This is a genomic window from Simplicispira sp. 125, from assembly GCF_003096555.1.
Taxonomy (GTDB): domain Bacteria; phylum Pseudomonadota; class Gammaproteobacteria; order Burkholderiales; family Burkholderiaceae_C; genus Simplicispira.
In genome coordinates this window covers 1-114,200 of sequence record NZ_QEKM01000001.1, presented here as the reverse complement: position 1 = coordinate 114,200, position 114,200 = coordinate 1, and the positions used below count along the sequence as shown (strand labels likewise).

Below are 114,200 nucleotides of genomic sequence, written 5' to 3'. Positions count from 1 at the left end.
GGGGGTGTCATGCGCACCCCCAACCCTGCGCATGCAGGCGGAGCCAGAAAAAAAGGAGTGGGATTGATGGCGTCGACATAAGAGTGCATTGAATATACGCACCCCTTTTGTACTCCGGCTTGGGTGGAACCCTCAGCGATTCACGGGGACAAACCCTGAGCGCTACAGAAAGGACGCTGCAATCATCTGCAGCGACAGCACCCGAATCAGCCGCCGCTGGCCAGCATTTCAAGCGCCCCGGGCTGTGGGAGCTTGAGCACGTTGCCCGACCCCATGATCAGGCCATGTTCGCGCAGACTGCGCAGCACCCGGGAAAAAGTCTCGGGTGCAATGCCGAGCTGCGCAGCAATCAAACGCTTGCGCTGGTTCAGCGTGACGCTCATGGCGCCATTGCTGTCGTGCTGCGCATGGCGCAGCAACCACTGGGCACACCGGGCCTCGGCATCCTGGGCCAGACGGCTCACGGCCAGTTCGGTTTGCTGCCGGTAGCCTACGGCCATATCGTGCAGCAGCAACTGCGCGGCCTTGGGCAAGGCCTCCACGCTGCGTATGAAGTCTTCGATGGGTTGGCGGCGCAGCTGAACACGGGTTTCGGTCACCATGTCTACGGCGCAGGGCACGCCCAGCATGGCGGCAGCGCCGTCGAGCCAGAACGGGCCCTCGACCACGCCCAGCTGGTGGCGCATCTGTCCGTCTTCACGGATGCCCAGCTGCACCCGACCACTCACCAGGTGCAAGACCGTATTGAGATTTTCATTGCGCACGCGCAGCACTTCGCCAGGCGCCACGACCTCGCATTCCACGGGCAATTCTGGGGAGTAGTTCGGCAACATATGGCGTGCACTTTGCAATGCGAACCCGTGCCGATGTTTGAGACAAATCAAGTTGAGGACGCACAACCGGGGGAGTCGGCGCCAATTTGCCTTGCATCAAGAGTTTTCCGTGGCTGTCCGCATGGGGCAACACAGGGAAAACCCGATGCTATCACCCCTGTGGCGCGGTGTCTGTCAGAACCCAACCGCCTCCCAGGGCTTTGTACACGGCCACCTGGTTCTGCTGCAAGGCCAGCCGTATTTGGGCCAGAGCCTGCTGGCTGGCGAACAGTGCGCGCTGCGCGTCCAGTACATCGAGGTAGCTTGCAACGCCGTTGCGATAGCGCAGATCAGCGAGGCGGAAACGATCGGCCTCGGCCTCGGCCTGCTGCTGCTGTGCACGCCACTGCTCGCCCAGCGTCGCGCGCCCGGCCAAAGCATCGGCCACTTCGCGGAAAGCACTCTGAATGGCTTTCTCATATTGCGCCACGGCAATATCGCGCCCTGCCAAGGCCGAATCGAGCCCTGCCTGGTTGCGCCCCGCATCAAAAATAGGGAGCAACATCTGCGGCGCCAGGGTCCAGCCCCAAGAACCGTCCTTGAACAGGCCCGACAGTGCATTGCTGGCCGATCCTGCACTGGCAGTCAGTGCAATGCGCGGGAAAAAGGCGGCCTTTGCGGCACCGATATTGGCGTTGGCCGCCAGCAGCAACTGCTCGGCCTGGCGCACATCAGCGCGGCGTGCCAGCAGGTCTGACGGCAGCCCGGCCGGAACACTGGCGAACGGCGTGCCGCCCGTATCCCGCGTGTCGAGCAGATCTGGCGACAAAGGCTGCCCGACCAGCAGGGTCAGCGTGTTCACATCCAGCGCCCGCAGGCGCTGCTGCTGTGCCAGTGCAACGCGCGCAGCGGCGACCAGCGACTCCGCCTGGCGCAGGTCCAGCGCAGAGGTCACACCCTCGTCAAAACGCAGACGGATCAAGCGCAGCGAATCCTCACGGGTAGCCAGAGTACGTTCTGTCAGCACCAGCAATGCATCGTTGGTCTGCAGGCTCAGCCAGGTATTGGCTACAGAGGCAACCAGGCTCGTCTGCACAGCACGGCGGGCCTCTTCGGTGGAGAGATACTGCGCCAGCGCGGCATTCTTGAGGCTGGCGATGCGGCCAAAGAAGTCGATTTCCCAGGAGGCCAGCGCCAGTCCCGCCGTATAGGTGCTGCTGATACCCCCGCCCGATGCGGGCTGGCGGTTGCCGGTGGCGGCCAGGTTGATGGTGGGCGTCTGGTCGGCGCTGCGAATCTGGTACTGCGCACGGGCCTGCTCAATGGACAGTGCTGCCACACGCAGATCGCGGTTATCGGCCAGGGCTTTGTCGATCAAGGTGCGCAATCGGGCATCGGTCACAAAGTCCTGCCAGAGCAAATCACCCGCCGGTGTGGCAGATGCCTCCTGGCTCTGGACGCCGAAAGTCGGCCATTGCGTCGCCACGGGCGCGGCAGGGCGCTCGTACACCGGGGCCATCGACGTGCACCCGGCCAGCGCCAAGGCGGCCAGCGCGCTGCAGATCGAGCTGCTGCGCAGGGAAAATGGGATGGCTTGTGTCTTACGCATGGTGGTCTCCCGCCCCGGTCTGGTGTGCATGTTCTGCATCGAATTGCTGCTGCCGCGCGCTGCCCTTGAACAGGCCGCGCACCACGACGAAGAAGATCGGTACGAAAAACACGGCCAGCGTGGTTCCCACCACCATGCCCGCGATCACGCCGGTGCCAATGGCCCGCTGGCTCGCCGAACTGGCGCCCGAGGCAATGGCCAGGGGCAGAACACCGAGGATGAAAGCCAGCGAGGTCATGACGATCGGACGGAACCGCAGATGCGCAGCGGCCAGCGCCGATTCGACGACACTCTTGCCTTGCGCCTGCAGGTCTTTCGCAAACTCGATGATCAGGATGGCGTTCTTCGCCGACAGGCCGATGATGGTGATCAGCCCCACCTGGAAGTACACATCGTTGGACATGCCGCGCAGGCTCACGCCCAGCAGCACGCCCAGCACCCCCAGCGGCACCACCAGGATGACCGACAGCGGAATCGACCAGCTTTCATACAGGGCCGCCAGGCACAAAAACACGGCCAGGATGGCAAAGCCGTACAGCACCATGGCCTGCGAGCCGGCCATTTTTTCTTCGCGCGACTGACCCGTCCATTCAAAGCCGAACCCCACCGGCAGCTGCGCGGCCATGCGTTCCATCTCGGCCATGGCATCGCCGGTGCTGTAGCCGGGCGCCGCACCCCCGGCGATGCGCATCGCCGGATAGCCGTTGTAGCGCACGGTCTGCATGGCACCACTGATCCAGCGCGTGGTGGCAAACGACGACAGCGGCACGGCCTTGCCCTGGCTGTTGAGTGCGGTCAGCTTCAGGATGTCATCGGGCTGCATGCGGGCCTCGGCCTCGGCCTGCACCACGACACGCTGCAGGCGCCCGGCGTTCGGGAAATCGTTGATATAGGCCGAGCCCAGCGCCGTGGAGATGGCGTTGTTGATGGCGGCAAAACTCACGCCCTGCGCGCTGGCCTTGTCGCGGTCGATATCAACCTGCAATTGCGGCGCGTCTTCCAGGCCATCGGGTCGCACGCCGGCCAGGATTTTGCTTTTGGACGCCATGCCCAGCATCTGGTTGCGCGCCGCCACCAGCGCATCATGGCCGTTGCCGCCGCGGTCCTGCAGCCGGAAGGTGAAACCCGAGCTCACCCCCAGCTCGGGAATGGCGGGGGGGCTCAGCGCAAAAATGAACGCATCGCGCACACCCGACAGCGCGCCCATGGCCCGGCCCGCGATGGCTTCGGCCGTGTGCCCGGCACCCGCACGCTCGGACCAGTCCTTGAGTGTGACGAACGACAGGCCGGCATTCTGCCCCTGGCCCGAGAAGCTGAAGCCCAGCACGGCCACCATGTTCTTGACTTCGGGTTGCTTGAGCATGAAGTCCTCGACCTTTTCGACCACGGCCTGGGTGCGTTCCAGCGTGGCGCCAGGCGGCAGCTGGATGTTGACCAGCAGGTTGCCCTGGTCTTCGTTCGGCAGGAACGAGGTCGGCAGGCGCATGTACAGCACGCCCACGGCGGCGATCAGCGCGACATAGATGACCATCATCCGGCCACCGCGGCGCAGCAGCTTGGCCACCCAGCCTTCATAGCCTTTGGCGGTGCGGGCAAAGCCCCGGTTGAAACCGCCAAAAAACCCCTTCTTGGCGTGCCCATGCCCGGCCTCGACCGGCTTGAGCAGGGTGGCGCACAGCGCGGGCGTGAGCGACAGCGCCATGAAGGCGGAAAAGGCGATGGACACCCCCATCACCGCCGAGAACTGGCGGTAGATGTTGCCCACCGAGCCGGCAAAAAAGGCCAATGGCAAAAACACCGAAATCAGCACCACGGTGATGCCGATGATGGCGCCCGAAATCTGGCCCATGGCCTTGCGCGTGGCCTCCAGCGGCGGCAGGCCCTCCTCGTTCATGATGCGCTCGACGTTTTCCACCACCACAATGGCGTCGTCCACCACGATGCCGATCACCAGCACCATGCCGAACATGGTCAGCACGTTGATCGAAAAGCCCATTGCCAACAGCGCCCCAAAGGTGCCCAACAGCGCCACCGGCACCACGATGGTCGGGATGATGGTGTAGCGGAAGTTCTGCAGGAACAGGAACATCACCAGAAACACCAGCGCGATGGCTTCAAGCAGGGTCATGGCGACCTGCTTGATGGAAATCTTGACGAAGTCGGAGCTGTCGTAGGGAATGGTCCAGCTCACGCCGGACGGAAAGTATCTTTCCAGCTCGGCCATGCGGGTCTTGACCGCCGTGGCCGCCGCCAGCGCATTGCCCGAGGGCGACAGCTGGACCCCCATGCCGGTGGCCGGCTTGCCATTGAGGCGCGCGGTGGTCGCATACGACTGGGCGCCCAGTTCGATGCGTGCCACATCCTTGAGGCGCACCGTGGAGCCGTCGGCATTGGCGCGCAGCACGATGTCGCCAAACTCCTTGGTCGAACTGATCTGCCCCGGCACCACCACGGTGGCCGAGATCGTCTGACCGCTCAGGTTGGGCAATTCGCCCAGGCTGCCGGCCGACACCTGCGCGTTCTGCGCCTGGATGGCGCTGGCCACATCGGCCGCAGACAGGTTAAAGCCCTGCAGCTTGGCCGGATCAACCCAGACGCGCATGGCGCGCTCGGCACCGAACAACTGCACCTGGCCGATGCCGGGCAGGCGCTGCAGTTCGGGCACTACGTTGCGCGCGGCGTAGTCGCTCAGCGCGTTGACGTCGAACTTAGGGTCGGCCGACGACAGCATGGTGAACAGCAGGAAGTTGCTGCGCGACTTGTCCACACGCACACCCTGCTGGTTCACCACCGAAGGCAGTCGCGGCGTGGCGCGCGACAGGCGGTTCTGCACCTCGACCTGCGCCAGATCGGCATTGGTGCCCGGCTCGAAGCTCAGTGTGAGGGTGCCGGTGCCGTTCGCCTGGCTCACGGCCTCCATGTAGGCCAGACCGGGCGCGCCGTTCATTTCGCGCTCGATCACGGCCAGCACGCTGTCTTCCAGCGTTTGTGCCGAAGCACCGGGATAGGCAGCGCTGACGACGATGGTCGGAGGCGCCACCGAGGGGTATTGCGACACCGGCAGCTTGGTGATCGACACGGCGCCCAGCACCATGATGAACAAGGCGATCACCCACGCGAAGATGGGGCGGTCAATAAAGAACTTGGCCATGGGGCTGGCTCCTTATTGCTGGCCGGCGCTGGCGGCCGCAGCAGGGGCGCTGGCGGCAGGCGCAGCCGCTGGTGCGGCGGCGCTGCCGGGGGCCTGCCAGGGCACGGCCTTCACCGGCGTGCCGGGCGGCATCATCTGCAGCTTCTGGAAGCCATCGACCATGACCTGCTCGCCTTCCTTCAGGCCCTCCAGCACGATCCACTGGTTGTTGCGGGCCGCACCCACCTTCACCATGCGCGGGCTGGGCTTGCCGTCGGCGCCCACCACCATGATCCGGTCGCCCTGCTGGGTGCGTGTGACCGCCTGCTGGGGCAGCGTGATGGCGTTGGCCACCTGGGCCTGCTCCAGCCGCACGCGCACATACAGGCCCGGCAGCAAATCGCCCTTGGGGTTGGGCACCTCGGCACGCAGCGTGATCTGGCCCGTGCTGGCGTCCACCGTCAGGTCGGAAAACAGCAGCTTGCCGGGGCGGGCGTATTCGCTGCCATCTTCGAGCACCAGGCGCACGCTGGCGGCTTCACTGCCCCCGGCGCGCTGCAGCTGGCCCTCGGCCAAGGCGCGGCGCAGCTTCATCACCTCGCCAGCCGACTGGGTGAAGTTGACATACACCGGGTCGATCTGCTGGATGACGGCCAGTTGCGTGGCTTCGCCCTGCCCCACCAGGGCCCCTTCGGTGACCAGGGCGCGACCGATGCGGCCCGAAATCGGCGCCGTGACGCTGGCGTAATTCAGGTTGATGCGGCCCGTCTGCACCGCCGCCTTGCCTGCGGCGACATCGGCCTCGGCCTGCTTTTGCGCCGCCACGGCGTTGGCATATTCCTGCTGGCTGACGGCATTGGCGGCCACCAGGGGCTTGTAGCGCTCGGCCAGCGCGGTCGCCTGGGTCAGGTTGGCCTGGGCCCGCGCCAGCGTGGCCTCGGCACTCTGCAAGGCGGCTGCATAGGGCGCGGCGTCGATGGCAAACAGCGGCTGGCCCGCCTTCACATCACTGCCTTCGCGGAACAGCCGCTTTTGCAGGATGCCGGCCGCACGCGCCCGCACCTGCGCCACGCGCGAGGCCTCCAGGCGGCCGGGCAGCTCGGTGATCAGGCCGACATCGCCCGGCTTGGCCACCACCACGCCCACTTCGGGCGGCGGCATGCCGCCCCCGGGTGGCGCGGCGGGCGCATCACCCTTGCCGCAGGCCGAGAGCAGCAGCGCCGCGCCCAGGCAGCCGGCGGCGAGGGCCTGCCGCTGGCGCGACCGGTGGGATGCGGGGGACAGGGCAGAAACAATCGGGGCTTGGCGCAAGAGCATGGGATTCCTTCGGAAAAGTCCGTCCGTGGAGTGCACGAAAGCAGGCAGTCTAATTTTTTTCTGTGAAACGTGTGTACACCCGTCATCGACGGATGCTGGGTTGTGGAGTATACATACATCCTTGAATGTATGTATAGTAAAGGGCTTGCCTCCAGGAGAAATGTCCATGGCCCGCCGCACCAAAGCCGATGCCCAGGCAACGCGCAACGCGCTGCTCGACGCTGCAGAGCGCCTGTTCGAGGGAAAAGGGGTTTCACGCACCTCGCTCAATGACATCGCGGTGGCCGCCGGTGCCACGCGCGGCGCCATCTACTGGCACTTCAAGGACAAGGCGGACCTGTTCAACGCCATGATGGAACGTGCCACCCTGCCCATGGAGCAACTGCTCACCGGCACCGGGCCCGATGCGCCCCCCGCCAGCATGCAAGTGGTGTGCGACGCCATGCTGGAGGGCTTGCGCCGTATTGCCAGCGACGCGCAATTGCGCCGCGTGATGCAAATTGCCATCCACCGCGTGGAATATGTGGAAGAACTGGGAGCCGTGCAGGCCCGCCACCTGCAGATGCACCGGCAATGGCTGGCGCGCAACCGCATTGCACTGGAACGCGCCTTTGCCGAACGCCCCTGGCCCACCGCCGTGCCGCCCGACATGGCTGCCCTGGGCCTGCAGGTGCTGATCGAAGGCCTGCTCCAAAGCTGGCTGCTGGACCCGCAAGCGTACGACCTGGTGCAGGCCGCCCGCATCAGCGTGGGCACTTACCTGCGCGGGCTGGGCCTGGAGGTCTGGCCCAGCAACAACAAGGTGTAATTATTGAACCGGAGCGCCTGCGTCGTGCCAGCGGGCAATCAGGTCGCGTTCGGCGTCGGTCATTTGCGTGGCATTGTTCATGGGCATGAGCTTTTGCAGCACCACTTGCTGGTAGATGAGCAGGGCGCGCGGCGCCACCTGCTGGGCACTGTCAAGACGCACGCCCTTCATCTGCACGTCGGGCCCATGGCATTGCACACAGCGCTCCTGCAACACCGCCTGCACCTTTGCATAGTCAAAATGGCCTGCAGCGCTTGTAAATGCAGCGCTACCAGCTTCTGAAGTGATAGCAACCACAGGCGCAGGCCGCAGCCACACCACCGCGCCGACAATCACCGCCACGCCGACCAGCGCATACGGCCAGGGGTGGGCGTTGCGACCCAGCTTGAAGCCATGGCGCAGGACGAAAAACTGCCGGATGGCCGCACCCGCGAACATCATGAGGATCAACACCAGCCAGTTTTGCGGGTGGCTCCAGGTGAAGCTGTAGTGCCCGCTGAGCATGGCAAACAGCACCGGCAACGTGAAGTAGGTGTTGTGCACGCTGCGCTGCTTGCCCCGTTTGCCGTGGATGGGGTCGACTGGCCGACCGGCCTTGAGGTCGGCCACCACGGTGCGCTGGCCGGGGATGATCCAGAAAAACACGTTGGCGCTCATGGCCGTGGCCATCATCGCGCCGACGAGCAAAAAGGCTGCACGCCCGGCAAACCAGTGGCAGGCCAGCCACGAGGCAATGCAGACCAGCACCAGCACCAGCGCTCCGACGATGGCATCGCCCTTCTTGCGCTGGCCAAACACGCGGCAAATGGCGTCGTACAACAGCCAGAACACCACCAGAAAGGCGAGCGCAGCCACCACCGCCGTGGCGGGCGCCCAGTCCATGCGCGACTTGTCCACCAGGTAGGTACCAGCGCTCCAGAGGTAGGACACGGTAAACAGCGAGAAGCCGCTCAGCCAGGTGCTGTAGCTCTCCCAATAGAACCAGTGCAGGTGCCCGGGGAGCTTGGGGGGCGAGACGTTGAACTTGACCGGGTGGTAAAACCCCCCGCCGTGCACAGCCCACAGCTCGCCACTGACGCCCTGCTTTTTCAGGTCGTCGTCTTCGGGCGGCGTAAGGCTGCTGTCGAGAAAAACGAAATAGAAGGACGAGCCAATCCACGCAATCGCGGTGATGACATGCACCCAGCGCAGCAGCAGATTGGCCCAGTCGAGAAGGTAGCTTTCCATGATTTTTCACCCTGGTGGCGCCACCAGGGCGCCATTGGCAACCTGCTCACCACTGCGGGCGCTCTGAGCAGCTCATTTCCGTGCCCGATCCATCGGGCAGAGAAACCACGAGGCCGCGCACCAGGACAAACCGTTGCCAGGGCACCGCTGCGACCAAAGCGCAAAGTGTATGCAAATTTTGTGCGCAATTGAGCCCCGCTGCAATCCAAACGCCCCGGGATTACCCTGCGTGGTCAGCGTCCAGCGTCTGCAACAACTGCGCTGCCACGGCCACGGCAATCACCTCGGGCGCCTTGCCGGCAATGCCAGGCACACCGATCGGGCAGGTCACCTGCGCCAGTTCCTGGGCGGTAAAACCCCGCTCCTGCAGGCGGTGGCGAAAGGTCGCCCACTTGGTGTGGCTGCCGATCAGGCCGATGAACGGCAAATCGCCCTGCGCACGTTGGCGCCGCAGGCAGGCGGCCACCACGTCCAGGTCTTCGGCGTGGCTGAAGCTCATGATGAGCACGCGCGAACCCGTTGCCAGACCGGGCACCGCATCCTGCACGGGCTCGGAATGTTCGCACGCCACGCCTTGCGGCACACCCGCTGGGAAAATGCCGTCGCGGCTGTCGATCCAGGTCAGCGCCAGCGGCAGCGGCGCCAGCGCCTGCGCCAGTGCATGGCCCACATGGCCGCCGCCAAACAGCGCCACGGGCGTGAGGCGGGGCGCCAGGCGCTGCTGCAGGCGCGGGCCATCGGCACTGCTGATCGGCTCGAACTGCAGGTACATGATGCCGCCACAGCACTGGCCCAGGCTGGGCCCCAGCGCATAGCGCAGCAACGCTGGCCCGGTGGCGCCGGCCAGGCGGCGGCGTGCCTCGGCAATGGCCTGGAATTCCACATGTCCGCCGCCGATGGTGCCTACCAGTTGGTCGGCAAACACGGCCATCCAGGCGCCGCGTTCGCGCGGGGCAGAGCCCTCGGTGCGATCTACGGACACAAGGCAGGCAGGGCCAAAACCCAGTTTTTCCAGTAAAAGATGCAAAAATGCCATATTCCCAGCGTTCCGACAGATTGCAGCGGCTTCCACATGCACCAAAACCCGCCTCCTCCACAAAAAACTGCCCAGCGCAGCCCTTGGTTGCTGGCAAGCCTGATGGCGGCCGTCACGGCGTTGGTGGCGGCCTGCAGGTCCACGCCCGTCAGCACCATTCCACCCGACAGCCGAACACCCAGTGATTCGACCATGGGCCCAGCCACCCGCACGCCCCCCGTCTCGCCACCGTCGGGGGCACGCAATCCCAAAGACTATCGCAAGGATGCGGCGCAGCACCTCTATGGGCTGAATACGCAGCGCATCTTCAAGGGCAAACTGCCGCCGCAGCTCTATGCCATCGGCGTGCTGGAGGTCAACATCGACCGTGCAGGCCGCGTCACCGGACTGCACTGGTTGCGCGCCCCCCGCCATGCCCCCGAAGTGACCGCAGAGATCGAGCGCACGGTGCGCGCCGCCGCGCCGTTCCCGCAGCCCTCGCGCATGAGCAAGGTCACCTATACCGACACCTGGCTGTGGGACAAGAGCGGCCAGTTCCAGCTCGACACCTTGACCGAAGGCCAGCTCTGATAGCTATCAAAAACAATAGCTGGTTGCGCTTGTAAATATTGATTTACAAGCTTTTTTATACCTGAAACATAACAACAACAAACGCTACAAGCTATTGAATTAAGAGCGCACTCAAGAACCCCGGTAGGTGGAATAGCTCCAGGGGCTGACCAGCAGCGGCACGTGGTAATGCTGGTCGGCATGGGCCACACCAAAGTCCAGGCTCACGCGGTTCAGAAAATTCGGCTCGGGCAACTGCACGCCCCGGGCCTTGAAGTACCCCGCCACATCAAAAGTCAGCCGATAGGTGCCGGTGCGCAGGCTGGCGTTGTCGAACAGCGGCGCGTCGGTGCGGCCATCATCGTTCAGCACCAGGCGCTGCAGCAAGGTGGCGCTATCGCCCTCGGTGGCATACAGGCACACCTCCATGCCGCTTGCGGGGCAGCCATGCATGGTGTCCAGAACGTGGGTGCTCAAGCCCATAGGGATTCTCCTGAAGGTTGAGGGCCCGAATCGGCCCTCTTGTAGACCAAAAGTGTATACACTTTTGGTCATTCCGCCTATCATGCCGCCATGGAACCTTCCTCCACCAGCACCATTGTCGAAACGCTGACACGCGCCATCGTCGAACACCGCCTGCTTCCCGGCACCAAGCTGGCCGAGCAAAAACTGGCCGACCACTTTGGCGTCTCGCGCACCCTGGTGCGCCAGGGCCTGTTCCAACTGGCGCAAAACCGCCTGGTCACGCTGTCGCCAGCACGCGGCGCATTTGTCTCCACGCCCTCGGTCACGGAAGCGCGCCAGGTTTTTGCCGTGCGCCGCATGCTGGAGACCGAAATGACCCGCGCCTTTGTGCGCAGCGCCACACCGGCCCGCATCAAATCGTTGCGCGCCCATGTGGCCAGCGAGCAGGCGGCCGTGGACGGCTCCGACATCCACAGCCGCACCCAGTTGCTGGGCGACTTCCATGTGCACATGGCCGAGCTCATGGGCAACGAGGTGCTGGCGCAGATGCTGGGCGACCTGATCTCGCGCAGCGCGCTCATCACGCTCATGTACCAGTCCGACAGCGCCGCCGCGCATTCGCACGAAGAGCACGCCGCCATCGTGGCAGCCCTGGCCGCGCGCGACGAAGAAGGCGCCGTGGCACTGATGCAGGCCCACCTGGAGCATGTGGAGGCGGGCCTCACCTTCGACCGCAAGCAGCCGGTCAACGATCTCTCCATGGCCCTTTTGCCTACCGCCGCAGCCTGACACCATGACCTACGACAGCACCCTGCCCTATCCCCGCGACCTGGTGGGCTATGGCCGCACACCGCCCCATCCCCAATGGCCTGGCCAGGCCCGCATTGCCGTGCAGTTCGTGCTGAACTACGAGGAAGGCGGCGAAAACGCCGTGCTGCATGGCGACGCGGGCTCGGAGCAATTTCTGTCGGAAATGTTCAACCCCGCCAGCTACCCCGCGCGGCACATGAGCATGGAGGGCATTTACGAATACGGCGCGCGCGCCGGGGTGTGGCGCATCCTGCGCGAGTTTGAAAAGCGCGGGCTGCCGCTCACGGTGTTTGGTGTATCCACCGCCCTGCAGCGCCACCCCGATCTGACGCAGGCCTTTGTGGCACTGGGCCACGAGATCGCCTGCCATGGCCTCAAGTGGATCCACTACCAGCACATCCCCGAGGACGTCGAGCGCGCCCACATGCAAGAGGCCATGGCCATCATCGAGCGCCTGACCGGCGAACGCGCCCTGGGCTGGTACACCGGCCGCGACAGCCCCAACACCCACCGCCTGGTGGCTGACTTTGGCGGCTTTGAATACGACAGCGACTATTACGGCGACGACCTGCCCTTCTGGATGAAGGTGCAAAAGACCGACGGCACCGCCGTGCCCCAACTGATCGTGCCCTATACGCTGGACTGCAACGACATGCGGTTTGCACTGCCCCAGGGCTATTCCTACGCCGACCCGTTCTTCCAGTACCTCAAGGACACGTTCGACGTTCTCTACGCCGAAGGCGACCCGGCCGGTGACGACGCCCCCAAGATGATGAGCATCGGCATGCACTGCCGCCTGCTGGGCAAGCCTGGCCGCATCACGGCGCTGCAGCGTTTTCTGGACCACATCGAACAACACGACCACGTCTGGGTGGCGCGGCGCATCGACATTGCGCGCCACTGGAAGGCAACCCACCCCTACCCCACCGATAAGGCCTGACCCATGGCACTCACCCTCGACCAACTCAACGCTGCCAGCGCCAGCCAGGCCCTGCAATGGCTCGACGGCATCTACGAGCATTCACCCTGGATTGCCGAAACTGCACTGCGCGAGCGGCCGTTTCGTTCGCTGGCGCACCTCAAGCACACCCTGGCGCATACCGTGCGCACCGCCAGCAGCGAGGCACAGCGCGCCCTCATCCGCGCCCACCCCGAACTGGCAGGCAAGGCCATGGTGGACCAAAGCCTCACCGCCGAATCCACCCACGAGCAAAACAAGGCGGGCCTGACGCAATGCACCCCGGCAGAATTTGCGCAGCTGCAGCAACTCAATGCCGACTACAACGCCCGTTTTGGGTTCCCGTTCATCCTGGCGGTGCGGGGCCCACGGGGCACGGGGCTGAGCAAGCAGCAGATCATCGACACCTTTGCACGCCGCCTGGACAACCACCCCGACTTTGAGCAGGCCGAAGCGCTGCGCAACATCCACCGCATCGCGGAAATCCGCCTGAACGACAAGTTCGGCGCCGAACCGCTGCTGGGCAGCGATGTGTGGGACTGGCATGAAAAGCTGGCCGAACATTCCGACCCCGGCTATGCCGAAAAAGGCCAGCTCACCGTCACCTATCTCACCGACGCACACCGCGCCTGCGCTCAAGCGCTCAGCCACTGGATGCGCGACTGCGGTTTTGACGAGGTCGAGATCGACGCCGTGGGCAATGTGGTGGGCCGTTACCACGGGGCACAACCCACCGCCAAATACCTTTTGACCGGCTCGCACTACGACACCGTGCGCAACGGCGGCAAGTACGACGGGCGCCTCGGCATCTTCGTGCCCATGGCCTGCGTGCGCGAACTGCACCGCGCCGGCCAACGCCTGCCGTTCGGCATTGAAGTGGTGGCCTTCGCCGAGGAAGAGGGCCAACGCTACAAGGCCACCTTTCTGGGCTCGGGGGCACTGATCGGCGACTTCAACCCCGCCTGGCTCGACCAGAAGGATGCCGACGGCATCACCCTGCGCGCCGCCATGCAGCACGCTGGCCTGTGCATTGACGACATTCCCCGGCTGCAACGCGACCCCGCGCACTATCTGGGCTTCATTGAAGTGCACATCGAACAGGGCCCGGTACTCAACGGACTGGACCTGCCCTTGGGCGTAGTCACCTCCATCAACGGCAGCGTGCGCTATGTAGGCGAGGTGACCGGCATGGCCAGCCACGCCGGCACCACCCCCATGGACAACCGCCGCGATGCCGCCATGGCCGTGGCCGAACTGGCGCTGTACCTGGAACAGCGCGCCGCACAGGACGGCGACTCGGTCGGCACCATCGGCCAGTGGAATGTGCCGGGCGGCTCCATCAACGTAGTACCCGGGCGGTGCCAATTCTCGCTGGATCTGCGCGCACCCACCGACGCCCAGCGCGACGCGCTGGACCGCGATGTACTGGCACAACTGCGCCAGATCACTGCACGACGCGGCCTGCGGCTCACGCTGGAAGAAACCATGCGCGCCGCCGCCGCACCCAGCGCACCGGCCTGGCAGCAGCGCTGGGAAAACGCCGTCAACGCCCTGGGCGTGCCACTGCTGCGCCTGCCCAGCGGCGCCGGCCACGACGCCATGAAACTGCACGAGGTGATGCCCCAGGCCATGCTGTTTGTGCGTGGCGAAAACGCCGGCATCAGCCACAACCCGCTCGAATCCACCACCCACAACGACATGCAGCTGGCCGTGGAGGCCTTCAGCCATGTCCTGCACCAGCTCGCCAAGGAACCCGCATGACCCCCGATTACACCGCCCTGGACCACTGGATCGACCAACATTTTGACGAGGAGGTGCGCTTTCTGCAGGCCCTGGTCCGCGTGCCCACCGATACCCCGCCCGGCAACAACGCACCGCATGCCCAGCGCACCGCAGAGCTGCTGAAAGACTTGGGCTTTGAGGCCGAGCAACACCCCGTACCCGCCGCCGATGTGCAGGCCTACGGCATGGAGTCCATCACCAACCTGATCGTGCGCCGCCCCTATGGCGCCCCCGGCTCGGGCCGCACCATCGCCCTCAATGCCCACGGCGACGTGGTGCCCCCGGGCGAAGGCTGGACGCACGACCCCTACGGCGCCGAGATTGTCGATGGCACCATGTACGGCCGCGCCACCGCCGTGAGCAAGAGCGACTTTGCCAGCTTCACCTTCGCGGTGCGGGCGCTCGAAGCCGTGGCCCGGCCCACGCAGGGCGCAGTGGAACTGCACTTCACCTACGACGAAGAATTTGGCGGAGAACTCGGCCCCGGCTGGCTGCTTAAGAACGGGCTGACGAAACCCGACCTGCTGATTGCCGCAGGCTTCAGCCACGAGGTCGTCACGGCCCACAACGGCTGCCTGCAAATGGAAGTGACGGTGCACGGCAAAATGGCCCATGCCGCCGTGCCGCACACCGGCGTGGATGCATTGCAGGGCGCGGTGCACATCCTCAACGCGCTGTACGCCCTCAACCAGCAATACCAGCAAATCACATCCAGCGTGGCGGGCATTACCCACCCTTACCTGAACGTGGGCCGCATCGAGGGCGGCACCAACACCAACGTGGTACCTGGCAAGGTAGTGTTCAAGCTCGACCGCCGCATGATCCCCGAGGAAAACCCCGTTGACGTGGAAACGAGCATCCGCCGCACCATCGAACAGGCAGCGGGCGAGCGCCCCGGCATCACGACAGAGATCAAGCGCCTGCTGCTGGCCCGCGCCATGACGCCCCTGCCCGGCAACCAGCCCTTGGTGGATTCCATCCAGAAACATGCGCAGGCTCTGCTGGGTGAGCCCGTGCCCGCCCTGGGCACACCGCTCTACACCGACGTGCGCCTGTATGTCGAGCGCGGTATCCCCGGCGTAATCTACGGCGCGGGCCCGCGCACGGTGCTCGAATCCCACGCCAAGCGTGCCGACGAACGCCTGGACTTGGAAGACCTGCGCTGTGCCACCAAGGTGATCGCGCGCACTTTGCACGACCTGCTGGCCTGACCGCAGGCCCGCAGAACGTCCGCAGGCGCGCTGACGGATGCCGTGAGACCACGGCACGGCACGCGCTCCCGAAGGGTTGCGCAGCGGGGCACTGCATAGGGGTTTGTCGCTAGAAATCCGTCGGCTATTTTTGTATACACTTTTTGTATGGATTAACGAGCACCGCCGAATTGGCTGGCGCCGCCCCACCAAAGGAGCCTCCGAATGGAACCCACTGTTCATCCTGTGGACGAGCGACTGCCCCTGGGCAGGCTCACCGCCCTGGGCCTGCAACACGTCCTGGTCATGTATGCCGGTGCTGTGGCTGTGCCGCTGATCGTGGGGCGCGCCCTCAACCTCACGCCGGACCAGGTGGCCAAGCTGATCTCGGCGGACCTGTTCGTATGCGGGCTGGTCACACTGATCCAGGCGCTGGGCGCCACGCGCTGGTTTGGCATCAAGCTGCCCGTGATGATGGGCGTGACCTTTGCCGCAGTGGCTCCCATGATCTCCATGGCGCAAACCACCAGCGGAACTGCAGGCGCGGGGCTTATCTTTGGATCCGTCATCGGTGCGGGGGTTATTTCCATCGTGATCGCGCCGATGGTCAGCCGCATGCTGCGCTTCTTTCCGCCTGTAGTCACGGGCACCATCATTGCCATCATCGGCATCAGCCTGATGCGCGTGGGTATCAACTGGATTTTTGGCAACCCGGTCGGACCCACCGCCCCCAGTGTGGTCAACCCCGAACACATCAAGTGGCTGACCGAAGCGCAGTCGGCCGCGGGCGCTCCCGGCTCGTCGTTGCCTCCGGTACCCAAGGGCTTTGCCGTGGTGCCCACCATTCCCAATCCCCGCTATGCCGACCTCACGGGCGTGGGCATCTCGGGCCTGGTGCTGCTGTCCATCCTGCTGATCGCCAAGTTTGGCAAGGGTTTCATTGCCAATATCTCGGTGCTGCTGGGCATCATCATCGGCGCCATGGTGGCCGTGGGCATGGGGATGATGTCGTTTGAAAAAGTGGCCAAGGCCCAGTGGTTCGACCTGGTGCTGCCCTTCGAAATTGCCGCCCCCATCTTCAATCCCATGCTCATCCTGACCATGACTCTGGTGATGATCGTGGTGATGATCGAGTCCACCGGCATGTTCCTGGCCCTGGGCGAGATGACCGACCGCAAGATCGACCAGGCCGCCCTGACCCGCGGCCTGCGGACCGATGGCCTGGGTACGCTCCTGGGCGGTATCTTCAACACCTTTCCCTACACCAGCTTCTCGCAAAACGTAGGGCTGGTGGCGGTCACGGGTGTAAAGAGCCGGTTTGTCTGCGTGGCGGGCGGGGTCATCCTGATCGTGCTGGGCGTGCTGCCCAAGATGGCAGCGCTGGTGGAGTCGCTCCCGACCGTGGTACTCGGCGGCGCTGGCCTGGTCATGTTCGGCATGGTGGCTGCCACGGGCATCCGTATCCTGGGCGGCGTGGATTTCAAGACCAACCGTTTCAACGCCATGATCGTGGCGGTGTCGATCGGCGTAGGCATGATCCCGCTGATTGCTCCGAGCTTTCGCCAGTGGATGCCGCACGCCATCCACCCCCTGATTGAATCCGGTATCCTTCTGGCCTCGATCACCGCCGTAGCCTTGAACGTCTTTTTCAATGGCGCCAGCAGCGACACCTCCGCTGCCGTAGACGCCGCGCGCCAGGCCGACGCCCACTAGCGTCTTGCCCGAGCACTGCCGTAGATCCCGCCATGCCTTCTGACGTGGCGTATAAAGCCCCTTAGCCAGGGGCTTTATTGTTGGCTCAGACCACAGTCCACCCCGGCGGTCCGATTGCATTTTGCTGAAACTCACAGGATTTCCGTATGACGACGCCCCTTTCCGCTGCCGAGCAAGCCCTGCGCGATGCCGCACGCGAGTACCACCGCAACCCCACGCGGGGCAAGATTTCACTCTCGCCCACCAAGCCTCTCTCCAACCAGCGCGACCTGTCCCTGGCCTATTCGCCCGGTGTAGCCTACCCCTGCCTGGATATTGAGGCAGATCCGTCCAAGGCCTTTGACTACACCGCACGCGGCAACCTTGTGGGCGTGATCACCAACGGCACGGCCGTTCTCGGGCTGGGCGACATTGGCCCGCTGGCCAGCAAGCCGGTGATGGAAGGCAAGGGCTGCCTGTTCAAGAAGTTTGCCGGCGTGGACGTGTTCGACATCGAACTGGATGAACGCGACCCGGACAAGCTGATCGAGATCATTGCAGCGCTGGAGCCAACGCTCGGCGGCATCAACCTCGAAGACATCAAAGCGCCCGAGTGCTTCTACATCGAGCGCGAGCTGTCCAAGCGCATGAACATTCCCGTGTTCCATGACGACCAGCACGGCACGGCCATCATTTCCAGCGCCGCGCTGCTCAATGGCCTGGAACTGGTGGGCAAGGACATTGGTTTGGTGAAGATAGCCGTCTCCGGCGCTGGCGCCGCCGCCCTTGCCTGCGTGGACGTGATGGTCGGCCTGGGCGTGCAGCGCAGCAACGTCTTCATGGTGGACTCCAAAGGCGTAGTCTACGAAGGTCGCCCTGGTGGCTTCGACGAGTCCAAGGCCCGCTATGCGCAAAAAACCGAGGCCCGGACCCTGGCCGACGTGGTGGATGGTGCGGACGTGTTCCTGGGTTGCTCCGCACCCGGTGTGCTCACGGCGGAAATGGTCAAGACCATGGCCAGCAGGCCCATCATCCTGGCACTGGCCAACCCCGAGCCCGAGATCCGCCCCGAACTGGCCAAGGCCGTACGTCCCGACTGCATCATGGCCACGGGCCGCTCGGACTATCCCAACCAGGTCAACAACGTCTTGTGCTTCCCCTACATCTTCCGGGGCGCGCTGGACTGTGGCGCCACCAAGATCACCGAGGCGATGAAGCTGGCCTGCGTACGCGAGATTGCCAATCTGGCCAAGAGCGAGACCAGCGACGAAGTAGCGACGGCCTACGCCGGGCAGGAGCTGACCTTTGGCCCCGAATACCTGATCCCCAAGCCGTTTGACTCGCGCCTCATCCTCAAGATCGCGCCCGCCGTGGCCCAGGCCGCCTTCGAATCAGGCGTAGCCACGCGGCCCATTGCCGACATGGAGGCTTACAAGGAAAACCTTGCGCGCTTTGTGTACCAGACCGGCATCCTCATGCGCCCAGTGGTCAACGCCGCCAAGAGCCTGCCTGATGCCCACAAGCGCGTCGCCTATGCCGATGGCGAAGACGAACGCGCCCTGCGCGCCGCCCAGATGGCCATCGACGACCATATCGCCTGCCCCATCCTCATCGGCCGCCCCGCCGTGATCCAGGCACGCATCCAGAAGGCCGGCCTGCGCATGCAGCCCGGCAAGGACGTAGAGATCTGCAACCCGGAAGATGATCCACGTTTTCGCCAGTATTGGGAGCACTACCATCAACTGCTGAAGCGCGACGGTGCCACAACCGAGATGGCCAAGGCTGCCGTGCGCCGATCCAACACCATCATCGCCGCGCTCATGGTGGCGCTGGGCGACGCAGACGCCATGATCTGCGGCCTGGTGGGCACCTACGAGACACACTTGGAACGCATCCACAGCATCCTGGGCCGACAGGCCGGCATGACCCACTATGCAGCCCTCAACGCCCTGATGAGCGACCGCGGCCCGCTGTTCATTGCCGACACCTACGTCAACGAAGACCCCAGCGCCGAGTTGTTGGCCGACATTGCCTGGATGTCGGTCCAGGAAGTACAGCGCTTCGGTCACCCACCCAAGGTGGCCTTCCTGTCGCATTCGAGCTACGGATCATCGAAACGCGCCTCGGCCCGCAAAATGCGCCTGGCACGCGACCTGTTTGTCGCAGCCCACCCCGAGATCGAATGCGACGGCGAGCTGCATGGCGACGCGGCGCTGGAGCCCAATATTCGCAGGGCCTACATGGAGGATTCCACCCTCACAGGCTCAGCCAATCTGCTGATCTGCCCGAACATCGACGCTGCCAACATCCTCTACAACGTGCTCAAAACCACCACCAGCGGCGGTGTGACCGTGGGCCCCATCCTGATGGGCGTCGCCGCCACCGCCTACATCCTGACACCTGCCGCCACCGTGCGCCGCGTGCTCAACATGACGGCACTGGCCGTCGCCAGCGCCGCATCACGCAGTCGCTAGCCGTAAAAGACGGAGTTTCTTGAATTACAATCCACACCTGCTTCTGATGTGTTTTGCATGCAGCAATGCTTACAAAACAATCTTTCGCAGGAATTCTTCAAAAAGCTGATTTCCTGCTATAATTTGAGGCTTAGCGGCTGTAGCTCAGTTGGATAGAGTACTTGGCTACGAACCAAGGGGTCGTGGGTTCAATTCCTGCCAGCCGCACCAACAGGTAAGCCCTGATATCGCAAGATGTCAGGGCTTTTTCCTTTGCCGAAACGAAACGCGCACCACGCTTTATAGCTATAATTTTAATAGCTATTGACGCTTATTCCACAAACGCCACAGCCGAAAAACCATCGAATCTCAACCCATTTCACAGCGTGGGATTTGCACGACCGCACAGGCGCGTCTACAGCACGTTCCGTGCGCTACCCAGCCGCCACAGGGATCAGTATTGGCCTGGTCACGGCACGCAGCGAGAAACATTGCCCATGGATGCGCCTGAAGCAACGAAGGCATAAGCCACTGAAAACGGGCACCCGCGCCCGGTGCACCGAAAATTTTGAATGGTAGGCCGTGTTGGACTTGAACCAACGACCAAAGGATTCAAGTTTGCGTGGGTTTCCCCACTCCTTGGACTATGTCATCACCCACAGCCGAACTGTTGGGGTGCCGGGCGCTCGGGGGACGCTTATCGGATGGGCTCCTCACGTCCTAGTCTCTGCACCTTCCCGCCTACCGGTCTTTCGACCTGCCTTCGGCGGGCTTGGCTCAAGATTGCCTTGGCTTGCGCTTTAGGTTTCCTTGAGTTCACCCGGTTTTCCGACGGAAATTACTTTCCGTGGTCACCATTTCGATGAGTCCTCTGCTCTAACCAACTGAGCTAACGGCCCATTCAAGCTGTCTATTGTAGATTCACTTGTGGTGACTTAGCGCGTTCGAGACCAGCCTGGACGTGATGTCCACGATCTGGATCATTTTTTCATAAGGCATGCGCATGGGACCAATGACACCCAAGGTGCCTACGATCTGCCCATCCACCTCGTAAGGGGCACTGACCACGGAGAGCTCCTCAAAAGGAACCACTTGGCTTTCGCCGCCGATGAAAATGCGCACCCCTTCTGCCTGGCTGGAGACATCAAGCAAGCGCAAGATCTGCGTTTTTTGTTCGAACAGATCGAAAGCCCGACGCAAATTACCCATGTCTTTCGAAAAATCACTGACAGCCAGCAGGTTGCGCTCACCGGAGATGACCACCTCTTCCTGGGCTTGCGTGAGCGCCTCAGAACTGACGTTGACAGCGGCCTTCATCAGCGCTGCAATTTCGCCCTGCAGCGACTCCACTTCGGTTTTTATTCTCTCCCGAACCTTCTCCATTGCCATCCCGGCATAGTGAGCGTTCAGAAAATTGGCGGTTTCCAGCAATTGCGTCTGCGTAAAGTCAGTCTCGGAAAAGATCACCCGGTTCTGCACGTCTCCATCGGGCGAGACAATGATGACCAGAAACCGCCGTTCGGACAGGCGCAGGAACTCGATATGCCGGAACACGGAAGACCGGCGGGGCGCCATGACCACACCCACAAACTGCGACAAATTGGAGAGCATGTGCGCTGCATTCGCGATCACCTTCTGCGGCTGCTCAGGCGCCAATGCATGTGAGGTGATTTGTTCGCGTTGCACCGTGAGCATAGTGTCCACGAACAGTCGATACCCTCTGGCAGTCGGTATGCGTCCTGCAGAGGTATGCGGACTTGCAATCAGCCCTAACTCTTCCAGGTCAGCCATGACATTGCGGATAGTCGCCGGAGAGAGTTCAAGCCCCGAAGCACGCGAAAGCGTACGCGAACCGACGGGTTGTCCATCTTCGATATAGCGCTCTACCAACGCTTTGAGCAACAACTTGGCACGGTCATCCAGCATGTGTTGATTTTAGTGATGTAATTTCAATATGACACCTTACTTCCGCCATGTCGCACTGATCGGCAAGTACCAGTCCCAGGTTGCTGGCACGGCTGCAGCAGGGTCTCGGCAATTGATGGAAGACATTGCCGATTTTTTGCTGAGCCAGGGCTGCAAAGTGGCCATGGAAACGCGCACCGCCGCAGCGACCGGCATGGACCAGCATCCCACGCTGGATGCTGACGCGATTGGCGAGCAATGCGACCTGGGTCTTGTGGTCGGAGGCGACGGCACCATGCTGAGTATTGGCCGCCAGTTGGCACGACACGGCACGCCTCTGATCGGCATCAATCAAGGGCGCCTCGGATTTGTCACCGACATTCCGCTAGAGAACTACCAGACGACCCTCACACCCATGCTGCATGGCGAATACGAGGAAGACCACCGGCCCCTGATGCATGCCCGGGTAGAAAGAGAAGGCCGGATTGTTTTTGACGCCTTCGCCATGAACGATGTCGTGGTCAATCGAGGTGCGACGTCAGGCATGGTGGAGTTGCGGGTGGAGGTCGATGGCCATTTTGTGGCCAACCAGCGCGCGGACGGCCTCATCATTGCCTCGCCCACCGGATCTACGGCCTATGCGCTTTCCGCTGGCGGGCCCATGCTCCATCCATCGATCCCAGGCTGGGTATTGGTGCCCATTGCACCCCACACCTTGTCGAACCGCCCCATCGTTCTTGCCGACATCACGGAAATTGCCATTGAACTGGTGAGTGGCCGCGATGCCAGTGCCAATTTCGACATGCAATCGCTCGCGTCCCTACTGCATGGCGACCGCATACTGGTGCGCCGGTCCGAGTACAGCGTCCGTTTTCTGCATCCCAGGGGCTGGAATTACTTTGACACGCTGCGCAAAAAACTGCGCTGGAACGAAGGAGGCTCCTGACAATGGCGCTCCGACGCATTGCACTGCGTGACTTTGTCATTGTGCAAGCACTCGAACTGGACTTCAGCGCGGGCTTTACAGCCCTGACGGGCGAAACCGGCGCCGGAAAATCGATCCTCATCGAAGCATTGCAGCTGGCCTTGGGCGCACGGGCCGATGCAGGCTTTGTTCGCGAAGGCGCCCAGCGCGCGGACATCAGCGCAGAGTTTGACTGCCCAACGTCCCTCCTCCCCTGGCTGGAAGAGTGGGGGTTTGAGCAGGAAGAAGCGCTCCTGTTGCGACGCACCATTGACATGCAAGGCAAAAGCCGGGCTTGGGTGAATGGCTTCCCCGCAACCGCGACGCAGTTGCGTGCGCTCGGCGAGCAACTGCTGGACATCCATGGGCAACATGCCTGGCAAAGCCTGGTGCGCACAGACTCCATCCGCGCCTTGCTGGACGCCTATGCCGGCACTTCGTCCATGAATGTTCAAACATGCTGGGCCGCTTGGCGCTCTGCGCAGGCCCAGGTTACGCATGCGCATGCAGCCCAAGAGACACTCCAACGCGAACGCGAACGACTGCAATGGCAGATTGCAGAAGTGGACAAACTTGCGCCAGCAGCCGATGAGTGGGAAACCCTCAACGCCCAGCACACGCGCCTGCTGCATGCCCAGGAATTACTGGAAACAGCCCAGAAAGCCCTTGGCATTCTGGATGCCGAAGACGCAAGCGCCCGCACGGGCCTGGCACGCGCGCTCGATCTGCTCAAAGCCCGCGAACACCTGGAGCCCGCTTTTGTCGAGCTCTCAGAAACACTTGCCGCAAGCCTGGCGCAAGCCGATGAAACCGTACGCAGCCTGCACGCCTATCTGCGCCATGCCGATCTGGACCCTCGCTCTCTGGAAGAAGCCGACACTCGGGTGGCCCTGTGGATGTCACTGGCCAGGCGCTACAAGAGAGCCCCAGAAGAATTACCCTCGCTCCTGCACTCCTGGAAGGAAGATCTACACCAACTCGACAGCGCAGCCGATCTGGCCGTCTTGCAGGAAACAGAGCGCAAATATGCCAAGGCCTACCAGGATGCCGCGCGATCCCTTTCACAGACCCGCGCCAAAGCCGCTCCACGGCTATCCCGTGCGATCACCGCGGCCATGCAGGAATTGGGCATGATGGGTGGTATGTTTGCCGTCCATATCGAGAGAGCCGCCGAGTCGGCGGCGCATGGCGTGGACGACATATCCTTCCTGGTGGCAACACACCCTGGCATGACGCCGCGCCCGATCGGAAAGGTGGCTTCCGGCGGGGAGCTTTCACGGATCTCTCTGGCCATTGCCGTGGCCACCAGTGCCTTGGGCAAAGCGGGCACGCTGATTTTCGATGAGGTCGATGCTGGCGTTGGTGGCGCTGTAGCAGCCACGGTCGGTCGATTGATGCAACAACTGGGACAAGACCGCCAGGTACTGGCCGTCACCCATCTACCCCAGGTGGCTGCCTGCGCACACTGCCACCTCGTGGTTTCCAAACAAAGCGGCGACATCACCACCAGCACGGTCATGCCTGTTCAGGGCGATACTCGTATTGAAGAGTTGGCACGCATGCTGGGGGGCGAGCGCATACTGCCCAGCACACGAGCCCATGCACGCGAGATGCTGGGCATGCACCACACCATTCCGACAGGAGCTCACTGAACCATGCAGCTTGAGATTGCGCTCATTACGGGAATGTCCGGCTCGGGCAAGTCAGTGGCGTTGCGCGCGCTGGAAGATGCGGGGTTTTACTGCGTTGACAACCTCCCACCCGAACTGCTGCTGCCTTTCGTGGCTCTGGAGCACAAGCACCATGGAAATCGGCTAGCCATCGCCATGGATGTGCGTAGCGCCACCTCGTTGCCCCAGGTCCCGCAAAAGCTGCAGGAATTGCGGGCCCAGGGTTGCACTGTGCATTCCCTCTTCATCGATGCCACCACCGACACACTGGTACGACGCTTCTCTGAAACCCGCCGCCGCCATCCGCTGTTCCACGGAGAATTGACGGAACGACAGCGAGCGCTGGTGCAGGTCATTGAACTGGAGCGGGAACTGCTGGCCGACCTGCGCGAAACAGCCCACGTGATCGATACCAGCAACATCCGCGCATCACAGTTGCAGGGATACGTCAAGGGCCTCATTTCCTCGCTGCCCGACCAGCTGTCACTGGTGTTCCAATCTTTTGCGTTCAAACGCGGCATCCCCATGGACGCGGATTACGTTTTTGACGTGCGCATGCTGCCCAATCCCCATTACGAGGCAGATCTGCGCCACCTCACGGGGCAAGACAAACCAGTAATGGACTTTCTGGACCAGCAAGCGGATGTTGCGCTCATGCGCCAACATATAGAGACCTTTCTGTCCCATTGGCTTGAAGCCATGGCACAAAACCACCGCAGCTATGTCACCGTTGCGATTGGCTGCACCGGAGGACAGCACCGATCTGTATACCTGGTGGAACGCCTGGCACAAGCTTTTAGTGGCCAATGGCCCACACAACGCCGCCACCGCGAGCTCGACGGGCGCTGATCCTGCTGCTGCAAGACCGCCAAGTCAGGCTATTTCATCGAGCAGCTTGCGCACAGGCGCTGGCAGTCCCAACTGGCGCCACTCCGGCGCACTGAACCACTCCCCTTCGTCACCAGACACGGCCGCAGACTCCGCGGCATGCGCCAACACCGGATGCAAGTGCAGATCCCGATGGGTGAGCACATGCAAGAAAGCAGGTTGCTCGACCCGGTTCAGTGCAATGCCCCACAAGGCATGTTCAACCAGATCCTGGTACCGGTGAAACACGGGAACACAATACAGCCCCGCCCATATGCCACGGGACTCCCGGCGTTGCAACCACACACGCCCCTGCCCATCGCGCAGCAGCAATAACCACCACGCTTCGGATCTGCGCACCAGTTTGCGCGTTCTCACTGGGTACATTTCCTGCGCCCCTTGCGCCAGTGCACGGCATTCCCGCTGCAGTGGACATTGATCGCACAGCGGCTTGCGAGGCACACAGACCATGGCGCCGAGATCCATCATGCCTTGCGTATAGCGGGGCATGGCCTCTGCCAGCTGGTTGTGCGGAAGCAAATCCGTGGCCTCTTGCCAGAGCCTGCGCTCGTTGGATGCAACAGCCAGGTCTTCACCAAAACCCAGCAACCGGGTCAGGACGCGGCGCACATTGGCGTCCAGGATTGGCGCCCTTTCACCAAAGCAGAACGCTGCAATTGCTCCCGCCGTGGAGCGTCCAATGCCCGGCAAGGCAGCCAATTCCAGGACCGAAGCAGGGAAAGCGCCGCCATGCACGGCAACCACCTGCTGTGCGCATCGATGCAGATTGCGGGCTCGACTGTAGTAGCCCAGCCCGCTCCACATCGACAGAACCTCATCCTGCGAAGCCTCTGCGAGCGCGCGGACATTGGCAAAGCGCTCCAGAAAACGGGGAAAGTAATCCAGCACCGTGCGCACCTGCGTCTGCTGGAGCATGATCTCCGAAAGCCATACGCGGTACGGATCACGCGATTGCTGCCATGGCAAATGACTGCGTCCATGCGCTCGCTGCCACTGCATCACCAGCGTGGCGACCCGCCCATCGTCCATACTCATGCCGGCGAAAAAATATCGTGGTGCTCAGTCTCTTGCGGTTCGTCCGCAAGATGCATCAATTCTTCAGTGAGTTGGTGCAGATGTTTGTCCAGGCGATCCAGCGCGGCCTCGCCATCCTCGATCTCACCGATCCGCTCTTCCAGCCCCGTTGCGGCTTGCTGAATGCGATCGACAGCCTCGATACGGCGGGCAAAACTGCGCCTGCGCTCCCGCAACTGGGCATCGAGCTGTGCCGTCGCCGATTTACTCCAAAGCTCCAGATCATTGGCGGCCGATTCAAATACGGTTCTCAGACGCATCGAAAGCGCACGTCCCAGCCGCTCGGCAAATTCTGGCTGTACCAGCTTAAGAGCATTGCCCACGCTGAGATACTGCATATGGTTTTGCTCGATGCCATCGAGTTCCAGTGCAAACGTCTCCAGCGATGGAACGGCAGGCACCTGCAATGAGAATCCAAATTCGGCATTCAATTGCCGGAAAGTACCTTCCAGCATGGCATGGATTTCTGTCGCTGATGCCTGGGCCGTGTCGAGTGTGCCCTTCAGGCGCACAAAGGTTTCAGCGTACTGCTTGCGCACCCCGAGCTTGAGTCCTTTTTGCTGCAAGACACCCATCAGATCGGCCAACTGCTCCTTCAGCGCCTTGGTGCCGAGCTTATGGAACACCTCACGCAACAGTTTCAGGTGCACGGACCGCACGGCATGGATTTTGGTCGCACTCAGATCAAACTCATGCTGCTCCTGCTCAATGCGGTTGCGCATCGATCCGATCACTGCAGCATTCTTGCCGCGCAGGCTGCGCAATTCCGCCATCTGATCATCCAGATCGCGCCGCCGAATATTGAGCACCCGCGAGGTTTCCGCCCGCAAACCGGAAATCCCTGTTCCTACGGCAGAACGCAAAATGGCCTGCCGCTGACCCATGACCCCTCGGGCCAGCGCATCCTCCAGCAGAGGCAAGCCGCTTGTCTCCAGCATCACGTCGTCGCAGGAAATTTTTGCAACCAGCCCCTTTTGGGCCGACACGGGAATCACCTGGTCCAGACGCACACCCAGCATTTCTGCAGAGGTCTGGCGCTGGCGCTCCAATTGCTCATCAATCTGCTGGGGCGAATTGAGCGTATCCCAGAGGGTGTCTATCTTGTTGAGGACAACCAGCCGCGCCTCGATGCTCTCCGGCGTGGTCGCCAGATGCTCGCGCCAGATGGCGAGGTCAGAACGGGTCACTCCGGTATCCGCCCCCAGAATGAACACAACCGCATGCGCCTGCGGTATCAGGTTCACCGTCAGTTCTGGTTCGGCGCCCACCGCATTCAGGCCAGGGGTATCCAGAATGACCAGCCCCTGCTTGAGCAAGGGATGCGGCATATTGATGATGGCATGGCGCCACATGGGCACCTCCACCAAGCCTTCCGCATCCTTGGACGGGTTTTCATCGGGCAGTTCATCGTGCCAGAAGCCCATCGTACGGGCATCATCCACACTGACCCGGCGCACCTGTGTCACTTTTTCCAGCGACTGGGCAATTTGTTCTGCGTCGTTGATATCCAGAGCCACATTCACCCAACGGTCGGGCTTCAAACGCCATTCGGCCAAGCTCGACAACTGCAGCCGGGTTTCAATGGGGAGCAAGCGCAGGCAGGGCGCCAGCGCTGCGTCGTACCCTAACTCGGTCGGGCACATCGTCGTTCGCCCTGCGCTGGCCGGCATGATGCGACGGCCATAGCCGGCAAAGAAGATGGCGTTGATCAGTTCGGACTTGCCACGGGAAAACTCGGCGACAAAAGCCACCATGACCTTATCGGTCCGCACCTGGTCTTCCAGACGCTGCAAGCGTTCCTGGACAGCGGAATCCATGAGCTCATGACCCCCCATCCATTCACCCAACTGTTTCAGTTGTTGGGCGAACTCACGCCGCCACGTCCCGTGCTGCTCAAACTGTTCGTTGAATGAAGGTCCCACTTTGCTCCCGGAGTTCAATGGACAGCCTGCCCACAGATAGGCACAAAATATAGCATCGCACGGCCCATAAACGCCGTGTTCACGCGGTTTCGTGGTGCCAAAACCTCAAGTGCGTTGGCAGCGGGGGCAAAAATAGCTGCTGCGCTGCCCCTGGCGCACCATGCGCACGAGGGTGCCACAAGTATGACAGGGCACACCCTCCCGACCATAAACATGCGCCTCGCTCTGGAAGTGGCCCACACTGCCATCGGCGCTGGAAAAATTGCGTAAAGTGCTGCCACCCCGCTCTACGGCGCGCGCCATGACCTGCCGGATCGCCTCATACAAGCGGCGCGCCCGCACAGCGCCAATGCGCGCCGCCGATGTCGTCGGGCGAATACCCGCCAGAAACAAAGCCTCCGAGGCATAAATGTTTCCCACCCCCACCACCAGACGCCCCGCCATGAGAACCTGCTTGACGGACGCCCTGCTTCCACGCAACCCGGCCTGGAAATCACTCCAGCAAAAATCATCGGAAAGCGGCTCCATACCCAACCGCCCCAGCAACTTGCAAGCTGCCGGCGCTTGCTCGCTAGCGGCATACACCACGGCGCCGAAACGCCGTGGGTCATTCAGGCGCAAAACGCCCGCCGTGGTGACCAAGTCAAAGTGGTCGTGGGGGCCCGGGGGCAATTCCGCAGGCATGAATCGCAGACTGCCTGACATGCCCAAATGCAGCAGTACAAGCCCCTGATCCAGATCCAGCAGCAGGTACTTCCCGCGCCGCCGAACACTGACCACCACCCGGCCGACCAGCGTATCCAATTCACACCCTAACGGCCAGCGCAGGGGCTTTCCCAGAAAAACACGCAAAACGCGGGCGCCTTCGATGGCTTGCGCGAAGCTTCGGCGCGTGACCTCAACCTCTGGTAACTCGGGCATGCTGCAACACCTTCGTGCCGTTTTACGGGCATGGATTATTATGGCCCGATGGTCCCATTTTTTCGCTTCCTGGCAGCCTCGCTGGTTATTGTCCTCACGGTCGGCGCCAAACCTTCATGGGCCCAGTTTTCTGTTGTGCCAGAAAATACTTCCCAAAACGGTACCGCTGCATCGGACGCTTTGTTGGATGCAGCACTGTTCTACGAAATACTGCTCGGTGAAATTGTGACCCGAGGGGGAGACCCCGCCACGGGCTACTCGCTCATGCTGGAGGCCGCACGCAGCAGCAATGACGAGGGCCTTTACAAGCGTGCCGTCGATATCGCCCTGCAATCGCGCTCCGGCGAACCTGCTCTGGCGGCGGCCCAGGCTTGGGCAGCCGCCAAGCCCCGGTCCATCGACGCCCATCGGTATGCGCTGCAGATTCTGGTAGCGCTCAACCGCGTCGACGATTCCGCCGGCCCACTTCAGCAAATACTGGACCTCCAAAAACCAGAGGACAGAGCCACCTTTTTGCCGGCACTGCCAACCTTGTATGCCAGGGTTTCTGACAAGGCCCTGGCCGCATCGGTGGCGGAAAAAGCACTGCAGAGCAGCCTTGCAGACCCTGTTGTCAGTACCACGGCCTGGACGGTGCTCGGGCGCATGCGATTGATGGCAAACGACAAGCAAGGCGCCCTGGAGGCCGCCCGCAAGGCCCAGGATCTTGCGCCTCTGGACGACAAGCCTGCGGCGCTGGCACTGGAACTCCTGGAAGCAGGCACGACCGAGGCTGAACCATTGCTGCGACGCTACCTGGAAGGCAAACCCTCTCCAGAAATCCGCATGGTCTACGCCCGCCAGCTGCTGGAATGGCAGCGCTACACCGAAGCGCGGCAGCAGCTCGATCTTGTCACCACCGAGAAGCCCGATCTTCCCCAGGCGTGGATGGCACTGGCCGCGCTGCAATTCCAGGATAGTGACCTGGACAACGCAGAGACCTCGTTACAAAAGTATTCCACGCTTGTGGAGCCTGGCAACAGCGCCACGATCAACCGCACCAACATGACCTCTGCCTATCTGCTACGCGCCCAGATTGCAGAGAAGCGGGGGGACTATGCCGCCGCTGAGCAATGGCTAAGCCGCATTGAAAATGCACAAGATCTCTTCAGCGCACAGACCCGCCGTGCGTCCCTGCTGGCCCGCCAAGGCAAATTGGCTGAGGCCCGCGCCCTGATCCGCAGCATCCCGGCCGACACCGACGAAGCCCGGCGCATGAACCTGATGGCCGAAGTGCAATTGCTGCGGGATGTGCATAAATACCGCGAAGCCTATGCCTTGCAGAAAAAGCTGGTGGAGCAGTCCCCGGAAGACGACGACCTGACCTACGAACTGGCCATGCTTGCGGACAAAAATGGGGACCATGCCGCGATGGAGCGCCTGCTGCGCCAGATCATCGCGCGCAAACCCGACTACCACCATGCCTACAACGCCCTGGGCTACTCCTTGGCAGATCGCGGCATACGGCTCACGGAAGCCAAAGAACTGGTGTTGAAGGCGCTCACTTATGCACCCAAGGATCCTTTCATTACCGACAGCCTGGCTTGGGTGGAATTTCGCATGGGCAACCCTGCTGAGGCATTGCGTCTGCTGGAGACCGCCTTTGCCATCCGTCCCGATGCAGACCTTGCAGCCCACCTGGGTGAAGTTCTCTGGGCGCTAGGCCACCAGGAACGCGCCAAAACGATCTGGAAAGAAAGTCAGCGGCTTAATCCAGACAACGAAACCCTGCGCGAGACCCTCAAACGTCTGCACATCAAGCTCTGATGGGCCAGACACTCGCGCACTTGAAAACGCTGCCCTGCGCCGCCCGCCCTGCCTGGCAGGCTTTACTGGCGTGGTTATTGGCATGCATGTTCCTGGGGTTGGCCGGGTGCGCACAAATCCCCACCACAGCAGCGCCCACGCAACCCCATTGGAGTGGCCGACTGGCCCTGCAGGTCGAAGGCCAGCAGACGCAATCCTTTTCCGCCAGCTTTGAATTGCAGGGCTCTCCGGCCCAGGGCGAACTGGCGCTGCTCAGCCCCCTTGGCACCTTGATCGCTCGACTGCAATGGGAGCCGGGCCAAGCCCGGCTGAGCGCACGCGGGGAAACCCAGGCGTCAAGCTCCCTGGAGGATCTTCTTCTGCAAGCCACGGGCACGCCCATTCCGGTCGCGGCCCTGTTCGACTGGCTCTCTGGCACCCAGACCCGTGCTGACGGCTGGCAGGCAGACTTGGGCGCGCTGGATCAAGGACGCCTTGTGGCACAGCGCAACGATCCCACCCCACGCACTACGCTGCGCATCGTACTGGACCACTGAGCCGGAAACCATGCAAGCACTCTACGACGTCCCGGCACCTGCCAAGCTGAATCTTTTTCTGCACATCACCGGCCGCAGGCCCGATGGCTACCACCTGCTGCAATCGGTCTTCATGCTGATTGACTGGTGTGACACGCTGCATTTTTCACTGCGCACCGACGGACAGATCAGCCGCGAAGACCTGGGCCCCGCCCTGCCAGCGCAAGACCTGGCGGTGCGTGCAGCGCGGGCGCTGCAAAGCGCTACAGGCTGCACCCACGGTGTACACATGGGCATATTCAAACGCATTCCGTCCCAGGCCGGCATGGGCGGCGGATCATCCGATGCCGCCACGGTGCTTCTGTCACTCAACCGGCTATGGAACCTGCACCTGAGCGTGCAGGCGCTCCAAGCCATCGCCGTGCAGCTGGGCGCAGATGTGCCATTTTTTTTGTGCGGGCACAACGCCTGGGTGGAAGGAATTGGTGAAAAAATACGGCCTCTGACAGGCACCAATGCGCTGCCTTCGGCCCGGTTTGCAGTCGTCAAACCTGGGGCAGGATTGGATACCCGGGAAATTTTTTCATCTCCAGGCCTGAAACGCGATTCTGATAGTGCTATAATCTCAGGCTTTGCTGCAGAACACTTTGACTTCGGTCGAAACGACTTGCAGAACGTTGCTCAGGCACTGTGCCCGGAAGTAGAAAAAGCCATCAAATGGCTTGAAACTCGCGGATTACATGGCAGAATGACGGGCTCGGGAAGTGCGGTGTTTGCACAAATGCCACATGCGGCAGATCTTGATGGCGCTCCAAGCGCATGGCAGATCAGGGTATGTGAAAATCTGCTGCTTCATCCTCTGGCAGGGTGGGCAAAAGATGAAAGTTTCGGCTTGTTGTTATAAACGCAGCAGGCCTGTGTAGGGGAGTCGCCAAGCTGGTTAAGGCACTGGATTTTGATTCCAGCATGCAAAGGTTCGAATCCTTTCTCCCCTGCCAAATCTTTGTCGCGTACAGGCATTAATTTCAGACCGCTGGAACGCTCATGCAAGCCAACCACCCCGACTTCATGGTTTTCACCGGCAATGCCAATCCTGGCATGGCAGCTGAAATTGCCCAATACCTGGGTATCACGCTGGGCGCCGCACATGTGGGGCGCTTCTCGGACGGCGAAGTTACCGTCGAGATCAACCAGAACGTCCGCGCACGCGACGTGTTCGTGGTGCAGTCCACCTGCGCACCCACCAACGAAAACCTGATGGAACTGCTGATCATGGTCGACGCGCTCAAGCGCGCCTCGGCTGAACGCATCAGCGCTGTGATTCCCTATTTTGGTTACGCACGGCAAGACCGCCGCCCCCGCTCCACCCGTGTGCCCATCACCGCCAAGGTGGTGGCCAACATGCTGCAAGCGGCCGGTGTCAGCCGCGTACTGACCATGGACCTGCACGCCGACCAGATCCAGGGCTTCTTCGACATTCCGGTAGACAACATCTACGCTTCGCCGGTGCTGCTGGGCGATCTGCGCCAAAAGAACTATGAAGACCTGATTGTGGTTTCGCCCGACGTCGGTGGCGTGGTTCGTGCCCGTGCGCTGGCCAAGCAACTCAATTGCGACCTGGCCATCATCGACAAGCGCCGTCCCAAGGCCAATGTCAGCGAAGTGATGCACGTGATCGGTGAAATCGATGGACGCAACTGCGTCATCATGGACGACATGATCGATACCGCCGGCACCCTGGTCAAGGCGGCGGAAGTGCTCAAGGCACGTGGCGCCAAAAAGGTTTACGCCTACTGCACGCACCCGATTTTCTCGGGCCCTGCCATTGAGCGCATCACCCAAGGCTCGGCCCTCGACGAAGTCGTGGTGACCAATACCATTCCCTTGAGCACGGCCGCACGCGGCTGCGCCAAGATTCGCCAGCTCTCCGTGGCCCCGCTGATCGCAGAAACGATCCAGCGGATTGCCCGCGGTGACTCGGTGATGAGTTTGTTTGCAGACCAGGACAACTTGTTCTGAGTCTGGACAAAGCGTCGAGCGCCCTTTGCGGGCGCTTTTTACCTTAACGAAAGTGACACTGGTCGCGGTGCACTTTTTCTGGAGAATTTTATGAACTTCGTCGCTTTTGAGCGCGCCAAGCAAGGTACGGGTGCGAGCCGCCGTCTGCGCAATTCGGGTCGCACGCCCGGTATCGTCTATGGTGGTTCTGCTGAACCCCTGGCCATCGAAGTGGACCACAACGCACTGTGGCACGCCCTGAAGAAGGAATCTTTCCATTCCAGCGTTCTGGACATGGAGCTGAACGGCCAAGCCAGCAAAGTGCTGCTGCGCGACGTGCAATACCACCCCTACAAGCAACTGGTGCTGCACATCGATTTCCAGCGCGTGGATGCCAAGACCAAGCTGCACATGAAGGTGCCTTTGCACTACAGCGGCGCGGAAGAGTCTGCAGCCGTCAAGATCGACAAGTGCATGGTCAACCCGCTTGTCACCGAGTTGGACGTGGCGTGCATGCCTTCCGACCTGCCCGAGTTCATCGCGGTGGACCTGAGCGGCCTGAAGAAGGGTTTCTCGCTGCACCTCAAGGACGTCAAGCTGCCCAAGGGCGTGACTGCCGTGACCCGCGGTTCGCAGAACAATCCGGCCCTGGTGTCCGTGGTGCCCCCAGTGGTCGAAGTTGCGGCTCCCGCCGCCGACGCTGCTGCGGCTCCCGCCAAGGGCAAGGGCAAGGGCAAGAAGTAATCTGCCCTGGTCAGGCAGCCGGTCACGACTGCTGCCTTGCTCCCGCAAGGGCGGACGATCCAGACACAGCGCGGTATTGCTGTGAAGTCTGGATTGCATGCCCTTTTCAACGGCCCACCCCGCGTGGGCCGTTGGCATTTTGTCCCCGGATAATCGCCCGCATGATCAAACTGTTTGTAGGCTTGGGCAACCCTGGGCCCGAGTATGAAGCCACCCGCCACAACGCCGGTTTCTGGTGGATCGACGCGCTGGCGCGCGAACTCAAGGTGCACCTGCAGCCCGAGCGCAGCTACTGGGGCCTGGCCGCACGCACTGTAGTGCAGGGACACACCGTGTGGCTGCTCGAACCCCAGACCTTCATGAACCTCTCGGGCAAATCCGTCGCCTCGCTGGCGCGGTTCTTCAAGATTGCCCCCGAAGAGATTTTGGTGGTGCACGACGAACTGGACATCGCGCCCGGCCAGGCCAAGCTCAAACGCGGTGGCAGCCATGCCGGGCACAACGGGCTGCGCGACATCCATGCACAGCTGGGATCAGCGGATTACTGGCGGCTGCGTATTGGCATTGGCCATCCCGGCGACAAGGCCGAGGTGGCGAACTGGGTACTGAAAAAGCCCGCGCCCGACCAACGCACACTGATCGAAGACAGCATTGCGCACAGCCTCAAGGCCTGGCCCGCCCTGCTGGCGGGTGACATGGACAAGGCCACGCTGCTGGTGCACACCACCAAGCCACCGCGCCCCAAGCCGCCACGGCCGGAGCATATTGTCTGATTACTATCTATTCAATAGCTGATAGCGCCCGAGAATAGGGCGTTAGAGCCCGATTTAATCAAAAATCAGGCACGCACGGCCGCCTGCAGGCGCTCAAACTTCTGCCACAGCGTCTCTCGGTTTTCCACATGCTGGGGATCGACCGGAATGCACGACACCGGGCACACCTGCATGCACTGGGGTTCATCAAAATGGCCCACGCACTCGGTGCACTTGGAGGGGTCGATTTCGTAGATTTTCTCGCCCAGGTAAATGGCCTGGTTCGGGCACTCCGGCTCGCAGACATCACAGTTGATGCATTCGTCGGTGATCATCAAGGCCATTGCACACTCCGCAGAATCGGGCCGTGCACCATGCACGCCAGCAATGCACCGGCCGACCCCAAGCCGCCATTATCCTGCGTGCGCTGGAGCCACCAGCACCAGTAGGGTGGTTTGCCGCTATGCTGCAGCGGCTCTACACCGCAGAAAGCCACCGATGCAAGCTCCCACTGCCCTGCACGAACTGCCCGCCCACGCCCTGCTCCAGGCCTATCGCCAGCGTACGCTCTCGCCCGTCGAAGTGGTGCAGGCCGTGCTCGATCGCATCGATCGCTGGGAACCGCACCTGCACGCCACCTGGCTGCTGCGCCCCGAAGCCGCACTGGCCCAGGCACGTGCCTCCGAAGCCCGCTGGCTGCGCGGTGCGCCCCAAGGCCTGCTCGATGGCGTGCCCTGTACGCTCAAGGACAACATTGCCACCTGCGGCGACCCCACTCCCTTGGGCACGGCCGCCGTCGATCTGGTACCCGCCCCCGCCGATGCCCCCCCTGCAGCCCGCCTGCGCGAGGCCGGGGCGGTGCTGGTGGCCAAAACCACCATGCCGGACTACGGCATGCTGTCGTCGGGCCTGTCGAGTTTTCATGCGCTGGCGCGCAACCCCTGGAACCTGGACAAGGGGCCAGGCGGATCGAGCGCCGGGGCTGGCGCAGCCGCAGCCGCGGGCTATGGCCCGCTGCATGTGGGTACCGACATTGGCGGATCGCTGCGCCTGCCCGCGGCCTGGTGCGGCATCTTCACGCTCAAACCCAGCCTGGGCCGCATTCCCATCGACCCGCCCTACACCGGGCGGGCGGCCGGCCCCATGACGCGCAGCGTGCACGATGCCGCACTCATGATGCAGGTGCTCAGCCAGCCCGATGCGCGCGACTGCATGGCGCTGCCGCCGCAGGCATTGGACTGGCAGGATTTCGAGCGGGGGCCCGAGCATGTGCGCGGCTTGCGCATTGGCCTATTGCTCGATGCCGGATGCGGCCTGGCCGTGGAGCCCGAAGTGCGCGCCGCCGTGGAACATGCCGCCGCCCTTCTCGAAGACGCGGGCGCCCAGGTGGCTCCCATGCCGCCTTTCATGACACAAACCATGCTCGACGGCATGGACCACTTCTGGCGCATGCGGTCACACCTGGACATGGCCAGCCTGCCTGCCGAACGCAAAGCCCAGGTGCTGCCCTTCATCCGCGCCTGGGCCGACAGCGTTGCCGATATGCCGGGCACCGCCGTGTTCCACGCCAACCAGCAGTTCCACGCCACGCGCGTGGCCACGGTGCGCGCCTGCGCTGCGTTCGACTATGTGATTTCCCCCGTGGCACCCATGCCCGCCTTTGCCGCCGAGCTGCCCTCGCCCACCAACGACCCGCTGCGCCCGCTGGAGCACATTGGTTTTACGGTGCCGTACAACATGTCCGAGCAGCCCGCTGCCTCGGTGAACTGCGGCTACACCGCCAGCGGTCTGCCCATAGGCCTGCAAATCGCCGGACAGCGTTTTGACGACCTGGGCGTGCTGCGCCTGGCCCGGGCCTTCGAGCACCTGCGCAGCGCCCAGCGGCCCTGGCCCGATCCCCCGGCGGGCTAACCGCGGAGAATCATCCCAGCCCCCCTGCTTAGTCAGCGATGCTCAGCATCGGCAAATCGAGTGCCTTGCCATTGAGCTGCAGTTTGCCGCTCTCCATGCGCACAGCAGTGATCAGATGGTCGGCTTCCTGCTGGACAAAGCCCTGCGCCTGCGCCATGCCCACCATGGCATCGATCTGGTCGGTCGGCATGTCCTTTTGCCCCATGGCCTGCACGATGCGGGGCAGCCAGGCCTTGGGCAGGCGCATCCCAGCGTGCAGCACGCTGGCCTTGAGCAGCGCCGGGCCCCAGCCCCGTTCCTGGACCTCTTCGGCGGTGGGTGCAGTCTGGATTTGTACGCCGTATTCCAGCGTCGCCTGCTGGCCCTCCAGCGTGGCCGCGAGCTTGACAGCGTAAGCCGGCAGCGCAGCCACCAGCAAAGGCGCTGCGTCCTTCCACAGGGTTTCGACTTCGGGGCCTTCCAGCAGCATCGCCTGTGCGGGGTCGGTGCGGTACGCCGCCAGCAAGGCCTTCTGGAAGAGCTTGACCGCTTCGACGTCGATACGGCTGACGGTTTCCTCCAAACCGACCGCCTCAAACACCAGAGGGCCAGCGGATCCCTGGGTCTGCGCCTTGGTCGTCCAGCCCAGGGTATTGCCCGTGCGCTCGATGACGGCGGAATAGCGCAGGTCTTGCAAGGCCAGCAGCGTTTGCGCAGGGGCCTCGCCTTGCGTGCGGGTCAGCACGATTTTGTCGAACCGGCCCTTGCCAGAACCTGGGGCCAGCAGCCACAGGCCCTCCTCGAACTGCATGTCGAAATCGCCACCCATGCCCTGCAAGGCCATGGTGAAGCGTTCAACCGGGCCTGATGGCATGCTGGCCGGGCTGTCGTCGCCTTCATCTTCTTTATCGTCCGCGTGGGGAGTCTGCACCCCGCTCAGGGCCATCTCGGGCCACTGGAAGCTGCCGCTCACCTTGTGGCGCGCCGCATCAATGCTCATCTGGTAGTCAAGCGCCTGCCAATACACCCGCTGATCGCCCTCGCCCAATTCACCAGAGGGCAAAGCAAAGCGGATGTCATGTCCACCCATCAGGCGGTGCACCGTCGTCAGCGTGGGTGGGCTCACCTTGGCCAGCACCTGGCGCGCGTTCTCATCGAGTCCTTCCACGGTAAAGTGCGACTCGACCACCGCCGCCGCCAGGCGTGCACCCGCCAGTGGGCCGTGGCGCAAGGTGCTGTCCACCGCGATGCGGATCGGCGGGGGCGCCGGGGCATCGTCGGCGTCCAACGCTGCGGGCGGGCTCCACTGCAGCACCAGCTTGGCGTGCGAAGCCCAGAAACCGCGTTCGTACTGGTGCGACACCACCGCCTGCGGGCCGAGGAAACCCTTGGCTTCTTCCAGCGCCTCCTCATACTGCTTGCGGGCAGATTCGCCCATGTACCAGGTTGCTCCCCCATAGGCTGCCAGGGCCACGACCACGGCTGCGCCAACGATATTCTTCTTGCTCATAGGTTTTTTGGGTTCCATGTGACATCCACCGTTGCGGTGGAAGCGGGCGAGAATACCAGCGCCATCGGCTGCTCAGACACCCACAGCACAAGCCAATTGCAAGCAGATGTGAGTGTCCCAGAACACACCCGCAGGGCGGGCCTGCACTTCCCAGGGCGGTGCGCAATACGCCCCGAGGAAATAGTGGCTGAAATGGCTTCTAACGCTTACCCATCAAGCGTAAGCAGCTACTGTTTTTGAAAATTCATCAACGATCGACGGTCGCCAGGCGCACAGCCAAGCCCAGAAACACCAGCCCCGCAACGCGGTTAAGCACCGTCTGTGCCCGCGCCGAGCGCTGCAGCAACGTGCCAAAGACCCCCGAAAAACAGGCGATCGCCCCAAACACCAGCAGGGTGGCCACCATGAACACCACGCCCAGCAGCATCAACTGCAACGCCACACCCCCTCGTGCAGGGTCGGCAAACTGCGGCAAAAAGGCCAGAAAAAACACCAACACCTTGGGATTGGTCAAGTTCATCACCATGCCGCGCCCCACCATGCGCCCCAGGCTGGGGCCTTGGGCCACCGGCGCGTCGACCGGCACTTCAGAGGACACGGCCGGCGGTGCACGCAGCGCCTGCCAGGCCAGATGGGCCAGATAGGCCGCGCCGCAGAACTTGAGCACCGTAAACGCCACCGCCGAGGCCGCAAACACCGCCGCCAGCCCCAAAGCCACGGCCGCCGTGTGCACCACCAGCCCCGCGCACAGGCCCACCACTACGGCCATGCCCGCGCGCCAGCCCCGCTGGGCCGACTGCAGCAGCACAAAGATGTTGTCCGGCCCGGGGGTCAGGGCCAGAACCACGGCAACGCCAAAGAATGCGATCAGGGTTTGAAGTGTGGGCATGGAGCTTCCGGCAGTAAGTAAACACTGGCGCGACAGCGTAGCCAGGGAAATGCATTGTGCCTGCAGTGCTACCGCATGGGAATGACAAATACGCGGCGCCGGGGTTGGCACATCGGGCCTTCATACGGCCCGCCATCACGCTCCCAGCCTAGGCCGGGCGATACCTGTGCACATACACGGTGGCCGTCCACCTTGCTGCGCCAGTAATACCAGGGCGCGGGCGCGGCCAGCGCCAAACCACTGCACAGGGCCATCCCAACCAGCAGCCACCGCACCGTCATGGCTGCAACCACCCCGGGAGCGAGCGTAAAAACGCATCCACCGCAGCGGTATAGGCTCCCGGCAGTCCCAGCGTTTCATTGACGTCACCATGCGAGAGCGACTGCGGCAACACGGCAACGTGCCCGCCCAGCGCTTGTCCCCGAGCCGCAAACGCCCGGGCCTGCGGGCACGGTGCGCGGCGCAGGCTGGAGCACACTACCAGCATGGGGGCGGCGCCCGGCTGCCACTGGTGCAGCGGAGACACGCTGCGCCAGTAGGCCGAGTCGCTACCAAAGGCTTTGTCGAACAAGGCCGCGTGGCGCTCTTGCAGGGTTTGCTCGACATCCATGGCGCCACTGTCGAGCGCTACGGTGCCCAGTACCGGCTGCGCACCGGCAGCGCGCAAGCGCTCGGGCGCCACCGCCAGCAGCGACACCAGGTGCGCACCCGCCGAATGCCCCATGAGCACAAAGCGCCGCGCATCGCCACCCCAGGTGTGCGCCTGCTGCTGTGCTTGCACCAGCGCTCTGGCCACATCGCTGGCCTGCACATCGGGCCGGGCCTGCGGCAGCATGCGGTAGTTGACCGACACCAACACCACGCCCTGGGCCGCCCAGTACGCCAGCTTGTTGTGCACGAGGCGGTTGTGGGCCTTGTCACCGTAGCGCCAACCGCCGCCATGCACCAGAAACAGCACGGGCGCGCTCTGCACGCGCTCCGGCAGATAAATGTCCATGCGTTGCTGTGGCTCCGGGCCATAGGCTACGTCGCGCAGCAGCCGCAGGCCCGGGGGAAGAAGTTGTGGCTGCGCTGTGTCTGTACTGCGGCCCTCCGATAGCTCGACGTCACCGTCGTCTGCCCGTGTCCCGAGTCGGTCACGCAACGGGTCGGCGGCGGCTGACCACGTTGCTGCAAGGCACAGTCCCAGCACCACGGCCCGTGTTGCGGTGCGCAATGCAAAAGACAGAGGGCCGTCAATCATGGGTTCTCCCGTGGTTTTTCCCGCATTGTCCAGCGCCTGTATGAAGACCCTGCGGCATACAGGTTTCAAGCGGTAACGATCCAGCCTTCCAGCGGGTCCAGGGATGGCGGCAGGCCATAGAGCGCATCGCCATCGGCATGGCGTGCGTCGGCCCAGGCGGCCTGCAGCAGGCACAGCACGGCGTCCAGGTGGTCGCCCCGGGCATCGTCCACCAGGACATCGCGCTGCGCGTGGCTGAGCTTGAGCTGCAATCCCAGTCGGGTTTGCCCGTTTTCCAGCGCCGTAATCAAGTCCTTGCGGGCGATCAGGCGGTCGGGCGTCTGCTTCGCACGGTCGTCGCTTTTGTAGCTGCGCCGCTGCAGCACTTCGCGCGCCAGCAAGCCGGGGTAGGCCTCCAGCGCCGCGCGCGCCGGGTCGCCTGCGTGCAGGCCCGGCAGGTGCGCGCCTGCCGTAAGCAAGAGCGGCACGCCAGCGTGCAACATGTAAGCCACCGGCGGGTTGACCCACTTCATGCTCGGGCTGGACCCTGCGGGTCGGTCGGTGGCGCGGTGGGCAAACTTGGCCCCGGCCGGGCGTGCGGCGCAGAACGCGGCAAAGATATCGCGAATCTCGGCGCGCGAGAGCTGGCCGTAGTGCCGCATGCAGGCATTCCACTCCTGCGGCCAGCCGAGCTGCTGCACCAGTTCGCGGGGCAGGCCAAAGGGCAGGTCAAAGCCACCCACCCATTGCCCCGGAGCCGCCAGCCAGCAGCCCAGCGCCTCCAGGGTTTCAAAAACCTGTAGCGACTGCAGGCGCACGCGCTGGCCCGCACGCTCACCCAGTGCCATCACAATGGGTTTGCGCAGGCTGGGGCTGCTGGAAAAATCCACGCCCAACAGCAGCGGTCTGCCCTGCATGCCGCTCATCCCAATGCCAGGGCAGTCACACCCAAGGCAATGCACGCAGCGCCGCAAATACGCGCAAAGCGATCGCCCTCGCCCAGCAGATGGCCACCGATCAGCGCGGCAAACAGCATGGACACTTCGCGCGCAGGCGCCACATGCGACAGCGGTGCCTGTTGCATGGCATACAGCACCAGCACATAAGCCACCGGGCTGACGGCACCCACCAGCAACGCATAGCGCCACTGCACGCGCCACAGCACGGCGGCGGTTGGCAGGTCGCGCAGCACGGCCGGGGCCAGCACGGCCACACGCACGAAGTTGCCCATGTAATCGATCAGGATGGGCGACATCAGCAGCACCTTGACGGCATAGCCATCGACCACTGTGTAGCTGGCAATGAACAGGCCGGTGAGCAAGCCGTAGGCGATGCCTTTGTGCACGCGGGCACGCGCCTGCGGGTCGTGTGCGGCGCGCAGCAACCCCGGCCCGCCGGCGATCAGGAAAACGCCGCCCACCACGCCCGCAATGCCCAACAGCCCCAGCGCCGTGATCTGCTCGCCCAGCAGCGCAATGGCCACCAGCGACGACAACAGCGGCCCTGAGCCCCGCGCCAGCGGGTACACCACCGTGAGGTCGGCCTTGCGGTAGCCGCGCAGCAGGATGACGTAATACAGCACATGCAGCACGCCGCTGACGCCAATGAAGACCCATTCACGCACGCCCCACAGCGGCACAACGCTGCGCCCCACCCACCAGCCCAGCGGCGCCCAGAAAAGCATCATCAGCACCGCCGTGAAAAACGCAAAGCGCGCGTCGCCACCGGCCTTCTTGGCGACGACGTTCCAGCCTGCATGGATCAGACCGGCCAGGATGATGAGAGCGAAGGCGGTGGGGGTCACGAGAGGAAAAAGAAAGGCTTGAATGCAAAAAGCCGCAGCGCCCGTTGGGCCTGCGGCCGTGTGCGGCGCGAAGATTCAGTGATCGAGAGTGCTATGCGACGCCCGCAGCGCATGAAACTGGCACGGCCTGAGCCAGCGGCCACCGTGCAAGGGCCGTCCCGCAGCACCGGTGGCGTCCCCCTGCCGGCACCGCGCAGCGGTGCGAGAGCGGGGGGAAGGCGCGCAGCACCTCAGAGGGGTGTGCACTCTATGCCCTGCCGATGATGGAGGCTGTGGCCATGAGTTCTTCGAGCAGCGCAAACGACACCTTGCCCGACACCGCATACGGGTCGAGCTCGGGCTTCTCGGAATACTTGAGCAAGATGGAGTGGTTGATCTTGGAGAGGTTCACCTGCCCCATCGTCCAGCCACCAAAGCGCCTTTCGGCAATTTCTTCGTAGTGCAGCAGTTCGACGTCTTTGTGGCGCGGATCGCGCTGGATGTGGCCATACAGGTCGCTCACGGCCGCACGGCCGCCTTCGATGGCTTGCAAAAAGATGCCCCCGCCGTAGCACAGCACTCCGGTGATGCCACAACCGGGGTTGTGCTGGCGCGACTGCGTCAGGATGGCTTCGATGGCTGCGGGAGAGGTATCCACCGCGCGGCTGGCGTAAAGCAGGCGTACCAACATGGTCAGTTCTTTCCGGGGATGAGGGACAAAAATTCGCGGCGCAGCGATGGGTCTTTGAGGAACACGCCGCGCATCACGGAGTTGATCATCTTGCTGTCCATCTCGCGCACACCGCGCCAGGACATGCAGAAATGGCTGGCTTCCATGACGATGGCCAAACCGTCGGGTTGGGTTTTTTCCATGATCAGATCGGCCAGTTGCACCACGGCTTCCTCCTGGATCTGTGGGCGGCCCATGATCCAGTCCACCAGACGCGCGTACTTGGATAGGCCGATCACGTTGGTGTGCTCATTGGGCATGACACCGATCCAGATCTTGCCGATCACCGGGCAAAAATGGTGGCTGCAGGCGCTGCGCACCGTGAGCGGGCCCACGATCATCAGCTCGTTCAGGTGCTCGGCGTTCGGAAATTCGGTGATCGGTGGCTGGGGCACGTAGCGGCCCTTGAACACCTCATTGAGGTACATCTTGGCCACGCGGCGCGCGGTGTTCTGGGTGTTGTGGTCGGTGTCGGTATTGATGACCAGGCTGTCGAGCACGCCCTGCATCTTGACCTCAACCTCGTCCAGCAAAGCCTCTAGTTCTTCAGGCTGGATGAACTCGGCAATGTTGTCGTTGGCGTTGAAGCGCTTGCGCGCTGCGACGAGTCGCTCACGGATCTTGACGGAAACAGGAACCCCTTCATCCCGGGGATCGGGCGCCATGTCGGCTGCAGTTGGTCTGGACATGATCGCATCGTACCAGCGATCAAACGCCATCGTTTTTCAGGGTTTTTAGCCCTCTAGCGCTTACCCATCAAGCGCAATAAGCTATCAATTAGATAGCGATCTATCGCCTGCACATCAATAGCGGCTGCCCGTGAGCCACAGCGCCAGCCGCACCAGCACAAAGGCCACGCGGTCCAGCACCCGCTCGCGCCAGGTGCGGTCGGCATAACGCGCGGGGTCCAGGCCCCGGCCCTCGTGCTGCATGGCATGCTCCAGGCGCGCGCGCAACTCGGCGGCAAAGGCAGCGTCTTCGACCACCACATTGGCTTCACGGGCGAGCAGCAGACTCAGCGGATCGAGGTTGGAGGAACCGACCGTGGCCCAGGGCCTGGCGCCCAGGGCATCGATCACCGCCACCTTGGCATGCAGAAAACTGGGCTCGTATTCATGGATCTCGATCCCGGCCTTGAGCAGCGCGCCATACACGGGCCGCGCCGCGTGGTACTGCATGAAATACTCGTAACGCCCCTGCAGCAACAGGCGCACCCGCACGCCCCTGCGGGCCGCCATGACCAGCGCACGGCGCAGCTTGCCGCCGGGCAAGAAGTAGGCGTTGGCGATGATGATTTCCTCGCGTGCCGTGCCAATCGCTCGGCGGTAGGCCTTTTCGATACGGGTACGGTGGCGCACGTTGTCGCGCAGCAGCAGGGCGGCACGCATGTCGCTGTGGCTGTCGGGCGACGTGTCTTCATGCCGTGCTGCGCTGGCCGCTCGCAAGGCGCGCAAGGCCTCAGGCAGGCGGCGCTGGCGCACATCGCGCACGGCTTGCATGCGCCACCACAGCTGCTCCATGGCATCGCTGGCGGGCACCACCAGGCTGCCTGTCACCGCCACGGCAAAGTCGAGCCGCGGCGCTGTCAGAACACCATGGTTGGGGTCATGGAAGTCGTCCAGCACATTGATGCCGCCACAGAACAGCAAGTGCCCATCAACCACGCACATCTTGCGGTGCAGGCGACGCCAGCGCTGTGGCAACAACAGCCCCAAGGGACCGAGCGGCGAATACACCTGCACCTGCACGCCCGCACTGCGCATGCGATCGGCCCACGCCTGCGGCAAGCGGCCCGTGCCCACACCATCGACCACGAGGTGCACATGCACACCCCGCAAGGCGGCCCGCATCAGGGCCTCGGCCACACTGGCGCCAGACTCTGTGAAATCGAAAATATAGGTCTCGAACTGGATATCGGCCAGGGCGGCATCCATGGCCTCGATCAGGGCGGGAAAATACTCCTGCGCCCCCTGGAGCAGCCGAACCTGGTGATCCGCATAAAAATCGGGCACCTTTGCCATCAGAGCCTGAATTCGGCAATCAGCGGCAAATGGTCAGACATGCGCCACCAGATGCGCCCACGCGGCACATGCAGGCCCAGCGGCGTCAGGCCGCGCACATAAACATGGTCCAACTGCGCCAGCGGTAGCCGCGCCGGGTAGGTAAAGGCGCGGGCATCGTCAAACTCATACAGACCAAAACCGGCGAGCATGCGCTTGATCTGCAGGCCCCAATCGTTGAAGTCTCCGGCGACGACCAGCGGAGCGCCCTTGGGCACCTCACGCTCGATAAAGCGCTGCAGCTGCCCGATCTGCCGTATGCGGCTGCCCGGGATAAGCCCCAGGTGCACCACGATGACGTGCACCTGGCGGCCATGCACCCCCACTTCCACGTGCAGCAGACCGCGCTGCTCGAACCGGTGGTCGGAGATATCTTCGTGCTGGTGCCCGATGACCGGCCAGCGCGTCAGCAGCGCGTTGCCGTGCTCGCCATGTTTGGTGAACGCATTGGTGCGGTACACCGCCTCATAACCCTCGGGGGCAAGATACTCGGCCTGGGGCACATCGGGCCAACGCTGAAAATAGGCCGCCTCGCGCCGGTGCAGTTTGCGCACTTCCTGCAGGCAGACGATGTCGGCGTCGAGCTGCTCGACCGCCAGGCCCAGGTTGTGGATCTCCAGCCGACGCGCCGGGCCAAGGCCCTGCACTCCTTTGTGGATGTTGTACGTGGCAACCCGCAAGATGTCGTCGTTTTCCATCGGATCATTTTCTACCACCTGGGCACGATGCGCTACGGCTAAGGATGTTTGCGGGGCCCACAACGAGAGGCCCGACACACACTCAAGACATCCTCCTACACCCTGTGGGCCGCCCGCTGCCCATCAGGCGGCGATTTGCCACACCATCACGCAGGCCTGTTTACACAATGGGCTCGGTCCCCGCAAAACGCGGCAACAACAGGCAGGCTTCAGCGTTGGACGGTGAATAGCAGGCCAGGGCAGCGTCCCGCCAGCCAAGCCATTGCCAGGCCACATGTTCACGCGGGCTCAGTTGCACGGCGGTGCCTTCCGGCACTTCCAGGCTAAAGATGTGCTCCGTGTTCTCGCGCACACCCGGCGCATAACGGTGCAGCCACTGGGGGTAGATGCTGTAGACGTTTTCCAGACACCAGTCACGCAGCACACAGCCCGGTGCATCGGCGGCAATACCCGTTTCTTCCCACACCTCGCGCACCGCCGTTGTCCGGAAATCCTCTTGCAGCGTATCCTTACTGCCCGTGACGGACTGCCAGAAAGGCCCACCCTCCGGCGCATCGCCCACCCGGCGGATCAGCAGCACATCAAGCGCCGGCGTATGAATCACCACCAGCACCGACTCCGGGATCTTGCAGGCCTGCTGCACACTGGCGACCACGCCGTCAGTTCCCGGTGGAGCGCACGGTGGGAACCGGCGGCGGAAGCGTCTTCGCCTGCAGGGCGCGCACTTGCAGCACCAGCTGGTTGTGGGCGTCCAGAAACGCTGCGGCGATGACCTTGCCCTCGTTGGTATTGCTCCAGCCCGCGCCCGCAGCGCCGCCGAGCTTGCCAAACACCAGTCCTCCCACGCCCAGGTCGGTGGTGCGCGCCGAACCCGTGGCAGCGGCCACCTGCTCGGTGGTTTCGTTGTCCGACAACAGCAGCGCCGTTTGCGCCTCTTTGAACTTGACTTGCTCCACCAACCCGGCCAGCCCTGCAATGTCGCGCAGCACCGGAATCATGGCCACCACACCCGCCAGCCCGCGCCCTGCATCTTGCTCGCTGAACGTGAGGCTGGGCGTCAGCGTGTACTGGGCCTCATAACCCTTGCCTTTGGCCACGGTGGAGTTCTGCCGCAGCACGCCCGACTCCTTCAGGTCCTGCTCCTGGATCGTGCCGCGCAAACCCGCGTTGCGGTCCACCACGCGAAAGCAGCCGCTCTGCTGCGCCAGCAGCTTGACGAGTGGGACGGGTGAGGCGGGCAGCTGGTAGCCTGCCCCCATCACATAACCGCTCGGGTTTTCGGCCAGCGCCAGGGTGGCCACGGGCGCGTCGCAACGCACCAGCTCACGCGCCGCGTTCTGCGCGCCCTGCGGGCCTGCTGAGCCCGTGACCACCGATCCGCCCTGGCCCAGTTCGGTTTTCTTTTCGCCGCAGGCGGCCAGCGCCAGCAGCGCAGCCAACGCAATGCCAATGCGTGCGTTGACAAGACGATTGACGTTCATCATTTGAGAAAAATCAGGATGTCGAGCGGGGACAAAAAAGGGCGCCACAAAGGCGCCCTATCGATTCTGCCCGAAGGCTTGCAAACGATCAGCCCGCCTTGGCGGCGTCGACGTTGCGCAGACGAATATGCAGCTCGCGCAACTGCTTTTCATCCACAGGCGACGGAGCCTGGGTCAGCAGGCACTGGGCGCGCTGGGTCTTGGGGAAGGCGATCACATCGCGGATCGACTCGGCGCCGGTCATCATGGTGACGATGCGGTCCAGGCCAAAGGCCAAGCCACCGTGCGGGGGCGCGCCGTACTGCAGTGCGTCGAGCAGGAAACCGAATTTCTGCTGCGCTTCTTCGGGCGTGATCTTGAGGGCGTCAAACACTTTTTGCTGCACGTCGGCGCGGTGGATACGCACCGAGCCACCGCCCATCTCCCAACCGTTCAGCACCATGTCATAGCCCTTGGAGATGCACTTCTCAGGCGCGGTGACCATGTAGTCCTCATGGCCGTCCTTGGGCGCCGTGAACGGATGGTGCACCGCCACCCAGCGGTCGTTTTCCTCATCGTGCTCGAACATCGGGAAATCGACCACCCACAGCGGTGCCCAGCGGTCTTCGAACAGGTCGTTTTTCTTGCCGAACTCGCTGTGACCGATCTTGATGCGCAGCGCGCCAATGGCGTCGTTGACGACCTTTTCCTTGTCGGCACCAAAGAACAGCAGGTCGCCGTCTTGTGCGCCCGTGCGCTTCAAGATCTCGGCGATCGCGGCGTCGTGGATGTTTTTGACGATGGGGCTTTGCAGGCCATCACGGCCCTTCGCCAATTCGTTGACCTTGATGTAGGCCAGACCCTTGGCGCCGTAGATCTTGACGAATTCGGTGTAGCCGTCGATCTCGCCGCGCGAGAGGCCGCCCGTCTCACGCGCGCCACCAGGCACACGCAGCGCCACCACGCGGCCCTTCTTCATGTTGGCGGCGCCCGAGAACACCTTGAAGTCCACGTCCCTCATCACGTCGGTGAGTTCGGTAAATTCAAGCTTCACGCGCAGGTCGGGCTTGTCCGATCCAAAGCGGTAGGCGGCGTCCTGGTAGGTCATGACCGGGAACTCGCCCAGGTCCACGCCCAGCGTGTTCTGGAACACGGTCTTGATCATTTCCTGCGTCAGATCGCGAATGTCCTGCTCTTCCATGAACGAGGTTTCGATATCGATCTGGGTGAATTCGGGCTGGCGGTCGGCGCGCAGGTCTTCGTCGCGGAAGCACTTGGTGATCTGGTAGTAGCGGTCAAAGCCCGCCACCATCAAGAGCTGCTTGAACAGCTGGGGCGATTGGGGCAGCGCGAAAAACTGGCCATCGTGCACGCGGCTGGGCACGAGGTAGTCGCGCGCGCCTTCGGGTGTGCTCTTGGTGAGCATGGGGGTTTCGATGTCCACGAACCCATGCGTGTCGAGGAACTTGCGCACTTCCATGCTGACGCGGTAGCGCAGCATGAGGTTGTTTTGCATGTACGGGCGGCGCAGGTCGAGCACGCGGTGCGTGAGGCGCGTGGTTTCCGACAGGTTTTCTTCGTCGATCTGGAACGGGGGCGTTACAGAGGGGTTGAGCACATTCAACTCGTGGCACAACACCTCGATCTTGCCGCTCTTCAAATTGTCGTTGGTGGTGCCGGCCGGGCGCGCACGCACCAGGCCCTTGACCTGCACGCAGAACTCGTTGCGCACTTCTTCGGCGGTGGCAAACATCTCGGCACGGTCAGGGTCACATACCACCTGCACCGAGCCTTCGCGGTCGCGCAGGTCAATAAAAATCACACCGCCATGGTCGCGGCGGCGGTTCACCCAGCCAGAGAGGGTGACGGTTTGGCCCAGCAGGGCTTCGGTCACAAGACCGCAATAGTGAGAGCGCATGGCCATGGCAGAACTTCCGGCACCCAGAGGGGCGCATTAAAAAATTACGAAGATGTCTCAAGAACCGGGTCGCTGGGAGCAACCACGCCCATGGAGACGATGTAGCGCAGAGCAGCATCCACGCCCATTTCGAGCTCGATGCAGTCGCTCTTGCGCACCATCACGAAATAGCCACCCGTGGGATTGGGGGTGGTGGGCACGTATACGCTGACGAATTCGTCGCGCAGGTAGGCCGCCACCTCGCCGCTGGGCGCACCAGTGATGAAAGCCACCGTCCATACACCCTCACGCGGCCACTGCACCAGCACGGCGGTGCGAAAAGCATTGCCGCCCTCGGAAAACAAAGTGTCCGACACCTGCTTGACGCTGGAATAGATGGAGCGCACCACCGGAATGCGGCTGACCAGCGCGTCGCCCCATTGCAACAGCTTGCGCCCGGCAATATTGCTGGTGGTGGCGCCCACCACCAACAGGATCAACAAGGTCAGCAGGACACCGAAGCCCGGGATGTGAAAGCCCAGCAAGCGGTCGGGATGCCACGCCACGGGCAGGATCAGCAAGGTCTGGTCCAGCAGCCCGACGATCCAGTTGAGCACCGCGATGGTGATCGCTCCGGGAACGATCACCAGCAAACCGGTAAAGAGCCATTTGCGCAGCGGGGCCATCTGGGCTTTCAGGGCGTGGGAGTGGTGCCTGCAGCGGGTGCGACAGGAGCGACAGTGGAACTTGCGCTGGATTCTTTGGCTACCGGAGCAGCTTCGGTAGCGCCGCCACTACCGGCATCGGTGCTCGGGGCCGCTGTGGGCGAACCCCCGCGAAAGTCGGTGGCGTACCAGCCCGAACCTTTGAGCTGAAAGCCCGCAGCCGTCACTTGCTTGGAAAATGCCTCGGCACCGCAGGCCGGGCACACCGTCAGTAACGGATCCGAGATTTTTTGCAGCACATCCTTGGCATGGCCACAGGAGCCGCATTTGTAGGCGTAAATTGGCATGTCGTAAGCCTGGATTGAAAGTGCAAAGCCTTCAATTATAGGCGGCAGCCCCCAAAATCAAGGGCGTGCCTGCACTGCATTCAGGCGGCGCTGCCCTCGTAGTGGTGTACCTGGCCCTTGTGGTTGGGGATGAACTGGGGCGCCAACGACCCCGCCACCATGCCCACCACGGCAGCCAGCACGCCCGCCAGTTGCTGCGGAAACGCCTCTGAGAGCATGGGGCTGGCCACGAACAGCAGCCACACGCCCAGCCCCAGGCTCACTGCCGCCAACGCCCCCTGGGAGGTAGCGCGTTTCCAGTACAGGCCAAAAACCAGCGGTACGAACGCACCGACCAAAGGCACCTGGTAGGCGCCTGACACCATTTCATAGATCGATGTGCCCTGCATGGTGATCGCATAAGTCAGCACGCAGGCCGTGAACACCAGCACCGAAATACGCATGGCTTTGAGCGTGACGGCATCGCTCATGCCCGGACGCAGGTTGCGCAGGATGTTCTCGACAAAAGTGGTGGAAGGGGCCAGCAAGGTGGCCGATGCCGTGGACATGATGGCCGACAGCAGCGCCCCAAAAAAAGCAATCTGCAGAGCCAAAGGCATGCGCTCCATCACCAGCGTGGGCAGCACCTTTTGGGGGTCGTCTCTGAGCAGCGCCTGCGCTGTTTCGGGCATGATCAGCACAGCGGCCGTCACAACGAACATCGGGATAAAGGCGAACAACAGGTAAAGCGCGCCACCGATGACCGGGCCAATGCGTGCCGTGCGGGCACTATTGGACGACATGACGCGCTGGAACACATCCTGCTGCGGAATCGAGCCCAGCATCATGGTGATGGCGGCGGCAAAGAAAAAGGTCCATTCCTTGAGCCCGCCATTTTGCGGAAAGAAATGAAACTTGCCTTCACGCGCCGCAAAGTCGACCACCTTGCCTGCGCCACCCGCCAGATCGGCGGCAAACCAGGCGATGGCAATAAGGCCCAGCGCAATCACGATCATCTGCACAAAATCGGTCAGCGCCACAGACCACATCCCACCATACAAGGTGTAGACCAGCACAATGGCCGTGCCCAGCACCATGCCGGCCGTGACCGAGATCGTCCCTTGGGTCAGCAGGTTGAACACCAGACCCAGCGCCGTGATCTGCGCGGCCACCCAGCCCAGATAACTGAAAATGATGATGCCCGAGCACACCACCTCGATGGTGCGGCCAAAGCGCAGGCGGTAGTAATCGCCCAGGGTGATCAGGTTTTTCTGGTACAGGCGGTAAGCAAAGAACAGGCCCACCAGGATCAAGCACATCGAGGCGCCAAACGGGTCTTCCACCACTTCCCCCAGCCCGCCTTCGACAAACCGGGCAGACACCCCCAGCACCGTCTCCGATCCAAACCAGGTGGCAAAGGTGGTGGCAATCACCACCGCCAGGGGCAGGCTGCGCCCCGCGACGGCGTAGTCGGCCGTGTTGTGCACACGGGTCGCCGCATACAGCCCGATGCCGATCGATGCCAGCAAATACAGAACGATGAAAGTGACCAGCATGCGCCGCTCCGCTGTGAGGTGATGTGGGTTAAAAGAAAACGACGCGCATTATCTGCGCAACCCACGCCTGTCCGTGTGGCACAGGCGGGACATTGGGCGCAAACCCCTAGAAAAGGCTGACCCGCACGATGGCCTGCATGACAATCAGGCCCAGCACAAAGCCGATACAGACATACACCAGACCTTGCAACAGGCGGTTGGTATGCCGCTGCTCCTTGAGCAGCTCGAGCAGCTCACGGTTTTGCTCCAGCGCAGGCTGGCGCTGCAAGTGATCATGCAGAAGCCGTGGCAGCGCGGGCAAAATTTTGGCGTAGTGCGGCGCCTGGGCGCGCAGTTCCCGCTTGAAGCGCTGGGGGCCAAGCTGGTCGAGCATCCACTTTTCCAGAAAAGGCTTGGCTGTGCTCCACAGGTCCAAATTCGGATCGAGCTGGCGGCCCAGCCCCTCAATGTTGAGCAATGTTTTTTGCAGCAGCACGAGCTGCGGCTGAATCTCTACATTGAAGCGCCGCGAGGTCTGGAACAGGCGCATGAGCACCATGCCCAGCGAAATTTCCTTGAGCGGACGGTCGAAATACGGCTCACACACGGTGCGAATGGCCCCTTCGAGTTCATTGATCCGCGTGCCCGGTGGCACCCAGCCGCTCTCGATGTGCAACTCGGCCACGCGCTTGTAGTCGCGCCGGAAAAAGGCCGCAAAGTTTTGCGCCAGGTATTCCTTGTCCGATTCTGTCAGAGTGCCGACGATGCCAAAGTCGAGCGAAATGTAACGCCCAAAGGTGGCCGGGTCCAGGCTGACCTGGATGTTGCCGGGGTGCATGTCGGCGTGAAAAAAGCCGTCACGGAACACCTGCGTGAAGAAAATGGTGACGCCATCGCGCGCCAGTTTCGGGATATCCACCCCCGCATCGCGCAGGCGCTGCACCTGGCTGATGGGTACGCCATTCATGCGCTCCATCACCATCACCTCAGGGTGGCAGAAATCCCAGTGGATGATGGGCACTTCCACCAGGTTCAGCCCCTCCATGTTCCGCCGCAGTTGCGCGGCATTGGCCGCCTCGCGCACCAGGTCCAGCTCGTCGTGGAGGTAGTTGTCGAACTCGGCCACCACCTCGCGCGGCTTGAGGCGCTTGCCGTCGGCCGACAAGCTCTCGACCCAGCCCGCCATCATGCGCATGAGGCTGAGATCCTTCTCGATGACCGGCAGCATCCCTGGACGCAACACCTTCACCGCGACCTTGTGCAGCGCCCCATGGCGATCGCGCAGCGTGGCGAAATGCACCTGGGCAATGGAGGCGCTGGCCACGGGCTCGCGCTCGAACGACTCAAAAACCTCGGCCACGGGGCGGCGAAAAGCCCGCTCGATGGTGGCGACGGCCACGGCCGAGTCAAACGGGGGAACGCGGTCCTGCAGGTGGGCCAGTTCGTCGGCAATATCGGGCGGCATGAGGTCGCGCCGCGTGGACAGCACCTGCCCAAACTTGACAAAAATGGGGCCCAGCCGTTCGAGCGCCTCGCGCAGGCGCTGGCCCCGGGGGGCACTGAGATCGCGCCCCACAGAAACGATGCGGGCCAGCAGGCGCAGCCAAGGTTTCTGGAAGCTGGTCAGCACCAACTCGTCAAGGCCAAAGCGCAGCACCACCCAGACAATGGTGGCGCCACGAAAGAAGCGCTTCATGGAATGGTGCGGTCCGCAGACCACGCAGAGGCGCTGCCGGGCGCACGGCTTTGCACAAATCCGCGCAGGGCTTGCATCGCGCCGCGCGCAATGCTGGCCAAGGTGTGCGCCGGCACATCGCCCAGCAGCCGAGCGAGATCCTCCTCCAGCTCCCAGCGCAGGTTGTCGGCCAGCCACTGGATGTCACCGGCAAATTGCACATCTCCGTCAATACGCACCGTTGGGCGGTCACCGCGCAGCGCGGCCTGGGCCAAATCCAGCGGCGAGGTTTGCGTCACTTCCAGCCGCAGGTCCGGCGTAGCACCCTCAGCGGCCTTGTCGAACAGACCGGCGGGGGTGATTTGCAGCGCCATGAAGAACTGACGCCACTGCACACGCACCACGCGACCCCGCCGGGGCAGCAGGCGCTGGGTGGCCGCGGGTTCCTGCATCAGCACATGGTTGAGCAACAGCACCACGCGGTGCTGCATCTCGTGCACCAGCCATTGCGGGGGCTGCGGACCAGCGGCGACGCGCTCGAACACGCTGCCAAGAAAAGAAAAAGGGGACTGTGTTGCCATAGTCCCCGATTATTCCCTGAACCGCGCCTACTGCACGGATTGACCGCAAATCACTGCAATGCTTGCACCCCGGACACCAGCCAGCCTGACGAGCCACTCTTGGCCTTGGTCATGTTCCAGACTTCGCGGAACGGGCTGGGGCCCGCCGAAGCGTCTTCGCGGATCATGCCGGAGAACTCGATGCTGGCCATGTAGCCTTCGTCCAATTCTTCGATGCCCAGCAACTGGGCCTCGATCATGACCACATCGGTCTGGTTGGGATGCTCGCCACCATGGGTTTCGCGCTCTGCCAGCTGGGTGCGAATTTCGTCCAGCATGGCGTCGGTCATCATGGAGCGCAGCGTGGCGATGTCGGAGCGGTCCCAGGCGGCCTGCAGCGTGATGAAGTTGCGTTTGGCCGCTTCGGTAAAGCCCGCCACGTCAAAACCTTCGGGCACACCCCAGTTTTGCGACCCGGCCAAAGCCGAGCCGATCACCACGCCATTACCGCCGCTGGCCTGGCGCTGGGCATCAAAAGCCATGCTGCTGCGCTCCCAGGGTCGTGCCGAGGCGTCGTTGCCTACCTTGTCGGGGCTGTAATCTTTGGGGGCATAGGCGCCTTCGGGGGTCGAGGAGCCTGCTCCCTGGAAGGCCAATGGCGAGCCGCCCTGGCCTGCGCCAGGCCCCTTGCGGGAGCGCATGAACATCTTGAACACCGCAAACGCCGCCATGGCCATCAAGGCAATCAGCAGGAACTGGCCAAACCCGGCTCCCAGACCCAGCGAATGGGCTAGCCAGGCCAGGCCCAAGCCAGCGGCCAGGCCACCGAGCATGGCACCCCAAGGCTTCCTGGGCGCTGCGGCTGCGGGGGCCGCTGCCGGTGCGCCAGGCTTGGCAGCAGCATTGTTGGCGTTCTGGGCAGGCGCCGCCGGTGCGGCATTGCGCTGCGTCACGTTGCTCGACTGCTGGCCGAACGATTTTCCGCCGCCCATGCGCCGGGCTTGCGCATCGGGCTGAACCATCAATAGGAAGGCCACGAACAAAGCAGGCAAGAGTTTTTTCATGTCGGAGGTCTCCTGGTTTTCAACATTTGATACCCACATGCAGGGCAACGACACCGCCCGTCATGTTGTGATAGTCCACATGGCCAAAACCGGCCCGGTGCAGCATGGCTTTGAGTTCATCCTGGTCCGGGTGCATGCGGATCGATTCGGCCAGGTAGCGGTAGCTGTCGGCGTCGCCAGTGATCATCTTGCCAATGCGGGGCAGGATGTTGAAGGAATACCAGTCGTACGCCTTTGCCAACGGCCGCGCCACCTTGGAGAATTCCAGCACCAGCAGCTTGCCGCCGGGTTTGAGCACACGGCACATTTCCTTCAGCGCCACATCCTTGTGCGTCATGTTGCGCAGTCCAAAGGCCACGCTGACCACATCAAAGTGCTGGTCAGGGAAAGGCAGGCTCTCGGCGTCGCACACCAGGGTGGGCAGCAGCACACCGGCATCGATCAGGCGGTCACGGCCCACGCGCAGCATGGCTTCGTTGATGTCGGTGTGCACCACACGGCCCGTGGCGCCCACCTTGCGGGCAAAGGCCAACGAAAGATCGCCCGTGCCGCCGGCAATGTCGAGCACCTGGCTGCCTTCGCGCAGGTTGGCCACCATCACGGCGTAGGCCTTCCAGGCACGGTGCAGGCCGCCAGACATCAGGTCGTTCATCACGTCGTACTTGGACGCAACCGAATCAAACACGCCACGCACATGGCGAGCCTTGTCTTTCTCGTCGACCGACTGGAATCCGAAATGCGTGGTGCTCATGGTTTAGATGCTATCTGTTATCAGGACAACCCTGCGATACCGTTGGTTATCTGATTTAAAGGAAAAAATGGCCGGAGCGCCCGACTATAAAGCGCTAATAGCTATCAATAAAGTAGCGAATGCTGCTCGGTTTTCAATGACTGGAACAGCCCGAACCGGACTGGCGCGTGGCTTTAGAGGGCATGGGTGCATCGCGGTCCGCGCCTGCGGCCTCGAGGCGGGCAAGGTAGGCCTGCCACATCGCGTCCTGGCGCTGGCCAAGTTCGTACAGGTAGTCCCACGTAAAAATGCCGCTGTCGTGGCCGTCGGAAAATGCGGGCTGCACAGCATAGTTACCCACCGGCTCCAGACCGACCAGCGTCACTTCGCGCTTGCCCGTCTGCAGCACTTCCTGGCCTGGACCATGGCCCATCACCTCGGCGGAAGGGGAATACACACGTAGCAATTCAAACGGCAGGCGAAAGGCCGCGCCGTCGGAGAACACCACCTCCAGCACGCGCGATTGTTCATGCACCGTGATCGACTGGGGCGTGGGCGCGCCCGGTTTCAAACCTGCCATGGGGATTTACCTGTGAAAAAGAATGCCGTAATAACCGACATTCTCCCATCGCGCTGTGCTACATGCCCGAGTAGTTCGGTCCGCCGCCGCCTTCGGGCGTGACCCACACGATGTTCTGCGTCGGGTCCTTGATATCGCAGGTCTTGCAGTGCACGCAGTTCTGCGCGTTGATCTGCAGGCGCTGCGCGTTGCCGCCCTTGGCTTCGTCGGGCACGAACTCGTACACACCAGCGGGGCAATAGCGGGCTTCGGGCCCGGCGTACTTTGCCAGGTTGATCTGGACCGGCACGCTGGCATCCTTGAGCGTGAGGTGCGAAGGCTGGTTTTCAGCGTGGTTGGTGTTGCTGATGAACACGCTCGAGAGCCGGTCGAAGGTGAGCTTGCCGTCGGGCTTGGGGTAGACGATGGGCTTGCACTCGCTGGCCGGCTTGAGGTAGGCGTGGTCGGGCTTGTCGCGGTGCAGCGTCCATGGAATATGGCCGCGCAGCACGAAATGCTCGAAACCGTTCATCAGCGTGGCCGTGGTCAGGCCGTATTTGAACCAGTTCTTGAAGTTGCGGTCTTTGTTCAGCTCGGTGTGCAGCCAGCTGGCCTCGAAAGCCTTGGGGTAGGCGCTCAGTTCGTCATGCTGGCGACCGGCCACGATGGCATCAAACGCGGCTTCGGCGGCCAGCTTGCCGGTCTTGATGGCTGCGTGGCTGCCCTTGATGCGGCTGACGTTCAGGTAGCCGGCATTGCAGCCCACCAGCGCACCGCCCGGGAACACTGTCTTGGGGAGCGAGTTGATGCCGCTGGCGTTGATGGCGCGCGCGCCATACGACAGGCGCTTGGCCGTGATTTCGCCCTGGGCGTTTTCGAAGTAGTAGCGGACGTTGGGGTGCGTCTTCCAGCGCTGGAATTCTTCGAACGGGCTCAGGTAGGGGTTGGTGTAGCCCAGGCCGGTGACAAAGCCCACAGCCACCTTGTTGTCCTCCATGTGGTACATGAAGGCGCCGCCATAGGTACTGCTGTCCATGGGCCAGCCGGCGGAGTGCATGACAAAGCCGGGCTGGTGGCGGGGCGGGTCGATTTCCCACAGCTCCTTGATGCCGATGCCAAAGCTTTGGGGGTCGCGGTTTTCATCGAGCTTGTAGCGTGCGATCAACTGCTTGCCCAGGTGGCCGCGTGCACCTTCGGCAAACACGGTGTACTTGGCGTGCAGTTCCATGCCCAGCTGGAAGTCGCCCGTGGGTTCACCTTCCTTGCCCACGCCCATGTTGCCGGTGGCCACGCCCTTGACGGCGCCTTGTTCGTTGTAGAGCACCTCGGCGGCGGCAAAACCGGGGAAGATTTCCACGCCCAGGGCCTCGGCCTGCTCGGCCATCCATTTGCTGACGTTGCCCAGGCTGACGATGTAGTTGCCGTGGTTGTGCGCAAATGGGGGCAGCACCATGTTGGGCACACGAAAGCCCGAGCGCTCGCTCAGGAACATGTAGGCGTCTTCGGTCACTGGCTGGTTCAAAGGCGCGCCGCGCTCTTTCCAGTCAGGAATCAGCTCGGTCAAAGCCTTGGGGTCCATGATGGCGCCCGAGAGGATGTGCGCGCCGGGCTCCGAGCCTTTTTCGAGCACCACGACCGAGACATCCTGGCCGCGTTCAGCCGCCAACTGCTTGAGGCGGATGGCCGTGGCCAGGCCACCGGGGCCACCGCCCACGACCACCACGTCGTATTCCATGGCTTCGCGCGGACCAAATTGAGCGAGGATTTCTTCGTTTGTCATAGCGCTGCTCACACCCGCTCCAGAACAACGGCAATGCCCTGCCCCACGCCGATGCACATGGTGCACAGCGCGTACTTGCCGCCCGTGGCGTGCAGGCGGTTGACGGCGGTGGTCGCCAGGCGCGCGCCGCTGGCCCCCAGCGGGTGGCCCAGCGCGATGGCGCCGCCCCAGGCGTTGACGCGTGCGTCGTCGTCTTTCAAGCCCAGTGCGCGCAGCACGGCCAGGCCCTGGGCGGCGAAGGCTTCGTTGAGTTCGATCACGTCCATGTGGTCGATGGTCAGCCCCGTCTGCGCCAGCACCTTGAGCGTGGCGGGCGTGGGGCCAAAGCCCATGATGCGCGGCGCCACACCGGCAGTGGCCATGCCGACCACGCGGGCGCGGGGCGTGAGGCCGTTCTTGGCGGCGCTGGCTTCGCTCGCCAGCAGCAGGGCGCAGGCGCCGTCGTTCACGCCCGAGGCGTTGCCGGCGGTGACGCTGCCGTCCGGGCGCACGACGCCCTTGAGCTTGGCCAGCGCTTCGAGGCTGGTCTCGCGCGGGTGTTCGTCCTGGCTGACGATGAGGGCGTCGCCCTTCTTCTGCGGGATGTGCACCGGCACGATTTCGCGCGCCAGGTGGCCGGCCTGGATGGCGGCCACGGCGTTCAACTGGCTGCGCAGCGCCATGCGGTCTTGCGCTTCGCGTTCGATCTTGAATTCGATGGCGACGTTCTCGGCCGTTTCGGGCATGGAATCCACGCCGTACTGTTCCTTCATCCGCTTGTTGATGAAGCGCCAGCCGATGGTGGTGTCATACACCGCATTGTTGCGGCTGAAGGCACTTTCGGCTTTGGGCATGACGAAGGGGGCGCGGCTCATGCTTTCCACGCCGCCGGCGATCATGAGGCTGGCTTCACCGGCCTTGATGGCGCGCGCCGCCGTGCCCACGGCGTCCAGGCCCGAGCCGCACAGGCGGTTGATGGTGGCGCCGGGCACGTCGATCGGCAGGCCCGCCAGCAGGCTGGCCATGTGGGCGACGTTGCGGTTGTCTTCGCCGGCCTGGTTGGCGCAGCCATAGAGCACGTCGGTGACGGAGGCCCAGTCCACGCCGGGGTTGCGCTCCATCAGCGCCTTGAGGGGGATGGCGCCGAGGTCGTCGGTGCGCACCGAACTGAGGGCGCCGCCGTAGCGGCCGATGGGGGTGCGGATGGCGTCGCAGATGAAGGCTTGGGTCATGGTGTCAACACATTCAAGGGTGATTTCATTTCAGTGGTCGATGCGCAGGACGAGCTTGCCGAACTGCGCGCCCGACTCCAGGCGGTCGAGCGCGGCATGCACATCGTCGAGCGGGTATTCACTGTCGATCACCGGCCGCAGGCCGGTGCGCTCGACAAAGCCGAGCAGATCACGGAACTCGCCATGGCTGCCCAGGCTGGAGCCGAAGATCTGCAACTGGCGCACGAAGAGGCGGCGCAGGTCCGCACCTGGCTGGTCGCCCGTGGTGGCGCCGCAGGTGACCAGGCGGCCACCGCGCACCAGCGACTTCAGGGCAGACGGCCAGGTGACCGCGCCCGTGTTCTCGAACACCACATCCACACCACGCCCGCCCGTGAGGGCCATGACCTCTTTCACCACATCGCCGGTCTTGCCATGGATGCCGTGATCGGCCCCCATCGCTCGTGCCCGTTCGAGCTTGGCATCGTCGCGCGAGGTCACGATGACGCGCGCGCCTACCGCCTTGGCCAGTTGCAGCGCCGCCAGCGAAACGCCGCCACCGATGCCGAAGACCAGCACCGTCTCCCACGGCTGAAGCCGCGCCTTGGAAAACAGCATGCGCCAGGCCGTGAGGTGGTTGACACCGAGGGCGGCCGCCTCGGCAAAATCCAGGTGTGCGGGCTTGGGAAACACCTGGGCCGCTGGCAGGCCGACCCACTGCGCAAAGGTGCCGTCGCGGTGCTCGCCCAGGAACTGGATGCGCACGCACAGGGCCGTGTCACCGCGCTGGCAGAACTCGCAGCGGCCGCAGCCGATGCCGGGGTGCAGCACCACCTCCTGGCCCGGGCGCAGCAGGGGTTCATCCGCATCCACGGCCTCCACCGTGCCCGCGCCGTCGAGCCCCAGGATCTGCGGCAAGCGGTGCGTGATGCCGGCACCGCTGTCGCGCATGTAGAGGTCCACGCGGTTGAGCGTGGCCGCGCGCATGCGCACCACCACCTGCCCTGGGGCGGCGGACGGCTTCTCGCGCTGCCCGATCTGGACGACCTCGTTGCCCCCATGGCCGGTGATGTATGCCGCTTTCATGCTTTCACTCCATCGCAGGCTGGCCTGCCCAGCACGGTGCTGGGCAAAGCACAAATCACATCTTGCACAAAGGCGATGCAGCGGGCGTGATCGTGGCCGGGTACGACTGCTCGATGACTGGGCGCAGCACGCCGTCGGCCATTTTCACGCGCGCCACGTAGTTGGGAATGATCATCTGGTTGTCGGCCGCGCGCACCAGGGCCTTGCCGTACAGCGTATCGACCGTGGCGCCGCGCAGGGCCTTGGTCACGTCTTCGGGCTTGACGCTCTTGGCCAGCGTCACGCCCTGGAACAGCACCATGGCGCCGTTGTAGGCCTGGGCTTCGGTGTCGGATGGCAGGCGGTTGAACTTGGCCTTGAACGCGGCCACGAAAGCCTTGGAAGCGTCGGAATCGACGTCGGGCGTGTAGCCCACGTTGCCCGGCATGCCCTCCATCAACTTGCCCGTGGCGTTGATGATGAAGTCAGACACCACCGCGTGGCCGATCATCGGGGTCTTCAGGCCGAAGTCGGCAGCCTGCTTGACGAAGGCAATGGCACCCGCCACCTCAGCCACCCAGATCGCGTCCACGTTGGCGGCCTTGAGCTGCTGGATGTAGGGCGCGTAGTCCTTGGTGCCCATGGGCACGAAGAGCTTGAGTGTCACCTTCTTGCCCTGGGCGGTCACGGTTGATTCGAAGGCCTTGGCCGAATCGTGGCCCCAGACGTAATCGGCCGCCATGATGGCGAAGTTATTGCCCTTGATGGTCTTTGCCCACTCGCCAATCATGGCCAGGTCCATCGCGTCGGAATGATTGGTGCGAATGAAGCGGGCGTTGCAGGCATCCTGGGTCAGCTTGTCAGCCTTGGAGATGCTGCCGATCAGCGCGGCATCCCAACGGCCCAGGTTCTGGCTGATGGCCAGCGAGATCGACGAGGCGATGGGGCCGATCAACAGGTTGTGGCCGTCGCGGGCCAGCTTTTCCGCCGCGCGGCGGCCGCCGTCGGGCGTGCTTTCGTCATCGCCCTCGGCCAGGAGGATCTTGCGGCCGTCCACGCCGCCCTTGGCGTTGGCCTCGTCCACGGCGAACTTGACGCCGTTGATCACATGCACGCCCATGGCGGAGTAAGCGCCCGACTTGGTCGACACCAGGCCGATCTTGATCGGCTCCTTGGTCTGGGCCACTGCGCTCAGGGGCAGCGCGGCTACCAGAACGACGCCAGCGAGCATTTGTTGAAATTTTATGGTCTTGAACATGGTTGTCTCCTGAAAAATACCGGAAAAGGTCCGGCGGCCGGGTGCACTGCAATCAAACCATCACGTGTTTTTCGATGTCCTTCAGGCAATCGCGGGAGTTCTCAACACTGCCCTCGGCCACCACCGCGCCCTTGGCCATGGCCAGGTAGCGCTGCGCCACGCGCACCACCAGGCTCATGTTTTGCTCGATCAGCAGCAGGGCCGTGCCCTGCGCTGCCACCTGGTTGAATATGTCGGCCAGCTGGTCCACGATGACGGGCGCCAGGCCTTCGGTGGGCTCGTCGAGCAGGATCAGGCGGGGGTTGGCCATCAGCGCACGGCCCACGGCGAGCATCTGCTGCTGCCCGCCCGACAGCGCCGTGCCCGGGGTGTGGGCACGCTCCTGCAGGATGGGGAACAGCTTGTAGATTTCGGGCACGTTCCAGGGCCCCTTGCGGCCCACGGCAGCGCCCAGGTGCAGGTTCTCCTCCACCGTCAGGTTGGCCACGATGCGGCGCCCCTGCGGCACCACCGCGATACCGTGCTGCGCGGCGATATAGGGCCGGGGTTTGGTAATCGTCACGCCGCCAAACTGGATGTCTCCCGCACGCAGATGGGCCAGGCCCAGGATGGTGTTGACCACCGTGGTCTTGCCCACGCCGTTGCGGCCAATCAGCGCCACGCGCTCGCCAGCGCTCACATGCAGGCCCAGGCCATGCAGGATGTGGGCCGCACCATAGAAGGCATGGACGCCATGCAGGTTCAACAAGGCGCTCATGCGGCACTCCCCAGGTAGGCTTCGCGCACCCGCGGATCGGCGCGCACGGCGGCCGGCTCGCCGCTGGCGATGACGCGGCCGAGTTCAAACACGGTGACGGCGTCCGAAATGCCGAACACCACATCCATGTCGTGCTCCACCAGCAGCACCGAGACGTCCCAGCGCGCGGTCATTGCGCGCAGGTGCTGCGCCAGGTCCATCGACTCCTTCACCGACAGGCCGGCCATGGGCTCGTCGAGCATGAGCAGCTTGGGCCGGCCCACCAGGGCCAGGGCCAGGTCCAGGCGGCGTTGCTCGCCGTAGCCCAGGTCTTCGGCGATGGCATGGCTCAGGCGGGCCAGGTCCAGCTCGCGCAGCACGGCGTCGGCATCCGCGCCGGGGTCGGGCACGCCCATCTTGTAGGACGCCAGCTCCACCTGCTTGCGCACCGGCATGCCGCCGAAGATGCTGGTGCGCTGGAAGCTGCGCGAGAGGCCCCGCTGGCGGCGCTCGACAGCACCCAGGTGGCTCACGTCCTCGCCCGCCAGGATGACTTTGCCGCGCGTGAGGCGCGTGCGGCCGGTGATGGCATCGATCACCGTGGACTTGCCCGCACCATTGGGGCCGATGAGGCCGCGGATCTGGCCTTTTTCCAGGGTGAGTGCCACCCCGTCCAGCGCTTTGACGCCGCCATAGTGGATGGCCACGTCTTCGACTTGGAGAACGTAGGGGTTCATGTGTGTGTCCTTTGCGCCGTGCGCTCAGTGGCCGCCAGCATGGGGCATGCCCTGGGGCTTCTTGCCCCGGATCAACCGCTGCGCGGCACCGATGATTCCGTCGGGCGCGAACACGATGACCGCGATCAGGATTGCCCCGAAAATGGCCATTGAGTGCGTGGCGTACTCGCCCAGCAAATCCTTGAAAAGGAAATAAAGGATGGCGCCCACGATGGGGCCCAGGGGCTTCTTGAAGCCGCCCACCACCACCATCAGCAAAGTGATAGCCGAGACGCTCCAGTGCAGGTTTTCGGGCGAGACGAAGCCCGTGTTGAACACCGACAGCAGCCCGGCGATGCCGGTGACCACCGCCGACAGCGCATACACCAGGGCCCGCGGCACGGTGGTGGTGAAGCCGATGAAGCGGGCGCGCTCCTCGTTGTCGCGGATGGCCTCGGTGATGGCGCCAAAGCGGGTGCGCAGGATCAGCAGCAGCGCCACGGTCACCAGCACCATCAGCACCCAGGCGATCATGAACAGCGTGGCCGGTTTGAGCAGCACCGACTGCTGCAGGCCAAACAGGGTGGACGGCCAGTGGACGCTCATACCGTCCGCGCCTCCGGTGATGCCACGGGCCCGCGACGCCAACAAATAGGCCATCTGGCCGATGGCCAGGGTCAACATGCCGAACGCAATGCCCGGCACCCGAACGATGACCAGGCCGATGAGAAATGCCAGCACGCCGATGGCCAGCAACACCACCAGAATGGCCCACTCGGCCGGCATCCACTCCAGAGTCAGGATGACACCCATGCCGTAACCGGCGGCGCCGAAGAACAGCGCATGGCCAAAGCTGACCAGGCCGTTCTGCTTGAGCAAAACACCCACCCCCAGGGCGAAGATGGCGTAGATGATGGCCTGGGTGAACATACCCAGGAGGTTGCTGGACGTGGTCAACAGCAGGATGGCAACCCCTGCCAGCAGGGCGAGGAGCGAGAGGACGCTGGTACGGATGAGACCCATGGTTTTTCTCCCAGCTTTCAGGTGCGGCTGCCGGCCAGGCCGGAGGGCTTCCAGACCAGGATGGCGATCATGAAGATGAAGGGCAGCAGCACCGACACCTCCGGCAGGTACACGGCTCCCACGGCCTGCATCATTCCCAGCAGCAACGCGGCGATGAAAGCGCCGGCCAGCGAGCCCAGGCCGCCGATCACCACCACCACGAAGGAGTCGATCAGCACGTCCGAGCTCATGTGCGGCGACAGCGACAGAAAGGGGCCCGCCACCACACCGGCCAGGCCGGCCAGTGCGCTGCCCAGGCCCACCACACCGGCGCTCAGCGCGTCGGTATTGACGCCCTGCATGGAGGTGGTCACCGGGTCAGTGCTGGCCGCGCGCACAAACAGGCCGATGCGGGAAAAACGCAGCCACAGCGTCAGCCCCAGGGCCACCGCCGCGCCGACCACGATCACGCCAATGCGGTAGGCCGGAACCTCATTGCCCCAAAGGTTGACCGAGAAGTTGAGCAGCTCGGGCGTGAACAGCGAGAGATTGGCCTTGCCCCAGATGAAGACCACCAGGTCTTCGAGGATGAGCAGCAGGCCGAAGGTCACCAACATCACGTTGAGCGGCTCGCGGTCCTGCAGCAGGCGAAAGCCGTAGCGGTCGAGCAGCACCCCCACCCCGGCCATGACCAGGGGCACCACCAGCAGCGCCACCCAGAAGTTGCTGTGCTGCGCCACCGAAAACCCGATGTACGCCCCCAGCATGTAGAGCGCGCCATGGGCAAAGTTCACCACACGCCGCAGGCCATAGATCAGCGCCAGGCCCGAACTCATCACGATGAGCAGGGCGCCGTACACCAATCCGTTGAAAAGATTGATCGTCAACATGTTCTTGTCTCCTGGTGCGGGTTCTCGTGGCCCGTCTGGGGACCATCAGCAACCCTTATTGCTATGCTATTAATAGCTTTTAGCGTATATATTTATTGGCTTAGAGGCATAAAACACATGAAAAATACGCTTGCCCTCAGCGGTGCTGGAAGTCCGGCTTGCGCTTGCCCAGGAAGGCGTGCATGCCCTCGTGCGCGTCGGCACTGGCAAAGCGCGCATGCAGCGCCCGGCGCTCGAACAAGATGCCCTCGGTCAGCGGGCTTTCCCAGGCACGGTTCACCGATTCCTTGATCGCCACCAGCGCGGGCAGCGAGAACGACGCAATCTGCGCGGCCAGGGCCAGGGTGCGTTCCTGCAGCTGCACATCGGGCACCACGCGCGAGACCAGGCCGTAGCGGTCGGCCTCCTGCGCATCGAGCATGCGCGCCGACAGGCACATGTCCATCGCCTTGGCCTTGCCGATGGCGCGCGGCAGACGCTGCGTGCCGCCCGCGCCGGGCAGCATGGCCAGCTTGATTTCGGGCAGGGCAAAGCGCGCCGATTCGGCCGCCACGATGACGTCGCAGGCCAGCGCCAGCTCGCAGCCGCCGCCCATGGCGTAGCCCGCCACGGCGGCAATCACGGGCTTGCGCACGCTGCGGATCGTTTCCCAGTTGCGCGTGATGAAGTTGCTCTGGGTGACGTCCATGTAGGTCCAGTCGGCCATGGCATCGATGTCGGCCCCGGCGGCAAAGGCCTTGTCGCTGCCGGTGAGCACGATGGCGCCGATGCCGGGGTCGGCATCGAAGGCCAGCAGGGCTGCGCCCAGCGCGTCCATCAGGGCGTCGTTCAGGGCGTTGAGCTGCCCGGGCCGGTGCAATGTGATGACCCCTACGCGGCCATGCGTGGCCACGCGGATCGGGCGGTCGTCCGTCATGTGGTGTCTCCGGTGCGGTGCAGGCTTCAGCCCGGTGCGCGCATCAGCTCGCGCAGCTTGAACTTCTGGATCTTTCCGGACGGTGTGGCCGGCATGGCATCCATCACCACCAGGCGCTCGGGGATGTACTGCACGGCCACCTTCTGCGCCTTGAGGTACTCCACGACCCCGGGCAGGTCGATGCTCTGCCCCGGCTTGGGCACCACCACGGCGCAGGCGCGCTCGCCCAGGCGCTCGTCGGGGTAGGCCACGATGGCCGCCATCGCCACGGCGGGGTGGCGGTACAGCAGCGACTCGATTTCGACCACCGGAATGTTCTCGCCGCCCCGGATGATCACGTCCTTGCTGCGGCCGGTGATGCGGATGTAGCCCTGCGCGTCGATGCGGGCCAGGTCGCCGGTGTCGAACCAGTCGTCGGCGTCGGTGCCGTTGAGGTGCGGGCGGTGCAGATAGCCGCCAAAGTTGGAGCAGGAGCGCAGCATCAGCTTGCCGATTTCGCCTGCGGGCAGGGGCTTGTCGTCGCCGTCGACCACCTTGACCTCTACACCGGGCAGCGGGCAGCCATCGGTGGAGAACGAGCGTTCGTCGGCATCGTCAAGCTGGGTCAGCGTGACGGCGCCGTTCTCCGTCATGCCCCAGGCGGACACGATCTTCGCCCCCAGTGCGGCACGGGCCTGCTCCACCAGCGGCCCCGGGATGGGCGCGCCCGCGCACAGGAAGGTGCGCAGCGTGGGCACGCCCTGACCGGTTTCCGCCACGGTCTTGGCCAGGTCGGTGAGGAACGGGGTGGACGCCATGGTGAACGTCACGCCTTCGGTGCGGATGAGTTCGATGGCTTTCTTCGGCTCCCAGACGTCCTGCAGCACCACGCTGGCTTTGAGCAGGATGGGCATCATCAGCCCGTACATGAAGCCGGTCTGGTGCGCCATGGGCGAGGCCATGAGCACCACGTCCTCGGCGCCCAGGCGCAGGCGCTGGGCATAGGGAATGATGTTGGCCATCACCGTGTTGGCCGAGTGCATCACGCCCTTGGGCTCGCCGGTGGTGCCCGAGGTGTAGATGAGCTGCGTCACATCGTCCGGGCCGGGGCGGTGGCGCGTGAGGATGTCCTGCGCGTCGGGTGCGTCTTCCCAGGCCGGGCCGCTGAGCAGGGCCTCGAAGCTGTTGGCGCCCTGGCCACCCACTGCCACCACATGCTGGAGATGGGGCAGGCTGGGCTGCAGCTCGGTGACCATCTTCTCGAAGTCGAAACCGCGGAAGGTCTGGGGCACGATCACAACCTTGGCCTCGCCATGCTTGAGCATGAACGACAGCTCGCGCTCACGGAAGATGTGCATCAGCGGGTTCATCACCGCGCCGATGCGCGAGCAGGCCAGGTAGGTCAGCGTGAACTGCCACCAGTTGGGCAGTTGGCAGGAGACGATGTCGTTCGTGCCCACGCCCAGGCGACTCAAACCCACGGCGATGCGGTCGGCCATGCGCGCCAGCTCGCGGTAGGTGAAGCGCTGCACGGCACCCGTCTCCACCTGCACGGCCGTCAGCGCCAGCTTGTCGGGGCACTGGGCGACGCAGGCGTCCAGACTGTCGTTGATGGTGCGGTCGTGCCAGAAGCCCTGGGCCATCATGCGGGCACGGCGGGGGGGCAGCAATACGGCGTCAAATTCCATGGTGTGTCTCCGGTCTCGGTCTTGTCAAAAATAGGAGCAGCCAGCGCTTATCAGATAAGCATTTCAATATGATTTAATTTTTAAATTCTTATAAATAATGCGCTGCAAGCTATTGTTTTTATAGTGCTCGTGGGGCCTCAGGCCGGCACGAACTTGCGCCCCGCCCGCGTGCGGGCGATGATGGTTTTCATGATCTGCGCCGTACCATCGCCAATCTGGAAGCCCAGCACGTCGCGCATGCGCTGCTCCATCAGGCCCCGGTCGTAGCCACCGTGGCCGTAGCACAGCAAGCACTGGTGGATCACGTCGTAGGCCAGCTTGGGGCCCCACCACTTGGCCATGCCGGCCTCGGCGGTGTGGGGCAGGCCCTGGTCCTTGAGCCACAGGCCCTGCAGGCACAAGAGGCGCGCGCCCTCCACCTCGGTGTCGAACTGGGCCAGCGGGTGCGTCACGCCCTGGAAGGCGGACAGCGGCTGGCCAAACGCCTGGCGCTGGGTGATGTATTCCCAGGTTTCCTCCAGCGCCACGCGCGCCACGGCCAGGCACTGCAGGCCAATCAGCGAGCGCGAGAAATCAAAACCGTGCATCACCTGCACAAAACCCTTGTTCTCGTCGCCCAGGCGGTGGCTGGCGGGCACGCGCACGTTCTCGAAAAAGATCGAGCCGCGGCCGATGGCGCGCTGGCCGTGGCAGTCAAAGCGATTGGTGGTAATGCCGGGCAAGTCCATGGGCACCAGCAGCGCTGTCACGCCATGGGCGCCAGACTCTGGCGTTCCGGTGCGGCCAAAGACCACGGCGATGTCGGCCTGGTCAGCGGCGGAGATAGACGTTTTTTCGCCGTTGATGACGTATTCACCGCCCTCGCGCTCGATGCGCAGGCGCAGGTTGGCTGCGTCCGAGCCGCCACGCGGTTCGGTCAGCGCAATGGCGCAGATCGCTTCACCGCGCAGGATCTTCTGCAGCCAGGGCCGGGCAACCTCCGGCTGGCCGTATTTCGACAGTATCTGGCTGTTGAGCGAGGCCAGCAGGTTCAGGTACGAAAAGCTCAGATCGGCGCGGGCCATTTCCTCGTGGATCACGCCGGCCGCCAGGCAGCCCATGCCCAGGCCGCCAAATGCCTCGGGCAGCTCGGGCACGATAAAACCGAGCGCCCCCATCTCGCGCAGCAGTGCACGGTCCAGCACACGGGTTTTGTCGCGTTCGAGGAAGCCGGGCGCCACGCGCTCCTGTGCGAAGCGGCGCACCGTCTCGGCCAGGGTCTGCAGGTCCTCGTTGATATAGGGGTTCGGTTGCATCGTCTGTTCTCCCGGCGATTTATTTGGCGTACTTGCGGAACTCGGGCTTGCGCTTGTCCTTGAGCGCATTCACGCCCTCGCGCGACTCTTCGGTGTCGTAGAACAGCTTGAGCGCGTACATGCCCAGGCCCGCAATGCCCGCCTGGTGGGCGGTGTCCATGTTGAAGCTACGCTTGGCAATGGCGATGGCGGTAGGGCTGCGCTCGCAAATGGTCTCGGCCCACTCCTGCACGGTGGCGTCGAGCTGCTCGTGCGGCACGCAGATGTTGGCCAGGCCCATGGCCACGGCTTCCTCGCCCGAGTAGCGCTTGTTCAGGTACCAGATCTCGCGCGCCTTCTTCTCGCCCACCACGCGGGCCAGGAAGGCCGTGCCGTAGCCGGGGTCCACCGAGCCCATCTTGGGGCCCACCTGGCCGAAGATGGCCTTGTCCGAGCAGATGGTCAGGTCGCAAATGGTGCACAGCACGTTGCCGCCGCCAATAGCAAAGCCTTGCACGCGGGCGATCACGGGCTTGGGCACATCGCGGATGGCGGTGTGCAGTTCCTCCATGGGCAGGCCGATGGTGCCGCGCCCGTCGTAGTTGCCATCGTGAGCGGACTGGTCGCCCCCGGTGCAGAACGCCCGGTCGCCCGCGCCGGCCAGCACGATGCAGCCGACACTGCGGTCGTAACCGGCCTTGTTCAGCGCCTTGATGATCTCGTCGCAGGTGGTGCCGCGAAAGGCGTTCATCTTGTCCGGGCGGTTGATGGTGATCCAGGCCACGCCGTTGCGCACTTCGTACAGGATGTCTTCAAAGTTCATGGTGCTCTCTCAGGTAAAGGGTTCAGACAAGAAAAATCAGCACCCCGCCGGGCCGCCCCAAGGCGTGCTGGGCCCCTTGGGGGGGGCAGCGCAGTACACGCAGTGACAAGCGCGGGGGCGTACATGTTTTCAGCCGTGCATCGTCAGGCCGCCGGAAACGCTGAGCACCTGGCCGGTGACAAAGCTCGCGTCGTCGCTGCCCATGAAGGCAATGGCTGCGGCCAGGTCGTCGCCCTGGCCCAGGCGGCCCAGGGGGATGGCGCTCTTGAAGGCCTCGATCAGCTTGGCCGGGTCGCGCGCGCCTTCGGCCACCCCCGCCAGCAGGGCGGTGTCGGTGGGGCCGGGGCAGACCACGTTCACGGTGATGCTCTGGCGGGCATGCTCGCGCGCCAGGGTCTTGGACAAGGCCACCAGACCGCCCTTGCAGGCAGCGTAGACGGCCTCGCCCGACGAGCCGCCGCGTGCGGCGTCGGACGCCACGTTCACGATGCGGCCGTATTTGCGCTCCACCATGCCGGGCAGCACGGCGTGCAGCATGTGCAGTGCGCCGGTGAGGTTGATGGCGATGAGCTTGTCCCATTCGTCCGGCACCGTCTTGACGAAGGGCTTGAAAATGTCCCAGCCCGCGTTGTTGACCAGCACGGCGATGGGGCCGAGCTGCGCCTCGGTCGCAGCCACGGCCGCATCGACCTGGGCGCGGTCGGTGATGTTGCACTGGAACGCCGCGGCCTGGCCGCCTGCGGCGCGGATGTCTGCCGCCACTTTTTCGGCAGCCTCCAGGTTCATGTCAAACACGGCGACCTTGGCACCCTCCGCCGCAAAGCGGCGCGATGCCGCGCCGCCAATGCCACCACCGCCACCGGTCACCACAACCGTCTTGCCCTGAAATCTTTGCATATCGTTCTCCATGGGTTGCCAAGCTTGCTATCGTCGGGTTCATGCGCCTTGTTTTTTCGGCACAATTAAGTAAAGATATTGTCATATCTATTTCTTTCGAATGCAAGAGCTTCATTTCTACTTTCACAAGAACTTATGGTTTTCCCTATGGAAAAAACACTTAGCACCCGTACCGATCTTGCCAACAGGGTTTTCTTCCGGCTCTATCAATGCGCAAACATGTTGCATAAAACCGGCACCCGGGCCGTGGAATCAGAGGGGCTCACGACGCAGCAATGGGCGGTGCTGGGCGCTCTTTCAAGACCCCAGGTGGCCGAAGGCATGAGCGTGGGCGATCTGGCGCGCTATCTGATGGTGAGTCGGCAAAATCTGTCGGGCCTGATCAGCCGCATGGAGCGCGATGGCCACATCGCTTCCGCGCCCGACCCGCGCGACCGCCGATCACGCCTGGTGACGATGACCGACTCGGGACGCAGGGTGTGGCTGGTGGAGGCGCAGCCCAAGATCCATGGCTACTACGAGGAAGCCCTGGCCGGGTTCTCGGTGAATGACATCACCCACACCTTGCATTACCTGCTCAAGCTGCTGGAGAACATGCAGCGCGTGGACAACGCACAGGGAGGCAACCGGGAGGCAGACTGAGCGAAGTGATCAATGGGGCGCAGGCAGCATCTGCGGACGCCCCTTATCGAGCAAAAAATCGATACAGGTGCGCACGGCGTGCGTCTGGTAGCGGCCCGGCATGTACAGCAGGTACATGCGCGTGCCGAAGATGCTCAGGCGGTAATCCTGCAGCGTGGTCAGCACCTCGCCCGAGGCGATGGCGTCCGCCACCACGTAGTCGGGCACCAGCCCCAGGCCCAGCCCGGCCAGGATGCCCTGGCGCAGGAACGGGAAGTGCTCGGAAATCAGCGTGGGCTCCAGCATGATTTCCTGGCGCTCGTCGCCCCGGTAGGCACTCAGGCGCAACTGCTTGCCCACCACGCCCGAGGTGATCACCGGCGTGCTGCGCAGTTGCTCCAGCGTGCCCGGCAGGCCATGCTGCTCCGCGAACCCCCGCGAGGCGCAGGCCAGGTAGCGCACCGGCCCCAGCTCGCGCGCCACCAGCGCGGGCGGCGGCTCGGGCATCACGCGGATGGCGATGTCCACCTCGTCGCGCAGGTTGTCGGCGCGGTTCTCGAACAGCACGTCGAGCACGATGCCGGGGTAGAGCCGCTTGAACTCGATCAGCCAGTCCGACATCACCATCTGCCCGTAGCCGCTGGGCACGCTCAGGCCCACGCGGCCCTGCAGGCCCTGGCCCAGGGTGGTGATGGTCTCGCGCGCGGCGAGCATCTCGTTCTGGATGTTGCGGCCGTGCTCGACCAGGCGCAGGCCCACCTCGGTGGGCTCCACGCGGCGCGTGGTGCGGCGCACCAGTTGCACGCCCACCGACTTCTCCAACTGGTTGAGGTGGTAGCTGACGTTGGCGCGCGTCATCTTGAGCTTGCGCGCGGCCTGGCTCAGGTTGCCGGCGTCGATGATTTCCACCAGCAGCGTCAGAGAGGTCAGGTCCATGGGATTTGTCTAAAAGCGTTTGACAGTCTGTCAATGGTTCATGTAATTGTCAAGATTGTTTGTCGGCACAACAATCGGGCATCGATCTGACAGTGACCGGAGAACCTTGCATGAGCATCGAAGCCGAGGCCAGTGCCGACAGCCTGCAATCCCAGGGCCTGGCCCATGCCCTCTTTGCCGAGCGCGAAGCCGCGAACATCCCCGAGGCCAGCGCCGCCGCGCCGCGCCCCGTTGCCGCCATCGCCGTGATCGGCGGCGGCACCATGGGCGCGGGCATCACCGTGTCGGCGCTGGATGCGGGCCTGCGGGTAACCATGGTCGAGCGCGATCAGGATTCCATCGCGCGCGGCCAGAGGAATGTCGAGAAGGTCTATGACGGCCTGATCGCCAAGGGCCGCATGACCCCCGAGGCCAAGGCCGCCACCCTGGCGCGCTATACCCCCAGCACCTCGTACGACGACATCGCCCAGGTGGACCTGGTGATCGAGGCCGTGTTCGAGGACCTCGAAGTCAAGAAGGCCGTGTTCAAGGAGCTGGACCGGGTGTGCAAGCCGGGCGCCGTGCTGGCCACCAACACCTCCTACCTCGACATCGACGCCATCGCCGCTGCCACCGCGCGCCCGCAGGACGTGATCGGCCTGCATTTCTTCAGCCCGGCCAACATCATGAAGCTGCTGGAGATCGTCGTGCCCGCCAAGGTGAGCGCCGACGTGGTGGCCACGGCTTTCGAGCTGGCCAAGCGCATGAAGAAGATCCCCGTGCGCGCGGGCGTGTGCGACGGCTTCATCGGCAACCGCATCCTGGCCGTGTACAAGCAGGTGGCCGACTACATGATGGAAGACGGCGCCTCGCCCTACGAGATCGACGAGGCCGTGCGCGGCTCTGGCTACCCCATGGGGCCGTTCCAGGTGACCGACCTGGCCGGTGGCGACATCGGCTGGGCCACGCGCAAGCGCCGGGCCGCCACGCGCGACCCGAAGGCGCGTTATGTCGAGGTGGCCGACCGCATCTGCGAGCGCGGCTGGTTCGGCCAGAAGACCGGACGGGGCTTTTACCTGTATGCCAACGGCGCGCGCACCGGCATGCCCGACCCCGAGGTGCTGGCCATCGTCGACGCCGAGCGCGCGAAGAAGGGCGTCACGCCGCGCAAGTTCACGCCCGAGGAAATCATGCGCCGCTACATGGCCGCCATGATCAACGAAGGCGCCAAGGTGGTGGAAGAGGGCATCGCCCTGCGCCCGCTCGACGTGGACGTGACCTTCCTGTCGGGCTATGGCTTCCCGCGCCACCGGGGCGGCCCGATGAAGTACGCCGACATGGTGGGCCTGCCCCAGGTGCTGGCCGACCTGCGGGAGTTCGCCCAGGAAGACCCGCTGTTCTGGAAGCCCGCGCCGCTGCTGGAAAAGCTGGTGGCCGAGGGTCGCAATTTCGACAGCCTGAACAAGGCCGCCTGATTCAAAAACAGGAGCTGGCGGCGCTTTATTGACAAGGTATTCAACAAAGAAAGATGCTGAAAACCAATGAAATCAAGCGTAACCAGCTATCAAAAATAAAGCATTGACACGAGGCACCCACGCATGGATCTCCAATTCACCCCCGAAGAGCAGGCCTTCCGCGAGGAAGTCCAGGCCTTCCTGAAAGACAAGCTGCCCCAGCACATTGCCGGCAAGGTCAAGGCCGGGCAGCGCCTGTCCAAAGCCGACCAGGAGGAATGGCACGCCATCCTCAACGAGCGCGGCTGGCTCGCCAACCACTGGCCCCAGGAATACGGCGGCCCGGGCTGGGGGGCGGTGCAGAAGTTCATCTTCGACAACGAATGCGCCCTGGCTGGCGGCCCGCGCATCGTGCCCTTTGGCGTGAACATGCTGGGGCCCGTGCTGATCAAGTTCGGCAACGCGGCGCAAAAGAGCTACTGGCTGCCGCGCATCCTCAAGGGGCAGGACTGGTGGTGCCAGGGCTATTCCGAGCCCGGCGCGGGCTCCGATCTGGCCTCGGTCAAGACCACGGCGGTGCGCCAGGGCGACCACTACATCGTCAACGGCCAGAAAACCTGGACCACCCAGGGCCAGCACGCCAACATGATCTTCTGCCTGGTGCGCACCGACCGCGAGGCCAAGGCGCAGTCGGGCATCAGCTTCCTGCTGGTGGACATGACGACGCCCGGCGTGGAACTGCGCCCCATCCGCACGATCGACGGCGACCACGAGGTCAACGAAGTGTTCTTCACCGACGTGAAGGTGCCCGTGGAGAACCTCGTGGGCGAGGAAAACAAGGGCTGGACCTACGCCAAGTTTCTGCTGACCTACGAGCGCACCGGCATCGCCGGCGTGGGCTTCTGCGTGGCGGCGCTGGCCAAGCTCAAGGTGATCGCTGCCAAGGTGCACAAGAACGGCAAGCCGCTGGACCAGGACCCGCTGTTCGCCGCGCGCATGGCCCAGGTCGAAATTGACCTGGAGAACATGAAGACTACCAACCTGCGCGTGATCGCCGCCGTGGCCGGTGGCGGCGTGCCGGGCGCGGAAAGCTCCATGCTCAAGATCCGCGGCACCGAGATCCGCCAGGAAATCCTCTCGTTGATCCGCCGCGCCATGGGGCCGTATGCGCTGCCCTTCATCGAGGAGGCGCAGTACGCCGGCTACGCCGAGCCGCCCGTGGGCCCGGCCGAGGCCGCCACGGCCGCAGCCAACTACTTCAACTACCGCAAGCTGTCGATCTTCGGCGGCTCCAATGAAATCCAGAAGAACATCATCTCCAAGATGATCCTCGGCCTGTGAGGTTGCAGCGATGAACTTTGAACACACCGAAGACCGCCGCATGCTGGCGGACACCCTGAACCGTTTCGTTTCCGAGCAGGTCGGCATCGAGACGCGCAACCGCATTGCCTACGGCAACACCGGCATGGACACCGCGCTGTGGGCGCAGTTTGCCGAGCTGGGCGCCATTGGCGCGCTGTTCCCTGAAGGCGACGGCGGCTTTGGCGGCGCAGGTTTTGATATTGCGGTCGTATTTGAAGCCCTGGGCCGGGGCCTGGTGGTCGAGCCCTTCCTGGGCGCACTGGTGGTGGGCCGGGCGCTGGGCGCTGCGGGCACCGCCGTGCAGAAGGAGCACATCGCCCGCCTGATCGACGGCAGCACCGTGGCCGCACTGGCGCACGACGAACCCGGCTCGCACTACGCACTGTCGCGTGTCGAAACCCGTGCGGTGCGCAATGGCGACGGCTGGCTGCTGACGGGCCAGAAGGCCGTGGTGGTGCAGGGCGACAACGCGCAACTGCTGCTGGTCAGCGCCCGCACCTCGGGCGCGGTGGACAGCGAGGACGGCATTTCGCTGTTCCTCGTGCCTGGCGACGCCGCGCGCCTGGTGCGCCGGGGCTATGGCCGCGTCGACGGTGGCCATGCCGCCGAAATCACCCTGACCAATGTGCAGGTGGGCCCCGAGGCCCTGCTGGGCCAGGAGGGCCAGGGCTTTGCCACGCTGGAGCGGGCGGTGGGCTACGGCATTCTGGCGGTGTGCGCCGAAGCATTGGGCGCGATGGAAGTGGCCAAGAAGGACACGCTGGAATACCTGCAGACGCGCAAGCAGTTTGGCGTGCCGATCGGCAGCTTCCAGGCCCTGCAGCACCGCATGGCCGACCTGCTGCTGGAGGTGGAGCAGTCGCGCTCGGCGGTCATCAACGCGGCCGCTGCCATCGACAGCACGGACCGCACCGAGCGCGAGCGCGCGCTGTCGGCCGCCAAGGTCACCATCGGCCGCATCGGCGCCCTGGTGGCCGAGGAGAGCATCCAGTTGCACGGCGGCATTGGCATGACCTGGGAGCTGCCCCTGTCGCACTACGCCAAGCGCCTGGTCATGGTGGACCACCAGTTTGGCGACGAGGACCACCACCTGGAGCGCTTCATCGCGCTGGGCGGGGTGTAAGGCCTTCAGGGTGCTGGCCCGCAAGCCAGCCGCTGGCGTGGGAGTGAATGTGCAGCGGAACGGGGGGTCAAGCGCCCAGTGCAAGCCCCAGCTTTGCGCGCAAAGACGCATCCAGCCCCGGCAGGCGCTCGCGCACGGCGTCTTCCTGCAGCATGGCCCGGGGTCGCTGCGCTGCCACCCACACGGGCGCGGGAAAGTGGCTATCCCAGTCAAAGCGGGCAATCACATGCCAGTGCAGGTGCGGCACCATGTTGCCCAGCGCGGCCAGGTTGATCTTGGTGGGTGCCAGATGGTCGCGCAGCGCCTGCTCCACCACCGTGACGGCGTCCATGCAGTGCTGGCGGTCGGCGCTGCTCAGGCCCGAAAACTCAGCCACATGGGCATTCCACACCACGCGGTAGAACGCCGGGAAACCCGCTTCGTCGGCGCGGATCACGCGCAGCTTTGCACCGCGCCAGACGAGCTGGCCGCCATCGGTATCGCACAAGAGGCAGGCGACCGTCATACGAGGACGCGCTCGATGCCGCCCTGGTTGGCGCGCTGCACGTATTCGGGCAGCCAGTTCTCGCCCAGGATTTGCTTGGCCATTTCGATGACGATGTAGTCGGCTTCGAGCAGGCCGTTTTGCAGATCGTCTTCGTAGCGCTTGAGGCCCTGCAGGCAACTGGGGCAGCTGGTGAGAATTTTCACGTTGTCCTTCGCCCCCACGGCGCCGCTGGCACGCAGTTCGGCCTCGCCCTTGCGCATCTCTTCTTCCTTGCGAAAGCGCACCTGGGTCGAGATGTCGGGGCGTGTCACGCCCAGCGTGCCCGACTCGCCGCAGCAGCGTTCGCTCTTGAGCACCTTGTCGCCCACCAGGGCGCGCACGGTTTTCATCGAGTCGCCCTGCTTCATGGGGTTGTGGCAGGGCTCGTGGTACAGGTAGCCACCCTGCCCGGCTGGCAGCGTGATGCCTTTTTCGAGCAGGAATTCGTGGATGTCGATGATGCGGCTGCCCGGGAAGATCTTGTCGAACTCATAACCCTGCAGTTGGTCGTAGCAGGTGCCGCAGCTGACCACCACGGTTTTGATGTCGAGGTAGTTCAACGTGGTGGCCACGCGGTGGAACAACACGCGGTTGTCCGTGATCATCTTGTCGGCCTTGTCCTGCATGCCGCTGCCGCGCTGCGGGTAGCCGCAGCACAGGTAGCCTGGCGGGAGCACCGTTTGCACGCCCGCGTGCCACAGCATGGCCTGGGTGGCCAGACCCACCTGGCTGAACAAGCGCTCGGAGCCGCAACCGGGGAAATAGAACACGGCCTCCGTGTCGCCCGTGGTGGCGGCTGGGTTGCGGATGATGGGTACGTAGTCCTTGTTCTCGATGTCTAGCAACGCACGCGCGGTCTTCTTGGGCAGTCCGCCCGGCAGCTTCTTATTGACGAAGTGGATCACCTGCTCCTTGACCGGCGCCGGGCCCACCGAGGCGGGCGGGCGCTGCGTCTGGCGGCGCGAGATGCCGCGCAGCAAATCCACCGCAATCCGCTGCGCCTTGAAGCCCACGCCCACCATGGCGGCGCGCAGCAGCTTGATGGTGTCGGGGTTGGTGGCGTTGAGCATGGCCATGGCCAGCGTGTTGCCGGGACGCCAGGTTTTCTTGCCCATCTTGCGCAGCAGGTTGCGCATGTTCATGGTGACGTCGCCAAAGTCGATCTTCACCGGGCAGGGGTTGTAGCACTTGTGGCACACGGTGCAATGATCGGAGACGTCTTCAAACTCTTTCCAATGCTTGATGGAAACACCCCGTCGCGTCTGCTCCTCGTACAAGAAAGCCTCGACCAGCAGCGAGGTGGCCAGGATCTTGTTGCGGGGCGAATACAGCAGGTTGGCACGCGGCACGTGCGTGGCGCACACGGGCTTGCACTTGCCGCAGCGCAGGCAGTCCTTCACGCTGTCGGCAATGGCGCCAATGTCGCTCTGGCGCATGATCAGCGATTCATGCCCCATCAGGCCAAAGCTGGGCGTGTAGGCGTTGGTCAGGTCGGCATGCAGCAGCGCTGAATTTATAGTGTTTTTAGCCTCTAACGCTTTACCATCAAGCGCTACCCGCTCTTTATTTCGGAGCAACTTACCCTTGTTGAAGTGGCCCTGCGGGTCCACGCGCTGCTTGTATTGCGCAAACGGGCGCAATTCTTCGTCGGTCAGATATTCGAGTTTGGTGATGCCAATGCCGTGTTCGCCCGAGATCACGCCGTCCAGGCTGCGCGCCAGCACCATGATGCGGGCCACCGCCTCGTGCGCGGTCTGCAGCATCTCGTAGTCGTCGCTGTTGACGGGGATGTTGGTGTGCACATTGCCGTCGCCTGCGTGCATGTGCAGAGCCACCCACACGCGCCCCTTGAGCACGCGCTGGTGAATGGCGTTGCACTCGAGCAGCAGTGGCGCAAAGGCGTCGCCCGAAAAAATGTCCTGCAGCGGCGCGCGGATCTGCGTTTTCCAGCTCGCGCGCAAGCTGTGATCCTGCAGCTGCGGGAACAGCGCTTGCACGCCTTGCAGCCAGCCGACCCACAGCTGGCGGGCCTGCTCGACCACGTCCAGGGCCTCGGCGACGCGCTCTTCCAGCAGCTCGGGGGCGGCAGTGTCAACATCGCCCGCGCCGCGGGGGCCCAGCGGCAGGTTGCCCTGGCGCAAAAAGGCATCCAGCTCGGCGCACAAGCGCAGCTTGTTGCGCAGGCTCAGCTCGATGTTGATGCGCTCGATGCCGTCGGTGTATTCGGCCATGCGCGGCAGCGGGATGACTACGTCTTCGTTGATCTTGAAGGCGTTGGTGTGGCGGCTGATGGCTGCCGTGCGCTTGCGGTCGGCCCAGAACTTTTTGCGCGCCTCGGCTTGAATAGCGATGAAGCCCTCGCCGCTGCGCGAATTGGCAATGCGCACCACCTCGCTGGTGACGCGCGCCACGGCATCGGCATCGTCGCCGGCAATGTCGCCAAACAAGACCATTTTCGGCAAGCCGGCGCGCTTGGACTTGGTGGCATAACCCACGGCTTTCAGATAGCGGTCGTCCAGGTGCTCCAGGCCGGCCAGCACCACGCCCGAGCGCTTTTGCTCGGCGAACATGAAGTCCTTGATCTCGACGATGCTGGGCACGGCGTCTTTGGCATTGCCAAAAAACTCCAGGCACACGGTGCGCGTGTGCTCGGGCATGCGGTGCACCACCCAGCGGGCGCTGGTAATCAGCCCGTCACAGCCCTCCTTCTGGATGCCGGGCAGCCCGGAGAGGAACTTGTCGGTCACGTCCTTGCCCAGGCCCTCCTTGCGGAAGGTTGTGCCGGCAATGTCCAGCCGCTCGGTACGCAGCAGGGTCTTGCCGTCGGCCTCGAAATATTGCAACTCGAAGCTGGCCATCTCCGCGTCATGGATCTTGCCCAGGTTGTGCCGCAGGCGCGTCACTTCCAGCCACTGGGCATCCGGGGTCACCATGCGCCAGCTGGCCAGGTTGTCGAGCGCCGTACCCCACAAAACAGCCTTCTTGCCACCCGCGTTCATGGCGACGTTGCCGCCAATGCACGAGGCCTCGGCGCTGGTCGGGTCCACCGCAAACACGTAGCCACCGCGCTCGGCGGCGTCGGCCACGCGCTGGGTCACCACGCCGGCCTCGGTCCAGATGGTGGCCACCTCGTGGTCAAGACCCGGCAGGCGCCGCATCTCCACCTCGGTCATGGCTTCGAGTTTTTCGGTGTTGATGACAGCACTGCGGTCTGTCAGCGGAATGGCGCCGCCGGTATAACCCGTGCCGCCGCCCCGCGCGATGATCGTCAGGCCCAATTCGATACAGCCCTTGACCAGGCCCGCCATCTCGGCCTCTGTGTCGGGCGTGAGAACGACAAAGGGGTATTCGACGCGCCAGTCGGTCGCATCGGTCACGTGGCTCACGCGCGAGAGGCCGTCGAACTTGATGTTGTCACCGGCCGTCAGGCGCCCCAGCACACGGCGCGTTTTGCGGCGCAACTGTGCGACATCCTCAAAGGACGCATCAAAGCGCTGCACGGCGCTGCCTGCGGCCTGCAGCAAGCCGCCCACCAACGCATCGCGGGCGGCGTCGCTTTCAGGGGTGCGGCGCTTTTGCACCTCGCCCAGACGGTGCTCCAGGGCCTGCACCAGCTGGCGGCGGCGCTGGGGATTGTCGAGCAGGTCGTCCTGCAGGTAGGGGTTGCGCTGCACCACCCAGATGTCGCCCAGCACTTCATACAGCATGCGGGCCGAGCGGCCCGTCAGGCGCTCCTGGCGCAGTTGCTGCAGGATACCCCAGGCATCTTCGCCAAGCAGGCGGATGACGATCTCGCGGTCCGAGAAGCTTGTGTAGTTGTAGGGGATTTCGCGCAAACGCACGGGCTCGGGGGCCTGCGCCATCAGGGCGGCCAACGCGGTGGGAGCATTCATTCGGTAAAACCTGGGGTAAGGGCGCGCGCCCGGTGGCCTGGGAAACTCGGGGCTGCGTATTTTAAGGTGGCCCAACGGAAAACGCCCTTGCACGGCCCCAAGGGCCAAGGCAAGGGCGCCAAAACCAGCAAAAAGCCTAGAACAGCACGCGGCAGCGCAGCGTGTTGGGCACCTGCTGCAGCTTTTGCAACGCCAGCTCGGACGAGGCAGCATCGATGTCGATCACCACATAGCCAATGGCTTCGTTCGTCTGCAAGGACTGCGCGGCCACGTTGATGTGGTTATCAGAAAATACACGGTTGATTTCGGCCATGACACCCGGCACGTTGCGGTGCACATGCAGGATGCGGTGCTTGCCGCGCTGCGCCGACAAGGCCACTTCGGGGAAGTTGACCGACGAGATGGTGGTGCCGTTGTCGCTGTATTTGACGAGTTTTTCCGCCACTTCCAGGCCGATGTTGGCCTGCGCCTCCAGCGTGGAGCCTCCAATGTGCGGCGTGAGAATCACGTTGTCCAGGCCGCGCAAGGGCGAGACAAACTCGTCCTTGTTGCTGCGCGGCTCGACCGGGAACACGTCCACGGCTGCGCCCAGCAGCTTGCCGTCTTTCAACGCCTGGGCCAGGGGCTCGATCTCGACCACGGTGCCACGCGAGGCGTTGATGAGGATGGCGCCCTGCTTCATGGCCGCAATCTCGGCGGCGCCCATCATCCACTGCGTCGAGGGCAACTCGGGCACGTGCAAAGTCACGATATCGCTGGTTGCCAGCAACTCCGGCAGCCCTGCGGCCTGGCGTGCATTGCCCAAGGGCAGCTTGGCCACCACGTCATGGAACTGCACCTGCATGCCCAGTGCCTCGGCCAGCACCGACAGCTGCGAGCCAATCGCACCATAGCCGACGATGCCCAGCGTCTTGCCACGCACCTCGAAGGCGTTGTCGGCCGACTTGAGCCAGCCGCCCCGGTGCGCCACGGCGTTCTTTTCGGGCACACCGCGCAGCAGCAAGATGGCCTCGGCCAGCACCAGTTCGGCCACTGAGCGGGTGTTGGAATACGGCGCATTGAAGACCGCAATGCCCCGATCGCGCGCGGCCTTCAGGTCGACTTGGTTGGTGCCAATGCAAAAACACCCGATGGCCACCAGCTTGTTCGCATGCGCCAGCACCTCGGCCGTCAGCTGCGTACGCGACCGGATGCCGATGAAGTGCACCTCAGCAATACGCTCGATGAGTTCCTCCTGCGGCAGTGCGCCAGAGAGGGACTCGATCTGGCTGTAGCCCGCGTTGCGCAGCACCTGCAGTGCGGAAGGGTGCAGGCCTTCGAGCAGAAGAAACCTGATTTTGCTTTTATCCAGCGATGTGGGGCCCATGTCGATCCTGATGCGATGCGAGACGGGTCGGCTGTAAAGACTGCCCGTCTCTGGTGAATGTGCGAAATGATCGTAGCATGGTGCAGCGCACAAAACCGGCGGCTGGAGAGGCGCCACTAACTGCGTCATGGGCAAATATCCCCCGATAAAACGGGGTTTACCCGCTGGAGGAATCGGGCCAGCATGGTTACAAAAGTCCCTTGGCTGTGTGACAGTCATGGTTCTGTCATGCTGCCACCCTACGATGAATCGTTGTCCATTTGCACGAGGAGATACCCATGAAACACCGCTCCCTGGCCCTTTGCGCTGCCGCGGCCCTGTTGGCCAGCACGGCCGCCCAGGCACAGACCGAAATCCAGTGGTGGCACGCCATGACCGCTGTGAACAACGAGTGGGTCAACGATCTGGCCAACCAGTTCAATGCCAGCCAGAGCGAATACAAGGTCATCCCGACGTACAAGGGCACCTATGACGAGAACATGACCGCTGCCATTGCCGCGTTTCGTTCGGGCAATGCGCCGCACATCCTGCAGGTGTTCGAGGTGGGCACCGCCACCATGATGGCCAGCAAGGGCGCCACCGTGCCCGTGGGCAAGGTGATGAGCGACGCGGGCCTGGCCTTCGACCCCAAGGCCTACATCCCCGCCGTGGCCGGCTACTACACGGCGCCCAGCGGCCAGATGCTGAGCTTCCCGTTCAACAGCTCCACCACGGTTTTTTATTACAACAAAGACGCTTTCAAGAAGGCCGGTCTGAACCCGGACAAAGCCCCCGCAACCTGGCCTGAGGTGTTCGACGCGGCCAAGAAACTCAAGGCCAGCGGCAGCACCTGCCCGATGACGCTGGCCTGGATGGGCTGGACGCAGCTCGAGAGCTTCTCCACCTGGCACAACGTCGAGTTCGCTACCAAGGCCAACGGCCTGGGCGGCATGGATGCGCGACTCAAGATCGATTCGCCCCTGCACGTGCGCCACATCGACAACCTGGCCAAGGCGGCCGCAGCGGGCGAGTTCGTCTACAAAGGCCGGGGCTCGCAGGCGCAAGCGTCATTCGTCTCAGGCGAATGCGCCATGATCCAGACGTCTTCGGGCTTCTATGGCGATGTGGCCAAAAATGCCAAGTTCGCCTATGGCCTGGCACCCATGCCCTACTACGCCGACGTGAAGGGCGCACCGCAAAACACCGTGATCGGCGGTGCCAGCCTGTGGGTGATGGCGGGCAAGAAGCCTGCCGAGTACAAGGGTGTGGCCAAGTTCTTTGACTTCCTGTCGCAGACCAAGGTACAAGCCGCCAGCCATCAGCGCACGGGCTACCTGCCCATCACGCTGGCCGCCTATGACCTGACCGAAAAGTCGGGCTTCTACAAGGACCGCCCTGGAACCGACGTAGCGGTGCAGCAGATGATCCGCAAAACGACCGACAAGTCACGCGGTATTCGCCTGGGCAACTATGTGCAGATCCGCACCATCGAGGACGAAGAGCTCGAACAGGTCTGGTCGGGCAAGCAGACGGCCAAGGCCGCATTGGGCAACATCGTGCGCCGGGGCGATGAGCTGCTGGTGCGCTTTGAGCGCGCCAACAAGGGAAAATAAAGCGCGGGGCACCTGAAAGCGCGCTAGCGCGCTGATGGCCCGCAACTGGTCAGCCCGCCGAACAAGCCCCCAGGGGCCTCGGCGGGCGTCTTCTTTTTTTGAGCTCTCATGGAAAAACGTGTTCTTTTCCGATCGGCCTGGCTGCCCTGGGTGCTCATGGCGCCCCAGTTGGTCATCATCAGCGTGTTCTTTTTCTGGCCCGCCAGCCAAGCACTTCTGCAATCCATGCAGGTGCAAGACGCATTTGGGCTGTCCACCGAATGGGTGGGTTTTCAGAATTTTCTCCAGCTCTGGGACGATCCCACCTACCTGGCATCGTTCAAGACCACGGCCTGGTTTTCGGTGCTGGTGGCCGGGCTGGGCATTGGCATCTCGCTGGTGCTGGCCATTTTTGCCGACCGCATCATGCGCGGCGCCATGGTCTACAAGACGCTTTTGATCATGCCGTACGCGGTGGCACCGGTGATTGCGGGCGTGCTATGGGTGTTCATCTTCTCGCCCTCGATTGGCGTGGCAACGTTTGGCCTGCGCGCCCTTGGTGTGGACTGGAACTACCTCATGAACGAGGGCCAGGCGATGACACTGATCATCATCGCCTCGGTGTGGAAGCAAATCTCCTACAACTTCCTGTTCTTCCTCGCCGGGCTGCAGTCCATTCCCAAATCTTTGATCGAAGCGGCTGCCATTGACGGCGCCGGCCCGCTGCGCCGGTTCTGGAACATCCAGCTGCCGCTGCTCTCGCCGACCACTTTCTTTCTGCTGGTGATCAACATCGTCTACGCCTTTTTCGACACCTTCGGGATCATCGACGCGACCACCTCGGGCGGCCCCGGGCAGTCGACCTCGATCCTGGTCTACAAGGTATACCAGGACGGCTTCAAAGCGCTGGACCTGGGCGGCTCGGCGGCGCAATCCGTGATCCTGATGATCATCGTGGTCGCCTTGACCGTGGTGCAGTTCCGCTATGTCGAAAAGAAAGTGCAGTACTGAAATGGCCCCCACGCTCATCGCTTCGCGTATCGCTGCCCCCCGAGGGGGAGCGTCAGTGCCTTCGGGCGGCCGGGCGGCACTGCCATGACCCCCACACTCATCGCTTCGCGCATCGCTACCCCCCGAGGGAGAGCGTCAGTGCCTTCGAACAGCCGGGCGGCACTGCCATGATTGACCGCCGCCCCTGGCTCAACGTTCTGTCGCATGCCGTCATGGTGTTTGGCGTGCTGATCGTGGCCTTCCCGCTGTACCTGGCCTTCATCGCCTCGACCCACACCGCGCAAGAGATCGTGCAAGCCCCCATGCCGCTGCTGCCGGGCAGCAATACGTGGGAAAGCTACAAGGCTGCATTGCTCGGATCGGGCAAGCTGGGCTCCAACACCACGGTGGCGCACATGATGTGGGTGAGCTTTGTCACCGCCATGGTGATCACGATCGGCAAGATCGCCATCTCACTGCTCTCGGCGTTTGCCATCGTGTTCTTCCGCTTTCGCTTCAAGATGCTCTGCTTCTGGGCCATCTTTGTCACGCTGATGCTGCCCGTGGAAGTGCGCATCCTGCCGACCTACAAAGTGGTGGCCGACCTGGGCATGCTCAACAGCTACGCAGGCCTCACGCTGCCGCTGATCGCGTCCGCCACCGCCACCTTCCTGTTCCGCCAGTTCTTCCTGACGGTGCCGGACGAGCTGGTGGAAGCCGCCCGCATGGACGGCGCAGGGCCGATGCGTTTCTTTAAGGACGTGCTCGTGCCGCTGTCTAAAACCTCGATCGCCGCGCTGTTCGTCATCCAGTTCATCTACGGCTGGAACCAGTACCTGTGGCCGCTCTTGATGACCACCAGCGAAGACATGTACCCGGTGGTGATCGGTATCAAGCGCATGGTCGCTGGCGGCGGCGAGGCCGCCATTGACTGGAACGTGGCCATGGCCACCGCCATCCTGGCCATGCTGCCACCGGCCTTCGTGGTCGTGCTCATGCAAAAGTGGTTCGTCAAGGGCCTGGTCGATACCGAAAAATAAGAACATTTCGACTTCTAACGCTTATCTGCATTACGCAAACAGCTACAAAAACAAGAGCATCATGGCATCTATTTCTCTGCGCAACATCATCAAACGCTACGGCCATGGGCCCAAGGCCAACCAGGTGATCCACGGGGTCAGCGCCGAAGTAGGCGATGGTGAATTCGTTGTCATCGTCGGGCCGTCCGGTTGCGGCAAATCGACCTTGTTGCGTATGGTGGCCGGGCTGGAGGAAGTCTCGGGCGGCGAGATCGCCATCGGCAGCCGCGTGGTCAACAACCTGGAACCCGCCCAGCGCGACATCGCCATGGTGTTCCAGAACTACGCGCTGTATCCGCACATGAGCGTGTTCGACAACATGGCCTATGGCCTGAAAATCGCCAAGGTGCCCAAGGACGAGATCAAGACGCGGGTCGACAAGGCGGCGAAGATTCTGGAACTGGGCCATCTGCTCGAGCGCAAGCCGCGCGAGCTCTCCGGCGGCCAGCGCCAGCGCGTGGCCATGGGCCGCGCCATCGTGCGCCAGCCGCAGGTGTTTTTGTTCGACGAACCGCTGTCCAACCTGGACGCCAAGCTGCGCGCCCAGACCCGTCTTGAAATTCAGAAACTGCACCGCGAGCTCGGCATCACCAGCCTGTTCGTCACACACGACCAGGTCGAAGCCATGACGCTGGCGCAGCGCATGATCGTGATGAACGGCGGCCACATGGAGCAGTTCGGCACCCCTGAAGAGGTCTACCACCAGCCCGCCAGCGTCTTTGTGGCCAGCTTCATCGGCTCGCCCCCGATGAACCTGCTGCGCCACGCGCCGGGTGCGCGCCCTGGCACGCTGCTGGGCATCCGCCCCGAGCACCTGGATGTGGGCACAGACGGCTGGGAGGTCACGGTGGATACGGTGGAACTCTTGGGCGCCGAGCGCCTGATCTACGCCCGAGTCGATGGCGAGCCGCTCATCGTGCGCGTGGAAGAAGGCACGCACGCCCCCCAGCCCGGCGACATTTTGCATGTGGCCCCGCGTGAGAACCGCCTGCACTGGTTCAATACTGAAACCGGCAAACGCCTCTGAGCCCACCGCCATGCATACACCGTGGCCCTACCCCCGCTGGATCGCCCACCGTGGCGCTGGTACGCTGGCTCCTGAAAACACCCTGGCCGCCTTCCGCCTGGGAGCCCAGCACGGCTACCGCATGTTCGAGTGCGACGCCAAACTCTCCCACGACGACGTGCCCTTTTTGATGCACGACGCCACCCTCACGCGCACCACCAACGCCGCCCTGGTGCTGGGTGCCGGTGCCAGCACCACCGGTGGCGACCATCCCTGGGGCCAGCTGGCGCAGCTGGATGCGGGCCGCTGGCATGGACGCCAGTACGCAGGCGAGCCGCTGCCCCTGCTTTCGAACATCGCATGCTTTTGCCTGGCCAACCGTTATTTCCTGAACATCGAGATCAAGCCCACGCCCGGGCAGGAAGAAATCACCGGTCGCGTGGTGGGCGAGCATGCGGCGCAACTGTGGCACGGGCAGGCCGTACCACCGCTGCTGTCATCCTTTCAACCCGAGGCCCTGGCCGGCGCCCAGGCCACGGCACCGCACATCCCCCGTGCGCTGCTGGTTGACACATGGTGGGACGGTTGCCTGGACATGGCCCGGCAGCGCGGCTGCGTGGCCCTCGTGTGCAACCACGCGCTGTGGGACGCCGCCCTGGTGCGCCAGGTGCACGGCCTGGGCCTGCGCTGCCTGAGCTATACGGTGAACGACGAATGGGCCGCGCAGCGCCTGATCGCCCTGGGCACCGACGGCATCATCACCGACCGGGTGGATCTTTTCAGCCCGGCCGACTGAAAACAAAGCGGTTCAACCGCGCCAGCCGCGCCGCAGCACCCACTGGCAGGTGGCGCACGCCAGCACCAGCGCGGCATAGGTCAGCAACTTGCCGTCGCGCCCCAGCCACCACAGGCCCGCAGCCAACACCCCGCAGCCCACCGCAAAAACGATAGCTGCTTGCGCCCACCAGGAGAGCGCCGCAGCCGATTTGCCCATTAGCCAACGGCTCCCCGGCGCCAACAAAACGGCCAGGACAGCCGCAGGAGCGACGAAATTGAGCAGGTGGTTCAGGGCGATCAGTGGGTCCATAAAATGACGTAAATCAAGACTTGCGCAGTCGGTGTCACTCCCTACGCATAACAATTTTATAATCTGGACATGTCTGTCTGGGCCCTTGGCATCAATCACACGACCGCGCCGCTTGATCTGCGCGGCCGTTTTGCGTTTGCCCTCGACCAGATTGCCCCCACCCTGCAGGGCCTGCGCCAGTCTTTGGGCGAAGGCAGCCCGCACGGCAAAGTGGAGACAGCCATTGTCTCCACCTGCAACCGCACCGAAATTTATTGCGCAGGCGAACAGCCCGCGCTGGACCACACGCTGGGCTGGCTGGCCCACAGCGGCGGCGTCAGCCCCGAGCTGCTGCGTTCGCACTCTTACGTGCTGGAAGAAGGCCCCGTAGCGCGCCACGCCTTCCGCGTGGCCAGCGGGCTCGACTCCATGGTGCTGGGCGAGCCGCAGATTCTGGGACAAATGAAAGATGCCGTGCGCGCCGCCGAAAGCGCGGGCGCCCTGGGCTCCACACTCAACCAGCTGTTCCAGCGCAGCTTTGCCGTCGCCAAAGAGGTACGCACCTCCACCGAAATCGGCGCCCACAGCATCAGCATGGCCGCCGCCGCCGTGCGCCTGGCCAGCCAGTTGTTTGAAGATCTGGGCAAGACGCGCGTGCTGTTTGTCGGTGCGGGCGAAATGATCGAGCTGACCGCCACGCACTTTGCCGCGCGCAACCCCAAAGCCATCGCCATTGCCAACCGCACCCTGGAGCGCGGTGAGAAGCTTGCCACCCGCTTTGGCGCACAGGCCATGCGCCTGGCCGACCTGCCCGATCGCCTGCACGAGTTCGACATCGTGGTGAGCTGCACCGCCAGCAGCCTGCCCATCGTAGGCCTGGGCGCTGTCGAGCGCGCGCTCAAAAAACGCCGCCACCGTCCGATGTTCATGGTCGATCTGGCCGTTCCGCGCGACATCGAGCCCGAAGTCAAACAGCTTGAAGACGTCTACCTCTACACCGTGGACGATCTGGCCGGCGTGGTGCAAACCGCCCAGGCCAGCCGCCAGGCCGCCGTGGCGCAGGCCGAGGCCATCATCGATGCGGGCGTGCAAAGCTTCATGCACTGGATGGACCAGCGCGACCCAGAGCACGGCGTGGTGCCGCTGATCCGCCAGATCAACGGACAGGCCGATACCTGGCGCGCCATCGAAATCGCCCGCGCCCGCAAGCGCCTGGCGCGGGGCGAAGACCTGGACGCGGTGCTCGAAGCCCTCTCGCGGGGTGTGGCCCGCAAGATGCTGCACGGCACCATGGCCGAATTGCGCAACGCTGACACCGCAGCGCGCGCACAGACCGCAAACACGGCCTCGCGCCTGTTTCTGCGTTCTCAAAGCAAAAAACCGCTTTAGCGCCCACCCTGCGTGCGCCAGTAGCTACATTTTTTGTAGCTCAACACACTTTCTCTGCATGAAACCTTTTCTCCGCAACCAGTTGGAGCGCTACGCCCGGCGCCTGCAGGAGCTCGACTTCCTGCTCTCGCGCGAAGACATCATGGCCGACATGGCGCAATACCGCGTGCTCTCGCGCGAGCACGCCGAGGTCACGCAGATTGCTGGCCGCTACGCCCGCTGGTGCCAGCGCACCGATGACCTGGCCGGTGCGCGCGAGATGCTGCAAGACGCCGACATGGCCGACATGGCGCAGGAAGAAATCAACAGCTGCGAAACCGAGCTGCAGCAACTCGAAGATGAACTCCAGCGCCTGCTGCTGCCCAAGGACCCTGACGATGCGCGCAACGCCTTCCTGGAAGTTCGCGCGGGCACGGGCGGCGACGAGTCGGCCCTGTTCGCGGGCGACTTGGCGCGCATGTACATGCGCTACGCCACCAACGTCGGCTGGAAGGTCGAAGTCGTCAGCGAGAGCCCGGCCGAACTGGGTGGCTACAAGGAAATTGTGCTGCGCATCGAAGGCGAACAGGTTTACGGCCAGCTGCGCTTTGAATCCGGTGGCCACCGTGTGCAGCGCGTGCCTGTCACCGAAACCCAGGGCCGTATCCACACCAGCGCCTGCACCGTGGCCGTGATGCCCGAGCCCGATGAGCGCGAGGCCATCAAGATCAACCCGGCCGACCTGCGCATCGACACCTTCCGCGCCAGCGGCGCCGGGGGCCAGCACATCAACAAGACTGACTCGGCCGTGCGCGTGGTGCACCTGCCCACCGGCATCGTGGCCGAATGCCAGGACGGCCGCAGCCAGCACGCCAACAAAGCCAAGGCACTGCAGGTGCTGCAGGCGCGCATCCACGAAAAAGAACGCAGCGAGCGCGCCGCCAAAGAGGCCGCCGAGCGCAAGGGCCTGATCGGCAGCGGCGACCGCAGCGACCGCATCCGCACCTACAACTTCCCGCAGGGGCGCCTGACCGACCACCGCATCAACCTCACGCTGTACAAGCTGCTGTACGTGATGGAGGGCGACCTGGGCGACGTGCTGCAAGCCCTGCAACACGCCCGCGAAGCCGAGCAATTGGCCGAACTGGAACACAGCACGGCGTGATCCAGAGTTGAGATAAAAACAACCTCCAACGCTTACCCATCAAGCGCTGACAGCTATTCATTCAGAAGCACCATGACCTTGCAGCAGGCCCTGTCCACCGCCCTGTCCCAGGGCCTGGCACGCATCGACGCACAGATACTGCTGCTGCATGTGCTGGGCCGCGCTGGCCACGACCGTGCCTGGCTGATCACCCACGACACCGATGCCCTTCCCCCGGCTTTGCAAGCGCAGTTTGAAGCCCTGTGCCAGCGCCGCCGGGCGGGCGTACCCGTGGCCTACCTCACAGGCCGCAAGGCGTTCTACGGGCTGAAGCTGCAGGTGGATGAGCGCGTACTCGACCCCCGTCCCGACACCGAAACCCTGGTGGACTGGGCCCTGGAAGTCCTGGCCCACCAACCCGCACCGCGCGTGGTGGACCTGGGCACCGGCAGCGGCGCCATCGCCCTGGCCCTGCAGCAGCAGCGCCCTGACGCCCAGGTGCTGGCCGTGGACGCCAGCACGGACGCCCTCATTGTGGCGCAGGCCAACGCCACGCACCTGGGCCTGCCGGTGCATTTCCACCATGGGCACTGGCTGCAGGGGCTGGCAGGCGGTTTTGATGCCATCGTATCCAACCCGCCCTACATTGCCGCCGCCGACCCGCATCTGGCCGCCCTCACGCACGAGCCGCTCGCGGCCCTGGCCAGCGGCGCCGACGGCCTGGACGACCTGCGCAGCATCATCGCGCAGGCCCCGGCCCATCTGGCGCCCGGCGGCTGGCTGCTGCTGGAACACGGCCACGACCAGGCCGATACGGTCGGCGCCCTGCTCCATGCGGCAGGGCTGGAGCAGGTGCAAAACCGCAAAGACCTCGCCGGCATCGTGCGTTGCTCGGGCGGCCAGAAGCCAACAGTGAAATAATCCCCCCTTTTACCCTTCCCCACCCACCGGGCCTTGCGGCCCCTCTCGGAGCCTCCATGAGCGATACCCACAAGCGCATCGACGATCTCGTCAAGACCAACGACATCCTGCTGTTCATGAAAGGCACGGCCAGCTTCCCGATGTGTGGTTTCTCCGGCCGCGCCATCCAGATTTTGAAGGCCTGCGGCGCCGATCCCAAGGCCATCACCACGGTCAACGTACTGGACGACGACGAAATCCGCCAGGGCATCAAGGACTACAGCCAGTGGCCCACCATTCCGCAGCTCTACGTCAAGGGCGAATTCATCGGCGGCTCGGACATCATGATGGAGATGTACGAGTCGGGCGAACTCAAGCAGACGCTGGGCACCTGAGCCCGCACAGGCCGTTGTGTTGCCTGATCCCCAGCCGCCTCCGGGCGGCTTTTTTCATGGGCGCAACAGCAGGGTTTTCACAGGGTAGTTTCTGCATTGAGATCCGAGCGCTTGTATGCTTGAATGGGATCGTTTCTTCACTGCAGGAGCATGCCATGACCCGCCATAGCCTTGTTCCCCAGACCCTGAGCCTGCCTGTGGCCCAGATGCGTAGCGTGTTCTGCACCAGCGATGTGGAACGCAAGCTCGCCCGGCTGCAGGACGCCGGCCAGCCGCGCGATTTCGACAACCTGCGCAGCATGTACGAACGCATGCTGGAGCGCGGACCCGAACGTTTCCAGGTCAAGCCGCAGGGCGTGCCCGACATGGCCGTCCTGTACGACCGGCTACCCAACTTCACCGAGGTGCTCGACGATGTGCGCCGCCACGTTGCCCTGGCGCAGGACAGCCGCGACGGCCTGGAGGTCACGCCCATGCTGTTGCTGGGGCCACCCGGCATCGGCAAGACCCATTTCGCCCGCCAGCTGGCCGAATTGCTGGGCACAGGCATGAACCTGCTGCCCATGAGCTCGATGACGGCCGGCTGGCTGCTCTCGGGCTCCTCCTCCCAATGGAAGGGCGCACGCCCCGGCAAGGTCTTCGAGGCGCTGGTGGAAGGTGAATACGCCAACCCCGTGATCGTGGTGGACGAGATCGACAAGGCCAGCGGCGATGCCCAGTACGACCCGCTGGGCGCGCTCTACAGCCTGCTGGAGCACGACACAGCACAGAACTTTACGGACGAATTCGCCGAGGTGCCCATCGACGCCAGCCAGGTCATCTGGATCACCACGGCCAATGACAGTCGGGGCATCCCCGACCCGATCCTCAACCGCATGAACGTGTTCGAGGTGCAAGTGCCCACCGTGGAGCAGGCGCGCAGCATTGCCCACATGCTCTACACCGGCATCCGCGCCGCACATGACTGGGGGCGGCTGATCGATCCCGAACCGCAGAGCGATGTGCTGGACTGCCTGTCCCATATGCCCCCGCGCGAAATGCGCCGCGCGCTCATGGCCGCCTTTGGCAATGCCCGGCTGGACCACCGCTGCACGGTGGAAGTGGCTGACCTGCCCAAGGGCGCCGCCGGTCGCAGCCGCATCGGCTTTATGCAATAGCGCTCGCGCCCTTCAGCGCGGGCTGGACGGACCGGGCGGGCAGATACACTCGCTCTACCGGTGTGCCGCAGGCCACGCTCTGCCTTTTTCATGACACTGACGCAAAGCCTCTTCGTGATCGGGCTGCTGATTGCAGCCAGCGCTTTCTTTTCGATGGCCGAAATCTCACTCGCGGCCGCGCGGCGCTTGCGCCTGCGCCAACTGGCCGACGAAGGCGACGCACGCGCCGAACGGGTGCTGCGCGTGCAGGACCAGCCCGGCGACTATTTCACGGTGGTGCAGATCGGGCAAAACGCGGTGGCCATCCTGGGCGGCATCGTGGGGGAAGGCGCCCTCAGCCCGTATTTCAGCGCCCTGATGGAACTGTGGCTTTCCAGCAAAACGGCGCAGACGGTGGGGTTTCTCGCATCCTTCACCATCATTACCTCGTTGTTCATTCTTTTTTCAGACCTGTTCCCCAAGCGCCTGGGCATGGCCAGGCCGGAGCGGCTGGCGGTTGCCCTGGTGCAACCCATGGCGTGGTGCATCACGCTGCTGCGGCCGGTGGTCTGGCTTTACAGCCGGGCGGCGGATGTGCTGTTCAGGGTGCTGGGCCTGTCCTCGCTGCGCGACGACCGCATCACCTCCGACGACATCCTGGCGACGATGGAGGCCGGCGCCCGCGCCGGTGTGCTGGCCGCGCGCGAGCAGCAGGTTATTACCAATGTTTTTGAGTTGGACACGCGCACCGTCTCCAGTGCCATGTCGCCCCGTGACCGGGTGGCTTTTTTCCTGCGCGACGAGTCCGACGCCGTGATCCGCCTGCGCATTGCCGCCGAGCCTTTCTCGACCTACCCCGTCTGCGAGCGCGATATCGACCACGTGGTGGGCTATGTAGACGCCAAGGATTTGTTCCAGCGCGTACTCAACAACCAGCCCATTTCGCTGCTGGACGACAGCCTGGTGCGCAAGGTACTGATCGTTCCCGACCGGCTTACCCTGTCAGAAGTGCTGGAGCAATTCCAGCAGGCGCACGAGGATTTCGCTGTCATCGTGAATGAGTACAGCCTGGTCGTCGGCGTGGTGACGCTCAACGATGTGATGAGTACCGTGATGGGCGACCTCGTGGGCAATGAAGACGAAGAACTGATCGTGCGGCGCGATGACAACTCCTGGTTGATCGACGGTGTCACGCCCATCGAGGATGTACTGCGGGTGCTCTCGCTCGACGATCTGCCGCACGCCGGAGAATACGAAACCCTGGCCGGCTTTCTCATGGTGATGCTGCGCCGCGTCGCTCGGCGCACCGACAGCGTGGTGTGGGGCGGCTACAAGTTCGAAGTATTGGATGTGGACAGCTACCGCATTGACCAAGTCATGGTTTCGCGCCTGTCTGCCGCCACACCGCCGGAAGCAGCAAGCACCTGAAATGCAGGTTCAGCCAGTCGCCTAGCCTTCGAACCGCCAGTTGCGCTGCGCCGAGAACACAGCGTTCGGGTAAGGCGCCCGGCCCCGGCTGCCGTTGTAGCGGCCCAGGGTCATGTACAGGTCGCCGCGCTCCCTGTCCATGTAGTGGCGCAGGATCACACAACCAAAGCGCAGATTGGTCTGCATGTGAAACAGCGTGCCGGGATCGCCATCACCGATGAGCCGTGTCCAAAATGGCATGACCTGCATGTAGCCGCGGGCGCCCACGCTGGAGACAGCAAATTTGCGGAAAGCGCTTTCCACCTGGATCAGGCCGAGCACCAACGAGACATCCAGCCCCGCACGTCCGCTTTCGTACCAGACCGTCTGCAAAAAATCGCGCCGCACCTCCCAATCAGGTTTGCGACGACGCAGGCGGTCACTCATGGCGCCCAGCCAGCGCAGGTAGTGCAGGCGCGCTTCGGTGGAGGCAAAAATGGGCTCAGGCGGCGCCCGGTTGCCAATGGCAGAGCTCAGTGCCGTGCGCACCGAATCCATGAGCGGCTCCTCCAGCTGCCTTCCCGCGTGCGCCTGCCCCGGAACCGCCAGCCAGGCCGCAGGCCCGGCAGCCAGCGAAACGAGGCAGGCGCGCCGCGAGATGCCTGGGATCATCGGGCCAGACGGCCCAGGACATGGGCCAGGATATCGGACACGGCCACCTTGGTGGCGGCGCTGTCGCGGCGGTGCTGGTATTCGACCTGGCCGTCCTTGAGGGCGCGGTCGCCAATGGTCACCCGGTGCGGCACGCCGATCAGTTCCCAGTCGGCGAACATGGCGCCGGGGCGCTCGCCCCGGTCGTCCAGGATCACGTCCACGCCAGCGGCCTGCAACTGCGCATACAGCTGCTCGGCCTGGGCCTTGACCTCGGGGAAACGCTCGGGCGTGATGGGGCAGAGCGCCACGGTGAAGGGGGCAATAGCGTCGGGCCAGATGATGCCGCGCTCGTCGTGGTTCTGCTCGATGGCCGCCGCCGGCAGGCGCGTGATGCCGATACCGTAGCAGCCCATCTCGAAATGGGCGGGCTTGCCGTCCTCGCCCAGGAAGGTGGCGTTCATGGCCTTGCTGTACTTGGTGCCGAGATAAAACACATGGCCTACTTCGATGCCGCGCTCAATCGCAAGTTCTCCTTGGCCATCGGGTGAGCGGTCGCCCACCACCACGTTGCGCAGGTCGGCCACCAGGGCGGGCTCGGGCAGGTCGCGGCCCCAGTTCACGCCGGTCATGTGGAAATCGACCGCGTTGGCGCCGCAGATCCAGTCGGCCATCACGGCCACCTCGCGGTCGGCCACGATGCGCACCGGCTGGCGCAGCCCGATGGGACCCAGGTAGCCCGGCGTGCAGCCAAAATGCGCCTCGATCTCGGCCACGGTGGCAAAGCGGAAACCCGCATCCAGCCCTGGCACCTTGGCCACCTTGATCTCGTTCATGTCGTGATCACCACGCAGCAGCAGCAGCCAGACTTCGCTTTTGACGATCTCACCAGCCTCGTTGGTCTCGTCGGTCGCCAGCACCAGCGACTTCACCGTGCTCTGCAGCGGTACGCCCAGCAATTCGGCCACATCGGCACAGGTGGCCTTGCCCGGCGTGGGCGTCTTGGCCATGGCTTGTGCTGCAGCGGGGCGCGGACCGGCGGGCGCCAGGGCCTCGGCCTTTTCCATGTTGGCTGCGTAATCGCTGCCCGGGCAGAAGACGATGGCGTCCTCACCGGTGGCGGCGATCACCTGAAACTCTTCGCTCAGATCGCCGCCAATGGCGCCGCTGTCGGCCGCCACTGCACGGTACGTCAAACCAAAGCGGTCAAAAATACGCCGGTAAGCCTGCGCCATGACCTGGTAGCTGGCCTTGGCGGCAGCCTGGTCGCGATCAAAGCTATAAGCGTCCTTCATGGTGAACTCGCGCCCGCGCATCAGGCCAAAGCGGGGGCGGCGTTCGTCGCGGAACTTGGTCTGGATCTGGTAGAAATTCTTGGGCAGCTGCTTGTAGCTGCGCAGTTCCTGGCGCGCAATGTCAGTGACCACTTCCTCACTGGTGGGCTGGACGACATAGTCACGGCCATGGCGGTCCTTGATGCGCAGAAGCTCTGGGCCCATGCTCTCAAAACGCCCCGTTTCCTGCCACAGCTCGGCCGGTTGCACCACCGGCATGGTCAGCTCCACGGCACCGGCGCGGGTCATCTCCTCCCGTACGATGGCCTCCACTTTCTGGATCACCCGCAAACCCATGGGCATGTAGCTGTAGACCCCGGCACCGAGCTTCTTGATCAACCCCGCGCGCGTCATGAGTTGGTGGCTGACCACTTCGGCATCGGCCGGCGCTTCTTTGAGGGTGGAGATAAAGAACTGGGAGGCTTTCATCGGGCAATTTCAGGCGGTTGGGGCTGGTCCCCTTGCTGCAGGCAAGGTGCCGTGCATAATGGACACAGTTTAAAAATTTGGGGTTCGATTATGCTTGACCGGGACGGCTTTCGGCCGAACGTCGGCATCATCCTGCTCAACCAGAGAAACCAGGTGTTCTGGGGCAAGCGCATACGCACCCACAGCTGGCAGTTTCCGCAAGGCGGCATAGACCGCGGCGAATCGCCTGAACAGGCGATGTTCCGGGAACTCCACGAAGAAGTAGGCTTGCACCCCAACCACGTTCGCGTGGTTGCCCGAACCCGGGATTGGTTGCGCTATGAGGTGCCTGACCGGTACATCCGCCGCGACGCGCGCGGACACTACAAGGGCCAGAAACAAATCTGGTATCTGTTACAACTGATGGGGCACGATTGGGACCTGAACCTGCGTGCCACCAATCACCCCGAGTTCGACGCTTGGCGTTGGAACGACTACTGGGTTCCGCTTGACGTGGTGGTGGAATTTAAACGGGGCGTCTATGAAATGGCACTGACCGAACTTGCCCGGTTCTTGCCACGCCATGAACAGCGCAATCGCTACTTGCGCAGTGGCATGCGTGCGCGTGAACACGAGTTGTCTGGAGGCGGCATGCACCGCACCGGTGGTTTACTGCTGCATCCCGGTGTGGAGTTGCCGCCTGGCGCCAGCTTTGACCCCGATCCTCAATCGGCCAGCCGTTCGCCCGCCGAATCATCTGCTGATCCTGCACCACACTCGCCCTCGGCGCCGCAATAGGGATGGTTCGCCCTGCAAGCAACAGCAGGGCGAAAAACGGGAGTGGTTCGCGGGCTTGCGCAACAATGGAAGCCCCGCAGTTTTTGAGGCTCCGCACGCACCCACCGTCCCGTGTATGGAGCAGTACGGCAATGCAGGGCTACGCCCCAGTCGTCAGCACCATGTTGTCACGGTGTACCATTTCCGCTTCAGCCGTATAGCCCAGCAACCGCTCAAACTCGGACGATGGCTTGCGGCACAGCAGGCGAGCCTCGGCGCTGGAATAGTTGGCCAACCCCCGCGCAAGCTCTACGCCAGCAGGGTCGCGCACCGCAATCACATCACCACGTGAAAAATCACCCTCGATCCCGGTCATGCCAATAGGCAGCAAGCTTTTACCTTCACCGCGCAGCTTGGCAGCAGCGCCAGCATCCACAGTAACGGCTCCACGCAATTGCAGGTGGTCGGCCATCCACTGCTTGCGGGCCTGCTGCTTGGCAGTCTGTGCCACCAGCAGCGTGCCAATGGCTTCGCCCTGAGTCAGCCGCAGGAGCACATCGGGTTCACGACCCCAGGCGATCACGGTGGATGCTCCGGAACCAGCAGCGCGCCGCGCCGCCAGAATTTTGGTCAACATACCCCCACGTCCAATGCTGGAGCCAGCGCCCCCCGCCATGGCCTCCAACGCAGGATCACCCGCACGGGCTTCGTGCACAAACTGGGCTTGCGGGTCATGTCGCGGATCGGCAGTGTACAAACCCTTCTGGTCTGTAAGGATGACAAGCGCATCGGCTTCCACCAGATTGGCCACCAGCGCGCCGAGCGTATCGTTGTCACCAAACTTGATTTCGTCATTGACGACAGTATCGTTCTCGTTGATCACGGGCACGACGCCCAGAGTCAGCAAGGTCAACAAGGTCGAGCGCGCATTCAAATAGCGCTCCCGATCAGCCAGGTCTGCATGTGTCAGCAGCACCTGTGCACTGCCTGCGCCGTTTTCGCGCAGCTTGGTCTCGTACATCTGCGCCAGGCCCATCTGCCCAACAGCGGCGGCGGCCTGCAACTCATGCACCTCGCGAGGGCGCACGGCCCAGCCCAGGCGCTTCATGCCTTCGGCGATGGCGCCACTGGAGACCATGATGACCTCGCGCCGCCCCCCGCCCTCGCCGCGCACCAGGGCCGCCAGTTGGCGGCTCCACTCGCCAATAGCGACCTCGTCCAGCCCACGGCCTTCGTTGGTGACCAGGCTGGACCCCACCTTGACCACGATGCGGCGCGCGTTACGCAACACGGTTGAACTATTTTTTTGATCCATTAAGGCCTCAGCGCCCATCAATAAAGCGGATACAGCTATCAATATCGCAGCAAATAACTGCGTCAGGCAGGCGCATCACCGGCAAAGCGGGGATCCACCTCGGCCACAGGGGCCTGCTCCGCCAGGTGTTGAGCCTGGACATGGCGGAAAACCGCATGGATCAACGGCTCACACCCTTCACGCGTCAGTGCCGAAATTTCGAAAACAGGCCCCTTCCAGCGCAGACGCTTGACAAAATCAGCCACACGCGCAGCCCGCTCTTCGGTCGGCACCATGTCCAGCTTATTCAACACCAGCCAACGGGGCTTCTTGTACAAACCCGTATCGTATTTTTTGAGTTCCCCCACGATGGCCTTGGCTTGTGCGACGGGATCGATGCTGTCGTCAAACGGCGCCATATCGATGATGTGCAGCAACAGGCGGGTGCGTTGCAGGTGGCGCAGGAACTGGTGTCCCAGGCCTGCTCCTTCGGAAGCACCTTCGATCAATCCGGGAATATCGGCGACCACAAAACTCTGCTCAGGCCCCACACGCACAACGCCCAAATTGGGGTGCAAAGTGGTGAAAGGGTAGTCTGCGATCTTCGGGCGTGCATTGGAAATCGCCGCGATCAGGGTCGATTTACCCGCGTTGGGCATGCCCAGCAAACCCACGTCAGCCAACACTTTCAGTTCAAGCTTGAGGCTTTTCTTCTCCCCAGGCCAACCCGGTGTCTTTTGCCGAGGGGCGCGGTTGATGGCGCTCTTGAACCGCATGTTGCCAAAACCGCCATCGCCGCCTTTGGCGATGGTGATGACCTCACCAGGCGTGAGCAACTCGTACAGAACCTCGCCGGTTTCAGCGTCGCTGATGATGGTTCCCACGGGCATCTTCAGCGTGATATCGCTCCCCGCTGCGCCGAACATGTCCGATCCCATGCCATGCTCGCCACGCTTGGCTTCGTGGCGACGCGAGTAGCGGAAATCCACCAATGTGTTCAGATTGGGGTCGGCTACTGCGAACACATGCCCGCCGCTTCCACCGTCACCGCCATTGGGCCCGCCGAATTCCTTGTATTTCTCATGCCGGAACGACACGCAACCATTGCCGCCGTCACCGGCAGAAATGTCTATGTAGGCTTCGTCGACGAATTTCATGGGGGTTCCAATTTACAAAACGGCAGCCTGCATACGCCAGGCGCCAGCCCCAATAGTAAGGGCGAGGATCCTGTGGGCGCCAGGCTCAGCGGTCTGTGTGCCATTTCAGTCTCTTCACTTACCCGTACGGAAAAAACGAAGCCCCGGCATTGCGGGGCTTGTTGTATTTCACGATCCATTCGGGATCACGCCGGGGCGCTGAAGCAGCAAATATGCTTCAGGCTGCAGATGTCACGTTGACCGTGTGCTTCGACATTGCGCCCTTGACCGCAAACGACACATGGCCGTCTACCAAGGCAAACAGCGTGTGGTCTTTGCCCACGCCGACGTTGAGGCCGGGGTGAAACTTGGTACCGCGCTGACGCACGATGATGGAGCCCGCGCTGATCAGCTCACCGCCGAACGCTTTCACACCGAGCATTTTGGGCTTGGAATCGCGCCCGTTTCGCGTAGAGCCGCCGCCTTTTTTCTGTGCCATGACTTAAGCTCCTTCTTTAACCGGCGATGTCGCCGATTTGCAGTTCGGTGAACTGCTGCCGGTGACCTTGGCGTTTTTGATAGTGCTTGCGACGGCGCATCTTGAAGATGTGCACTTTGTCGTGTTTGCCGTGTGCCACAACGGTGGCTTTCACAGTTGCGCCGGACACCAGGGGCGTACCAACCTTCAGTTCAGCGCCGTTGCCGACAGCCAGAACCTGGTCGATGACGATTTCCTGGCCTACGTCCGCAGCAATCTGTTCTACTTTAATTTTTTCGCCGGAAGCAACGCGATACTGCTTGCCGCCGGTTTTTATGACCGCGTACATGTTGACCTCTTCGTACTCTAGTACTTGCGTACCTTGAAGAAACTTCCATGGAAGGATTTCCACAGAGCCAGGGATTATAGCACTGCCAGATGCACCCCCTTGCCCCCTGCTTGTGGCAGCCGCACATCCCATGCAACGAGGGTGGCGCGCTTCCTATAATCCACAGCATTGCTTGCGACCACCATCTTGACTGCCACCACCCCCCCGCCCGTTTCCGCCCCCTCTCCTCTTGCGCTTATTGCCAACGACATGCGCGAGGTGGATCTGGTGATCGCCCACCGACTGGCCTCTGACGTTCCGCTGGTCGGCCAGATATCCCAATACATCATTGCAGCCGGTGGGAAACGCCTGCGCCCTGCTTTGCTGCTTCTGGTGTGTGGAGCCCTGGCCTACAAAAATCCCCAGCGCTTTAACCTGGCCGCCGTGGTCGAATTCATCCACACCGCAACCTTGCTGCACGACGATGTGGTCGACGCCTCCACACTGCGTCGCGGACATGCCACAGCAAATGAAACTTTTGGTAACCCCGCCAGCGTCCTGGTGGGAGATTTTCTCTACTCGCGGGCTTTCCAAATGATGGTGGACGCAGGGCAAATGAGGATCATGCAGATTCTTGCAGACGCGACCAATGTCATCGCCGAGGGCGAAGTCATGCAATTGATCAATATGCACGACGCCTCACTGAACGAGGCCGGATACCTGCAGGTAATCCGCTCCAAGACGGCCAAACTGTTTGAGGCCAGCGCCCGCCTGGCCGCCGTTCTTGCAGGCAGCGATGTCGTTATCGAGGAAGCCTGCGCAACTTACGGTCAAGCCCTGGGCACCGCCTTCCAGATCATTGACGACGTGCTCGATTACGATGGAGACGCCACCGAAATGGGGAAAAACCTGGGTGATGACCTGCGCGAAGGCAAGGCAACGCTCCCCTTGATTGCAGCCATGCAGCGCGGCTCTACAGCCGATGCAAGCACCGTGCGGCACGCCATTGAAAACGGCAGCACCGAACAACTCGACGCCATCCTGAATATCGTCCGTAGCACGGGCGCTCTCGATATTGCACGGGACGCAGCCGCCGCAGAAGCACGCCGCGCCATTGCCGCAGCGAAGCACCTTCCAGCCAATGAATACAGCGCCGGATTGATACAATTAGCCGCTCAGCTACTAGGGCGCCGCACCTGATCTCAGGAGCAGAGGGCTCAGCCTATCGGGGTGTAGCTTAGCCAGGTAGAGCGCTACGTTCGGGACGTAGAGGCCGGAGGTTCGAATCCTCTCACCCCGACCATATCCCAATATCCAGCTGCATCCAGCAAAACGCCTCGTCGATTTTCGCTGTGATTTACAGCCTTGCGGCGATCAGCGATGATAGGATGGTTCATATAACTTTCCTCCTATCCATCGGTTACATGGCTGCAGTCGACTCCGCCCAGAAAGATTCCGCTTCGATTTCCCTTCCAGGTTTGGGCAGGGCATTGATTTCTGCGGGCAAGCTGACTCCTAAAGCCGCCGAAGACATCTACAAGAAGTCGCAGGCCAGCCGCACAAGCTTCATTGCCGAGGTCACAAGCACCGGCGGCGTCTCGGCCGCAGACTTGGCTCACACGGTTTCTGCTGTTTTTGGCGCGCCACTGCTGGATCTGAATGCCATCGACCCCTTGCGTCTGCCCAAGGATTTGCTTGATGCCAAGATTTGCCAAGCGTATCGCGTACTGGTTCTCAGCAAACGCAACAACCGGTTGATCGTCGCGACAGCAGACCCCACGGACCAGGAGGCGGCAGAGAAAATCAAGTTCACGACCCAGATGGGTGTGGACTGGATCATTGCCGAATACGACAAGTTATCCAAACTGGTGGATGCCAACACAAAATCCGTTGGCGAAAGCATGGACGCTTTCAATACCAGTGGTGATTTTGAATTTGACGATGTCGCCATTGAAGAATCCACCGAATCTGCAGACACCGGCGCAGGGGATGTCGAAGATGCACCTATCGTCAAGTTCCTGCACAAGATGCTGCTTGACGCCTTCAATATGCGCGCGTCTGACTTGCATTTCGAGCCTTATGAGCACCACTACCGGGTCCGCTTCCGCATCGATGGAGAATTGCGCGAAATCGCGTCGCCGCCGATTGCCATCAAGGACAAGCTGGCCTCTCGTATCAAGGTCATCTCTCGCCTGGACATCTCTGAAAAACGGGTACCACAAGACGGTCGCATGAAGCTCAAAGTGGGGCCTGACCGGGTGATCGACTTTCGCGTCAGCACCTTGCCGACTTTGTTCGGCGAGAAGATCGTGATCCGTATTCTCGACCCCAGCAGCGCCAAGATGGGTATCGACGCCCTCGGGTACGACGCCGTGGAAAAAGAGCGCCTGCTCAAAGCTATCGAACGTCCTTACGGCATGATTCTGGTAACCGGACCCACGGGCTCCGGGAAAACGGTGTCCCTGTATACGTGCTTGAACCTGCTGAACAAGCCGGGGGTCAATATCGCAACAGCGGAAGACCCATCTGAAATCAACCTTCCTGGCGTCAACCAGGTCAACGTGAACGACAAGGCTGGACTGACCTTTGCTGTGGCCCTTAAATCCTTCCTGCGCCAGGATCCTGACATCATCATGGTGGGGGAAATCCGCGATCTGGAAACAGCCGACATCTCCATCAAAGCCGCCCAGACCGGCCACTTGGTGCTCTCGACACTGCATACCAACGATGCGCCCACAACGTTGACGCGGATGCGCAACATGGGTATTGCGCCCTTCAATATTGCTTCCAGCGTAATTCTGATCACAGCCCAGCGACTGGCACGACGCTTATGCCCCCAGTGCAAGGCACCTGCAGACATCCCCCACGAAGCGCTGATCGAGGCAGGCTACGCAGAAGAAGACATCGATGGCTCCTGGGTACCCTACAAACCTGTGGGCTGCTCTGCCTGCAATAACGGCTACAAGGGGCGCGTAGGCATCTACCAGGTCATGCCCATCACCGAAGACATCCAACGCATTATTTTGCGCGATGGCAGCGCACTGGACATCGCAGAGCAAGCACGGAGCGAGGGCGTGCGCTCGCTGCGCGAGTCCGGGCTGCACAAGGCGCGCCAGGGCCTGACTTCACTCGAGGAAGTCCTGGCCGTCACCAACCTATAAGAACTATCAGACAAGGAAGCGCAATGGCAACCGCTGCATCACGGAGCATCAAGGATTTTGTCTTTGAATGGGAGGGCAAGGACCGCAACGGAAAAATCGTTCGCGGTGAAATCCGCGCATCGGGGGAAAACCAGGTGCAGGCCACCTTGCGTCGGCAGGGCGTTTTCCCCACAAAGATCAAGAAGCGCCGCATGCGCTCGGGCAAGAAAATAAAGCCCAAGGACATCGCATTGTTCACGCGGCAGATGGCGACCATGATGAAAGCAGGCGTGCCCCTGCTGCAGGCCTTTGACATCGTAGGGCGCGGAAACACGAACCCCAGCGTGGGCAAGTTGCTCAACGAGATCCGCGGAGATGTGGAAACCGGCACCTCGCTCAACGGGGCATTCCACAAATACCCAATGTATTTCGATAGCCTGTATTGCAATCTGGTCGAAGCTGGCGAAGCCGCCGGTATCCTGGAAGCTCTGCTGGATCGGCTAGCGCTTTACATGGAAAAGACGGAGGCGATCAAATCCAAGATCCGGTCTGCGTTGATGTATCCCATTTCGGTTGTTATCGTGGCGTTTGTCGTAGTAACAGTAATCATGCTCTTTGTGATCCCGGCATTCAAGGAGGTATTCGCTAACTTTGGAGCCGAACTACCAGCCCCAACACTATTTGTAATGGCAATCAGTGACATATTCATAAAGTGGTGGTGGCTGATTTTTGGTGTCATCGGTGGTGGTTTTTACTTCTTCATGCAGGCATGGCGTCGTAATGAGAAGATGCAAATAGTGATGGATCGGCTGTTACTGCGCATCCCGATCTTTGGCGACCTGATCAACAAATCTGCCGTCGCACGGTGGACCCGCACACTCTCCACCATGTTCGCCGCTGGCGTTCCGCTGGTTGAAGCACTAGATTCCGTTGGAGGTGCCGCCGGCAATTCGGTCTACGCCATGGCAACCGACAAGATCCAGCAGGAAGTGTCCACCGGCACCAGCTTGACTGCCGCCATGAGCAATGCCAATGTATTCCCTTCTATGGTGATACAGATGTGTGCCATTGGCGAAGAATCCGGTTCGATTGACCACATGCTGGGCAAAGCGGCTGATTTCTACGAAGCTGAAGTGGATGAAATGGTAGCCGGGTTGTCCAGCTTGATGGAGCCCATCATCATCGTATTCCTCGGCACCCTGATCGGCGGTATTGTGGTGTCGATGTACCTGCCGATCTTCAAGCTGGGCCAGGTCGTCTGATGCTGCTGGCACCGTGGTCGGATGCCGCGCTGGCGGGCATCCTGGGTTTGCTGGTGGGCAGCTTCCTGAATGTCGTGATCTACCGCATTCCCAAAATGATGGAGCGCCAATGGGCCGCTGAATGCGCTGACTATGCGGCAACGACTGCTGGCAACCAAGCCCCCGCGGCAACGCAGCCAGAGGTTTTCAACCTGTCCCGGCCACGTTCTCGCTGCCAGGCTTGCGGGCACCAGTTGCGCTGGTACGAAAACATTCCGGTGCTCAGCTACATATTCCTGCGAGGCCGCTGCTCCTCGTGCGGAGTCGGCATCAGTGCCCGCTATCCGATGGTCGAGCTCTTCACGGCAGGGTTGTTCTTCTTCTGCGTGCAGCACTGGGGCGCCACACCGGCCGGACTGGCATGGTGTTTCTTTTCTGCCATGCTGGTCGCCCTGGCCTTCATCGACTGGGATACCACCCTGTTGCCCGACGATCTGACCTTGCCGCTGTTATGGGCAGGCCTGCTGGCGTCAGCCCTGCAATGGATCGAGGTGCCTCTTTTCAGTGCAGTGATGGGCGCAGTTGCCGGCTACCTCTCACTCTGGCTGGTCTACTGGGGTTTTAAACTGGCCACGGGCAAGGAAGGTATGGGTTATGGCGATTTCAAGCTGTTCGCCGCGTTGGGTGCCTGGTTTGGCTGGCAGGCGCTCGTCCCGCTGATCCTGATGGCCTCCGTGGTGGGGGCCATCATCGGTATCGCACTCAAAATTGCCAGCAGCCTGCGCGAAGGGGGCTATGTTCCTTTTGGCCCCTTTCTGGCCGGTGCGGGTTTTCTCGGTATGGTTTTTGGCCCTCAGGCCATTCTGGACAACCTGCTAAAGACCCTGGGCCTGTGAACCGCGCGCCAACTTCCTCTGTACGGATAGGACTGACCGGCGGTATTGGCAGCGGGAAAAGTACGGTAGCCCGTATCCTGGTCAACCGCGGAGCAATTCTCCTGGATGCGGACCAGATCGCCCGAGAGATGACCCAGCCTGGCGGTCTGGCCATGCCGTCGATTGTTCAAACCTTTGGATCCGAATACATGGATGCCAGTGGGGCCCTGGACCGTGCACGCATGCGTAACCTCGCTTTTTCCAGGCCTGAGTCGCGCAAACAACTCGAAGCTATTCTCCACCCCCTGGTTGCCCAATGCACTGAAAGCCGTGCCTACGCTGCAGAAGCAGCGGGGCGGCGCCTGCTGGTATTTGACATCCCCTTACTGGTGGAATCAGGGCACTGGCCACGCCAGCTCGATGCAGTGGTGGTGGTTGATTGCCGAACCGAGACACAAATCGACCGCGTCATGGCGCGCAATGCCCTTGACCGAAAAACCATTGAAGGCATCATTGCTGCGCAGTCCAGCCGGGCTGTCCGGCGCCGGGCAGCCGATGCAGTCCTCTACAACGACCAGTTGTCCCTGGAAGCACTGCAATCCCAGGTGGATGCACTCGCCACACGGTTCGGGCTATGATGAGCGCCCAGGAAGCAGCCCGCAGAACATGCTCGCGATCCCCATGAAAAAAACGCCCCCCCCTATGCCACCATACCTCGGTAGGCCATGGCTGCGCGGCGCAATCCCGACAAGCCCCCTTCGTCCTTCAGGGCGGCCCCCCACCCGGAACCTGGCAGCGTGATTCTTTACGAATACCCCTTCAACGAACGCATTCGCACCTATCTGCGACTGGAACTGCTGTTCCGGCGGCTGGGCGAACTCATCGCTCGCACCGAGGCACTGGACCACCACTTTGCCTTGACCACCATCTTCGAGATCATGGACGTCGCCGCCCGTGCTGATCTGAAATCGGATGTGCTCAAAGACATTGAAAAACAGAAACATCAGCTGGACGGCTACCGTGGCAACCCTGCCATCTCGGAAGCAGCGCTGGACGGCATCGTAGCCCAACTCGACCACTGTTTCACCCGCCTGAACACCCAGACCGGCAAGACAGGCCAGCCCTTGACGGAAAACGACTGGCTCATGGCCATCCGCAGCCGGGCTGGTATTCCGGGAGGCACCTGTGGTTTTGACCTGCCTAGCTACGCTGCCTGGCAGCACCGCCCCGCAAAGGAGCGACAGCAAGCACTCGAAGGCTGGGTCAGCACGCTGGCTCCGTTGGCAGAATCCATTTTTCTGCTGCTCAAGCTTCTGCGCGACACAGGCGTCGCCCAAAAGGTGGCTGCCGAACGGGGACAACTGCAACAAAACCTGCCCCAGGGCCGCACCTTTCAGTTGCTGCGCCTGCGCATTGACCCCGCACTGGGATTAGTCCCCGAGATCAGCGGCAACCGGCTTATGGTTTCAGTGCGCCTGATGCAGCAGCAAGCTGATGGGCATTTGCTGGCCAACACGGAAGACGCCGTTTTTGAACTGACCCTGTGCGCCTGAGGACGCTGTGGAACCATGTCACCCCAGCCACCCACTGATTCTTCATTCGCTCGCCAGGTGGCCTGTCCCGCCTGTCGCGGCCCCAGCCTCTATAGCCCACAAAACCCCTGGCGCCCATTCTGCAGTGAGCGTTGCAAGCAGATGGATCTGGGCGCCTGGGCGAGTGAAGGGTTTCGCGTCCCTGCCGAGGCACCTCCCGACGAGGCGCCTTTTGGCGATCCGCGCAAAAATATTGAGTAAAAATCCACTCTAACGCTTATACAGCAAGCGTTAGCAGCTATTTTTTTAATAGTATTTCAGGATCGAACGGTACACCACGCTCCTGGGCCAGCCAGTCCAGCACAGGCACGGCGCCCGGCAATACCGGGCGCACCACAGGGGGCCAAGCTTGCCAGGACATGGCCTGGCCTTCGCGCATCTCCAAGTCGCCCGTCCATTCCCACACCTTGCACCAGTGCAGCCGCACGAGCGCGTGAGGATAATCGTGTTCCGTCACTTTCCAGACCTGCGCCGGGCCGATGGTGACGCCAAGCTCTTCGATCAGTTCACGGCGTAGCGCCTGCTCGACGGTCTCGCCCGCTTCGATCTTGCCGCCCGGAAACTCCCAATAACCGGCATAGGCCTTACCGGGCGGCCGGGTGGTGAGCAGCAAAGCGCCATCACGGCGCAACAGGATGCCCACCGCCACTTCAGTGTGCGTGCGCGGTGCGGGGGACGTGGCGGCTTCAGCCACCGTGGCGCCCTGCATAGTCGCGGGCAAACTGGTAGGCCACGCGGCCGCTGCGCGAACCACGCTCCAATGCCCAGACCAGCGCTTCGGGGCGCGCTGCCTCAATAGAGGCAGCAGACACTCCCAACGACGCCAGCCACTGCGCGGTGATGGCCAGGTATTCATCCTGGCTGAAAGGGTAAAAGCTCACCCACAGACCAAAACGCTCCGAGAGAGAAATTTTCTCCTCCACCCCTTCTCCCGGATGGATTTCACCATCATCGGTATGCGTGTAGCTGAGGTTCTCCCGCATGTATTCGGGCAGCAGATGGCGGCGGTTGCTGGTCGCGTAGATCAGCACATTGGGCGTGGCAGCCGCTACCGAGCCATCCAGAATCGACTTGAGTGCCTTGTAGCCCGGCTCACCGTCTTCGAAGCTCAGGTCATCACAGAAGACAATGAATTTTTCGGGCCGCCCGGCCACTACTTCCACGATGTCCGGCAAGTCGGTGAGATCGGCTTTGTCCACCTCGATCAGTCGCAGCCCCTGCGGTGCATAGGCATTCAGACAGGCCTTGATGAGCGAGGATTTCCCCGTGCCACGCGCACCGGTCAGCAGCACATTGTTGGCCGCGCGCCCTTCGACAAACTGCCGCGTGTTGCGCTCGATCTTTTCCTTCTGACCGTCGATTTTCTTCAAGTCCGCCAACTGCATCGCAGCCACATGGCGTACAGGCTCCAGCGTGCCGTGGCCACTGCTGCGCTTGCGGTAACGCCAGGCGATAGCCCCCGACCAGTCGGGCGCGCACAAGGGCTGCGGCAACACGGACTCGATGCGTGCGATGAGTTGCTCTGCACGCATCATCAGATGGTCAAATTTATCGTTCATTTCGGCACCAAGAGCTTACACATCAAGCGCTAACAGCTAGCAATTCAGGAGCGATAATCCGCATTGATGGTGACATAGTCATGGCTCAGATCGCAGGTCCACACCGTCTCTGCAGCATCACCACGTCCCAGCACAACGCGCACTGTGATTTCGCTCTGCTGCATGACGCGCTGTCCGTCTTCTTCTCGGTACTCCGGGTTGCGCCCGCCTTTCACCGCCACATGTACATCGTCAAGGTACAAGTCGATGCCGGTCTGGTCCAGGTCATCGATACCGGCATAACCCACGGCGGCCAGGATGCGGCCCAGGTTCGGGTCGCTGGCGAAGAAGGCCGTCTTGACCAGCGGCGAATGCGCAATCGCGTAGGCCACCTTGCAGCATTCCTCGCCCGTCTTGCCACCCTCGATGCGGATCGTAATGAACTTGGTGGCACCCTCACCGTCCCGCACGATGGCATGCGCCAGTTGCTGCGCAATGTGCAACATGGCCGCCTTGAGCGTCCGGCCCTCGGGACTTTCCAGTGAGGTGATGAGCGCATTGCCCGCCTGGTGCGTGGCGACGACCATGAAGCAGTCGTTGGTCGAGGTATCACCATCGATGGTGATGCGGTTGAACGACTGATCGGCAAGCTCACGCGCCAGTTGCTGCACCAGGGCGGGTGCCACACAGGCGTCGGTTGCCAGAAAACCCAGCATGGTGGCCATGTTCGGGCGGATCATGCCAGCGCCCTTGCTGATCCCCGTGACCGACACCGTGGCGCCGCCCAGTTGCACCTGGGTGCTGAACGCCTTGGCCACCGTATCGGTGGTCATGATGCCTTCGGCCGCACGGCCCCAATGGTCGGGGCGCGCATCGGCAAGGGCCGCAGGCAGCCCAGCCGTAATGCGGTCAACTGGCAGGGGCTCCATGATGACGCCAGTGGAGAACGGCAGCACTTGCGTGGAGGCGACACCCAGCTGCGCGGCCAGTGCATCGCAGGTGGAGCGGGCACGCTGCAGCCCATCCTGGCCGGTACCGGCATTGGCGTTGCCGGTGTTGACCACCAGGGCACGAATGCCTTGGCCCTGGTGCAACGCCAGGGATTCACGGCACACCTGCACGGGCGCTGCGCAAAAACGGTTCTGCGTGAACACACCGCCGACGGTCGCCCCTTCATCGAGCAGAAAGACCGTCAGATCCTTGCGGTGGGCCTTGCGCACACCGGCTTCGGCGACGCCAATGCGCACCCCGGCGACCGGGTGCAGGTCCGAGGGAACGGGAGCGGAGAGATGAACGGGCATGGTGTTTCCTTCCAAAAACTCGGCCGATGATACGCAGTCACCGTGCCACCGAAATGAAAACACGGGCCGAAGCCCGTGTCAGATGCGAAAGCAGGTTCAGGCGAGCTTGCCGTGGCACTGCTTGTATTTCTTGCCGCTTCCACAAGGGCAAGGATCGTTGCGACCCACGCGGCCACCAGCGGCCACTTTTTGCTGCACGCTCAGTGTTCTTTCATCCACCGTGGTTTCCACCTCGCCGGTTTCCGTCGGCGCGGTGTAGGTCACATTGGCAATGTTCTCAGCCCGTTGCTCCATGTCTTCGGCCACTTGGTCCAGTTGGTCAGGCGACTGCACCTGCACCGTCATCAAGATCTTTGTGACCTCGTTCTTCACCATATCGAGCAGTTGGCGGAACAGTTCAAAGGCTTCGCGCTTGTATTCCTGCTTGGGCTGCTTTTGTGCATACCCGCGCAGGTGGATACCCTGGCGCAGGTAGTCCAGCGCGCTCAGGTGATCACGCCAGTTGGAGTCGAAAGTCTGCAACAACACTACACGCTCGAACTGGGTGAAATTCTCCTGGCCCACCAGTTGCACCTTCGCCTCGAAGGTGTCATGGGCGGCTTGAACGACCTTCTCCAGAATTTCATCGTCGGTGACGGAGCTGGACCCTTCCACCAGCGACTGCAACGCCATCGGGATCTGCCACTCTTCGGCCAGCACCTTTTCAAGCGCCGGGAGATTCCATTGCTCCTCGACCGATTCCGCAGGAACATGTTCACGCACAATGTCGCTGAAGCAGTCCTCGCGCATGGCGGCGATCACGTCGGACAGATCGGCGGCATCAAGAATGTCATTGCGCTGCTGGTAAATCACCTTGCGCTGGTCGTTGGCCACGTCGTCGTATTCAAGCAGCTGCTTGCGCACATCAAAGTTACGCGCTTCGACCTTGCGCTGTGCCGATTCGATGCTGCGCGTGACGATGCCGGCCTCGATGGCTTCTCCATCGGGCATCTTGAGCCGATCCATGATGGCCTTGACACGGTCACCCGCGAAGATGCGCATCAGCGAATCGTCCAGGCTCAGGTAAAAGCGCGAGGAGCCAGGGTCACCCTGGCGGCCCGAACGGCCGCGCAACTGGTTATCGATACGGCGTGACTCATGGCGCTCAGTGGCAATGATGCGCAGGCCGCCCAGTTCTTTGACTTTGTCATGCTCGACCGACCAGTCAGCGCGCGTCTGGGCAATGCGCGACTGCTTCGTGCTCTCATCCAGGGTTTCATCGGCCTCAATGGCAGCGATGTCCTTCTCGATATTGCCGCCCAGCACAATGTCCGTTCCGCGGCCTGCCATGTTGGTAGCAATGGTGATCATGCCAGCGCGCCCGGCCTGGGCCACGATGTCGGCCTCGCGGGCGTGCTGCTTGGCGTTGAGCACCTGGTGCGGCAAGCCCACCTTGTTCAACAGCTCATCGATGATCTCGGAGTTTTCGATCGAGGTGGTACCCACCAACACGGGCTGCCCGCGCTCGTGGCACTCGCGGATGTCCTTGATGGCCGCTTCATACTTCTCGCGCGTCGTCTTGTACACGCGGTCGAGCTGGTCGTCGCGCTTGCTCGGGCGGTTGGGCGGAATCACCATGGTTTCCAGGCCGTAGATTTCCTGGAATTCATAGGCCTCGGTATCGGCCGTTCCCGTCATCCCCGAGAGCTTGTTGTAAAGGCGGAAATAGTTCTGAAAGGTGATCGAGGCCATCGTCTGGTTCTCGGCCTGGATTTGCACGCCTTCCTTGGCTTCGACGGCCTGGTGCAGTCCTTCGCTCCAGCGGCGCCCCGCCATCAGGCGGCCAGTGAATTCGTCAACGATGACGATCTCGCCCTCTTGCACCACATAGTGCTGGTCCCGGTTATAGAGGTGGTTGGCGCGCAGCGCAGCATACAGGTGGTGCATCAGCGTGATGTTGGCCGGATCGTAGAGCGAGGCGCCCTCCGGAATCAGGCCGTTGGCTGCCAGCACACGCTCGGCTGTCTCGTGGCCCTGCTCGGTCAGGAACACCTGGTGCGTCTTTTCGTCCACCGTGAAGTCACCAGGCTTGGTGACGCCTTCACCCGTACGCGGATCGGCCTCACCTTCCTGGCGCACCAGCAAGGGAACAATTTTGTTCATCGCCAGATAGGTCGCTGTGTGGTCTTCGGCCTGGCCACTGATGATGAGCGGAGTGCGCGCCTCGTCGATCAGGATGGAGTCCACTTCATCGACGATGGCAAAGTTCAGCTTGCGCTGCACGCGGTCATTTGCCTCGTAGACCATGTTGTCGCGCAGATAGTCGAACCCGTACTCGTTGTTCGTGCCGTAGGTGATGTCGGCGTTGTAGGCGGCCTGCTTTTCCTCGCGTGGCATATTGGGCAGGTTGATACCCACCGTCAGCCCGAGAAAGTTGTACAGACGCCCCATCCACTTGGCGTCGCGGCCTGCCAAATAGTCGTTCACCGTCACCACGTGCACACCGTCGCCGGACAGGGCATTGAGGTACACCGGCAGGGTTGCCGTCAGTGTCTTGCCCTCGCCGGTACGCATTTCAGCGATCTTGCCGTAGTGCAATCCCATGCCGCCAAGAAGCTGCACATCGAAATGGCGCATCTTCATGACGCGCTTGGAACCTTCGCGCACCACCGCAAACGCTTCGGGCAGCAGCGCATCGAGCGATTCGCCAGCGGCTACGCGGTCCTTGAATTCCTGTGTCTTGGCACGCAGTGCATCATCGCTCAGCGCCTCGTACTCGGGCTCCTTTGCATTGATGATGGCCACCGTCTTGCGGTACTGCTTGAGAAGCCGGTCATTGCGGCTGCCGAAAATTTTAGTGAGAAAGTTGGTGGCCATGCGAACAGGTTCGCCCTGCGCGCCAGTGCACGCCGAACGACCAGAATCCTGTGAAGTAGTGAGTTCAGTTGGGGCCTGCGCCTGCTAATACAAGCAGTCCGCCGTTACCGGCAGGCTCTGGCCCCCAAAAAGCGATTTTACCTGCCTGCAGACAGCGCGGGCTCAGCAGCACCTTGCAATGCGACCTGCGCGCCGGGGGCTCCTCCTGCCAAGAGGAATTTCTGGGGGTTCTGCGGCACGCCCTGCACCAGCACCTCGAAATGAAGATGCGGCCCGGTCGAGCGCCCTGTGGTCCCCACCTCGGCAATCTTCTGGCCACGGCGCACCAGGTCGCCGCGCTGGACCAGTACCTTGGATGTATGGGCGTAGCGGGTGACCAATTGGTTGCCATGGTCCAGCTCGACCATGTTGCCAAAGGCTGGATGGAACTCCTGGGTGATGACCACGCCGCCCGCAGCAGCAACGATATCCGACCCGGTAGGGGCCGGAAAGTCGAGCCCTGCATGCAATGCGGACTTCCCCGTGAAGGGATCGATGCGAAAACCAAACGTGGAACCAGCCGCCGTGCCCGGCACGGGGAGCTCGGTGGGAGCCATGTATTTGCTGATGCGCTGGTCAAACAAGCGCGACTCCAGCACCGTCATCAGGTCGATGCGCTGGCCCGCCACCTGTTCCAGCTCGGCAAGGCTGGCCTCCAGTTCCTGCACCGTGAGAGAGCGCGCCGACAGCAAGGCCCCACCCATGCCCGGCAATCGCGCCTTGTCGGCTGGAGGCGTAATGCCTGCGAGTCCTGAGACACGGTCCCCCAACGATTCGAGCTCCACCATGCGCGCCTGCATTTCGCCCAGCTTGCGGGCAATGGCATCCAGGTTGTGTCGCATGAAGCGGTCACGCTGCTCGAATTCATCTTGCACCACCAGCCGCACCAGCGATCCGACCACGGGCCAGCCTTCCCGCGCGCCTTTGAGAAACACCAGATGGTAGAGAAGAGCCGCCACGCACATCAGCACCAGAGACGCCGCCAGGGCTGCCGCCACCAGCCGCCCCCCGGTCAACTGGAGCGTCCTGCTGCGGGTCAGCCGCGAGTCCATGATAATCAACTGCATTCTTGATTTCCTGTATTTCCCAAGCCCCCATGAACCGCCGCCACCACGCCGTCACCCTGCAACAAGCTGCAGACGAAGCGCCCATGCTGGCGAAACTGACAGCGCTATCGCGGGAATCGAGCGAACGGCTTCGGGCGGTGGAATCCTTGATTCCGCCTGCACTGCGCCCGGCGCTGCAGGCCGGCCCCATTGAGGGCCAGACCTGGTGCCTGGTGGTGCGAAACAACGCAGCAGCGGCCAAACTGCGCCAGTTGCTGCCTGCCATGCAGGCCCATCTGCGCAGCAAGGGGTGGGAGGTTAACGTGATTCGCCTGAAAATTCAAACCGGAACGTCTTGAATACAAGGGAAAACCCCTGGT

The 114,200-nt window shown here is 63.0% G+C and carries 104 protein-coding genes, 3 tRNA genes and 1 pseudogene (1 of these 108 running past the window's edge); 45 read left to right on the top strand and 63 right to left on the bottom strand.

Translation table 11 applies throughout. From position 1 onward, the window contains the following. From C8D04_RS00540 to C8D04_RS00520, 5 genes are all read right to left on the bottom strand, one after another. Positions 1-11: the start of a diguanylate cyclase gene (locus C8D04_RS00540; protein WP_116005923.1), read on the bottom strand. 2,089 nt of this gene lie to the left of the window's left edge; 11 of the gene's 2,100 nt are visible here — the first part of the coding sequence; the start codon lies at positions 9-11; its stop codon lies beyond the left edge, outside the window. 195 nt (positions 12-206) lie between these two features. Continuing rightward, complete coding sequence (locus C8D04_RS00535) at positions 207-833, bottom strand: Crp/Fnr family transcriptional regulator (RefSeq protein WP_116003119.1); 627 nt, start codon at positions 831-833, stop codon at positions 207-209. A 151-nt stretch (positions 834-984) separates the two neighbouring features. After that, positions 985-2,421, bottom strand: coding sequence for an efflux transporter outer membrane subunit (locus tag C8D04_RS00530; protein WP_116003118.1), 1,437 nt, complete (start codon positions 2,419-2,421; stop codon positions 985-987). Beyond that, positions 2,414-5,572: an efflux RND transporter permease subunit gene (locus C8D04_RS00525; protein WP_116003117.1), complete on the bottom strand. Its 3,159-nt coding sequence runs from the start codon at positions 5,570-5,572 to the stop codon at positions 2,414-2,416. The genes C8D04_RS00530 and C8D04_RS00525 overlap by 8 nt, the downstream gene beginning before the upstream one ends. A gap of 12 nt (positions 5,573-5,584) precedes the next feature. Continuing rightward, positions 5,585-6,868, bottom strand: a complete 1,284-nt coding sequence (locus tag C8D04_RS00520; protein ID WP_116003116.1) for an efflux RND transporter periplasmic adaptor subunit — start codon at positions 6,866-6,868, stop codon at positions 5,585-5,587. 166 nt (positions 6,869-7,034) lie between these two features. Between C8D04_RS00520 and C8D04_RS00515 the strand changes: the two genes are divergently transcribed. Then, positions 7,035-7,676 carry a TetR family transcriptional regulator gene (locus tag C8D04_RS00515; protein WP_116005922.1) on the top strand — a complete coding sequence of 214 codons (642 nt, stop codon included), beginning with the start codon at positions 7,035-7,037 and terminating at the stop codon, positions 7,674-7,676. Here C8D04_RS00515 and C8D04_RS00510 read toward each other — a convergent pair whose 3' ends face one another. Then, positions 7,677-8,903, bottom strand: coding sequence for a urate hydroxylase PuuD (locus C8D04_RS00510; protein ID WP_116003115.1), 1,227 nt, complete (start codon positions 8,901-8,903; stop codon positions 7,677-7,679). It lies immediately after the preceding gene. A gap of 220 nt (positions 8,904-9,123) precedes the next feature. Next, positions 9,124-9,939 (bottom strand): xanthine dehydrogenase accessory protein XdhC, encoded by an 816-nt coding sequence (gene xdhC / locus C8D04_RS00505; RefSeq protein ID WP_116003114.1) that lies wholly within the window; start codon positions 9,937-9,939, stop codon positions 9,124-9,126. A 102-nt stretch (positions 9,940-10,041) separates the two neighbouring features. Here xdhC and C8D04_RS00500 point away from each other — a divergent pair, with 102 nt between their 5' ends. Then, complete coding sequence (locus C8D04_RS00500) at positions 10,042-10,509, top strand: hypothetical protein (RefSeq protein WP_199563030.1); 468 nt, start codon at positions 10,042-10,044, stop codon at positions 10,507-10,509. Positions 10,510-10,620: 111 nt separating this feature from the next. On the opposite strand, the gene uraH is transcribed toward C8D04_RS00500, so the two are convergent. Further along, complete coding sequence (gene uraH / locus C8D04_RS00495; protein WP_116003112.1) at positions 10,621-10,971, bottom strand: hydroxyisourate hydrolase; 351 nt, start codon at positions 10,969-10,971, stop codon at positions 10,621-10,623. 90 nt (positions 10,972-11,061) lie between these two features. On the opposite strand from uraH, the gene C8D04_RS00490 reads away from it, so the two are divergent. The 7 genes from C8D04_RS00490 to C8D04_RS00460 all read left to right on the top strand — a co-directional run bounded on the left by C8D04_RS00490 (position 11,062) and on the right by C8D04_RS00460 (position 20,069). Continuing rightward, entirely contained in the window at positions 11,062-11,742 is a 681-nt protein-coding gene (locus C8D04_RS00490; protein WP_116003111.1) for a GntR family transcriptional regulator, read from the top strand. 4 nt (positions 11,743-11,746) lie between these two features. Beyond that, a complete protein-coding gene (puuE, locus tag C8D04_RS00485; protein WP_116003110.1) occupies positions 11,747-12,703 on the top strand; it encodes an allantoinase PuuE in 957 nt (318 codons plus the stop codon). Between the two features lie 3 nt (positions 12,704-12,706). After that, positions 12,707-14,482, top strand: coding sequence for a 2-oxo-4-hydroxy-4-carboxy-5-ureidoimidazoline decarboxylase (gene uraD / locus C8D04_RS00480; protein WP_116003109.1), 1,776 nt, complete (start codon positions 12,707-12,709; stop codon positions 14,480-14,482). After that, entirely contained in the window at positions 14,479-15,714 is a 1,236-nt protein-coding gene (locus tag C8D04_RS00475) for an ArgE/DapE family deacylase (RefSeq protein ID WP_116003108.1), read from the top strand. The genes uraD and C8D04_RS00475 overlap by 4 nt, the downstream gene beginning before the upstream one ends. 204 nt (positions 15,715-15,918) lie before the next feature. Then, entirely contained in the window at positions 15,919-17,406 is a 1,488-nt protein-coding gene (locus C8D04_RS00470) for a nucleobase:cation symporter-2 family protein (RefSeq protein ID WP_116003107.1), read from the top strand. A gap of 146 nt (positions 17,407-17,552) precedes the next feature. Then, entirely contained in the window at positions 17,553-19,859 is a 2,307-nt protein-coding gene (locus C8D04_RS00465) for an NADP-dependent malic enzyme (protein WP_116003106.1), read from the top strand. Between the two features lie 133 nt (positions 19,860-19,992). Continuing rightward, a tRNA-Arg gene (locus C8D04_RS00460) sits at positions 19,993-20,069 on the top strand. Between the two features lie 690 nt (positions 20,070-20,759). On the opposite strand, the gene hrcA is transcribed toward C8D04_RS00460, so the two are convergent. After that, complete coding sequence (gene hrcA, locus C8D04_RS00455) at positions 20,760-21,764, bottom strand: heat-inducible transcriptional repressor HrcA (RefSeq protein WP_116003105.1); 1,005 nt, start codon at positions 21,762-21,764, stop codon at positions 20,760-20,762. Positions 21,765-21,792: 28 nt separating this feature from the next. On the opposite strand from hrcA, the gene C8D04_RS00450 reads away from it, so the two are divergent. From C8D04_RS00450 to rapZ, 3 genes are read left to right on the top strand one after another with little or no spacing between them, the layout of a single operon-like run. Then, on the top strand, positions 21,793-22,689 hold the full coding sequence (locus C8D04_RS00450; protein WP_116003104.1) for an NAD kinase: 897 nt from the start codon (positions 21,793-21,795) through the stop codon (positions 22,687-22,689). Between the two features lie 2 nt (positions 22,690-22,691). After that, entirely contained in the window at positions 22,692-24,359 is a 1,668-nt protein-coding gene (recN, locus tag C8D04_RS00445) for a DNA repair protein RecN (RefSeq protein WP_116003103.1), read from the top strand. 3 nt (positions 24,360-24,362) lie between these two features. Then, the gene (gene rapZ / locus C8D04_RS00440; RefSeq protein WP_116003102.1) at positions 24,363-25,226 is read left to right on the top strand and encodes an RNase adapter RapZ; all 864 of its coding nucleotides are present in this window, start codon (positions 24,363-24,365) and stop codon (positions 25,224-25,226) included. Positions 25,227-25,250: 24 nt separating this feature from the next. On the opposite strand, the gene mutY is transcribed toward rapZ, so the two are convergent. The 3 genes from mutY to mutM all read right to left on the bottom strand — a co-directional run bounded on the left by mutY (position 25,251) and on the right by mutM (position 29,182). Beyond that, positions 25,251-26,300 (bottom strand): A/G-specific adenine glycosylase, encoded by a 1,050-nt coding sequence (mutY, locus tag C8D04_RS00435; RefSeq protein WP_116003101.1) that lies wholly within the window; start codon positions 26,298-26,300, stop codon positions 25,251-25,253. Then, entirely contained in the window at positions 26,297-28,156 is a 1,860-nt protein-coding gene (locus C8D04_RS00430; RefSeq protein ID WP_243405753.1) for a dynamin family protein, read from the bottom strand. The genes mutY and C8D04_RS00430 overlap by 4 nt, the downstream gene beginning before the upstream one ends. Positions 28,157-28,366: 210 nt before the next feature. After that, positions 28,367-29,182 (bottom strand): bifunctional DNA-formamidopyrimidine glycosylase/DNA-(apurinic or apyrimidinic site) lyase, encoded by an 816-nt coding sequence (gene mutM, locus C8D04_RS00425; protein ID WP_116003100.1) that lies wholly within the window; start codon positions 29,180-29,182, stop codon positions 28,367-28,369. Positions 29,183-29,362: 180 nt separating this feature from the next. Here mutM and C8D04_RS00420 point away from each other — a divergent pair, with 180 nt between their 5' ends. The 7 genes from C8D04_RS00420 (at position 29,363) to pth (ending at position 35,018) form a co-directional block, all read left to right on the top strand. Further along, entirely contained in the window at positions 29,363-30,988 is a 1,626-nt protein-coding gene (locus C8D04_RS00420; protein WP_233521065.1) for a tetratricopeptide repeat protein, read from the top strand. Next, positions 30,988-31,524 (top strand): outer membrane lipoprotein LolB, encoded by a 537-nt coding sequence (locus C8D04_RS00415; protein WP_165829113.1) that lies wholly within the window; start codon positions 30,988-30,990, stop codon positions 31,522-31,524. Before C8D04_RS00420 ends, C8D04_RS00415 begins: the two co-directional genes overlap by 1 nt. Before the next feature lie 10 nt (positions 31,525-31,534). After that, positions 31,535-32,407 carry a 4-(cytidine 5'-diphospho)-2-C-methyl-D-erythritol kinase gene (gene ispE, locus C8D04_RS00410; RefSeq protein ID WP_116003098.1) on the top strand — a complete coding sequence of 291 codons (873 nt, stop codon included), beginning with the start codon at positions 31,535-31,537 and terminating at the stop codon, positions 32,405-32,407. A gap of 17 nt (positions 32,408-32,424) precedes the next feature. Beyond that, a tRNA-Gln gene (locus C8D04_RS00405) sits at positions 32,425-32,501 on the top strand. Positions 32,502-32,547: 46 nt separating this feature from the next. Continuing rightward, complete coding sequence (locus tag C8D04_RS00400; RefSeq protein ID WP_116003097.1) at positions 32,548-33,522, top strand: ribose-phosphate pyrophosphokinase; 975 nt, start codon at positions 32,548-32,550, stop codon at positions 33,520-33,522. Positions 33,523-33,612: 90 nt separating this feature from the next. Then, positions 33,613-34,245, top strand: coding sequence for a 50S ribosomal protein L25/general stress protein Ctc (locus tag C8D04_RS00395; protein WP_116003096.1), 633 nt, complete (start codon positions 33,613-33,615; stop codon positions 34,243-34,245). Between the two features lie 161 nt (positions 34,246-34,406). After that, positions 34,407-35,018, top strand: coding sequence for an aminoacyl-tRNA hydrolase (pth, locus tag C8D04_RS00390; protein WP_116003095.1), 612 nt, complete (start codon positions 34,407-34,409; stop codon positions 35,016-35,018). A 65-nt stretch (positions 35,019-35,083) separates the two neighbouring features. On the opposite strand, the gene C8D04_RS00385 is transcribed toward pth, so the two are convergent. Continuing rightward, positions 35,084-35,341, bottom strand: coding sequence for a YfhL family 4Fe-4S dicluster ferredoxin (locus tag C8D04_RS00385; protein WP_116003094.1), 258 nt, complete (start codon positions 35,339-35,341; stop codon positions 35,084-35,086). 154 nt (positions 35,342-35,495) lie between these two features. Here C8D04_RS00385 and C8D04_RS00380 point away from each other — a divergent pair, with 154 nt between their 5' ends. Then, positions 35,496-36,908 carry an amidase gene (locus C8D04_RS00380; protein WP_116003093.1) on the top strand — a complete coding sequence of 471 codons (1,413 nt, stop codon included), beginning with the start codon at positions 35,496-35,498 and terminating at the stop codon, positions 36,906-36,908. A 28-nt stretch (positions 36,909-36,936) separates the two neighbouring features. Here the strand turns inward: C8D04_RS00380 and C8D04_RS00375 are convergent, their stop codons facing one another. The 34 genes from C8D04_RS00375 to badH all read right to left on the bottom strand — a co-directional run bounded on the left by C8D04_RS00375 (position 36,937) and on the right by badH (position 70,464). Next, positions 36,937-38,397, bottom strand: coding sequence for a DUF945 family protein (locus C8D04_RS00375; protein WP_158550269.1), 1,461 nt, complete (start codon positions 38,395-38,397; stop codon positions 36,937-36,939). Positions 38,398-38,644: 247 nt separating this feature from the next. Then, positions 38,645-39,286, bottom strand: coding sequence for a LysE family translocator (locus tag C8D04_RS00370; protein WP_116003091.1), 642 nt, complete (start codon positions 39,284-39,286; stop codon positions 38,645-38,647). Between the two features lie 68 nt (positions 39,287-39,354). Then, a complete protein-coding gene (locus C8D04_RS00365; RefSeq protein WP_116003090.1) occupies positions 39,355-39,567 on the bottom strand; it encodes a hypothetical protein in 213 nt (70 codons plus the stop codon). Beyond that, positions 39,564-40,529: an alpha/beta hydrolase gene (locus tag C8D04_RS00360; protein WP_116003089.1), complete on the bottom strand. Its 966-nt coding sequence runs from the start codon at positions 40,527-40,529 to the stop codon at positions 39,564-39,566. Before C8D04_RS00360 ends, C8D04_RS00365 begins: the two co-directional genes overlap by 4 nt. Positions 40,530-40,594: 65 nt before the next feature. Then, positions 40,595-41,425, bottom strand: a complete 831-nt coding sequence (locus C8D04_RS00355; RefSeq protein ID WP_116005919.1) for a DUF429 domain-containing protein — start codon at positions 41,423-41,425, stop codon at positions 40,595-40,597. Positions 41,426-41,430: 5 nt separating this feature from the next. Continuing rightward, entirely contained in the window at positions 41,431-42,312 is an 882-nt protein-coding gene (locus C8D04_RS00350) for an EamA family transporter (protein ID WP_116003088.1), read from the bottom strand. Positions 42,313-42,559: 247 nt separating this feature from the next. Then, entirely contained in the window at positions 42,560-42,982 is a 423-nt protein-coding gene (locus C8D04_RS00345) for a BLUF domain-containing protein (RefSeq protein WP_116003087.1), read from the bottom strand. Between the two features lie 2 nt (positions 42,983-42,984). Further along, positions 42,985-43,710 (bottom strand): GTP cyclohydrolase I, encoded by a 726-nt coding sequence (gene folE / locus C8D04_RS00340; RefSeq protein ID WP_116005918.1) that lies wholly within the window; start codon positions 43,708-43,710, stop codon positions 42,985-42,987. A gap of 114 nt (positions 43,711-43,824) precedes the next feature. Then, entirely contained in the window at positions 43,825-45,042 is a 1,218-nt protein-coding gene (gene clsB, locus C8D04_RS00335) for a cardiolipin synthase ClsB (RefSeq protein ID WP_116003086.1), read from the bottom strand. Further along, complete coding sequence (locus tag C8D04_RS00330) at positions 45,042-45,779, bottom strand: endonuclease/exonuclease/phosphatase family protein (RefSeq protein WP_116003085.1); 738 nt, start codon at positions 45,777-45,779, stop codon at positions 45,042-45,044. The genes clsB and C8D04_RS00330 overlap by 1 nt, the downstream gene beginning before the upstream one ends. A gap of 160 nt (positions 45,780-45,939) precedes the next feature. Next, entirely contained in the window at positions 45,940-46,434 is a 495-nt protein-coding gene (gene nudB / locus C8D04_RS00325; protein WP_116003084.1) for a dihydroneopterin triphosphate diphosphatase, read from the bottom strand. Between the two features lie 4 nt (positions 46,435-46,438). Then, entirely contained in the window at positions 46,439-47,260 is an 822-nt protein-coding gene (locus tag C8D04_RS00320; protein ID WP_116005917.1) for a CsgG/HfaB family protein, read from the bottom strand. 88 nt (positions 47,261-47,348) lie between these two features. After that, a complete protein-coding gene (gene aspS, locus C8D04_RS00315) occupies positions 47,349-49,163 on the bottom strand; it encodes an aspartate--tRNA ligase (protein ID WP_116003083.1) in 1,815 nt (604 codons plus the stop codon). 38 nt (positions 49,164-49,201) lie between these two features. Then, entirely contained in the window at positions 49,202-49,822 is a 621-nt protein-coding gene (locus C8D04_RS00310) for a DUF502 domain-containing protein (RefSeq protein WP_116003082.1), read from the bottom strand. An 8-nt stretch (positions 49,823-49,830) separates the two neighbouring features. Next, positions 49,831-50,148 (bottom strand): FmdB family zinc ribbon protein, encoded by a 318-nt coding sequence (locus C8D04_RS00305; protein ID WP_116003081.1) that lies wholly within the window; start codon positions 50,146-50,148, stop codon positions 49,831-49,833. An 80-nt stretch (positions 50,149-50,228) separates the two neighbouring features. After that, on the bottom strand, positions 50,229-51,683 hold the full coding sequence (locus C8D04_RS00300) for a sodium:solute symporter family protein (protein ID WP_116003080.1): 1,455 nt from the start codon (positions 51,681-51,683) through the stop codon (positions 50,229-50,231). A 106-nt stretch (positions 51,684-51,789) separates the two neighbouring features. Further along, a complete protein-coding gene (gene ubiB / locus C8D04_RS00295) occupies positions 51,790-53,358 on the bottom strand; it encodes a ubiquinone biosynthesis regulatory protein kinase UbiB (protein WP_116003079.1) in 1,569 nt (522 codons plus the stop codon). Then, complete coding sequence (locus tag C8D04_RS00290) at positions 53,355-53,918, bottom strand: hypothetical protein (RefSeq protein WP_116003078.1); 564 nt, start codon at positions 53,916-53,918, stop codon at positions 53,355-53,357. Before C8D04_RS00290 ends, ubiB begins: the two co-directional genes overlap by 4 nt. 50 nt (positions 53,919-53,968) lie before the next feature. Next, a complete protein-coding gene (locus tag C8D04_RS00285; RefSeq protein ID WP_116003077.1) occupies positions 53,969-54,961 on the bottom strand; it encodes a Tim44-like domain-containing protein in 993 nt (330 codons plus the stop codon). A gap of 19 nt (positions 54,962-54,980) precedes the next feature. After that, the gene (gene ubiE, locus C8D04_RS00280; protein ID WP_116003076.1) at positions 54,981-55,712 is read right to left on the bottom strand and encodes a bifunctional demethylmenaquinone methyltransferase/2-methoxy-6-polyprenyl-1,4-benzoquinol methylase UbiE; all 732 of its coding nucleotides are present in this window, start codon (positions 55,710-55,712) and stop codon (positions 54,981-54,983) included. Positions 55,713-55,845: 133 nt separating this feature from the next. After that, complete coding sequence (locus tag C8D04_RS00275; RefSeq protein WP_116003075.1) at positions 55,846-56,271, bottom strand: DUF971 domain-containing protein; 426 nt, start codon at positions 56,269-56,271, stop codon at positions 55,846-55,848. Positions 56,272-56,329: 58 nt separating this feature from the next. Further along, positions 56,330-58,030 (bottom strand): electron transfer flavoprotein-ubiquinone oxidoreductase, encoded by a 1,701-nt coding sequence (locus C8D04_RS00270; RefSeq protein WP_116003074.1) that lies wholly within the window; start codon positions 58,028-58,030, stop codon positions 56,330-56,332. An 8-nt stretch (positions 58,031-58,038) separates the two neighbouring features. Next, on the bottom strand, positions 58,039-59,241 hold the full coding sequence (pcaF, locus tag C8D04_RS00265) for a 3-oxoadipyl-CoA thiolase (RefSeq protein ID WP_116003073.1): 1,203 nt from the start codon (positions 59,239-59,241) through the stop codon (positions 58,039-58,041). A gap of 30 nt (positions 59,242-59,271) precedes the next feature. Beyond that, a complete protein-coding gene (locus C8D04_RS00260) occupies positions 59,272-60,306 on the bottom strand; it encodes a zinc-binding dehydrogenase (protein WP_116005916.1) in 1,035 nt (344 codons plus the stop codon). A gap of 55 nt (positions 60,307-60,361) precedes the next feature. Next, entirely contained in the window at positions 60,362-61,543 is a 1,182-nt protein-coding gene (locus C8D04_RS00255; protein ID WP_116003072.1) for an ABC transporter substrate-binding protein, read from the bottom strand. Positions 61,544-61,595: 52 nt separating this feature from the next. Then, positions 61,596-62,300, bottom strand: coding sequence for an ABC transporter ATP-binding protein (locus C8D04_RS00250; protein ID WP_116003071.1), 705 nt, complete (start codon positions 62,298-62,300; stop codon positions 61,596-61,598). After that, positions 62,297-63,016, bottom strand: a complete 720-nt coding sequence (locus C8D04_RS00245; protein ID WP_116003070.1) for an ABC transporter ATP-binding protein — start codon at positions 63,014-63,016, stop codon at positions 62,297-62,299. The genes C8D04_RS00250 and C8D04_RS00245 overlap by 4 nt, the downstream gene beginning before the upstream one ends. A 24-nt stretch (positions 63,017-63,040) precedes the next feature. Further along, positions 63,041-64,018, bottom strand: coding sequence for a branched-chain amino acid ABC transporter permease (locus C8D04_RS00240; RefSeq protein ID WP_116003069.1), 978 nt, complete (start codon positions 64,016-64,018; stop codon positions 63,041-63,043). Positions 64,019-64,035: 17 nt separating this feature from the next. Continuing rightward, complete coding sequence (locus C8D04_RS00235) at positions 64,036-64,887, bottom strand: branched-chain amino acid ABC transporter permease (RefSeq protein ID WP_116003068.1); 852 nt, start codon at positions 64,885-64,887, stop codon at positions 64,036-64,038. A 136-nt stretch (positions 64,888-65,023) separates the two neighbouring features. Next, positions 65,024-65,803 (bottom strand): enoyl-CoA hydratase-related protein, encoded by a 780-nt coding sequence (locus tag C8D04_RS00230; RefSeq protein ID WP_116003067.1) that lies wholly within the window; start codon positions 65,801-65,803, stop codon positions 65,024-65,026. 26 nt (positions 65,804-65,829) lie between these two features. Next, positions 65,830-67,470: a cyclohexanecarboxylate-CoA ligase gene (aliA, locus tag C8D04_RS00225; protein WP_116003066.1), complete on the bottom strand. Its 1,641-nt coding sequence runs from the start codon at positions 67,468-67,470 to the stop codon at positions 65,830-65,832. A gap of 137 nt (positions 67,471-67,607) precedes the next feature. Further along, positions 67,608-68,765 (bottom strand): cyclohexanecarboxyl-CoA dehydrogenase, encoded by a 1,158-nt coding sequence (gene aliB, locus C8D04_RS00220; protein WP_116003065.1) that lies wholly within the window; start codon positions 68,763-68,765, stop codon positions 67,608-67,610. A 19-nt stretch (positions 68,766-68,784) separates the two neighbouring features. Further along, positions 68,785-69,567, bottom strand: coding sequence for a 2-ketocyclohexanecarboxyl-CoA hydrolase (gene badI, locus C8D04_RS00215; protein ID WP_116003064.1), 783 nt, complete (start codon positions 69,565-69,567; stop codon positions 68,785-68,787). 129 nt (positions 69,568-69,696) lie between these two features. Beyond that, positions 69,697-70,464, bottom strand: coding sequence for a 2-hydroxycyclohexanecarboxyl-CoA dehydrogenase (gene badH, locus C8D04_RS00210; RefSeq protein ID WP_116005915.1), 768 nt, complete (start codon positions 70,462-70,464; stop codon positions 69,697-69,699). Between the two features lie 135 nt (positions 70,465-70,599). On the opposite strand from badH, the gene C8D04_RS00205 reads away from it, so the two are divergent. After that, on the top strand, positions 70,600-71,106 hold the full coding sequence (locus C8D04_RS00205; RefSeq protein WP_116003063.1) for a MarR family transcriptional regulator: 507 nt from the start codon (positions 70,600-70,602) through the stop codon (positions 71,104-71,106). A gap of 9 nt (positions 71,107-71,115) precedes the next feature. On the opposite strand, the gene C8D04_RS00200 is transcribed toward C8D04_RS00205, so the two are convergent. Next, a complete protein-coding gene (locus C8D04_RS00200; RefSeq protein WP_116003062.1) occupies positions 71,116-72,021 on the bottom strand; it encodes a LysR family transcriptional regulator in 906 nt (301 codons plus the stop codon). Between the two features lie 137 nt (positions 72,022-72,158). Between C8D04_RS00200 and C8D04_RS00195 the strand changes: the two are divergent. The 3 genes and pseudogenes from C8D04_RS00195 to C8D04_RS00185 form a co-directional block, all read left to right on the top strand. Continuing rightward, positions 72,159-73,475 (top strand): annotated as a pseudogene (locus C8D04_RS00195) (3-hydroxyacyl-CoA dehydrogenase NAD-binding domain-containing protein); the annotation flags it as partial. Between the two features lie 123 nt (positions 73,476-73,598). Continuing rightward, positions 73,599-74,795: an acyl-CoA dehydrogenase family protein gene (locus tag C8D04_RS00190; protein WP_116003061.1), complete on the top strand. Its 1,197-nt coding sequence runs from the start codon at positions 73,599-73,601 to the stop codon at positions 74,793-74,795. 10 nt (positions 74,796-74,805) lie between these two features. Next, entirely contained in the window at positions 74,806-75,939 is a 1,134-nt protein-coding gene (locus tag C8D04_RS00185; RefSeq protein ID WP_116003060.1) for an acyl-CoA dehydrogenase family protein, read from the top strand. A gap of 67 nt (positions 75,940-76,006) precedes the next feature. On the opposite strand, the gene C8D04_RS00180 is transcribed toward C8D04_RS00185, so the two are convergent. The 3 genes from C8D04_RS00180 to serA all read right to left on the bottom strand — a co-directional run bounded on the left by C8D04_RS00180 (position 76,007) and on the right by serA (position 81,724). Beyond that, positions 76,007-76,444 carry an HIT family protein gene (locus C8D04_RS00180; RefSeq protein WP_116003059.1) on the bottom strand — a complete coding sequence of 146 codons (438 nt, stop codon included), beginning with the start codon at positions 76,442-76,444 and terminating at the stop codon, positions 76,007-76,009. After that, positions 76,441-80,358, bottom strand: coding sequence for an FAD/FMN-binding oxidoreductase (locus tag C8D04_RS00175; RefSeq protein WP_116003058.1), 3,918 nt, complete (start codon positions 80,356-80,358; stop codon positions 76,441-76,443). The genes C8D04_RS00180 and C8D04_RS00175 overlap by 4 nt, the downstream gene beginning before the upstream one ends. Positions 80,359-80,494: 136 nt before the next feature. Continuing rightward, entirely contained in the window at positions 80,495-81,724 is a 1,230-nt protein-coding gene (gene serA / locus C8D04_RS00170; RefSeq protein WP_116003057.1) for a phosphoglycerate dehydrogenase, read from the bottom strand. A 278-nt stretch (positions 81,725-82,002) separates the two neighbouring features. Between serA and ugpB the strand changes: the two genes are divergently transcribed. The 5 genes from ugpB (at position 82,003) to ugpQ (ending at position 87,166) form a co-directional block, all read left to right on the top strand. Next, positions 82,003-83,316 carry a sn-glycerol-3-phosphate ABC transporter substrate-binding protein UgpB gene (gene ugpB / locus C8D04_RS00165; protein ID WP_116003056.1) on the top strand — a complete coding sequence of 438 codons (1,314 nt, stop codon included), beginning with the start codon at positions 82,003-82,005 and terminating at the stop codon, positions 83,314-83,316. A 108-nt stretch (positions 83,317-83,424) separates the two neighbouring features. Beyond that, entirely contained in the window at positions 83,425-84,306 is an 882-nt protein-coding gene (gene ugpA, locus C8D04_RS00160; RefSeq protein WP_116003055.1) for a sn-glycerol-3-phosphate ABC transporter permease UgpA, read from the top strand. Positions 84,307-84,473: 167 nt separating this feature from the next. Next, positions 84,474-85,325 carry a sn-glycerol-3-phosphate ABC transporter permease UgpE gene (gene ugpE, locus C8D04_RS00155; RefSeq protein ID WP_116003054.1) on the top strand — a complete coding sequence of 284 codons (852 nt, stop codon included), beginning with the start codon at positions 84,474-84,476 and terminating at the stop codon, positions 85,323-85,325. Between the two features lie 61 nt (positions 85,326-85,386). After that, a complete protein-coding gene (locus tag C8D04_RS00150; RefSeq protein WP_116003053.1) occupies positions 85,387-86,391 on the top strand; it encodes a sn-glycerol-3-phosphate import ATP-binding protein UgpC in 1,005 nt (334 codons plus the stop codon). Between the two features lie 10 nt (positions 86,392-86,401). Next, positions 86,402-87,166 carry a glycerophosphodiester phosphodiesterase gene (ugpQ, locus tag C8D04_RS00145; RefSeq protein WP_116003052.1) on the top strand — a complete coding sequence of 255 codons (765 nt, stop codon included), beginning with the start codon at positions 86,402-86,404 and terminating at the stop codon, positions 87,164-87,166. A gap of 12 nt (positions 87,167-87,178) precedes the next feature. On the opposite strand, the gene C8D04_RS00140 is transcribed toward ugpQ, so the two are convergent. Continuing rightward, positions 87,179-87,457 (bottom strand): hypothetical protein, encoded by a 279-nt coding sequence (locus tag C8D04_RS00140; RefSeq protein WP_116003051.1) that lies wholly within the window; start codon positions 87,455-87,457, stop codon positions 87,179-87,181. A gap of 69 nt (positions 87,458-87,526) precedes the next feature. Between C8D04_RS00140 and hemA the strand changes: the two genes are divergently transcribed. From hemA to C8D04_RS00110, 6 genes are all read left to right on the top strand, one after another. After that, entirely contained in the window at positions 87,527-88,825 is a 1,299-nt protein-coding gene (gene hemA / locus C8D04_RS00135) for a glutamyl-tRNA reductase (RefSeq protein WP_116003050.1), read from the top strand. Between the two features lie 58 nt (positions 88,826-88,883). After that, positions 88,884-89,969 carry a peptide chain release factor 1 gene (prfA, locus tag C8D04_RS00130; protein ID WP_116003049.1) on the top strand — a complete coding sequence of 362 codons (1,086 nt, stop codon included), beginning with the start codon at positions 88,884-88,886 and terminating at the stop codon, positions 89,967-89,969. Between the two features lie 72 nt (positions 89,970-90,041). Further along, positions 90,042-90,869, top strand: coding sequence for a peptide chain release factor N(5)-glutamine methyltransferase (gene prmC, locus C8D04_RS00125; RefSeq protein WP_116003048.1), 828 nt, complete (start codon positions 90,042-90,044; stop codon positions 90,867-90,869). A gap of 56 nt (positions 90,870-90,925) precedes the next feature. Beyond that, a complete protein-coding gene (grxD, locus tag C8D04_RS00120; protein WP_116003047.1) occupies positions 90,926-91,243 on the top strand; it encodes a Grx4 family monothiol glutaredoxin in 318 nt (105 codons plus the stop codon). Positions 91,244-91,398: 155 nt separating this feature from the next. Next, a complete protein-coding gene (locus C8D04_RS00115) occupies positions 91,399-92,400 on the top strand; it encodes an AAA family ATPase (protein ID WP_116003046.1) in 1,002 nt (333 codons plus the stop codon). A gap of 90 nt (positions 92,401-92,490) precedes the next feature. Further along, positions 92,491-93,807: a hemolysin family protein gene (locus tag C8D04_RS00110; RefSeq protein WP_116003045.1), complete on the top strand. Its 1,317-nt coding sequence runs from the start codon at positions 92,491-92,493 to the stop codon at positions 93,805-93,807. Between the two features lie 21 nt (positions 93,808-93,828). Here the strand turns inward: C8D04_RS00110 and C8D04_RS00105 are convergent, their stop codons facing one another. Together C8D04_RS00105 and C8D04_RS00100 are read right to left on the bottom strand one after the other, a co-directional pair. Further along, on the bottom strand, positions 93,829-94,458 hold the full coding sequence (locus C8D04_RS00105; protein WP_116003044.1) for a lytic transglycosylase domain-containing protein: 630 nt from the start codon (positions 94,456-94,458) through the stop codon (positions 93,829-93,831). Next, complete coding sequence (locus tag C8D04_RS00100) at positions 94,455-96,200, bottom strand: proline--tRNA ligase (protein ID WP_116003043.1); 1,746 nt, start codon at positions 96,198-96,200, stop codon at positions 94,455-94,457. Before C8D04_RS00100 ends, C8D04_RS00105 begins: the two co-directional genes overlap by 4 nt. A gap of 90 nt (positions 96,201-96,290) precedes the next feature. Here C8D04_RS00100 and C8D04_RS00095 point away from each other — a divergent pair, with 90 nt between their 5' ends. Continuing rightward, complete coding sequence (locus tag C8D04_RS00095; protein WP_116003042.1) at positions 96,291-96,977, top strand: RNA pyrophosphohydrolase; 687 nt, start codon at positions 96,291-96,293, stop codon at positions 96,975-96,977. A gap of 139 nt (positions 96,978-97,116) precedes the next feature. Here C8D04_RS00095 and proB read toward each other — a convergent pair whose 3' ends face one another. From proB to rplU, 4 genes are all read right to left on the bottom strand, one after another. Beyond that, positions 97,117-98,271, bottom strand: coding sequence for a glutamate 5-kinase (gene proB, locus C8D04_RS00090; RefSeq protein WP_116003041.1), 1,155 nt, complete (start codon positions 98,269-98,271; stop codon positions 97,117-97,119). Positions 98,272-98,333: 62 nt separating this feature from the next. Further along, the gene (gene cgtA / locus C8D04_RS00085) at positions 98,334-99,407 is read right to left on the bottom strand and encodes an Obg family GTPase CgtA (protein WP_116003040.1); all 1,074 of its coding nucleotides are present in this window, start codon (positions 99,405-99,407) and stop codon (positions 98,334-98,336) included. 217 nt (positions 99,408-99,624) lie between these two features. Then, positions 99,625-99,885, bottom strand: a complete 261-nt coding sequence (gene rpmA, locus C8D04_RS00080) for a 50S ribosomal protein L27 (protein ID WP_116003039.1) — start codon at positions 99,883-99,885, stop codon at positions 99,625-99,627. Positions 99,886-99,901: 16 nt separating this feature from the next. Continuing rightward, positions 99,902-100,213 (bottom strand): 50S ribosomal protein L21, encoded by a 312-nt coding sequence (gene rplU / locus C8D04_RS00075; protein ID WP_116003038.1) that lies wholly within the window; start codon positions 100,211-100,213, stop codon positions 99,902-99,904. A 249-nt stretch (positions 100,214-100,462) separates the two neighbouring features. Between rplU and C8D04_RS00070 the strand changes: the two genes are divergently transcribed. The 8 genes from C8D04_RS00070 (at position 100,463) to C8D04_RS00035 (ending at position 107,241) form a co-directional block, all read left to right on the top strand. Continuing rightward, complete coding sequence (locus C8D04_RS00070) at positions 100,463-101,392, top strand: polyprenyl synthetase family protein (protein ID WP_116003037.1); 930 nt, start codon at positions 100,463-100,465, stop codon at positions 101,390-101,392. A 26-nt stretch (positions 101,393-101,418) separates the two neighbouring features. Further along, positions 101,419-101,495 (top strand) — tRNA-Pro (locus C8D04_RS00065). A 121-nt stretch (positions 101,496-101,616) separates the two neighbouring features. After that, positions 101,617-103,353: a type IV-A pilus assembly ATPase PilB gene (gene pilB / locus C8D04_RS00060; RefSeq protein WP_116003036.1), complete on the top strand. Its 1,737-nt coding sequence runs from the start codon at positions 101,617-101,619 to the stop codon at positions 103,351-103,353. 23 nt (positions 103,354-103,376) lie between these two features. Further along, a complete protein-coding gene (locus C8D04_RS00055; RefSeq protein WP_116003035.1) occupies positions 103,377-104,594 on the top strand; it encodes a type II secretion system F family protein in 1,218 nt (405 codons plus the stop codon). Then, positions 104,594-105,469 carry an A24 family peptidase gene (locus C8D04_RS00050; protein ID WP_116003034.1) on the top strand — a complete coding sequence of 292 codons (876 nt, stop codon included), beginning with the start codon at positions 104,594-104,596 and terminating at the stop codon, positions 105,467-105,469. Before C8D04_RS00055 ends, C8D04_RS00050 begins: the two co-directional genes overlap by 1 nt. Continuing rightward, positions 105,466-106,086, top strand: a complete 621-nt coding sequence (coaE, locus tag C8D04_RS00045; RefSeq protein ID WP_116003033.1) for a dephospho-CoA kinase — start codon at positions 105,466-105,468, stop codon at positions 106,084-106,086. Before C8D04_RS00050 ends, coaE begins: the two co-directional genes overlap by 4 nt. A gap of 159 nt (positions 106,087-106,245) precedes the next feature. Further along, the gene (gene zapD, locus C8D04_RS00040) at positions 106,246-107,001 is read left to right on the top strand and encodes a cell division protein ZapD (protein ID WP_116005914.1); all 756 of its coding nucleotides are present in this window, start codon (positions 106,246-106,248) and stop codon (positions 106,999-107,001) included. 15 nt (positions 107,002-107,016) lie between these two features. Further along, a complete protein-coding gene (locus tag C8D04_RS00035) occupies positions 107,017-107,241 on the top strand; it encodes a DNA gyrase inhibitor YacG (protein WP_116003032.1) in 225 nt (74 codons plus the stop codon). Positions 107,242-107,278: 37 nt separating this feature from the next. On the opposite strand, the gene C8D04_RS00030 is transcribed toward C8D04_RS00035, so the two are convergent. The 5 genes from C8D04_RS00030 to C8D04_RS00010 form a co-directional block, all read right to left on the bottom strand. Continuing rightward, on the bottom strand, positions 107,279-107,749 hold the full coding sequence (locus C8D04_RS00030; RefSeq protein WP_116003031.1) for an NUDIX domain-containing protein: 471 nt from the start codon (positions 107,747-107,749) through the stop codon (positions 107,279-107,281). Continuing rightward, positions 107,727-108,599 carry an ATP-binding protein gene (locus tag C8D04_RS00025; protein ID WP_116003030.1) on the bottom strand — a complete coding sequence of 291 codons (873 nt, stop codon included), beginning with the start codon at positions 108,597-108,599 and terminating at the stop codon, positions 107,727-107,729. The genes C8D04_RS00030 and C8D04_RS00025 overlap by 23 nt, the downstream gene beginning before the upstream one ends. Before the next feature lie 44 nt (positions 108,600-108,643). Beyond that, the gene (gene argJ / locus C8D04_RS00020; RefSeq protein ID WP_116003029.1) at positions 108,644-109,879 is read right to left on the bottom strand and encodes a bifunctional glutamate N-acetyltransferase/amino-acid acetyltransferase ArgJ; all 1,236 of its coding nucleotides are present in this window, start codon (positions 109,877-109,879) and stop codon (positions 108,644-108,646) included. Positions 109,880-109,975: 96 nt separating this feature from the next. Then, on the bottom strand, positions 109,976-112,735 hold the full coding sequence (secA, locus tag C8D04_RS00015; RefSeq protein ID WP_116003028.1) for a preprotein translocase subunit SecA: 2,760 nt from the start codon (positions 112,733-112,735) through the stop codon (positions 109,976-109,978). A gap of 137 nt (positions 112,736-112,872) precedes the next feature. Further along, positions 112,873-113,841 (bottom strand): M23 family metallopeptidase, encoded by a 969-nt coding sequence (locus C8D04_RS00010; protein WP_116003027.1) that lies wholly within the window; start codon positions 113,839-113,841, stop codon positions 112,873-112,875. Between the two features lie 29 nt (positions 113,842-113,870). Here C8D04_RS00010 and C8D04_RS00005 point away from each other — a divergent pair, with 29 nt between their 5' ends. Beyond that, positions 113,871-114,179, top strand: coding sequence for a DciA family protein (locus tag C8D04_RS00005; protein ID WP_116003026.1), 309 nt, complete (start codon positions 113,871-113,873; stop codon positions 114,177-114,179). The last annotated feature ends 21 nt before the right edge of the window (positions 114,180-114,200 follow it).

Excerpts from the sequence above, each read along its gene's own strand:
- hemA (WP_116003050.1), top strand. The coding sequence starts at position 87,527 with ATGTCTGTCTGGGCCCTTGGCATCAATCACACGACCGCGCCGCTTGAT.
- clsB (WP_116003086.1), bottom strand. The coding sequence starts at position 45,042 with ATGGCAAAGGTGCCCGATTTTTATGCGGATCACCAGGTTCGGCTGCTC.
- C8D04_RS00230 (WP_116003067.1), bottom strand. The coding sequence starts at position 65,803 with ATGACGGACGACCGCCCGATCCGCGTGGCCACGCATGGCCGCGTAGGG.
- C8D04_RS00395 (WP_116003096.1), top strand. The coding sequence starts at position 33,613 with ATGAACTTCGTCGCTTTTGAGCGCGCCAAGCAAGGTACGGGTGCGAGC.
- C8D04_RS00365 (WP_116003090.1), bottom strand. The coding sequence starts at position 39,567 with ATGACGGTGCGGTGGCTGCTGGTTGGGATGGCCCTGTGCAGTGGTTTG.
- aliB (WP_116003065.1), bottom strand. The coding sequence starts at position 68,765 with ATGCAACCGAACCCCTATATCAACGAGGACCTGCAGACCCTGGCCGAG.
- C8D04_RS00035 (WP_116003032.1), top strand. The coding sequence starts at position 107,017 with ATGTCACCCCAGCCACCCACTGATTCTTCATTCGCTCGCCAGGTGGCC.
- rplU (WP_116003038.1), bottom strand. The coding sequence starts at position 100,213 with ATGTACGCGGTCATAAAAACCGGCGGCAAGCAGTATCGCGTTGCTTCC.
- C8D04_RS00465 (WP_116003106.1), top strand. The coding sequence starts at position 17,553 with ATGACGACGCCCCTTTCCGCTGCCGAGCAAGCCCTGCGCGATGCCGCA.
- C8D04_RS00260 (WP_116005916.1), bottom strand. The coding sequence starts at position 60,306 with ATGAAAGCGGCATACATCACCGGCCATGGGGGCAACGAGGTCGTCCAG.
- uraD (WP_116003109.1), top strand. The coding sequence starts at position 12,707 with ATGGCACTCACCCTCGACCAACTCAACGCTGCCAGCGCCAGCCAGGCC.
- ubiE (WP_116003076.1), bottom strand. The coding sequence starts at position 55,712 with ATGAGCACCACGCATTTCGGATTCCAGTCGGTCGACGAGAAAGACAAG.
- ugpA (WP_116003055.1), top strand. The coding sequence starts at position 83,425 with ATGGAAAAACGTGTTCTTTTCCGATCGGCCTGGCTGCCCTGGGTGCTC.
- C8D04_RS00430 (WP_243405753.1), bottom strand. The coding sequence starts at position 28,156 with ATGGATTCCGCTGTCCAGGAACGCTTGCAGCGTCTGGAAGACCAGGTG.
- hrcA (WP_116003105.1), bottom strand. The coding sequence starts at position 21,764 with ATGCTGGATGACCGTGCCAAGTTGTTGCTCAAAGCGTTGGTAGAGCGC.
- ugpQ (WP_116003052.1), top strand. The coding sequence starts at position 86,402 with ATGCATACACCGTGGCCCTACCCCCGCTGGATCGCCCACCGTGGCGCT.
- C8D04_RS00370 (WP_116003091.1), bottom strand. The coding sequence starts at position 39,286 with ATGCCCACACTTCAAACCCTGATCGCATTCTTTGGCGTTGCCGTGGTT.
- C8D04_RS00470 (WP_116003107.1), top strand. The coding sequence starts at position 15,919 with ATGGAACCCACTGTTCATCCTGTGGACGAGCGACTGCCCCTGGGCAGG.
- ugpE (WP_116003054.1), top strand. The coding sequence starts at position 84,474 with ATGATTGACCGCCGCCCCTGGCTCAACGTTCTGTCGCATGCCGTCATG.
- uraH (WP_116003112.1), bottom strand. The coding sequence starts at position 10,971 with ATGGGCTTGAGCACCCACGTTCTGGACACCATGCATGGCTGCCCCGCA.
- proB (WP_116003041.1), bottom strand. The coding sequence starts at position 98,271 with ATGGATCAAAAAAATAGTTCAACCGTGTTGCGTAACGCGCGCCGCATC.
- C8D04_RS00070 (WP_116003037.1), top strand. The coding sequence starts at position 100,463 with ATGCGCGAGGTGGATCTGGTGATCGCCCACCGACTGGCCTCTGACGTT.
- C8D04_RS00300 (WP_116003080.1), bottom strand. The coding sequence starts at position 51,683 with ATGCTGGTCACTTTCATCGTTCTGTATTTGCTGGCATCGATCGGCATC.
- C8D04_RS00415 (WP_165829113.1), top strand. The coding sequence starts at position 30,988 with ATGGGCCAGACACTCGCGCACTTGAAAACGCTGCCCTGCGCCGCCCGC.
- C8D04_RS00105 (WP_116003044.1), bottom strand. The coding sequence starts at position 94,458 with ATGATCCCAGGCATCTCGCGGCGCGCCTGCCTCGTTTCGCTGGCTGCC.
- C8D04_RS00330 (WP_116003085.1), bottom strand. The coding sequence starts at position 45,779 with ATGGAAAACGACGACATCTTGCGGGTTGCCACGTACAACATCCACAAA.
- C8D04_RS00235 (WP_116003068.1), bottom strand. The coding sequence starts at position 64,887 with ATGTTGACGATCAATCTTTTCAACGGATTGGTGTACGGCGCCCTGCTC.
- C8D04_RS00180 (WP_116003059.1), bottom strand. The coding sequence starts at position 76,444 with ATGACGGTCGCCTGCCTCTTGTGCGATACCGATGGCGGCCAGCTCGTC.
- C8D04_RS00110 (WP_116003045.1), top strand. The coding sequence starts at position 92,491 with ATGACACTGACGCAAAGCCTCTTCGTGATCGGGCTGCTGATTGCAGCC.
- C8D04_RS00525 (WP_116003117.1), bottom strand. The coding sequence starts at position 5,572 with ATGGCCAAGTTCTTTATTGACCGCCCCATCTTCGCGTGGGTGATCGCC.
- C8D04_RS00025 (WP_116003030.1), bottom strand. The coding sequence starts at position 108,599 with ATGAACGATAAATTTGACCATCTGATGATGCGTGCAGAGCAACTCATC.
- ubiB (WP_116003079.1), bottom strand. The coding sequence starts at position 53,358 with ATGAAGCGCTTCTTTCGTGGCGCCACCATTGTCTGGGTGGTGCTGCGC.
- folE (WP_116005918.1), bottom strand. The coding sequence starts at position 43,710 with ATGTCCAGACCAACTGCAGCCGACATGGCGCCCGATCCCCGGGATGAA.
- C8D04_RS00400 (WP_116003097.1), top strand. The coding sequence starts at position 32,548 with ATGCAAGCCAACCACCCCGACTTCATGGTTTTCACCGGCAATGCCAAT.
- C8D04_RS00245 (WP_116003070.1), bottom strand. The coding sequence starts at position 63,016 with ATGAACCCCTACGTTCTCCAAGTCGAAGACGTGGCCATCCACTATGGC.
- C8D04_RS00100 (WP_116003043.1), bottom strand. The coding sequence starts at position 96,200 with ATGAAAGCCTCCCAGTTCTTTATCTCCACCCTCAAAGAAGCGCCGGCC.
- C8D04_RS00535 (WP_116003119.1), bottom strand. The coding sequence starts at position 833 with ATGTTGCCGAACTACTCCCCAGAATTGCCCGTGGAATGCGAGGTCGTG.
- C8D04_RS00115 (WP_116003046.1), top strand. The coding sequence starts at position 91,399 with ATGACCCGCCATAGCCTTGTTCCCCAGACCCTGAGCCTGCCTGTGGCC.
- mutM (WP_116003100.1), bottom strand. The coding sequence starts at position 29,182 with ATGCCCGAGTTACCAGAGGTTGAGGTCACGCGCCGAAGCTTCGCGCAA.
- ispE (WP_116003098.1), top strand. The coding sequence starts at position 31,535 with ATGCAAGCACTCTACGACGTCCCGGCACCTGCCAAGCTGAATCTTTTT.
- C8D04_RS00240 (WP_116003069.1), bottom strand. The coding sequence starts at position 64,018 with ATGGGTCTCATCCGTACCAGCGTCCTCTCGCTCCTCGCCCTGCTGGCA.
- badH (WP_116005915.1), bottom strand. The coding sequence starts at position 70,464 with ATGCAAAGATTTCAGGGCAAGACGGTTGTGGTGACCGGTGGCGGTGGT.
- C8D04_RS00030 (WP_116003031.1), bottom strand. The coding sequence starts at position 107,749 with ATGCAGGGCGCCACGGTGGCTGAAGCCGCCACGTCCCCCGCACCGCGC.
- prmC (WP_116003048.1), top strand. The coding sequence starts at position 90,042 with ATGACCTTGCAGCAGGCCCTGTCCACCGCCCTGTCCCAGGGCCTGGCA.
- C8D04_RS00520 (WP_116003116.1), bottom strand. The coding sequence starts at position 6,868 with ATGCTCTTGCGCCAAGCCCCGATTGTTTCTGCCCTGTCCCCCGCATCC.
- pilB (WP_116003036.1), top strand. The coding sequence starts at position 101,617 with ATGGCTGCAGTCGACTCCGCCCAGAAAGATTCCGCTTCGATTTCCCTT.
- C8D04_RS00475 (WP_116003108.1), top strand. The coding sequence starts at position 14,479 with ATGACCCCCGATTACACCGCCCTGGACCACTGGATCGACCAACATTTT.
- C8D04_RS00320 (WP_116005917.1), bottom strand. The coding sequence starts at position 47,260 with ATGAACGTCAATCGTCTTGTCAACGCACGCATTGGCATTGCGTTGGCT.
- aliA (WP_116003066.1), bottom strand. The coding sequence starts at position 67,470 with ATGGAATTTGACGCCGTATTGCTGCCCCCCCGCCGTGCCCGCATGATG.
- grxD (WP_116003047.1), top strand. The coding sequence starts at position 90,926 with ATGAGCGATACCCACAAGCGCATCGACGATCTCGTCAAGACCAACGAC.
- pcaF (WP_116003073.1), bottom strand. The coding sequence starts at position 59,241 with ATGACCCAAGCCTTCATCTGCGACGCCATCCGCACCCCCATCGGCCGC.
- C8D04_RS00530 (WP_116003118.1), bottom strand. The coding sequence starts at position 2,421 with ATGCGTAAGACACAAGCCATCCCATTTTCCCTGCGCAGCAGCTCGATC.
- pth (WP_116003095.1), top strand. The coding sequence starts at position 34,407 with ATGATCAAACTGTTTGTAGGCTTGGGCAACCCTGGGCCCGAGTATGAA.
- C8D04_RS00175 (WP_116003058.1), bottom strand. The coding sequence starts at position 80,358 with ATGAATGCTCCCACCGCGTTGGCCGCCCTGATGGCGCAGGCCCCCGAG.
- C8D04_RS00510 (WP_116003115.1), bottom strand. The coding sequence starts at position 8,903 with ATGGAAAGCTACCTTCTCGACTGGGCCAATCTGCTGCTGCGCTGGGTG.
- C8D04_RS00355 (WP_116005919.1), bottom strand. The coding sequence starts at position 41,425 with ATGCAGGGCAGACCGCTGCTGTTGGGCGTGGATTTTTCCAGCAGCCCC.
- C8D04_RS00285 (WP_116003077.1), bottom strand. The coding sequence starts at position 54,961 with ATGAAAAAACTCTTGCCTGCTTTGTTCGTGGCCTTCCTATTGATGGTT.
- C8D04_RS00490 (WP_116003111.1), top strand. The coding sequence starts at position 11,062 with ATGGAACCTTCCTCCACCAGCACCATTGTCGAAACGCTGACACGCGCC.
- mutY (WP_116003101.1), bottom strand. The coding sequence starts at position 26,300 with ATGAGTATGGACGATGGGCGGGTCGCCACGCTGGTGATGCAGTGGCAG.
- C8D04_RS00375 (WP_158550269.1), bottom strand. The coding sequence starts at position 38,397 with ATGAGCAAGAAGAATATCGTTGGCGCAGCCGTGGTCGTGGCCCTGGCA.
- C8D04_RS00450 (WP_116003104.1), top strand. The coding sequence starts at position 21,793 with ATGACACCTTACTTCCGCCATGTCGCACTGATCGGCAAGTACCAGTCC.
- C8D04_RS00205 (WP_116003063.1), top strand. The coding sequence starts at position 70,600 with ATGGTTTTCCCTATGGAAAAAACACTTAGCACCCGTACCGATCTTGCC.
- argJ (WP_116003029.1), bottom strand. The coding sequence starts at position 109,879 with ATGCCCGTTCATCTCTCCGCTCCCGTTCCCTCGGACCTGCACCCGGTC.
- prfA (WP_116003049.1), top strand. The coding sequence starts at position 88,884 with ATGAAACCTTTTCTCCGCAACCAGTTGGAGCGCTACGCCCGGCGCCTG.
- C8D04_RS00345 (WP_116003087.1), bottom strand. The coding sequence starts at position 42,982 with ATGTTGGTACGCCTGCTTTACGCCAGCCGCGCGGTGGATACCTCTCCC.
- C8D04_RS00010 (WP_116003027.1), bottom strand. The coding sequence starts at position 113,841 with ATGCAGTTGATTATCATGGACTCGCGGCTGACCCGCAGCAGGACGCTC.
- serA (WP_116003057.1), bottom strand. The coding sequence starts at position 81,724 with ATGGGCCCCACATCGCTGGATAAAAGCAAAATCAGGTTTCTTCTGCTC.
- C8D04_RS00005 (WP_116003026.1), top strand. The coding sequence starts at position 113,871 with ATGAACCGCCGCCACCACGCCGTCACCCTGCAACAAGCTGCAGACGAA.
- C8D04_RS00500 (WP_199563030.1), top strand. The coding sequence starts at position 10,042 with ATGGCGGCCGTCACGGCGTTGGTGGCGGCCTGCAGGTCCACGCCCGTC.
- xdhC (WP_116003114.1), bottom strand. The coding sequence starts at position 9,939 with ATGGCATTTTTGCATCTTTTACTGGAAAAACTGGGTTTTGGCCCTGCC.
- C8D04_RS00255 (WP_116003072.1), bottom strand. The coding sequence starts at position 61,543 with ATGTTCAAGACCATAAAATTTCAACAAATGCTCGCTGGCGTCGTTCTG.
- cgtA (WP_116003040.1), bottom strand. The coding sequence starts at position 99,407 with ATGAAATTCGTCGACGAAGCCTACATAGACATTTCTGCCGGTGACGGC.
- C8D04_RS00270 (WP_116003074.1), bottom strand. The coding sequence starts at position 58,030 with ATGACAAACGAAGAAATCCTCGCTCAATTTGGTCCGCGCGAAGCCATG.
- C8D04_RS00360 (WP_116003089.1), bottom strand. The coding sequence starts at position 40,529 with ATGATTGACGGCCCTCTGTCTTTTGCATTGCGCACCGCAACACGGGCC.
- C8D04_RS00185 (WP_116003060.1), top strand. The coding sequence starts at position 74,806 with ATGAACTTTGAACACACCGAAGACCGCCGCATGCTGGCGGACACCCTG.
- C8D04_RS00150 (WP_116003053.1), top strand. The coding sequence starts at position 85,387 with ATGGCATCTATTTCTCTGCGCAACATCATCAAACGCTACGGCCATGGG.
- badI (WP_116003064.1), bottom strand. The coding sequence starts at position 69,567 with ATGAACTTTGAAGACATCCTGTACGAAGTGCGCAACGGCGTGGCCTGG.
- C8D04_RS00200 (WP_116003062.1), bottom strand. The coding sequence starts at position 72,021 with ATGGACCTGACCTCTCTGACGCTGCTGGTGGAAATCATCGACGCCGGC.
- C8D04_RS00305 (WP_116003081.1), bottom strand. The coding sequence starts at position 50,148 with ATGCCAATTTACGCCTACAAATGCGGCTCCTGTGGCCATGCCAAGGAT.
- C8D04_RS00310 (WP_116003082.1), bottom strand. The coding sequence starts at position 49,822 with ATGGCCCCGCTGCGCAAATGGCTCTTTACCGGTTTGCTGGTGATCGTT.
- ugpB (WP_116003056.1), top strand. The coding sequence starts at position 82,003 with ATGAAACACCGCTCCCTGGCCCTTTGCGCTGCCGCGGCCCTGTTGGCC.
- rapZ (WP_116003102.1), top strand. The coding sequence starts at position 24,363 with ATGCAGCTTGAGATTGCGCTCATTACGGGAATGTCCGGCTCGGGCAAG.
- C8D04_RS00095 (WP_116003042.1), top strand. The coding sequence starts at position 96,291 with ATGCTTGACCGGGACGGCTTTCGGCCGAACGTCGGCATCATCCTGCTC.
- C8D04_RS00055 (WP_116003035.1), top strand. The coding sequence starts at position 103,377 with ATGGCAACCGCTGCATCACGGAGCATCAAGGATTTTGTCTTTGAATGG.
- recN (WP_116003103.1), top strand. The coding sequence starts at position 22,692 with ATGGCGCTCCGACGCATTGCACTGCGTGACTTTGTCATTGTGCAAGCA.
- aspS (WP_116003083.1), bottom strand. The coding sequence starts at position 49,163 with ATGGCCATGCGCTCTCACTATTGCGGTCTTGTGACCGAAGCCCTGCTG.
- C8D04_RS00290 (WP_116003078.1), bottom strand. The coding sequence starts at position 53,918 with ATGGCAACACAGTCCCCTTTTTCTTTTCTTGGCAGCGTGTTCGAGCGC.
- C8D04_RS00385 (WP_116003094.1), bottom strand. The coding sequence starts at position 35,341 with ATGGCCTTGATGATCACCGACGAATGCATCAACTGTGATGTCTGCGAG.
- rpmA (WP_116003039.1), bottom strand. The coding sequence starts at position 99,885 with ATGGCACAGAAAAAAGGCGGCGGCTCTACGCGAAACGGGCGCGATTCC.
- C8D04_RS00380 (WP_116003093.1), top strand. The coding sequence starts at position 35,496 with ATGCAAGCTCCCACTGCCCTGCACGAACTGCCCGCCCACGCCCTGCTC.
- C8D04_RS00250 (WP_116003071.1), bottom strand. The coding sequence starts at position 62,300 with ATGAGCGCCTTGTTGAACCTGCATGGCGTCCATGCCTTCTATGGTGCG.
- C8D04_RS00190 (WP_116003061.1), top strand. The coding sequence starts at position 73,599 with ATGGATCTCCAATTCACCCCCGAAGAGCAGGCCTTCCGCGAGGAAGTC.
- C8D04_RS00515 (WP_116005922.1), top strand. The coding sequence starts at position 7,035 with ATGGCCCGCCGCACCAAAGCCGATGCCCAGGCAACGCGCAACGCGCTG.
- puuE (WP_116003110.1), top strand. The coding sequence starts at position 11,747 with ATGACCTACGACAGCACCCTGCCCTATCCCCGCGACCTGGTGGGCTAT.
- C8D04_RS00050 (WP_116003034.1), top strand. The coding sequence starts at position 104,594 with ATGCTGCTGGCACCGTGGTCGGATGCCGCGCTGGCGGGCATCCTGGGT.
- secA (WP_116003028.1), bottom strand. The coding sequence starts at position 112,735 with ATGGCCACCAACTTTCTCACTAAAATTTTCGGCAGCCGCAATGACCGG.
- C8D04_RS00275 (WP_116003075.1), bottom strand. The coding sequence starts at position 56,271 with ATGGCAGGTTTGAAACCGGGCGCGCCCACGCCCCAGTCGATCACGGTG.
- C8D04_RS00140 (WP_116003051.1), bottom strand. The coding sequence starts at position 87,457 with ATGGACCCACTGATCGCCCTGAACCACCTGCTCAATTTCGTCGCTCCT.